The sequence below is a fragment of the Flavobacterium pokkalii genome, from assembly GCF_014596575.1.
Taxonomy (GTDB): Bacteria; Bacteroidota; Bacteroidia; order Flavobacteriales; family Flavobacteriaceae; genus Flavobacterium; species Flavobacterium pokkalii.
On sequence record NZ_NASZ01000011.1, the window covers coordinates 1 to 111,547 of the forward strand.

Here is a 111,547-nt window from a genome sequence, read left to right on the forward strand (position 1 = left end):
TTATTTGAAAATTAGCACTTTAAATATACTAGCTTTTGCTTTTTTGTGCAAATATTTTTACGTATTTGTAGTAAAATTATATCGAACTCACGTTATTTAGTTATTTCTTAGCGTAATCTTCTAAAAGAGCTTGTAAATAGCTTTTAGCATAAGGCAATTCTTTTGAAAGCGTATTTTTTTGATTCTCTTTAAACTGAGGTGTTTCGGTGGCTGTTACATACCGCAGGGAACCTTCCGGAGTAATCCACGTCATTCCTTCATTATAACAATAAAAAGCAAATTGCTTTGAAGAAGGATTTAATAAATCTTTTCCCCATTGGAATACGGCAGTTTCTATTCCTAACTGTCCTAAAAGGGTAGGGACGATATCCGTTTGCGAACCTATTCTGGAATTTCTTGTAGCTAATATTTTTTTCGAAATTGCATTTCCGTAAAACAACAGCGGAATTCTGTATTTTTCGAATTGATGAGCATCTTTGTAGAGTTTTGGCAACCTGTTTCCGTGATCAGCAACAAAGATGAATAAAGTTTGGTCATACCAAGGTTGTTTTTTGGCAGCTTCCATAAATTTATGAATACTCCAATCGGTATAATAAGCCGCTTTTCTAAACAAATTAGCCTGTTTTTTATTCATATCTGTTTCCTTTTCAACAGCTTTATCATAAGGTGTTGCAATAGGCGTTTCGAAAGGTTCGTGACAGCTTAACGTAAGAACAGTTGTAAAAAAAGGTGCTTTTTGGCTACTTAAATCATTAATTACTTTTTCGAAAACAACATGATCGTGAGCGCCCCATTTGGAATTTTTATCTTTTTCTTCAAATTCTTCTTCATCGATAATTTTATCAAAAGAAGCGTGTTTCCAATAGGCTTTAAAATTGGCAAATTCCGATTCTCCGCCATAAAAAACAGAGGTAGAATAACCATTCTCTTTTAAAACAGCAGGTAAAGTAGGAAGTTTTTCAAATTTTTGCGGTTCTTTGATTATCGATGAACAGCTTTGTGCCGGGTAACTGCTTAAAATACCAACCATTCCTTTATCGGTTCGGTCTCCCGTTGCATAAATATTCTCGAATAATAATCCTTCATTCGTCATTTTAGAAAAATATGGAGCGACACCTTTTTCTCCGCCTAATGTTTCGATAACATCCGCAGTATAGCTTTCCAGAATAACCAAAACAATATTTGGACGTGTGTTGTCCAGTATTTTTTCCTGTTCCTTTGGATTAGAACGATATATTTCTTTTAAGTTTTTTTGAATGGTTTTTTCATCAAAATAGGAAATACCACCTTGTTCATTTGCCTTATTTGTTTTAATAACATCAAATAATAAATTCCAGGAAGTATTTGTAGCTAAATGATTCAACGGAGCATGAAGTGAATAATAAGCCGCACTTTGATTAATAGGTACCAAATTCCAGCCTCCGCGGATGGCTAAAAAAGTAAGTCCTAACATCAGTAATGAAGCGGTTCCATAACCGGCTGTATGGATTTTTTTTCGGCTAAAATTAAATTTTTCGAACTCTACTGAAGAACGTCTTCCTGTTTTCAAAATGAATTTATAGAGAATAATACCTAATCCAATCAAACTGATTTCTAAGACAAGTGCAAGTATTATTTGGGAATTAGTAACCGACGCCAGCATTTGGGTTGGATAATACAAAAACGACAAAGCATAGGCGTTTAATTTAGAACCCCATTCATGATAAAGTAAGGTATCTGTAACGCTAATTAATCCAACCAAAGCAATTAAAAAATAATTGAATCGGTTGATAAATTTTACCGAAAAAACATGTCCAATTAACAGTAAACCAGGTATTGCAATTAGGTATCCGGCTGCGGATAAATCTAACTTTAAGGCTTCCCAAAAAGCTCTTGATTGTTCTAAAACAGGGTATTCACTATAAACAGCATAATTGTAAACAAGGAATACAATTCTGTGAAGCGTAAAATACAAAAGCCAGAACATCCAAAGACGCAACCAAAAAGTAAGCCGGTAAATTTTTAACATAAATAATAAGTGCGATTTTTTACAAAAGTAAATTATTTTGATACCAATTTGATTTAAAAACTATTGTTTTGATATTTTCTATTTTTCAAAATATCTGATGCAGTTTGGTAAAAAGAAATCGCATCATTCACCAAATCAACTCGTTGTTTTTTCAATGGCTTTTCGTCATAATATAATTGAAAATCCGTTTCAATACCTTCTTTTGGTTTTAAAATCAATTCGTATTGTTTGACCTGTTGTTTTGGCGAAAGGATAGTCAGAACGTTATCTTTGATTAATCCTAAATCCTGATAAGTAGCAATTAAAGCTCGCGGTTTGTAATTGGCCTTCATCACATCCTGACCAAAAAATTTGGACTGATAATTAAAGTTTAATAACCCAAAAAGTGTTGGCATCAAATCTATCTGCGACATCAGTTGACTATAATGTTGCGGCTCAATAAATCCGGGACTGTAAATCATAGCCGGAATGCGGTATTTATCCATTGGCAGTTCTGTTTTTCCGGCACTCGAAGCACAATGATCGGCAACGATAACAAAAACAGTATTTTTAAACCAAGGCTGTTTTTGCGCCATTTCAAAGAATTTCCCTAAAGCATAATCGGTATATTTTACACCGCCTTTTCGTGATTTGGCATCACCCGGAATATCAATTTTATTGTTTGGGTAAGTAAATGGTCTGTGGTTACTCACAGTCATCCAGTGATTGAAAAACGGTTTTCCGGTTTGTGCTTCGGCATTCATCGTCTGAATTGCTTTATTAGCCATATCTTCATCGCAAACACCCCAAATATTAGCAAATGTAATTTCTTCCGGTTTCATTGTTTTTTTATCTACAATCTCATAGCCGTTTCCGGAAAAGAAATCTTCCATATTGTCAAAAAAAGCATCTCCTCCGTAAAGGTATTTTACCTGATAACCTTTGGATTTAAAAACACTTCCGGTTGAAAATTTCTCCTTATTATCTTTTCGTTTTACCACACTTTCACCGGCAGTAGGAGGCAGGCATAAAGTAACAGCTTCTAATCCGCGAACGGTACGGTTTCCGGAAGCATACAAATTGGTAAACACTAAACTTTTGCTTGCTAAATCGTCTAAAAACGGAGTTATATTATCTTTGTTTCCATACATTTTCATAAAATCAGCGCTGTAACTTTCAATGGTAATCAGTACTACATTTTTATGAATTTCGGTACTGTCTGACTGAATGGTTCTTGCTGTAGAAAACCCCTTGATATTGGGGATTTGATTTTTCAATAAAGCAAAAGCTTCTTTTTCCGGTAAAGTTTTGTAAAATTTAAAATAATCTAATTCGCTGTTTACAAAAGCCAGATAAAAACGATAAACCCCATTGGCCTGTAATTCATTTGTAAAAACATTGGTGTCATTTTCGGCTTTCGCCAAATTAGGAACGGCCCAAAGGGATAAACCAAAGAACAGAAAATAAAGTATTGAAATTTGGATTTTTTCAAAAACAGAAGGGATTTTTTCGATATAAATCTTTGATTTTTTGATAATGAAATAACTGATAATTCCGGCTACAATAAATAAAGTTCCAAAAATTGGAACAACCGGATAAGATTCCATGATGTTTCCAATCACTTCATTGGTATAAACCAAATAGTTTACTGCGATAAAATTGTATTTTACTCCAAATTCGTTCCAGAAAAAGAACTCGCTGATGGCATTTTGCAGAATTGCGACAACATATAAAAAGATTACAAATGAAAATAGCCAATACCTGATTTTATCTCTTTTTTGAGGTAAAAATAGTAGCAAAGCAAACAAAAACGTTTTGATTCCTACGAAAATCAATCCCACTTTAGCCAAACCACCGCCATACTCCGTAAGTACTGATTTACCGGATAAAATATATAAAAAAAGTGCAACTAATAATCCTAAATGTATGTAACCAAAAGGTTTTTGGTACTTCCCATTGGAAACAAAAATAAGATACAACCATAAAAATCCACTTGCCAGAATAAATACAAATACATCCGAAACGAGTCCGAATGAAAAAATCTTTAAAATTTCTAATCCTGAAAAAGAAGATTGTGTTATGGGATGAAAAACTAATACAATTCGAAGAATAAGACTAATAGCGACATAAAACAACGTAAGATTGATAAATGGAGCCAGTTTTTTGGTAAAGAACATATTTGGTTTATTTTTTTTGCAAAATTAATTAATTTGATGAGATAAACAGAAATAGCGACCGCTTTATCGTCTTAAGTTTCACTTAAGATTGTTTTATTATGCTAAATAAGTCTTATTTTTAAATTACATTTGATTCTGAATTCCTGAAAAAACTTTAAAATAGTTCCTTTTAATCCGAATAAAAAACATAAAAAATGCACATTTTAATAGTAGAAGACGAAATAGGAATCATGCAATTTCTACAACAGGGTTTGGAGGAAGAAGGATACCAAATTTCAACTGCTTTTGACGGTGCAAGAGGTTTTGATTTATTTCTGGAAAATCATTTTGATTTAATTTTACTCGATTGGATGTTGCCTAAAATGACCGGACTGGAGCTTTGTAAAGAAATACGAAAAAGCAATTCGGCAATTCCTATTTTATTTTTAACGGCTAAAGACACGGTTCAGGAAACCATTGAAGGATTGCAATCAGGAGCGAATGATTACATTAAAAAGCCATTTAGTTTTGAAGAATTAGTCGAACGTATTAAGGTGCATTTCAGAAAACCTAAAAATCCGGACCATCTTACACTTGGTCCCGTTACAATTGATCTTCAGAAACATCAGGTTTTTACCAATGATAAAGAAGTGATTTTAACCCAACGGGAATTTGAACTATTAAGTTATTTGGTTCAAAATAAAGGAAAAGTGTGTACCCGAAATCAAATTATTGAAGATGTTTGGGATATTCATTTTGAATATGATACCGGTGTGATTGATGTTTTTATGAATGCTATTCGTAAAAAATTAAATTTAAAAGTCGAAGAAGATTACATCAAAACCATCAGAGGCGTTGGCTATATCGCAAATGATTAAAAAAATATGCAGAAACTTTCGTTCAAAAACCGAATCGCTTTTCATTACATCATCACGACCGCTTTATTGGTTTTTGTGGTGTTTTTTACTATTTATTCAATTGTAAAGTTCAGTGTTTACAACCATTTGAACAATGATATTTCTAAAGAAGTCGAAAATCATCTGAACGAAATTGCCATTGAAAATAACAATTATCATTTGATTCATTTGAATGAATGGAACGAAAGAGAACATAATACGCTGGATGTAAACCCGGTTTTTATCGAATTTTTGGACAGCAAGAAAAACATCAAAGAAAAATCACCAAATCTTAAAAAAGAAACATTAGGATTTAATGCGGAAATTGAAAACAACCAATTATTTGATTCAAAATTATTGCAACACAAAATTCGCCAAATTCAGGTTCCTATTTACAGCGACTCTAAAATTATAGGTTATTTATTGGTGGCGATGTCGCTGGAAGATGCTTCGATGGTACTTCAAAATTTATCGCAAACCTTATTAATCGCCTATCCTTTAATTCTGATTTTACTCTTCTTTATAGCCCGATTCATTGCCGGGCGCAGTATAAAACCGATTACAGCCATTATTCAAACAGCCGATATTATTACTAAAGATAATTTGAAATCGAGAATTGAATTGCCACAAAAGAAAGACGAATTATTGGTGCTTTCACAAACGATTAACAACTTATTAGACCGGATTGAAAACGCAGTTGAAAAGGAAAGACAATTTACTTCAGATGCTTCCCACGAATTGCGTACACCGCTAACGGTGATTAAAGGAACTCTGGAAGTCTTAATCCGAAAACCGCGCACTCAGGAAGAATATCAGGAAAAAATTAATTATTGTGTTGCCGAAGTGAATCGTTTGAATCATTTGGTTGATCAGTTGCTTTTATTGGCTCGTTTTGAAGATCAGCAGCAATTAGTAAAAAAGGAAAAAGTTAGCTTGAATTTACTTATCCCTGAAGTTTTATCCCGCTTTTCAAATAATATACAATCTAAAAATATTAGTATTTCAGCCGATTTTCAGCAGGATTTTAATGTTATTTCCGATCCTTATTTGATTAGTATTATTTTAAATAATTTGATTTCAAATGCTTTAAAGTATTCCGAGAATAACGGTAAGCTAACTATAAGTTTTTCAGAAGAAAACAATAAAGTAAAATGTACTATTATTGACAACGGAATCGGAATCCCGAAATCGGATTTACAAAAAATATTTCATCAGTTTTACCGATCTAATGCAGGAAAACATCCGGAAATTAAAGGGAGCGGTTTAGGATTAGCGATTGTAAAAAAACTGTGTTTGCTTCTTGCTGTTGAAATAGAAGTTTTGAGTCAGGAAAATTTTGGAACAAAAATAATCTTAAGCTTCCCTTAAGCAAACTCTAAACGTTGTATTATACTTTTGAACTTTAAAAGAATATAAATGTTAGAAAAAATTATAGCTTTTAGTTTAAAAAACAAACTCATTGTTTTATTATTTACATTGGGGATTTTTGGTTTTGGAGTTTATTCAGTTTTCCAAATTTCCATCGGAGCCGTTCCTGATGTAACTAATAATCAGGTGCAGGTAATTACCACTTCCCGAAATCTTTCTACGCAGGATATTGAACAATTTATTACGTATCCGGTTGAAATTGAAATGTCTAATTTGCCGGGTGTTAAAGAAATTCGTTCGGTTTCTAAATTTGGACTTTCAGTAGTTACTATCGTTTTTGAGGATAATCTAGGAACGTATTTACCACGACAATTAATTGCCGAAAAAATAAAATCAGCAGCAGAGAAAATTCCTGAAGGTTTTGGAGCTCCTGAAATGGGACCAATTACAACCGGACTTGGTGAAATTTACCAATATACGCTGGAAGTAAAACCTGAATTTAAAAACAATTATTCTATTACCGATTTGAGAACGCTTCAGGATTGGGTGGTTAAACGTCAACTTTCCGGAATCAAAGGAGTGGTTGAAATTAATACCTGGGGCGGATATTTAAAACAATATGAAGTGGCGGTTTCTCCGGCGCGTTTAAAGGCAATGAATATCACCGTTTCAGAAGTTTTTAAAGCATTAGAAAACAATAACGGAATTGCCGGAGGCGCTTATATCGAAAAAGTCAATCAAAGTTATTTTATCCGTGCAGAAGGAAAGGTAAAAACCCTTGAAGACATTGGGAATATTGTAGTAAAAAACAACAACGGACTTCCGGTTTATATTAAAAATGTGGCTGATGTTCGTTTTGGTTATGCCAATCGTTTTGGAGCTATAACCGGAAACGGAGAAGGAGAGAAGGTGCTGGGACAGGTGATGATGCTGAAAGATGCCAACTCCAAACAGGTAATTCAGGATGTAAAGGAACGTATTACCGAAATTCAAAAAACGTTGCCGGAAGGTGTTTACATTAATGGTTTTTTGGAGCGAAGTGAATTAGTTTCCAAAACTACATTTACTGTTGCTGAAAACTTGATTTTAGGCTGTTTGATTGTAGTTTTCGTGGTAGTTTTATTGTTAGGAAACTGGCGTTCCGGACTTGTGGTTGCTTCAGTTATCCCATTATGTCTGTTATTTGCTATTTCGTTAATGAATATTTTTGGAATTGATGCTAATTTGATGAGTTTAGGCGCTATCGATTTTGGAATTATTATTGACGGAGCTGTAATTATTGTGGAATTTATAGCTTTTCAAATAGCCCATAAATCAAAACATTTAGCGCAAATTCCGGAAGAAGACCGTCAATTAGAAATTGATCAGATTACTTATAAAAGTGCTTCTAAAATGATGAATTCGGCTGTTTTTGGTCAACTGATTATTTTAATTGTTTTTATTCCGATTCTTTCGCTTTCCGGGATTGAAGGAAAAATGTTCAAGCCTATGGCAATGACTTTTAGTTTTGCTTTAATAGGAGCAATGCTGTTCTGTTTTTCTTATGTTCCGGTGGTTTCTTCTTTGTTTTTAAAACCAAAAGAAGAAAATCCGAAATCGGTTTCCAATAAGCTCATAGCTAAATTAAATGAATTTTATTTGCCTATAATCAAATGGGCTTTGGTGAATACCAAAAAAGTTTTGTATGGTTCTGTTGGTTTATTAGCATTGGCAATTGTTTTATTTACAACGATGGGAGGCGAATTCATTCCTACATTAGACGAAGGTGATTTTGTAATTCAACCGGTTTTAAAAACAGGAACTTCTTTGAGTAAAACTATTGAAACCACGACCAAAATTGAAAAAATACTTCGAAAATTTCCGGAAGTAAAACAGGTTGTCAGCCGTATTGGTGCTGCCGAAGTTCCTACCGACCCAATGAGTATGGAAGAAAGTGATGTGATTGTGAAATTAAAATCGAAATCTGACTGGGTTTCGGCTTCAACTAAAGACGAACTGGCCGATAAAATGAAAGAAGCCATTGAAGTGCAAATTCCAAACATGGAAATTGAGTTTACCCAGCCAATTGAAATGCGTTTTAACGAATTGATTTCGGGAACACGTTCGGATGTGGCGGTGAAAGTTTTTGGAGAAAATTTAGATGTTTTGGCTCAAAAAGCCAATGAAATTCAAAAAGCTATTACGCATGTCGAAGGAGCATCAGATGTTATTATCGAAAAAACCGAAGGTTTACCACAAATGAGCGTTCAATATGATCGTTCGAAAGTGGCGCGTTATGGTTTGAATATCGCCGATTTAAACGAATTGATAGCGCTGGGGTTTGCCGGAAAAACTGTTGGAAATGTTTTTGAAGGCGAAAAACGATTTGATTTGGTTATTCGTTTGAATCAAAACAACCGTCATGACATAGAAGATTTGAAAAATCTCTATGTTACAACACCTTCGGGAGAACAAATACCGATGCAGGAATTAGCTCAAATTGAATATAGCGAAGGTCCTGCTAAAATTTCCAGAGATAATACGCATCGTCGAATTGTGATTGGTATTAATGTGAGAAATCGTGATTTACAAAGTGTTGTAACCGATATTCAAAAGATTGTAAATACTAAAATTAAACTGCCAACGGGTTATTATGTGAAATACGGCGGTCAGTTTGAAAATCTTCAATCGGCTAAAAATCGTTTGTTAATAGCCGTTCCGCTGGCATTATTTTTAATCTTTATTCTGCTCTATTTTGCGTTTGGTTCCGTCAAAGAGGCTCTGATGGTGTATTCGGCAATTCCACTTTCTGCTGTTGGAGGGATATTGTTTTTATGGATTCGGGATTTGCCTTTCAGTATTTCGGCGGGAGTTGGATTTATTGCACTTTTTGGAATAGCAGTGCTTAACGGAATTGTTTTAATCGAACATTTTAAAGAACTTAAACATCAGGGCATGACTAATAAGGACGAATTAATTTTAAAAGGAACTACCGACAGGCTACGTCCTGTATTGCTAACAGCTGCCGCCGCCGCTTTAGGTTTTTTGCCGATGGCAATTTCCTCATCTGCCGGTGCCGAAGTACAAAGACCTTTAGCTACAGTAGTTATCGGAGGATTGTTTACCGCAACTATTTTAACTATGATTGTTTTACCGGTTTTGTTTAAAATTTTTGACGGTAAAGAATTTAAAAAACCAAAATTCAAACAAAATAATCCGTTGATTTTATTCACTTTCTTGTTCAGTTCGTCTTTTGTTTTTTCTCAAAATGCAACTGAAGAATTGAATCAGCTGATTACTATTGGAATCCAAAATAACAAAGCTTTAAGAGCTTCTCAGCTTCAGGTTGAAAAAATGAAAAGCAATATCAACAGTGCTTATACTTTTGATAAAACCGTTATTTATTACAATTTTGATCAAAATAATCTGGCATTCAATAATAAACCTCTGAAAGTTTTTGGTGCTCAGCAAAGTTTCTTGTTCCCGACAGTTTACAGTGCTCAAAAGAAATTGAATGTCGCAGAATTTGAACAGCAAAAAGCCGTTTTTGAATTAGAAAAAAATAAGCTGAGTCTGGAAATTTCAAAGTTGTTCTATCAAATTGTGTATCTGCAACATCAGGAAATTTTGTATCAAAAACTGGATAGTTTATATCAAAATTTTGCCAAAGCCAGCAATCGACGTTTTGAATTAGGCGAAAGTAATTATCTCGAAAAAATCACAGCGCAATCCAAAGCCCGACAAATAGCTTTGAAACTAAGTCAGGTAAAAAAAGAGAAAAATGCACAGTATGATTTGTTATATTTTAATCTTCAGTCGGAAGAAAAAATTATCATCAAAACTACTAATATTCAGCCTTTAGAAATCTTAACCGAAAGCTTAAATAAAGATATTTATACCAATTATTATCAATCAGTTACAGATAATTATAAAAATCGTTTGAATATACAAAAGCAAAGTTGGTTACCTGATTTACATCTGGAATATTTTCGAGGAACAAACAAAGGATTATCGCAATCTTTAAATGGTTTTCAAGTGGGAATTGCTGTACCGATTCTATTTTCCGGAAATGTTTCTAAAGTTAAAGTTGCCCAATTAGAATTGGAAAGTTGGGAAGCACAGCAGCAGCATGAAAAAGAAAAAATCAATAGTTTTCTGGAAAGCAAAAAGAATGAATTATTCAAATATCAGGAAGCAATTAATTACTACAATCAGCAAGGAAAAAAACTGGCTGACGAAATCCTGAAAGTAGCAAACATGAGTTACAAACACGGAGAAATTGATTTTTTTCAATACATCCAGAGTCTGGAAAATGCGACTGTGATTGAAATCGAATATCTAGAAAATGTTCTTCACTTTAATCAAACACAATTAGATTATCAATTTTTAAATTTTTAATGATATTATAATGAAAAAATTACTCGCCATATTTATCTTATCCGCTGTTTTTATTTCTTGCAAAGAGCATAAAACAGAAGAAAATGCTGTTGTGGATTCGGATTTGATTTCGGTAACTGATACCCAATTTCAATCCGTCGGAATGGCTATTGGAAATCCTTCTGAACAAAATTTTGATGAAACTGTGAAAGCTTCCGGAAAAGTTGATGTTCCGCCGCAAAATCGTTCTCAAATTACTTCTTTTATAGGTGGTTATGTAAAATCAACTCAACTTTTAGTGGGAGATAAAGTTGTTAAAGGTCAGCCTTTATTAACACTGGAGAACACTGAATTTTTGGATATTCAAAAAGAATATTTGGAAGTAGCTTCGCAAATGAATTATTTAAAATCCGAATACCTTCGTCAGAAAACTTTATTTGATGAAAAAATTACTTCGCAAAAAAATTACCTCAAAGCCGAAAGTGATTTTCAAAGAGCCAAAGGAATGTATCAGAGTTTGAAAGAAAAACTAAAACTTTTAAACATCAATCCTGTAAAAGTAGAACAGGGAAAATTAACTTCTGTTGTTACTATTTACGCTCCAATTTCGGGTGATATTGTAGTGATGAATGCCCATTTAGGCATGCATATTAATCCTTCGGATGTGATTTTGGAAATTATTCAAACGAATCATTTGCATTTAGAATTGGCTATTTTTGAAAAAGACATTTTAAAAATAAAAAAGGAGCAGGATATTTTATTTACAGTTCCGGAAGCTTCTAAAGAAGTTTTCCATGCTAATGTTCATTTGGTTGGAAAATCGATAGAAGGAAACGACCGAACTATTAATATTCACGCACATTTAGACGACAAAATAAAGCAGCAGTTACTAACCGGAATGTTTGTAGAAGCCAGTATTATTGTCGATTCTAAAAAGGCTTTGGCCATTCCTAAAGAAGCTTTGCTAGCTGAAGAAAGCAAAAATTTCGTACTTTTAGTCAATAAACATCAAAATGGTATTTATACTTTTAAAAAAGTTGCGGTTAGCATTGGATCAACATCTCAGGATTATGTAGAAATAATACCAGAGAAACAAATTGATGCGCAATCAAAAATACTAACTAAAGGAATCTATGATGTTGTGAATTAATTTTTTTTTAAAGTTATGAATAATTTAAAAAAACTAAAAGCACAGTTACAAACGGAAGTTGATACCGCTTTTCTTTATGAAAATATAGCAGCTATACAAAATGATGCTAATTTAAGCAAAGTTTTAAATGGTTTAGCTGATATTGAAAAAGGACATGCCAGACAAATTTTTCAAAAAGTGAACGCTTTGGACGCAGATTACCAAATGCCATCGGCTTCCTCCAGAGCCAAAATGCAATTAAAAGCCGGAAAATATTTTGGATATAACAGCATCATTAGCAGCTTGTCTAACACCGAAAGAGAATTTGCTGAAATTGCGATAAAAGATAAAAAAGCCAAAGGCATAAAAACTTCCGGTTTTGAACACAATCATCTAAATATTATTGAAGCGGTTAGTGAAAATGAATCGCTAAATGTTTCCGGAGTTTTGTTATCCAAATTTGAAAGCCGTCATAAATCGGTGGGAGGAAATGCTTTGCGGGCAGCTGTTTTAGGAGCAAACGATGGTTTAGTTTCCAATATGAGTCTGGTGATGGGTGTTGCCGGAGCAGCAGTTTCTAACGATACTATTTTGCTGACCGGAATTGCAGGATTATTGGCAGGAGCCATTTCGATGGCTTTAGGAGAATGGTTATCGGTACAAAGTTCCAGAGAATTAAATCAACACCAAATTGATTTAGAAATGGAAGAAATGGAAGAATCACCGGAAGACGAAAAAAAAGAACTGGTTTTGTTGTATCAGGCTAAAGGAATGAATCAGGAAGAAGCGCAAAAATTAGCCGAAAAAGCTTTTGAAAACCAAGACACGGCGATGGATGCCATTATTACAGAAGAATTAGGAATTGACAAAGAAGAGTTGGGAGGTTCTGCCTGGGAAGCAGCCATAGCTTCTTTTATTTTGTTTTCCATTGGAGCCATAATTCCGTTGTATCCTTTTATTTTTTTGAATTGTAATCAGGCTGTTTTTCTAAGTTTAGGAAGTTGTGTAATTGGTTTGTTTGGAATAGGAGCAGCCATCACTTTACTAACAGCTAAAAGCATTTGGTTTTCGGGATTCAGACAGGTTTTGTTTGGGTTGGCTGCCGCTGCTGTAACTTACGGAATTGGTTCTTTTATTGGCGTTTCTTTGGCGGGATAATTTCCTTGTAGAATCTTCTCAGGGCAAGCATTTTTTTGTTATTTTTATCTCAATAGTGCTAACTAAAAATTTATTATTATGAATGACGCTCATCTTCATTTGCTGGTCAATCACTTTCCAATTATAGGAACTATTTTTGGATTTTTGGTTTTATTAGGTGGTTTGTATTTCAAAAGTACTTCGATTAAAAATACAGCTTATCTTTTGTTTATTATAGCAACTACTTTTACTGTTTTTAGTATGGTTACCGGAGAAGGTGCCGAAAAAATGGTAGAAGATTTGCCTGAAATCGGACATAAAATCATTCATAATCATGAAGAAACAGCAGAGAAATTTGCCATTCTGATGTATTTATTAGGGTGTGCTTCAGTTATAGGGCTTATTAGCAATATTACGCATCATTCTAAAGCGCTTTTCTTTGCTTATAGCATTCTTGTTATTGCAATTGTAGCCGTAATTGTTTCGGTAAAAGTAGGAACTACGGGAGGAGAAATTCGTCACACTGAAATTCGTAATGATATGATTTCTACCAAGATTAATACCGAAGCTTCTTCTACTATTTTTGATAAAGATTAAATGTCATATTAGTTAAATTAAAAATTTGGTTGTAACTATTTAATCGCTTATATTTGCAGCACTAAACAAAAAAGAACATGTTATCAAATCAATTACATCATCATCATTCTTATTATTGCTCTCAAGCGATATGTTAATGGTATGCGTGTAAGTCATCATATTAATAAACCCGTTTGAGTACATCAAACGGGTTTTTCATTGTGTGTTAAGTCCTTTGTACTCAAACACATTCAACAAAACATAAAAAAGTAAAACAATGAGTACGTTAAAAATTGCAATCCAAAAATCAGGCAGATTAAACGAAGACAGTATCCAAATTTTGAAAGATGCCGGAATTTCTATCAACAATGGTATTGATCAGTTAAAAGCAGAAGCCTCTAATTTTCCTTTAGAAGTTTTATACCTGAGAAACTCTGATATTCCTCAGTATCTAATTGACGGAGTAGTAGATATTGCTATTGTAGGAGATAATTTATTGGTTGAAAAAGGAAAAAATATTGAGGTAATTCAAAAATTAGGTTTTTCTAAATGTAAAGTTTCCGTTGCTGTTCCTAAAAATTTTGAATACAATTCGGTAAAAGATTTAGACGGTTTACGAATTGCTACTTCTTATCCAAATACGGTAATTGAGTATTTTAACAAATACGGAATGTCGGTAGATATTCACCAAATTTCCGGTTCGGTAGAAATAGCTCCAAATATTGGACTTGCCGATGCCATTGTGGACATCGTTTCCAGCGGAAGTACCTTGTTTAAAAACAACCTGAAAGAGGTTGAAGTAATTTTGAAAAGCGAGGCTGTTTTGGCTGTTTCACCAAAAGTAAGTCCGGAAACTCAAAAAATCATTGACACTTTAAAATTCCGAATTGACGCAGTTTTAAGAGCTCGTAAATCAAAATATATTTTGATGAATGTACCTAACGACAAAATCGAAGCCGTTAGTAATATTCTTCCGGTTTTAAGAAGTGCAACCGTAATGCCGTTGGCTCAGGAAGGCTGGAGTAGTGTGCACACAGTAATTGACAAAGATACTTTCTGGGAAGTAATCGATCAGTTAAAAGAAGCCGGCGCCGAAGGAATTTTGGTTTGCCCAATTGAGAAAATGGTTTTGTAGAAAAGTTATAGGTTATACGCCTGTCGAATAACTCATAACTCATAACTAAAAAGAAAATGAACAAAATATATAATCCAACAGCCGATTCTTGGGCTTCCATTTTAGAAAGACCCACCAAAACGGTTAACGATATTGAAGGAACTGTAAAAGAAATTTTTGCAGCGATTCAAAAAGACGGAGATTTGGCTGTAGCCAAATATACGACGCAATTTGATGGCGTTTCTTTTGAAAATATCGAAGTTACTACTGCTGAAATTGAGGCTGCCATTGCCAGTTTACCAGCAGATTTAAAAGACGCTATTGCTTTGGCTAAAGCCAATGTTGAAACTTTTCATAAAGTACAACAAACCACTCGTGTTTCGGTAGAAACGGTTGAAGGCGTGCAATGCTGGCAGGAAAAAAGACCGATTCAAAAAGTAGGTTTGTACATTCCTGGTGGAACGGCTCCGTTGTTTTCTACAGTTTTAATGTTGGCTGTTCCTGCTAAAATTGCGGGATGCAAGGAAATTGTTTTGTGCTCGCCTCCGGACAAACAAGGAAACATCAATCCTGCGATTTTATATGCGGCCAATTTATGTGGTGTAACCAAAATTATCAAAGTAGGAGGAATTCAGGCGATTGCCGGAATGACTTTTGGAACAAATTCAATTCCTAAAGTTTATAAAATATTTGGTCCCGGAAATCAATATGTAACGGTGGCTAAACAATTGGCAACGCAATTTGGAGTAGCGATTGATATGCCTGCAGGACCATCTGAACTTTTAATGGTTGCTGATGATACGGCAGTTCCTGCTTTTGTAGCTTCTGATTTATTGTCTCAGGCGGAACACGGAACAGACAGTCAGGTAATTTTAGTTTCTACTTCAAAATCTATGATGGATGCTGTTGAAAACGAAATTCAATCCCAATTAGAAGTTTTACCAAGAAAAGCTATTGCTGAAAAAGCCATTGCTAATTCTAAATTGATTTTTGTTGAGAATGATGAAATTGCTTTGGATTTAATCAATGAATATGGTCCGGAACACTTTATTGTTTGTACGGCTAACAATGATTTTTATGTGGATAATATAGAAAATGCCGGTTCTGTTTTTATTGGTAATTATACACCTGAAAGTGCCGGAGATTATGCTTCAGGAACCAATCATACGTTGCCAACGAATGGTTATGCTAAAAATTATTCAGGTGTAAACTTAGATAGTTTTATGAAATCAATGACATTCCAGAAAATTTCCGAAAAAGGAATCCAAAACATTGGAAAAGCTATTGAAATCATGGCAGAAGCTGAAGGATTGCAGGCACATAAGAATGCAGTGACTTTGAGATTAGCTGAGATAAAAAAAAGAAAATAGAATAGAGAAAATAGAGCAGAGATGATATGTTAAGTAGATTTAATCTATATTCTATTCTCTCTTTTCTATATTCTTTTAAAGATAATAAAGATGAAATTTGATATAAATAATTTAATTCGTGACAACGTAAAGGTTTTAAAACCTTATTCTTCGGCGCGTGATGAGTTTGAAGATTTTGATACTGCCGAAATGGTTTTTTTGGACGCCAATGAAAATCCGTATCAAAATGGAGTAAACCGTTATCCGGATCCGCAACAGGCTAATGTAAAAGTAGCTTTGGGCGAAATCAAAAACCTAAAACCACAACAAATTCTTTTAGGAAACGGAAGTGATGAAGTTTTGGACTTATTGTTCAGAGCTTTTTGCGAGCCAAAAGTGGACAATGTCATTACGTTGCCACCAACTTACGGCATGTACGGCGTTTTAGCTAATATCAATAATGTTGAAAATAAGGAGATTTTATTGACAGCTGATTTTCAGCCACAAGTGGATCAAATTTTAGCAGCGATTACGCCTACAACCAAATTGATCTTTTTGTGTTCACCCAATAACCCAACCGGAAATTCATTTTCTACCGAAAGCGTAACTACTATTTTAGAAAATTTCAATGGTTTTGTAGTAATCGACGAGGCATACATTGACTTTTCAGATAAAGCAAGTTGGTTAGAAAAATTAGACCAATATCCAAATTTGATTATTACCCAAACCCTTTCAAAAGCCTATGGTTTGGCAGGAATTCGTTTGGGAATTTGCTACGCTTCAACTGAAGTAATTGCTGTATTAAACAAAATCAAACCTCCTTATAACGTTAACGAATTGACCCAACAAAGAGCTTTGGAAAGATTAAACGATCAGGAGAAAATCAATAGAGAAATTAGCTCGATATTAACGGAGAGAGATACTTTATTGGATGTTTTAAATCATGTTTCTTTTGTTGAGAAAATCTATCCAACAGAAGCTAATTTCATCCTTATCAAAGTAGATGATGCTAATAAACGCTACGACGAATTAATTGCAAAGGGTATTGTAATTCGTAACAGAACCACACAACCGCTTTGTGAAAACACTTTACGTTTGACTGTTGGAACGTCTGAGGAGAATAAAAAATTGATGGAGGCCTTACAATCGATCTAAACACAAATTTCACAAATTAGCACAAATTTTTAAAAGTAGTCGTAGTAAAAAATAGAGTAGTAAAAACCCAAAAGAAATAGAATTTAAGCAATTTAGAATTTGTGAAAATCTGTAAAATTTGTGTTTTAAAAATAAATAAAATGAAAAAAGTACTTTTTATCGATCGTGACGGAACGATTGTATTAGAACCGGAAGGATATCAATTAGACAGTTTGGAAAAATTGGAGTTTTTTCCAAAAGCTTTTCAATATTTGGCAAAAATTGCTAACGAATTGGATTATGAATTGGCAATGGTAACCAATCAGGATGGTTTGGGAACGGATTCTTTTCCAGAAGATACTTTTTGGCCTACACAAAATTTCATTTTAAAAGCATTCCAAAACGAAGGTGTACTGTTTGACGATATTTTTATCGACCGTTCATTTCCTGAGGATAATGCACCTACACGCAAACCTCGCACCGGAATGTTAACCAAATACATCGATAATCCAAATTACGATTTGGCTAATTCTTTTGTATTAGGAGACCGAATTACCGATGTAGAATTAGCAAAGAATTTAGGAGCAAAAGCCATTTTTCTAAAGCAGGAAGATGGATTAGGTGGAAGTGAAACTTCGGTTGCTCATAATGAATTAGAAGACATCATCGTTTTACAAACGGTTGATTGGAAAAAAATCTATGAGTTTTTAAAATTAGAAGCTCGTACCGCTTCCATCACCAGAAAAACACACGAAACAGATATTTATATCAAATTAAATCTGGACGGAACCGGAAAAAGTAACATTGATACCGGAATCGCCTTTTTTGATCATATGTTGGACCAAATTTCCCGTCACGGACAAATGGACTTAGACATCAAAGTAAAAGGCGATTTAGAAGTAGATGAACATCACACGATTGAAGATACTGCGATTGCACTTGGAGAAGTTTATGCTAAAGCCTTAGGAAATAAATTAGGTATTGAGCGTTACGGTTTCTGTTTACCAATGGACGATTGTCTGGCACAGGTTGCTATTGATTTTGGAGGTAGAAACTGGTTGATTTGGGAAACCGAATTTAAACGTGAAATGGTAGGTAAAATGCCAACCGAAATGTTTTTTCACTTCTTTAAATCATTCTCTGATGGTGCGAAAGCGAACATCAACATCAAAGCAGAAGGCGATAACGAACATCACAAAATTGAAGCTATCTTTAAAGCTTTTGCAAAAGCAATAAAAGTAGCCGTAAAACGTGATACAGAGAAAATGATTTTACCTTCAACAAAAGGAATGCTTTAATATAAGTAGTAAGTTTTAAGTATGAGTTATTAATTTAAAAGGCATTAAAAACTCATACTTAAAACTTAATACTTATTACTTAATAATTAATACTTAAAAAGTGAAAATAGTTATTATCAATTACGGAGCAGGAAATATTCAAAGTATTCTTTTTGCAATAGAAAGACTTGGATATAATGCTGTGTTAACGAATAATCCTGAAGAAATAAAAGCAGCAGACAAAGTGATTTTTCCAGGTGTAGGCGAAGCAAGTTATGCTATGAAAATGCTTAAGGAAAGCGGCTTGGATACTTTGATTCCAACTTTGAAACAGCCTGTTTTAGGAATTTGTCTGGGAATGCAATTAATGTGTAATCATACCGAAGAAGGCAACACCACAGGATTAGGAATTTTTGATGTGAATGTGGTCAAATTTTCTCCAAAAGTAAAAGTGCCACAAATGGGCTGGAATACGATTTATAATCTAAAATCGGATTTATTTAAGGATGTAGCCGAAAAAGAGTATATGTATTTGGTGCACAGTTTTTATGCGCCGCTATGCAATGAAACCATCGCCACAACTGATTATGAAGTTGAATATTCTTCAGCTTTGGAAAATGGTAATTTCTTAGGAACACAATTTCATCCCGAGAAAAGTGGGGATGTGGGAGAGAAAATTTTGAAAAACTTTCTTGAATTAAATCTTTAAATTTCAATAGTAATATTAAAAATCAGCGGAATGAGATTGCTTCGTTCCTCGCAATGACAAAAAAATGAGAATAATACCTGCAATAGACATCATCGAAGGAAAATGTGTTCGTTTGTCCAAAGGTGATTACAATACTAAAATAATTTACAACGAAAATCCGCTTGAAGTAGCCAAAGAATTTGAAGCGCACGGAATTGAGTATTTGCATTTGGTAGATTTGGACGGAGCCAAATCAAGCAAGATTGTCAATTATAAAATATTAGAACAAATTGCAACCCAAACCAAATTAAAAATTGATTTTGGTGGAGGATTAAAAGCCGATTCTGATTTGAAAATTGCTTTCGAAAGTGGAGCAAACCAAATTACCGGTGGAAGTATCGCGGTAAAAAATCGCGAAGTTTTCGAAAAATGGATTGCTGAATACGGTTCAGATAAAATTATTTTAGGTGCTGATGCTAATAACGAAAAAATTGCCGTTTCGGGTTGGCTGGAAGAATCCAATGAAGATTTGATTCCGTTTATTCAGGATTATCAAAACAAAGGCATTCAATATGTAATTTGTACCGATATTGCTAAAGACGGTATGTTGCAAGGACCAAGTTTTGATTTATATTCTAAAATTCTGGATCAGGCCAAAGGTTTAAAATTAATTGCTTCGGGAGGAATTTCAACTTTTGACGAATTACCAAAATTGGCTGAAATAGGTTGTGAAGGAACCATCATCGGGAAAGCCATTTACGAAGGAAGAATTACGTTGAAACAATTGGAAAACTATATATTAAGTTGTAAGTCGTAAGGATTAAGTTTTAAGTATGAGTGAAGATATTATAAAAGTTAAAAGTTTTTCTTTTGCAATTCGTATAGTTAATTTATATAAAACACTAGTTTCAAGAAATGAATATGTTATGAGTAAACAAGTTTTACGCTCAGGAACTTCAATTGGAGCTAATGTTCGTGAAGCAAAAAATGCTGAAAGTAAAGCAGATTTTATTCATAAAATGGGAATTTCTCAAAAAGAAACAGATGAAACTTTATATTGGTTAGAGCTTTTACAAGCAACAAATTATCTTTCGAATGAAGAGTTTATAAGTTTAAATAATGATGGTGTAGAAGTTTTAAAATTGATTAAAAGTATTATTATTACTGCAAAAAACAATCAAAAGAAAACTTAATGCTTCATCCTTACTAATTAATACTTAACTAAAAATGTTAACAAAAAGAATAATCCCTTGTTTGGATATCAAAAACGGAAGAACAGTAAAAGGTGTAAATTTTGTAGATTTGCGCGATGCAGGTGATCCGGTGGAATTAGCCAAAATTTATTCGGATGAAGGAGCTGATGAATTAGTTTTTCTTGATATTTCGGCAACGGAAGAAAGAAGACGAACTTTAGTTGATTTGGTTCGAAAAGTAGCCGCAACAATTAATATTCCTTTTACAGTAGGAGGAGGGATTTCCGCAGTTTCAGATGTGGAAGTTTTGTTGCAAAACGGAGCCGATAAAGTTTCAATCAATTCATCTGCGGTTAAAAATCCACAATTGATTAATGATTTGGCACAAAAATTTGGAAGTCAATGTGTAGTTGTGGCAATTGATGCCAAGCAAATTGACGGCGAATGGATCGTGCATTTAGTTGGAGGAAAAGTACCTACGGAAATTAAATTATTTGATTGGGCAAAAGAAGTGGAGCAAAGAGGTGCCGGAGAAATCTTGTTTACTTCGATGGATCACGACGGAACCAAAAACGGATTTGCTAATGAAGCTTTGGCACATTTATCGACTTTAGTTAATATCCCGATTATTGCTTCGGGCGGAGCGGGAAATATCCAACATTTTGTGGATACTTTTGTAGAAGGAAAGTCTGATGCTGCTTTGGCTGCGAGTGTTTTTCACTTCAAAGAAATTGAAATCAAGACTTTGAAAAAAGAACTTAAAAATAACAATATAGAAGTCAGAATCTAAAATCTGAATTCTAAAATCTAAAATAAAATGGAAATAGATTTTTCAAGACTGGCTCACGGATTAATTCCTGCCATCATTCAGGATAGCGAAACTAAAAATGTTTTGATGCTGGGCTACATGAACAAAGAAGCTTATCAAAAAACATTAGAAACCGGAAAAGTAACTTTTTTTAGCCGTTCTAAGCAACGTCTTTGGACAAAAGGAGAAGAAAGTGGCAACTTTTTAAATTTGGTGGACATCAAAAACGATTGTGATGAAGATACTTTATTGATTCAGGCACAACCTGTAGGACCAACTTGTCACACCGGAGCGGACACTTGTTGGCAAACTCCAAACAAAAATAATTATGGTTTTATTTCTGAATTGGAAGAAACTATTGAATCCCGAAAAGAAAATGCTGATTCTGAGAAAAGTTATGTAGCTTCTCTTTTTGCAAAGGGAATCAATAAAATTGCTCAAAAAGTAGGTGAGGAAGCCGTTGAAGTAGTGATTGAGGCCAAAGATAATGATGAAGAATTATTTTTAGGAGAAAGCGCCGATTTATTGTTTCATTATTTGATTTTGTTACAGGCAAAAGGCTACAAATTAGACGATGTGATTAATGTTTTAAAGAGTCGTCAGAAATAAATAATTAAGAAGATGTCTTCTTTACTCAAACAGTCATTTTCCGATTCAGATATTAAAGAATTAAAACAAAAACATCAGAAAAATAATAAAACTAATTTCATTTTTTTGATCCTTTTTAGTTTTCTTTTTTTAATTAATTATTTTCTGCTAAAGGATGTTTTAAAACACAACGCATATCATTTTATAAAGATAATTTCTCTAATTGTTTTTGGTTTAGTTTTTTTAAAAGCCATAGTAGAAAATAATTATACTCTTGATTTGAAAGATAAAATCAAATATGTTGGAATTGTAAAAGTTAAAAATAAAATATACAATAATGAGAGTGAAAGACCTATCGAACATCGAATACAATTCGATGATTGGAAAATAAACATCATTGATTTTGATGAACAATATTGGAATAAAATAAATGAGAATGATGAATTTTATCTCGAAATAGCTGTTAATTCTGGATATATTTTCAAATTAAAGCGTAATGATGAAGATTTTACAAAAGGAATAAAAAGAATTTAGATTTTATTTAAAGTCCTACAATTTTTAAAGAGTCGTCAGAAATAGCATCAATATTTTGTGTTAATTTATCGTTAGAACGAGTCAATAGGAGATTAAATTTCTGCTATTGACTCGTTTTTACTTTTTCAAAAAAAAGCAATCCGTTATATTTACCACAGAAATTAATCATTTAGAGGCAAGGACTTATGATTTTTGACAAAACACATTTTTCAGAAGATTTAATCGATACAAAAATAGAAACAGGATTACATATAATACTAACTACCGACGAAGATGATTTTCGTCCGGTGTATATTTCCGGAAATTTTAATGACTGGCGTACTCAGGATAAAGATTTTATGATGGAAAAAATGGGTACAGGATTGTATCATTTTAAATTCACTCATGATTTTAATTATCCCGAAACCCTATTGTATAAATTTACAAAAGGCGATTGGAGCGCCGTAGAAATCGATGAAAATGGTGAACGAACAGAAAACCGTTCTACCACGCAGCATACCGGAATACAAAAAGAACACGTTTTTCGCTGGAGAAAAAACTGGCTGCCGTTTAAACCTAATTTTTTACCGCAAATTCAGTTAATTTCCGATGAATTTGAAATTCCGCAACTCAACACCACCCGAAAAGTCTGGGCTTTGTTGCCACATGATTACGATACTTCAAACGAAAATTATCCGGTGATGTATTTGCAGGATGCTCAAAATTTATTCAACGAAAATGCCGAATACGGTAATTGGGAAATTGATAAAAAACTGGCTGTGATGTCCGAATATAAAATTGGAAAAATCATTGTTATTGCTGTCGAACATGCCGAAGAAGACCGTATTAAAGAATACAATGTTGGAAAAACACTTTTAGGAAAAGGACAGGGAAAAAAATACATTAAATTCCTGGTTGAGACTCTAAAACCTTATGTGGACAGTAATTTCAGAACCAAAAAAGAACGGGAATTTACCGGAATTGGCGGAAGTTCCATGGGCGCTTTGGTGAGTATTTTTTCAGGATTGCGTTATCCGGAGGTTTTTGGGAAATTGATGATTTTTTCACCTTCGCTTTGGGTAGATCCTAAGATTAAAATTAAAAATCATGATGATTCTGATGCAACTAAAATCTATCTGTATGCAGGCGGTGACGAAAGTGAAACCATGATTGAACATGTAAAAGCTTTCAAGAAAAGAGTTATAAAAAATGAATTTGTTGATGATAAAATGAAAATTAATCTCAGTATCAATAAATTAGGAAAACATAACGAAGCTTACTGGAGTGACGAATTTCCTAAGGCAATCGAATGGCTTTTTTTTAATACTAAAGACAACTAAATGAAAACCACTGTAATTAATAGCTTAGAAAATTTCTCTGGCACGGTTTTAATTCCTGTTTTCGAAACCGGTATAAAAAACCTGATTCCGATTAAATTTGGCGAAATCAGTATTCCTTCTTCTGTTTTTTATGGAAAAAAGGACAGTAGTTATTTAACGGAACAGGATGGAAATTTGTACTTATTTATTGGCTTAGGAAAAATTATTGATTTTAAAGCGCTGCAAACAATTTTCAGACGAATTGCATTTAAAGAAAAAGACACATTTACTCATGATGTGTCTTTATTTTTACCGGAAGCTTTTACCGAAGAACAAGTTGAAGCCGCTGTTTCAGGGTTGTTTTTAGGAACCTACAATTTAGGACATTATAAAACGAAGGAAGCACATCCGTTTTTAAATCCCGATTTTGAACTTAAAATTCTTTCTTCAAATAATTTTTCTGAATCGATTACAAAAGCTGTAAAAATTGCGAATGCGCAATTGGAAACTTTTGCTTTAGTCGATTTACCTCCCAATAAAATTACTCCTAAATATTTGGCTAATTGGGCTAAGGACAAAGGAAATGAATTGGGTTTTGACGTAAAAATTATTGGATTAGAAGAAGCAATTCAGCAAAATTTAGGTGCTTTTGTGGCTGTTGGAAAAGGCAGCGAAAAAGAGCCTCAATTTGTTATTATGAATTATGTGCCTAAAAATGCGGAAAAAAATCTAAAACATGTCGGATTGGTTGGAAAAGGAATCACCTTTGACACCGGAGGATTAAATATCAAAACCGCCGGAATGGTACACATGAAATGTGATATGGCCGGAGGCGCGGCAGTTTTGGGAGCAATGCACTTAATTGCCGATTTGCAATTACCGGTAAAAGTGACCGCTATTGTTCCCTGTGCCGAAAATGCCGTTGATAATCAGGCTTTTTTGCCCAGCGATGTAATTTACAGTTATAGCGGAAATTCGATAGAAATCATTGATACCGATGCGGAAGGCCGTTTGGTTTTAGCCGACGGAATTTCTTATTTGATAAAAAATTACAATCCCGAATACCTGATTGATGTAGCAACTCTTACCGGAAGCAGCGTGGCAACTTTTGGCTATGAATGCGCTGCTTTGTTTAGTAATAATGAAACTATTTCCAAAGATCTTCAACAAACAGGGGAATCCATTGGCGAACGTTTATGGCCATTGCCTCTATGGGATTGTTATAAAAATGATATTGAAAGCGAAATTGCCGATGTGAAGAATTTTAGCGGAAAACCAGTTGCCGGTGCTATAAGTGCGGCTAAATTTCTGGAATTTTTCACTAAAGAGCATCCGGCCTGGTCACATTTAGATATAGCCGGTGTCGCATTTATTGATGATGAGTTTGCAAAAACAAAACATGCAACTGCGTTTGGTGTTCATTTATTGACTAAATTCATAGAAAAATTATGAATTTATGGAAAACGCTAAAACCTTTGTTTGCATTTCAAATTATTTTAAAGGAGTTGATTTTTTAATTCAATTAAAAAAGCTGGGAAACATTGTTTATTTGGTTACCAGTGACAAATTAAGGAGCAAACCCTGGCCACATGAATTTATAGATGAGATTTTCTATATGCCCGGTTCTGATACAGAATGGAATTTGGAGCATTTGCTACTGGGAATAGAAAATTTAATGAAGTCTAATCCGGTGGATGCGATTGTCGCTTTGGACGATTTTGATGTCGAAAAAGCCACTTATCTGAGAGAAAATCTCCGAATTGACGGTATGGGACAAACTACCGGGCGTTATTTCAGAGATAAATTAGCCATGCGCATGCAGGCTGAAAATTGCGGAATTGCTATTCCTGCATTTTCTTCCTTATTTCACGATGCCGATATCAATACTTTTACAGAGAATGTTTCTCCACCCTGGGTTTTAAAACCCCGTTCGGAAGCTTCGGCTACAGGAATTATCAAGATTTATGATAAGGAAACGCTTTGGGCTCATATCCATGAAATGGGCAATAACCGTTTTAAATATTTAGTGGAACAATTTAAACCCGGAGCCGTTTATCATTGTGACAGTCTGATTGTAAACCATCAACTGCTCTTTAGTATTACTTCTAAATACTTGGCTACACCTATGGAAATTACTCAGGGGGGAGGCGTCTTTAGAACGGCTAATATTCCTTATGATTCTGAAGATGACATTGAAATAAAAAAGATTAACGAACAGGTTTTAAAAGGTTTTGGCTTAAAAAACGGAGTGGCGCATACGGAATTTATAAAATGCCATGAAACCGGAGAAATCTATTTTCTGGAAACTTCTTCGCGGGTGGGAGGTGCTCATATTGCCGAAATGGTCGAAGCAGCTTCAAATATTAATCTTTGGAAAGAATGGGCTAAAATTGAAGATGCTTTGGTTAAAAAACAAGAATATCATTTGCTCAAAATCAAAAAGGAATATGCCGGAATTGTGTTGACTTTATCTAAATACGAACATCCGGATTTAAGTGATTTTTCAGATCCGGAAGTTTGTTTCCTGGTTCCTTTAGAATACCACGCCGGTTTAATTGTAAAATCGAAAAAGCAGCCCCGAGTTGCCGAATTACTAAACGAGTATACCGATCGTTTAATAGCTGATTATACGGTAGTAGTTGAACAAAATAAAGTGACTAAGTTGCACTGATTATTTGTAAACGTATGAGATTTTTTTGCTTTTGCTTATTTGTATTCTTTTTTTCTGCAAAAGAAACGCAGGCTCAACAACTTTTAGGTCAAAAAGAAGTTTCGTTTTCGAGACAGGATAGTTTGCGTGGCAGCATTACAAAAGAAAGAGTCTGGTGGGATGTTAAACAATATCGTTTAGATATAAAAATAAATCCTTTAGACAGCACAATTACAGGTTCTAACACTATTAAGTATAAAGTATTACAGGAATACAATGTGATGCAAATTGATTTACAAAATCCACTAGTGATTGATAAAGTAATTCAGGATAATATTGAATTAAATTTCAACAAAGATGGAAATGCGTATTTTATCCATTTACAATCCAATCAAAAAAAAGGAACTAGCAAAGAAATAACGGTTTTTTATCACGGTAAACCAAAAGTTGCTGTAAATCCGCCCTGGGATGGAGGAATTAGCTGGAACAAGGACAAAAACGGAAAGCCTTTCATTGCTTCTTCCTGTCAGGGAATTGGAGCCAGTATTTGGTGGCCTAACAAAGATCATCTGTATGATGAAGTGGAGAAAATGTATATAAACGTTACCGTTCCGGGAGATTTAACCGATGTTTCTAACGGACGTTTGCTTCGTATTAAAAAACAAAAAGACGGAACCAAAACCTATGAATGGTATGTTTCCAATCCAATAAACAATTACAGTGTGAATATCAATATTGGCGATTATGTTTCTTTTGCTGAAAAATTTAAAGGCGAAAAAGGAATTTTAGATTGTACTTATTATGTTTTGAGAGACAATTTGGCGAAAGCCAAAAAACAATTCAAAGAAGTTCCGAAAATGCTAAAAGCTTTCGAATATTGGTTTGGACCTTATCCTTTTTATGAAGACGGCTATAAATTGGTAGAAGTTCCTTATCTGGGAATGGAACACCAAAGTTCGGTTACTTATGGAAATGGTTTTAAAAATGGTTATTTAGGAAATGATTTAAGCGGAACCGGCTGGGGATTAAAATTTGATTTTATCATTATTCACGAATCCGGACATGAATGGTTTGGTAACAGCATTACGGATGCCGACATTGCTGATATGTGGATTCATGAAAGTTTCACCAATTATTCCGAAAGTCTTTTTCTGGAATATTATTATGGTAAAAAAGCCGCTTCGACTTATATACGCGGACTTAGAAAAAACATTATGAATGACAAACCAATTATTGGAATTTATAATGTTAACCAAGAAGGTTCAACCGATATGTATTACAAAGGGGCAAATATGCTGCACACTTTGCGTCAAATTGTTAATGACGATCAAAAATGGAGAGCGCTTTTAAGAGGTTTAAACAGTACTTTTTATCATCAAATTGTAAATACACAGCAAATTGAGAATTATATCAGTGAGCAAACAAACTTAGATTTAATCTCGTTTTTCAACCAATATTTAAGAGATACCCGAATTCCAATATTGGAATATTATTTTGAAAAAGAGCAATTGTTTTTCCGTTGGACAAATTGTGTTACTGATTTTAATATACCTGTAAAAATAATGGTAAATGATACAGAAAAATGGCTATATCCACAGACAAATTGGAAATATGAAACAAATATTGACAAAAACTCAAAAGTAACTATCAATCCAGATTTTTATGTAAAAGGGATTCATATAAAAAATAAAATAGACTAATTTTATCCTTACTATTTTTAATAGGGACTAATCGAATTTTAATAAAGATGAAAACAAAGTATTTATATCTTTCTTTTTTTTTGATGCTAAGCTTTATCCAGTATAGCCAAAATAGTATTGTAAAAAGAGATGAACAGGAAGTTTACGTTGATTCTGTTGAACTTACGGTTGATACGGTAAGAGTTGCGAGAATAGATCTTGATTCCATTCATTTTAAAGCAACCAATGAAATGCTGGATGAAAACATTTATTGGGAAATTATTCAAAAATCATTGAAAGAAACCAGTAATCAGGAAGATCAGGAAATTTATCTGACTACTGAATTAGAGAAATTATCCCCAAAAGAAATGATTGGTTTTCGATTAAGAACCGATAAATTATTGTTTGATTCATATACTTCTAATTTATGGTGTGCCAATTATATCATCAGTAATGGCGGTGCCGATGACGGTTTCGATTATTTCAGATGTTGGTTAATTTCCCGTGGAAAAGAGGCTTATTATAAAACTTTGGAAAATCCGGATTATCTGGTAAATTTAGTGGACAACGAACCAAAAACCTATGATTTTGAAGGCTTTTGGTATGTTGGAAATAATGCTTTTAAGGAAGTGACCGACAAAGAGGCGGAAGCTTATATAGACTATGAAAATTTTAAAACCACTGATGAAAATTATCCTATTTTAGATTTTAACTGGAATGTAGATGAACCTCAAACGATGGAAAAAGTTTGTCCGGTTTTGTTTAAAAAATTTATGAAAAAGTGACCTAAAAAAGATCAATAATGAACACATTAGCCAACCTCAAAAGTGAGTTAGATCAGGAGTACAAAACCACAAAAAAGTTTATTGAAAATTTTCCGGAAGGGAAAAATGACTTTAGTCCACATGAAAAAAGTTTTAAAATGATGCCGCTTGCCACGCATATTGTGGAAGTTTTTGCCTGGCCGGCAGTGATTTTAGCTACTTCTGAATTAGATTTCGGAAAAAATGAATACAAACCAACTATTCTGAATTCAAAAGAAGAATTGATTAAAAAATTAGATGATGATTATGCCGCCGGAAAAGCAGCTTTGGAAAAAGCATCTGAAGAAGATTTAGAACCCAATTGGGCAATTAAAATGAACGGACAAACCTTAAATGAATGGAACAAATATGGTGCAATCCGACATTCTTTGAACCAAATAACGCATCATCGTGCACAATTAGGCGTTTATTACCGTTTGAACAACATTCCGCTGCCGGGAAGTTACGGACCTTCTGCAGATGACCAAAAATTCTAAATAGTAGCCAGCGAAAAATGATTTTATAAAATTTAAAAGATAAAGACGGAAACAATTATTTTTCAAATAGACCAATTGTTCCACCAACCCAATCTTTGTCTTTATTGTATTTTACGCCAATCATTTCGCCACGGCTCAAGCGAACTAAATTACAAAGCGGAGTGGGAGTGGTATCGTCTTTTTTCCAGACATACAGCATTCGCACTTCGGCTTTTACTTTTCCGTCAGGTGACTGAACAATAGGTAAATAGTTGACTTTTTTCTGAAGAATATACAATTCTTTATCGGTAACAGCTTCAATATCTTCTTTTTTTACATGAAAAATAACACCGGAACCCGAAAAGGAAAACAATGGTTTCAAAACGTAATTTTCTAAATCATCCGGAATTTCCTTTAATTCACTTAACAAAGTAGTTTCTATAAAATATTTGCCTTTGAGCATTGGCAAAATAAATTTACTGATTCGGAAAAACCAATTAGGATGTCCGGCCCATTCGACCTCTAATTCATCAGAAAAACTAAAATTCATTTTTAAATCAGGACGTAAGTCAAGTTCGTCAAAAATCACCCGGTTGTAAATACGTTTGATTCGAATTTCTTCTCCGTTTTCGTTTTTATAAAATAATTTTTTCCCTTTTTTAATGACATCTGTAACGCAAATAAATGGGATTCCTAAATCTCTTTTGCAATAATAAAAATCAATTTTGGTGTTTTGTTTTTCCGGTTCTATTTCTAATAAAACAACATTTTCTTTTGGATGATTATTACAAAAAACAGTTTCTAAATTTTTCAAAAAATCACTCTCATTGATGCTATCTAAAAAAGGCATTAGTTCTTCTAAAAATGGATATTGTTTTTTGAATTTTTCAAATAAATTAATCTGATAATTAAACAAAGAAGGAAATCCTTGCACTTCAATCAATTTAGGAATAACAGCTCCGTTCTCTTCACAAATCCCAAAATCAATTGCTAAAAAAGTGGTATGATTGTCTTCATTAGAAACCCTTTTATTTAATTCTAATGATTTATTTGTTAATATTTTAAAATCATCTTGTTGAATTAAAGCTATAACACTATCACAACCTTCTAACAATTGTTTTTTTAATTCATTAGAAATGAAAAATGGTGTTTCAGCCATCCGAAAAGTAGGCACATAATTAAAATCATCTGCAATATCCTGCTTTAAGGCTTCGTATTTTTCTGTGGTAAATTGCTCGTTGAATAATTTTCTATATTTAGAAATCATACCGTTTTGAATGTTAAAAAAAGGAACACAGATGATACTAATTTAGCAGATTAAAAGAAGTTATTAATTTTTATTTGTGTTAATTTCTTTAATCTGTTTAATCAGTGTTCCGATATTATATTAGTATAAAATAATCAATTAGACATGATTTTTTTAGATTTCATCAGGTCAGTAATGGCTGAACGGAGGAAATTAGGAATCAAAGTTTCGTTAGTGCGATAAATTTTATCATCGTCAACCAAATCTTCAAGCATGTTTCGGAATTTCCTTTTTCCCTTCAATTTTCTAATTTTATCCTTTATTTCTTTATTCCTTAATTGTGACAAAAAACTAATCGGATCAGCTTCCGGATGAAATTGCGTCCCTACCAAATGATCGGTAAAACGTACAGCCATAATCGCCCTTTCATATTGTACATGATCTCTTATTTTTTCCAGTGACAATATTTTAGCCCCTTTTTTGGCAAAAACACTCAATTTAGGTTGTACAACCTGATAATCTCTGGAATCAATCGCGTAGAAAGGATCGTCTAAGCCTTCAAATAACAAATCCTTAAGACCTTCTTTGGTTTTGTGAATCGTCATCACTCCAAAGGAGGTATCGTTTCTTTTGGTAATTTCGGCTAAACCAAAGTGTTTACAAGCCATTTGGAAAGAATGACAAATAAAAAGTACGTGTTTTTTTATGGGATTTTCGTTGTTCCATTTGACAATCGCGTCAATAAATTCAAAGAATTTAACATCCCAACTTCCGTTTCCTTCCAAAGGATTTCCGGGGCCACCCGTAGCAATATAAATATCAAATTTTTCAATTTCAGGTAATTCGCACTTTCCTCTCACGTCAAAAATTTTGAAAGACACAAAAGGAGAAAATCGATTGAGGATGTCAATAATACAACGCATTCCCTGATTAGGTTCGCCATTGTACATATCTAATATTGCGACAGTTATGCTTTTCTTTTTCATTGAATTCAATCCTTAAATTATAACTCAAAGATACGCTAATAATTTAATTTATAAGTCTTTAGTGAATTCAGAAGTGATAAAATCAACTACTTTCTTCAAATCATTTGTTTCTTTAAAAACAGCTAACTGCTTATCGGCACCGGTACCGTTTTTCAAAATTTCATGTACATAATTAACGTGTTCTCTACTACCCAATTCATCTACCACGTCATCAATAAAATCCAATAATTCTAAAACCAGCAATTTCGTTTCTACTTCTTTTTGCAAACCAAAATCAATCAAATTGCCTTCAATTCCATATCGGGCAGCTCTGAATTTATTTTCCTTAATCAAAGCCAAACGATAGGTGTTGAATTTTAAATTCTGAGTATTTAAACGATATAATTTAGCAACAATAGCCTGAATTACCGAAACAATACTCATAGTTTCTTTGACTGTAAGTGCCATATCACAAATTCGAAATTCAATCGTGTTATAAAAAGGGTGCAGGCGTAAATCCCACCAGATTTTCTTTGGATTATCAATACAATTAGTTTTTACCAAAGTTTCCAAAAAATTGTCATAAGAAGCAACAGAATCAAAATATTCCGGCAATCCCGTGCGTGGAAATTTATCAAAAACTTTTGTTCTGAAAGATTTATATCCGGTTTGTCTTCCTTCCCAAAAAGGAGAATTGGTTGATAATGCAAAAATATGTGGCAGGAAATAACAAGCCTGATTGATTAATTTCAACCCAATTTCCCGACTTTCAATTCCTACGTGACAATGCATCCCAAAAATTAAATTGGAACGGGCAGCATCCTGCAATTCGTTAATGATGTTGTGATAACGTGGGTCATCAGTGATTTCCTGATCCTGCCATTTTGAAAAAGGGTGTGTTCCGGCTCCGCCAACAATGAGTCCTTGTTTGTCGGCGAGTTCGACTATTTTAGTCCTTAAAAATTTTATCTCGCACTCGGCTTCTTTTACATTTTTACAAATATTGGTACCAACTTCCACCACCGATTGGTGCATTTCGGCCTTTACTTGTTCGTTTAATAATATTTTTGCTCCGTCAACAATTTTAGATAAATGCGAGCGCAAATCTCTGGTTTCCGGATCGATAATTTGGTATTCCTCTTCAATACCCAGTGTAAAAACAGGTAGTTTTTTCATTCTCTTTCTTTTCTCAATTTCCTTATTTGGCTGCAACAGCCTCCTGCATAAAAGTTCCCCAGGTCAGATTAATTTTTCCCGGTTTTTGTTTTTTTGCCGCTGCGATTGCCATTTTAGCAGCTTCTTCAACTACCCATTCAAAATTTTCTTCTCCAACAGAATTAACATCGGCATCGGGAGCGGGATTTCCAAAATCGATGGCGTAGGGAATTCCATCTCGAACGGCAAACTCGACCGTATTAAAATCATATCCCAGACCTTTACAAAGTCGAATAGTGTAATCCTTAATAGTTGCCAAAAGTTTTTTGTTTACCGGAGGACCGTTGTGAACATAACGCAAATGCGGTTCGTTACGGGGTTCGTATTGCATAATTTTAACCGCCTTACATCCCAGACAATAGACACGGAAATATTCGGTAAAAACAATTTCTTCCTGAAGCAGCATTACTAATTGTCCGGTTTCTTTGTGTTTTTGCCAAAATTCATCCTTGTTTTCCAGTCGATATACATTCTTCCAGCCACCACCGGCATAGGGTTTCATATAAGCCGGAAATTTTACGTAATCGAAAATTCCTTCCCAGTCTAACGGATATTTTAAATTTCTAAAGGAATTAGCATTCGTATCCGTAGGATGTTCTGCTGACGGAAGAATTACCGTGTTAGGCAACGGTACGCCAAGAGTATCTGCCAGAGCATTATTGAAAAATTTATCATCAGCACTCCACCAGAAAGGATTATTAATCACATTAGTTCCCGTTAAAGCGGCATTTTTAAGAAAGGCTCGGTAAAAAGGGACATCCTGAGAAATCCGGTCGATGATTACAGCATATTCGCCGCCTTTATTTTGAACCACTTTATCTATAGAAACCGCCTCAGCAATAATTCCGTCAACGTTTTTTGAATTCACTCTGTCAATAAATGCCTGTGGAAAGGTGTCTTCCATTCCAAAAAGAATTCCAATCTTTTTCATGTTTTTTTCTTTAATACTTTATAATCGAAGTTATTGGTTAATTTGTTTAGCTAAATTGAATTCGGGACAAATAATGCGGAAACATTTCTTTCCACAAAGGCCAGTCGTGTGGTTGATTTTGTCGAATATCCAGCCAGTGTTCCATTTTTTTTGTTGCTAAAATTTTACTCATTTTTAAATTGGCGTCCAGACAAATATCCCAATTGGAAGTTCCCAAAGCGATGTCCATATTCCATAATTCATAATCATTGAGTCCGTGTAAATAATCATCGGGACTGTGATAAAAAACAGTATCATTATAAAAACCATCCAGATAATTTTTGATAGAAAAAATACCGCTCATACTAAACAAATGACTCACATAACCCGGATGCCTGAAAGCAAAATTTGTAGCATGATAACCTCCAAAACTGCAACCAGCCATCACCACTTTTCCAGTTGGGGTATTGAATCGGATTTTTTCAACTATTTCATGACAAATCATTTTGTCATACCAATTGTGATTTTCAATACGGTGTATCGGATGAATATTTTTGTTATAAAAACTGTTTTTATCAATACTGTCCGGACAATAAATCTGGATTAATCCCTGTTCTAAATACCAGCCTGCCGATTCGATTAATCCGCGGTCTTTGTTTTCATAAAAACTCCCCATAGAAGTAGGAAATAAAACCACCGGATAGCCCGCATGTCCAAAAACGAGCATCTCGGTATCTCTGCTCAAATGAGGAGAATACCACTTCAAATAGTTTTCTTTCATAACTTTGCTTTTAACAATTATAAGGAAATAAACGATACTAAATTCATAAATAGAATGTAGTATTTTACTTTTAACAAAAACATAATACTTGCCTTAAAGTTGTTGCAGATAATTCATTTTTGAGCTTCAAAAAATACTTTTTGAAACCAATTATTTAACATTCTGTAAATACCTAAAAAAGACTTCTGTATATTTTTGTAAATAGTAGTCCACAACAGCGTAGTTCTGAAACGGATGGTTAGAAAAGGGGAGGGTAAAACAGTTTTAAAAAGTTTAAAAACTTTGTTTGATTTCGCTTTTTAAAGTTATTCGGCTATACTTTTTTCAAATAGCTGAACCTGATTCTTTAATCTTTCAATAAGTATGTTCATCATGCGTTTGTTCAGACTCGACGAATTTTTAATGTATTGCGAATATTCATCTACCGTAAATAAAGCTATTACCATTCCTTTCAAAACATTTCGAAATTTGATGTCTTTTTGAATTGCATTTTCAATGATAAATAATTTCTTTTCAACGCTTAACGAATAAAAATCACGCTTGTATTTACTGATGTAATTATGAAATGAAGCGATAAATAAATCATTTTGAAGCTTTAATATTGGTCGTAGGACTTCATTTTGAAAAATTTCATCTGCTGAAGATTGGTTACTAACACTTCCTATGGGTTCACCTCTAAACTCTCTTAAAAAACGATCTCTTTGGCTCATGACTTATCTTTTTCTTAAATTTAGAAAAAATATTCAACAAGAAAGCATTCTTTTAATGTAAGTAATTAACAAAGTTATGAGATTTCATACCAGAAAATGGGTTAAGCCCGAAGACTTGAATCCAAATAGAACCTTATTTGGAGGAAAACTTTTATCATGGATTGACGAAGAGTTAGCATTATATTCAATTATTCAATTTGAGAATTCAAAAGTGGTAACTAAATATTTCTCCGAAATAAATTTTACCAGTTCTGCTAAAGAAGGTGATATTATTGAAATAGGAATTGATGTGGTTCATTTTGGAACTACTTCAATTACCTTAGAATGTGAAGTACGAAATATGATGACAAGAGAAACCATTATTACAATTGACAAAGCAGTAATGGTTAATTTAGGACCAGACGGCAAACCTAAAGCACATGGAAAAACAGAAATAGAATTTGTTAAAAACAGATTGTAATAATTGCAACAGATTAAAATTAAAAACAATTAATCTGTTGCAAAATCTATTCAATTAACAATATTTCTTTTCAACATAAAAAGTTCCAAAAGGTAATAAGGAAGCAATCAATATGATTCCAAAATCTTTTACATTCCAATTTTGTGGTGTTTTTAATAAAAAAGCCAAAATAATATAACCAATAAACAATACCCCATGTGACATGCCAATTGGAAACAGCAAACTATGGTAAAGTTCAAAATTATTAGGCTTTATAAAAAGCATATTGGTAAAAAGTACCAAATAAGATATCCCTTCAAGGATGGCAGTTATTTTAAAAGTTTTAAGCATAAGTGATTTATTTTATAGTCAAAAGTAAGTAATAACATTTGTTTTATGGCTATTAACCACTAAAGTAATTTACATTTGCAATCATAAAATTTTTATAATGAGCAAAAGGGATTTAAAAAAGTATTTAGGCGAATTAGACAAAGACCAACTTCAGGAACAACTGATGGAACTTTATGAAAAATTTGCGGTTGTAAAAGAATATTACGACTTTGTTTTTAATCCAAAAGAAGAAAAACGTTTGCAGGAAGCCAAGCTCAAAATTTCCAACGAATATTTTCCGATGGGAAAAACTAAAAAAGCTAAAATGCGTCGTTCAGTAGCCCAAAAGTTCATCAAACATTTTACAACTCTTGGCGTAGATCCTTTTGTTATTGCTGATATAATGCTCTACAATATTGAAATTGCGCAGACTTTTTCGGCAGAAAACTCCATTAAACAGGAAGCTTTTTATAAAAGTATGCTCAATTCTTTTGATCAGGCAGTTCAATTTTTAATTAAAAATGGCATTTTGAGTGAATTTAGAAGCCGTTTGAATGCAATATTTCAGGAAACAATCGAGCAAAAATGGAAAAATAAGAAAGATTTTTTGCAGATTATAGCGCAAATTAACGATTGAGAGGCTTGTAAATCAAATTATTTCAAATTGAGTTAATAATTTAAATTAAATATAACAAGATAACTGTTTTTTAACCGTATTTTTGCAAAAATTCAACAAAAACAAATGTTCGAAAGTACGATAGAAATAGAAAAGGAAGAAAAAAAAGAACTTTATGCTTACCAGCAGGGGGATATCGACGCGATTTTTGAGCGTATTGATAACGGACCTGAAAAACACCATTTATTATACCAACTGCCTACCGGAGGTGGAAAAACCGTAATATTCTCAGAAATAGTTCGCCGTTACCTGTCCAAGCACAATAAGAAAGTTGTGGTACTAACTCACCGAATTGAGCTGTGCAAACAAACTTCTAAAATGTTGAAAGGTTTTGGGGTTAAAAATAAAATTATCAATTCTAAAGTTAAAGATTTGCCGGATCAGGACGAGTTTTCCTGCTTCGTGGCGATGGTCGAAACTTTAAAAAACCGTATTAATGACGAAAAACTGATATTAGACAATATTGGTTTAGTTATTATTGACGAAGCGCACTATAATTCGTTTAGAAAATTATTAAATTCTTTTGCGAATGCTTTTATATTAGGAGTAACGGCAACTCCGTTAAGTTCTAATATAAAATTACCAATGAATCAAAGTTATGACGAATTAATCGTTGGAGACACCATTGGTTCATTAATAGATAAAGGCTTTTTGGCACGCGCCACTACTTACAGCTATGATGTAGGTTTGACTTCATTAAAAGTAGGAATCAATGGAGATTATACCGTAAAATCTTCGGATGATTTATATACCAATACCCTAATGCAGGAAAAATTACTGCATGCTTATACCGAAAGATCTTTAGGAAAGAAAACCTTAATTTTTAATAATGGTATCAATACTTCGTTGTATGTATATGATACTTTCAGAGAAGCGGGTTATGAAATTCGTCACCTGGATAACACCAGCAGTAACGAGGAAAGAAAGGAAATTTTACATTGGTTTAAGCATACGAAAGATGCTATTTTAACTTCGGTTGGAATCTTAACAACCGGTTTTGACGAACCAACGGTAGAAACGATTATTTTAAATCGTGCTACGAAATCCTTGACGTTGTATTTCCAAATGATTGGTCGTGGTTCGCGAAAATTACCTCATAAAGATGAATTTACCGTTATCGACTTAGGAAATAATGCTGCTCGTTTTGGTTTGTGGAGCGAGCCGGTTAACTGGCAACACATTTTTAAATCACCTGAATTTTATTTGGAAAATTTACGTGACGATGCCGAAATCGAGATGTATTTTAAATACAGCATGCCACCTGAATTGAGAGCTAAGTTTCCTAATACCGAAGACGTAACTTTTGATGTAGATGAAGAACATAAATTAGCTATCAAACAAAATTTACGTTCTAAAGTGGTTTTGGATAAATCTCTGGATCAACATGCAATCATGTGTGTCTATAACACCGAAACTTTGCAGGAAGCCAAGTTATTGTCTAAAGAATTAGACGATGATATTGAATGCCGAATTAAGCGTTATGCCAAATGTTTAAGTCAGTGTAGTAAAAACTACCGCGAATGGCTGGTGGATGATTACAAACAAAAATTGACTTTGTTAATCGGGAAAAAGTATCGTGAAAAGATCATGAACGAACCTGATGAAGACGAAGATTAATCATTAAAAACAAAACAAACTAATGTCCAAAAGATTCTCAGATTTAGGAATTTCAGCCACTTTACTTCAATCTTTAAACGATTTGAATATTGTGACGCCTACAGCTATTCAGGAACAGGCGATTCCTTTGCTTTTAGCAAATGAAAATGATTTGGTGGGATTGGCTAAAACGGGAACAGGAAAAACAGCTGCTTTTGGATTACCTATTTTGCAACTCATTGATAGTTCTAAACCGGTAATTCAGGCTGTAATTTTAGTTCCAACCAGAGAATTAGGACATCAGGTTTTTAAAAATTTAGAGGCTTTTGCCCAAAAAACACCGGAAATTTCAATAGCTGCTACTTGTGGCGGAATTCCAATTAAACCACAAATCGAAAGATTGAGTCAGCCTACACATATTTTAGTGGCGACTCCGGGGCGTTTGATTGATTTATTGCAACGAAAAGCCTTAAGTTTAAAAGAAACTCAATTTTTAGTACTGGATGAAGCCGATGAAATGGTAAGTGTTTTAAAAGAAAGTTTAGACGAAATTGTCGCTGAACTGCCTAAAAAACACCGTACATATTTATTTTCAGCAACAATGCCCGGTACCATCAAGCAATTGATTCAAAATTATTTGCATAAAAATGTTGTGCAAATAAGTGCCGAAACAGAAACCCTGACTAATCCGGGAATTGACCATCAGTATATTGTAGTCGATCCGATTGAAAAACTGGAATTTTTAATGCATTTTTTGAATTCCAGAGAAGGCGAACGTGGTATTATTTTCTGCAAAACCAAAGCAGCAGTAAACAAACTGGCTAAAAATTTAGCCATTAATCGTTTTTCTTCAGGCGCTTTACACGGAAGTCTGACACAGGGAATTCGTGACCGAATTATGGAACAATTTCGCGAAGGACATATCAAAATATTAGTCGCAACCGATTTAGCTGCCAGAGGAATCGACGTCAAAGACATTGCTTATGTGGTTCATTATCATTTGCCGGATACCTATGAAAATTATGTTCACCGTAGCGGTAGAACGGCAAGGGCAGGAGCCAGAGGATTAGCGTTAACTGTTATTCAGCCGGAAGAAGAAATAGAAATTGCTGATTTTGAACAGGAATTAGGAATTCAGTTTAAAGTTTTTGCAAAACCTTCAACGTCAAGCATTGAAGATAATAACACTTTGCTTTGGGCGAAACAAATTTTTAAAACCAAGCCCAATCATGAGCTTGATGCCGAACTAAAAACAAAAATTAAAACGGTCTTTCATCATTTAACCAAAGATGAACTGATTGAAAAAATACTAGCGCACCATTTGTTGAATAACAAAAACCAGCCAACAGAAAAACCAGAAAAAAAACAAAAACGAAAGAACTAAAAACAAACAAAGCATCTTTTGACAACGAACAAAAGATGTCATTTTAAAATTGTAAAAATCATGGAAATCGTAATTATCGGAGGCGGTTTTGCAGGAATGAATCTGGCAAAAGAACTATTGAATCAGGATGGAGTACATGTTACTTTGGTTGATAAAAATAACTACAATTTTTTCCCACCACTTATTTATCAGGTAGCAACTGCCTATTTAGAGCCATCAAGTATCAGTTATCCATTTAGAAAATTTTTCGCAGGAAAAAAGAATCTTCAATTTCGTTTAGGCGAATTAATCGAAGTGGTTCCTGCTGAAAACAAAGTGATTCTTAGTAACGGCGAATTAAAATACGATCAATTGGTTTTTGCAACAGGAGCAGAGACGAGTTATTTTGGAATGGAAAATGTAAAAAAGAATGCCATTCCAATGAAAACCCTGAACGATGCCATCGTAATGCGTAATACGCTTTTAAAAAATCTGGAAAAAGCAGCGATTACTAAAGATATTCGTAAACGTCGAAAATTACTAACAATTGTAGTTGCCGGTGGAGGGCCTACAGGAGTTGAAATTTCAGGAATGTTTGCCGAAATGCGTAAAAATATTCTTTTAAAAGAATATCCTGAACTGGAAACTACTGCCAGTAATATTTATTTGGTGGATGGTGCTCCGGCATTGTTGACACCTATGAGCAAGCAGTCTCAGGAAGATACTTACAAAGCTATTACCGATTTAGGTGTAGTAGTAAAACTGAATAATAACGTAGTGGATTATGTAGATGACACTGTTCATTTTGCCAACGGAGAAACTATTCAAACGAAAAACTTAATTTGGGCTGCCGGAGTTACAGCGCGCGAATTTAAAGGACTTCCTGCTGATTCTTACGGACGTGGAAAACGTTTAAAAACGGATGCCTTTAATAAAATTGAAGGAACGGCTAACATTTTTGCTATTGGCGACACCTGTATTCAATTTAACGATGAAGCTTTCCCTGGCGGACATCCGCAAGTGGCTCAGGTTGCTATTCAACAAGGGGTGAATTTGGCTAAAAACTTTAAAAATGCTATGCAACAAAAAGCTTTGGTTCCTTTTAAATATGTTGATAAAGGATCGATGGCTATCATTGGAAAAGCAAAAGCGGTGGTTGATTTACCAAAACCAAAAATGCATTTCAAAGGTACATTTGCCTGGATGATTTGGTTATTTATTCACCTTATTTCGTTGATTACATATCGAAATAAAGTAAAAACATTCTACAACTGGATGATTGCTTATTTCGCCAAAGACAATTCTCTGCGAATGATTATCCGTCCGGATAAAAAAATAAAAACAGAAGATGTTGCAAAATAATTTTCTGCCAGGAATATCAAAACCGATGCAAATTGTATCGGTTTTTTTATGGTCTTTTTTTACTAAAAATCTTCTTTTGAGGAAGTATAGCAAAATAACAGTAGTACAAAAATCTTGAAATCCTGATGAAAGAGGTATCTCGTTAAATTGTCTATTTAAAGCTTTTTTTAACTGGAAGAACAAATCTAAAGGATAGCGCGGAAATTCTTTCCGTGTCCACAAAGATGATTAAATAAAATAATTACTTTGTAGAATTATTGAATGAGATTCCTCCTTCGTCGGAATGACAAACTAGGTGGTTTTTCTTTATGCAAAAAAACATTTTTATAGTAGCTTCAACTTCAATCTTGTCATTCCGACGAAGGAGGAATCTCATCAAGTTACTTACATAAAGCATTGCCTAAGCTTTCTGGAATTACTAAGTGTGATTGCCACGCTATCGCTCGCAATGACTATTAAATCAGTAAAATCTACGGCTAAAAAAAATTTAAATATTAATCAAATAACTCTCTTTGTATATTTTTTGATACACATCTTTACTGAACATATACAATTGAGATGGTTTTTTAGAAACACCTGTTTGTTTTTCATCCAGCGCAATGATGTATTTTTTGGTAATTAATTTTCTTCTGAAATTTCTGTTGTCAATTTCCACGCCCAAGATGGCTTCAAAAGTATCCTGTAATTCTTTTATGGTAAATTTATCCGCCAACAATTCAAAAACAATCGGTTTGTACAATACTTTTTCTTTCAAGTCAGCATAAGCTTCATTGATAATTTTTTGATGATCAAAACCCAGTTCAGGCAATTGATTCACCGGAAACCATTTGGGTTTATAAGGATTGTTTTCCAACTGAAAAGCATCTGTAGGTAACAATACATAATAAGCGATTGTGATGGTTCTTCGGTTGAAATGCTCGTTTTGAGCCCAAATAATATCTTTTTCATTCTTCAAACGATTCGGATCACCAAAAACCTTGAATTGTTTTTTATATAAATGCTCTAAACCGGTCAATTCTTTCAAAACCCGATTAGCCGTATCGTCAATAGTTTCATTTTCAAAAGTGTGAAATCCTCTCAAAACATAATCATTCACCGCAGGAACTTCTGAATCTTCTAATTTTAAAAATCGTTCAATAAGTAAAACATTTAAGGATTTGCTGTTCTTGTCAAATCCAAAAATAACACAGTCAACAGAGATATTAGGGATTATTTCGGTCTGGATATTTAAAGTGGTACTCATTCGTATCAGATATAAATCAGTTTAGTAATTGTACAAATTTAACGATTAATTTTTAATAACAGCTTTCGTATACTTCTTTATTTTTACAAATAAACGTCTAAAAAACGCTATAATAATTAACTTAGAATTTATAATTATTTCAATAGTTATATATACTATATCTGTAATATATGTTTTATAATATTACAAAATATCAAAAAAATTGCCTGTTTTTTTGTTTGATATAAAAATAAAATTATACATTTGAAAAATAATAGTCAAAATGACGTTTAATAAATTTTCATTCTAAAACCAAAAAAGAAGCATGGAAAAAATTAGTAAATTAGGTTATCCTGATGTGGTTAAAAACATTTTTTGGATGATGGTTGTATGTAGTATGATGATGAAAATGAATGCACAAGTGGTGATAACTAATTCTAATTTTTCACTCGGAACTACAGGTCGAATTGGAGTAGGGCTTTCGCCAAACGGAGAAGGGAATATGTGGAAACCTTTAAATCTTTCGGGACAGGGGTCTTTAGGAGGTCGTATGGAACAAACGGATTACATCGATTTATTGCCGGCGATTCATTTTACACCTAAAAAAATTGGTGGCGACAGTACTAATGTTACTTTTCAGGTGCGATTAGGGATGTATTCGGCTAACGGACAATTTGTTGGCAATGTTAGCAGTCGCTCTAATAACGGACTGACTTTTATTCTACCGGAAGCTTATGTAGAAGCAACTAATATTCTGGGAAGCAAATGGTTAGCTTGGGCGGGTTCCCGTTTTCGCAGGTATAATGACATTCACATTAGCGATTATTTTTATTTTGACGACCATTCGTCACAAGGATTTGGGGTAAAATATAAAAATACCGAGTTAACGATGTTAATGCCTGCATCTGCCGATTCCACCAATGTTTATCCTTATAATTACCAAATTACAGTAGCAGGAGCAACAAATCCGGCTATTCGCCAACGTATGGTTTGGATTGGAGAACAAAGTATTCATTTGCAAAATAAAGCCGTAATTAAACTTTTAGGAGAGTTTCACTATGTTTCTAAAAATTCGGGTGAAGCCTCTAAAAATTTCCCCTCTGATAAAGGTTGGGTTGCAGGAATCAAATACAGCAACCCTTTTAAAACGGTTAAACCGGGTTCCTTTAACCAAATTTCTGCCCGTTTCGGTACTGGAATTGCCAATGGAGGAGATAACGGAAACACATTTACCTGGGCTACTTACGGCGCACCGGATGAAAACGGAAAATACACTAATGCGTATTCGTTTACCGCCGTAGAACATTTTCTGTTGAATTTATCCAACAAATTCAGCATCAATGGTTACGGTGTTTTTACCAAAAGCAAAGGTGGCTCGGCAAGCAGCAATACCGACGAATATTTTAACGGAAACCAACTTTATAATCAAAAAACCGATTTTGTCGTAGGTGTACGCAACTTTTTTTATGTGACCAATTGGTTCCATTTAATTCAGGAAGTACATTATGCCGTTAGAAAAGACGGCGACAATCCTGAAGCCAGTATGTGGAAATTTTCATTAGCACCTACCATCGCGCCATTAGGGAATAGAGATCCCTGGAGCCGTCCTCATATTCGCTTAGTGGCTACCGTTACCCGATACAATGATTATGCCCGAGACCATAATTATTCTCCTTTTTTACAAATTAATCAAAAGCGCTGGGGATCTTACATTGGAGTTAAAACCGAATGGTGGCTTTTTTAAAACGTAAACAACTCATTACTTAATAGTTAAATAATAAAACTTAAATCTATTTTTTAATTAAAAGAAACATACAATATGCCTGTTTTTGGAACTTCAATTTTATCATTTATACCTTTCTGGACTGCCGAAGGAGGAGCTTTTGCTATCCAAAAAACCGCCGAATATGGTTTTGATATGCTCGAAATCAATTTACCATATTCTTTAGATTTTGATGCAAAAAAAGTCAAAAAGCAATTGGAAGAACAGGGAATTCTGGGACGTTGTGGTTTTAATTTACCTAAAGATTGCCACATTCCTTTTTACCCGGAAAAAGCGACCGAAACCATCAAAAAAGCAATTGATAAAGTTGCCGAAATGGATGGTGATTTTTTAGGAGGTGTACTGCATTCGGCAATTGGAACATTTACAGGAAATCCTTGTACAAAAGATGAAAAAATAATTGTTAAGCAGGTCTTAAGCGAAATAACCAATTATGCTTCTAAACAAAATATCACAATAGCTATTGAACCTATAAACCGCTATGAAAGCTACGTTTATACTTCGGTAGTTGAAGTTTTAGATACTATTGAAAGCATTGGAAATCCAAATTTAGGATTACATCTGGATACTTTTCACATGAATATCGAGGAGAATAATTTTTACAATCCGGTGATTCATGCCGGTAAAAATCTAAAACACATTCATATTACCGAATCTGACAGAGGAATGACCGGAGAAGGAAACGTGCATTGGGATGATTTTTTCAAAGCTTTAGCCGAAATTAATTATCAGGGGCCGTTGGTTTTAGAGAATTTTTCCTCTCAAATTAGCGAATTAATCGGGCCAACATCTCTATGGAGACCTTCTAAACATAATTCGGAAGATTTAGCCAAAGGAAGTCTGAAATTTATGAAAGATATGGTTAATAAACATTATAAAAACAATTTACACAATACTTTATCACACACAAAATAAGAAACTATGGAGACAAAATTGAAAGCAGTTTGTTTTGGAGAAATCCTTTTTGATGTATTTCTGGAGCATAAAAAAATTGGCGGAGCTCCGCTTAATGTTGCCACCAGACTAAAAGCTCTTGGTGGAGAAGTGGCGATGATTAGCGCAGTAGGGGATGATGCTAATGGTGAAAAATTAACAACTTATCTAAACAATTTAGGAATTAGTACTGATGGAGTTGCTGTAAAAAACAATTATCCAACGGGAATTGTAAATGTAATTTTGAATGAAAAAGGCAACGCTTCATACGATATTCATTATCCGTCAGCTTGGGATAAAATCGAAAATTCTTCGATAAATACCACTATTGTTGAAAATGCCGATTTTTTAGTTTACGGAAGTTTATCCTGCAGAGATGCTGTTTCCAAAAATACTTTAGCCGAATTATTGGCTGTGGCCAAATACAAAATTTTCGATGTCAATCTGCGTGTGCCACATTATACTAAGAAAAACATTCTGGATTTGTTGTATGCTGCTGATTTTATCAAATTTAATGATGAGGAACTTTACGAAATCTGCGAAGGCTTGGGTTCTGAAATTAAATCATTAGAGCAAAATATCATTTTTATTGCCGAAAAAACCAATACCGATACCGTTTGTGTGACCTTGGGAGCTCATGGTGCTATTTTGTATTATAACAAAAAATTCTACCGCAATTCCGGATTCAAAGTAAATGTGGTTGACACCGTAGGTTCGGGAGATTCCTTTTTAGCAGCCTTAATCACGCAATTACTTAGCGGAAATAATCCACAGGATGCCATCAATTTTGCCAGTGCAATCGGAGCAATTGTAGCACAGCACGAAGGAGCAAATCCAGTGATTTCAACTGTGGAAATCAAAGATTTTTTAGATGGTTTTGAACAACAAAAAAGAAATTCTGAAAAACATTTTAACCAATAACCTAAAAACCAACAACATGATGTCACTTGAAAAAACAACCGTCATCGCTGATGAAAATCACGTTCAGGAATTAATTGGGATTAGCCCGCTGGATACCACCGAAAAGAAACATTCTACCGTAAAAAAAATAGCAGTGGTGAGCAAAGAATACGCTTTACAATTTGTTATCATCACGACCTTATTTGCGCTTTGGGGAATTGCCAATGATTTAACCACGCCAATGGTTTCGACCTTTAAAAAAGTAATGCCCGAATTGTCGAATATGCAGGCTTCCTTAGTTCAGTTTGCTTTTTATTTTGGCTATTTTTTTATGGCTTTGCCGGCAGCTTTGTTCATTAGAAAATACAGTTACAAATCCGGAATTATTTTAGGACTTCTTTTATATGCCACTGGTGCATTTTTATTTTATCCGGCGGCTCACTATCAAAGTTATACTTTTTTCCTTTTTTCGTTATGGATTATCACCTGTGGATTAGCTTTTTTAGAAACAACATCGAATCCGTTGATTCTTTTTTTAGGTCATAAAAAAACAGCCACACAACGATTGAATTTTGCACAGGCGTTTAATCCTGTTGGTGCAATTACAGGATTAGTGATGGCGCAGTTTTTAGTGATTAAAGAAATTAAGTCTGATGATTATTCCCCTGAAGCTTTCAAAGCTTTAACATCAACTGAATTAGCCGCTATCAGAGAAAATGACTTAGGTGTTATCAGTATTCCTTATATTGGATTAGGACTTTTTGTTTTGGCAATTTTAATTGTTATTTGTTTCACCAAAATGCCCAAAACACCACACGAAGACAAGATGTCTATTAGTGAATCTTTCAAAAAATTATTTGCCAATAAAAATTACAAATACGGTGTTGTTGCCCAGGCTTTTTATGTGGGAGCACAAATTATGTGCTGGACATTTATTTTTCAATATGTCGATAACATCAACAAAACTTTTGGTTTAGAACTCACAGCAACCTATTATAATATTGCTGCAATGCTTTTGTTTTTATTAGGAAGATGGATTGGAACAGCTATTATGAAAAACACGAATCCTTCTAAAATATTGATGGTATTTGGAATCGGAGGTGTGATTTGTGCAGCCGGAGCCATTGTATTACAAGGAATGCCGGGATTAATTTCACTGATTTGTATCTCTGTTTTTATGTCGATTATGTTCCCAACGATTTACGGAATTGCCTTAAAAGATATGGGCGACGAAGCTAAAATTGGTTCTGCCGGATTGGTTATGGCCATTGTAGGAGGAGCTTTAATGCCTGTTTTGCAAGGAAGTATTTTAGACTGGGGTGGTTCGGGATTCTCGGATATTAAACTTTTCGGATTTATCCCTGAAGTAAATTTTTCGTTTATTTTACCGCTAATTTGCTTAGCTGTAGTAGCCTGGTACGGAAAAACAACTTATAAAACCGCGAAATAAAAAATATTTTTTCAATCATAAAACCGATATAAGCATCAGTTTGTATCGGTTTTTTTTGTTTTTTTGAAAGAAAATATGAATCCGCTAAAAAGGGAAGAAGTAAGGAATAATTAAGGTTGCCAAAATCCATAAAATAATATTCAGCGGAGTTCCTACAACTAAATAATCTTTGAATCGGTAATTTCCGGGAGCATAAATCATCGTGTTAGTCTGATAACCCATTGGAGTCATAAAACTTAGTGAAGCAGCAAAGGCGACTGCCATTATAAAAGGTCGCGAATCAATACCTAATTCAAGTGCGGTTTTGATAGCTATAGGAGTAAGTATTGCTGCTGTTGCATTGTTAGACATAAAATTGGTAGAAAGAAAGGTTAAACCGAAAAAAACCGATAAAAGCACCTGAGGACCAAATGTTCCGAGTGTTTTTACTAATCCTGATGCCAATAATGTTGCCGTGCCTGTTTTTTCCAAAGCGGTTCCAAGTGACAAAATTCCGGCCAACATAAATACAACTTTCCAGTTAATGGACTGATAAGCTTCTTCGGTTTTTAAAAATTTCAGCGCAATTAAAACAGCAACTCCTACAGTTGCCGTGAGTACAATAGGAGCAATATGAAGCGCTGCCGAAGCAACAACAGCAGCAACAATTGAAACAATGTAGAGCATTTTTTTTAAATCAAAAGGACGATGATCTGTTTCCGAAATAATTACTAGATCATCACTTTTTTTCAATTCTATCATCTCTTCTTTAAAAGCCGTAATAAGCAAAACATCTCCGGCTTTTAATTCAACTTTACTAAAACTATCATAAAGGATTTCATCACGATGCCTAATTGCCAAAACATTGGCTTCTTCAAAACGTTGACGAAAATTGTATTCTTTTACCGTAAGATTCTCCATCTTAGAACCACTCGGAATAAGAGCTTCTACTAAAATAAGATCATCTTTGAGCAAATCTTCATCTTCAATCTTTTTATCCGCTTTCAATTTAATGCCTTCATAGTCCAATAAGCTTTTAAGCTTTTCAATATCACAACTTATTTTAAGCACATCATAAGCCTGCAAAACCAGTCCCGGAAAAGGAACTAATGCTTTTTCGTTTCGAATTACCTGAATAATATTAATATCTATAAGCTTGACTAATGGTGATTTTTTTATGGTGCCACCAACAGATTTTGCTTCAGGTAATAAAATAATTTCAGTTACATACTGACTGATTCCGTATTCTTTGGCGAGAGAATTTTCTTCTTTTCGATTTGGAAGTAGCCAACTGCCGAAAAAAGTCATATAAGCGATTCCAACAGCTAAAAAACACAATCCGGCCGGTGCCATTTCAAACATAGCAATAGGCTTAAGACCTTCATTTTGAGCAATACCACTTACCAAAATATTAGTAGAAGTTCCAATGAGCGTACAAATTCCACCAAGCAAAGCCCCGAAAGACAAAGGCATTAATAATTTTGACGGATTAATTCCGGTTTTTTTGGCTACATCTAGCGTTACCGGTAATAAAATAGCCACAACAGCTGTATCATTCATAAAAGCAGAAAGTGTTCCTGAAATAAGCATAAGACTCACCATAGTTAGCAAATAACTTTTTCTACCAATAAGATTAAGTAAAATAACAACTCTGCTTAATGCACCTGATTTATAAACGGCTGCACTTATGGCAAACATTGCTGTTACGGTGATTGTTGCCGGATTAGTAAAGCCCGCAAAACCTTCCTGAGGAGTCAAAATACCGCTAACCATTAATAGAATCATAACAATAACAGACACTGTATCGATACCAAATTTTTCGGTTACGAATAAATACAGCGCCAATACCATGATAACTAAAACGATTATTATTTCTAAGCTCACAATATTTTTTTTAAAATTTCTACTTATAAAAATAAGAAAATAAAGTAGAAATTTCTTTGATTCAGTTTTTACAGTTTCAAAAAATAAAACTAAAAATAATGAAACTGAATATTTAGCAACAAAAGCTGAAGGTTTAATTTATTTGTTGCGATATAATAAAGTTTATGAAACATATATGGATGAAAGAATCAAAAAAAGAGAAAAAACAACCGAAAACTTGGATTCTCAAGCTATTTAAACTTGAACTATAATTTATATTATGTAAAATAGAAAATTTAGTAAATTCTTGAAAACCTTCTACACTCACATTTTATTAAAATTATTTTAGACAAATAGCGTTACAAATAATACACACAAAATACTACATAAAACATTTTTGTAAAACAACTATTTTAGACCAAAACAAATTTATTTTAACTCTTTTATTTATTAATTTTACTGCTATATTTTAGAAAAATCTCATGAATATAATTACCGGACAAATTGCCGATTTTTTAAAAAATTACGCGCCGTTTAATCAGTTGACCACTGATGAATTGACTGAAATTGCTAATAATATTCGCGTAGTTAATTTAGAAAAAAAACAAACTTTATTTAAAATCAATGATTCGCTGCATGATAGCTTTTATGTAGTGGCTTCGGGCGTGATTAATATTTCGGTAATTGTAGATGCCGAAGAAAATATTATAGACAAATGCCATGAAGGAAATATTTTTGGTTTACGACCATTTTTTGCCAAAAATAATTATAAAGTAACGGCTAAAGCCCGTGAAGAAAGTTTAGTTTACGCCATTCCAATTGCTGTTTTCAAACCTTTGCTCGCGAATAATTCTGAGGTCTTAAATTTTTTATTAGAAAATTTTGCCAGCAATTTACCTGAAGACCGTTCTTCAAAAGGTAATTTAGTTTCGGACGGATTTTATTCCGAAAAACAATCGGAAGCACAGTTTTTTCAAACTTTAGCTTATAATACGACGCCACTTTTGGCTACTTCAGACAATACGGCTCAGGAAGTTGCCCAATTAATGGCCGAATCCTTAAAAAATAACGTCATTATTTTTGAAAAAAACGGTCCAATTGGAATTGTCACTCATGCTGATTTGGCTTCTAAAATTGCAACCGGCCGCTACCCGATTAATACTCCGGTTAGCAATATTATGTCTTCGCCTGTAGTTACGGTTCTAGAAAATGTTTCTTTGGCTGAAGCTCAATTATTAATGCTGAAAAACAATGTTACTCATCTATGCGTAACTATTGACGGTACTGATAAATCAACTATTAAGGGTGTAATTTCCGAACACGATTTGATTGCTGCTCAGGCTAGTAACCCTGGTGTTTTAATCAAAGAAATTAAGCGTTCCTTATCGTCTAATGAATTGAAAGAAATTCGTCATCGTCTGACAAATTTGATTCAGTCTTCTATTCAAAAAAATATTCCTTTAACGCATATTACCAATATTTCCAGCGAAATTAATTTTGCAATTTTAAAGCGTGCTGTCGAATTATCCATTTTAGAATTAGGCTCCCCTCCTGCCCGTTATGCCTGGCTGAGTATTGGGAGTCAGGGACGAAAAGAACAACTTTTACTGACTGATCAGGATAGTATTTTGGTTTTTGAAGATGTTCCCCAAAATAAATATATTGAAGTCAAAGATTATTTCTTAAAATTAGGAAAAAAGACCACTGAGACTCTTGAAAAAATTGGATATGAGCTTTGTCCTTTCGGACACATGGCTAGCAACATGTTGTGGTGTAAATCCTTGAGTGACTGGATTAAACAATACAACAACTGGATGAATGCTACAAGAGAAAATACAGACAACTTGAGTAGTATTTTCTTTGATTACGAATTAGTTATCGGGGAGCAAAAAATAGAATCGGCTATCAATAATATTGTTTTTGAAAATGCTAACAACAACTCATTATTTTTTGATTTCTTAGGAAATGATGCTTTGCGAAAAAATTCTCCGCTAAGTTTTTTCAAAAAATTCATTGTGGAAGAAGAAGGCGTTAACAAAGACAAATTTGACATTAAAACCCGTGCTTTAATGCCTCTTATTGACAGTGCCCGACTATTGATTTTGAGTCACGATATTAAAGGGATAAATAATACTTATACCCGATTCAAACAATTAGCTATTGCCGATCCTAAACACTCGGAAGTTTATTTGAATTGTGCCGAAGCTTATTTGTTTTTAACGAAAATAAGGACTTTAGAAGGATTGAAAAATGAAAATTCGGGGCAATATATTAACTTAGAAGAACTGTCAAAAATTGACAGAGAAAAACTTAAAAATGCCCTGATTCCGATGAAAGAATTAGAAGAATTAATCAAAGACACTTTTCAACTTACCCAATTTTCATAATTTATGCTGGACTGGTTAAAACATATCAATAAAGATCACCCTGAATTCTGGAAAGAATATTTAGCGAAATTTTCAAAAAATTCTAAACGCTATGTTATTCTGGCTACGGAATCCACTGGCGATTCACTCGAAAAAGACGTGATTACTTATATTAGTGCTTTTGCGGTGGAAAATGATGCCATTTCCATCAAAGACAGTTTTGAAACTATTTTGTTGCAATATCGCTTTTTGCATGACAATCATTTGTCTAACGAATATATTATTGAAAGCAGACTTTTAAAATTATCAGAGCCCGAAGCTTTAAAAACTTTTGTGGAATATTTAGGAAACGGAATTATTGTAGGTCACCAAATTGAAAAAGACATGGCGATGATTAATGCTACATTAGAGCGACTGGAATGCGGAAAACTGCGTAATGAGGCGTTGGATATTGCTATAATGCACCGAAAACTACATGAAATTCCTGAAGATAAAGGTTTTTCACTGGACGAACTTTCCGATTATTACAAAATTCAAAAACCAGAAGGCGAATCCGTAACGGAAAAAGCATATAAAATTGCTCTGCTCTTCTTAAAATTAAAACACAAATTAGGGTTAAAATAAAAAAAGCGGCTTAAAAATTGAAGCCGCTTTTTGTTTGTATTAGATTTTTCCGTCTTGAATTACTTCAATAATTTCCGGATTTAATAAGGTACTTGTATCTCCGTAATCTGTAAAATTACCTTCGGCAATTTTTCTAAGAATACGTCGCATAATTTTTCCGGAACGGGTTTTTGGTAAACCTGAAACAAATTGAATTTTGTCAATTTTAGCGATTGGTCCCACGTGGTCAGAAATATACTGATTGATTTCGATAAATAAATTTTCTTTATTTCGGACTTCTCCGGTTTCTTTCAAAATCACATATCCGTATAAAGCATTTCCTTTCACATCATGAGGGAAACCTACAACAGCACTTTCAGCAACTGCAGGATGCTCGTTGATGGCATCTTCAATAGGGGCAGTTCCTAAATTATGTCCTGAAACAATAATTACATCATCTACTCGACCTGTGATTCGGTAATAACCTACTTCATCTCGTAATGCGCCGTCACCGGTAAAATATTTCCCTGGATATTGAGAAAAATAAGTGTCTTTATAACGTTGATGATCGTTCCAAATCGTTCTTGCCATTCCCGGCCATGGAAATTTGATACACAAACTACCCACTACCTGATTGCCTTCGATTTCGTTTCTTTTTTCATCCATTAAAACCGCTTGAATTCCCGGTAATGGAAACGTAGCATAAGTTGGTTTTGTAGGTGTAATAAACGCCAATGGTGAAATCATAATTCCTCCGGTTTCCGTTTGCCACCAGGTATCAACCACAGGACATCTTTTACCTCCTACGTGATCGTTAAACCAGTGCCAAGCTTCTTCGTTAATTGGTTCTCCTACCGAACCGATTACTTTTAAACTTTTGAAAGGGAATTTTTGAACGTATTCTAATTTTTCTTTTGCCAAGGCTCTGATAGCTGTTGGCGCAGTATAAAACTGACTTACACTGTGTTTTTCGATTACTTCCCAAAAACGACTGAAATCTGGGTAAGAAGGAACACCTTCAAAAATTACCGTAGTCGCTCCATTTAATAAAGGTCCGTAAAGAATATATGAATGTCCGGTAATCCAGCCAATATCGGCAGTACACCAATGTACATCATTTTCTTCGTAGCTAAATACATTTTTAAAAGTATAAGCCGTAAAAACCATATAACCAGCTGTGGTATGTACCATTCCTTTTGGTTTTCCGGTAGAACCTGAAGTATATAAAATAAACAACGGATCTTCGGCGTCCATAATTTCGGCTACACAGTTATCAGAAGCTTCATCCAATAATGGTTGCAACCAAATATCTCTGCCTTCTTTCATATTTACGGCACTGTTGGTTCTTTTTACCACCATCACCGTACTTACTGATTCGCACTGCTCTAAGGCTTCGTCAACAATTTCTTTTAATTCAATTGTTTTATTTCCGCGATAACCACCATCTGAAGTAATTACCATTTTACTTTCACTGTCGTTAATTCTCGTAGCCAAGGCTTTGGATGAAAATCCTGCAAAAACTACTGAATGTATCGCTCCAATTCGGGCACAGGCTAAAATTGACACTGCTAATTCCGGAATCATTGGCAAATAAATGCAAACACGGTCGCCTTTTTTAACGCCTTGTTCGCGTAAAACGTTAGCCATTTTACACACTCTTTGATGCAATTCGTTATAGCTAATGTGTAAAGCTTCTTCTTCCGGATTGTTCGGTTCGAAAATAATAGCGGTTTTCTCCCCTCTTTTATTCAGATGTCTGTCAATACAGTTTTTAGTAATATTTAACTTGGCTCCGGCATACCATTGTACGTCAGCTTCTGCCATATTAAATTCGACTACTTTGTCCCATGGTTGGTACCAGGTAAAGTTTTCCTCGGCTATTTTTCCCCAAAATTTTCTGGGTTCTCTGATTGACTTATTATAGTGTTTAAAGTATTGTTCTAAATTATCAACTTTATAGTAACTCATCCCTTTTTATATTTTTGATAAATATATTAAATCTCCTTCTATTCCGGAAAAAAAATAATTCATTAATCGGTGCAATTTAATCAAAATAACGAAAATCAATCTTAATAAAAATGCAAATTATTGAAAAATGGTCTTCTTTCAGGCTTTTTTGCGAAAATAACAATAAGCAGATAATACTGTGTTTTATGTACTCGTTAAGGTAACATTTTCAGTCAGAGGATAATTCGTTACTATTTAAGTTCTTTATTTTTTTAAGTGTACTTTTAGCGCTTTTAAAGAATCATTAGCTTATTTGCATCAAAAAAGATTAGAATTCATAAAGATTCTCTTCAAGTTCGTTGCTTTAGTAGAGAAAAAAGTCTGCAAATGCATTTTAAGATTAAAAAATGAATTATTTGAAGGTTTAAAATTCATCACAATCACTTTATTTAAGAGCCTGAGCAATCCCTATTAAAATCCCTTCTGGACCTCGAATATAGCAAAGTCTGTAAGCATCCTGATACCGGACAACATCATCAACAAGTTGCGCACCGTGTTTATAAAGTCTTTCTAAAGTATCCTCTATGTCACTAACGGCAAACATGACACGTAAATAACCTAAGGCATTTACCGGAGCGGTACGATGGTCTTCGATAACTTTTGGAGAAATAAACTGAGACAATTCCAAGCGGCTGTTACCATCCGGTGTTACCATCATAGCAATTTCAACAGTTTGATTACCCAGTCCGGTAACACGACCAGCCCATTCTCCCTTAATTATGGCTCTTCCTTCCAACTCCAAACCGAGTTCCAGAAAAAAAGGAATTACATTATCCAGCGATTCCACAACAATCCCCACATTATCCATTCGAAGTAAATTGCTTTTTGTCATTTTTTTTTCAATTTAAGTTTAAAATAAATTCATTAAAATTATCTCCGAATACAACTTTATTAACAACAACATGAAACACTGAAAAACAACACATTAAGTTAATTAATTTTACAACTAGTTTTGCAGATAAAGCTATTTATTCAATAATAGAGAATAAATTTTTACTACAAACATGAATAAGTATGTACAAAATCAGTTCATAAAAAGACATAAAAAAAGGCGAAGTAAACTACTCCGCCTTTTCTATAATTAACAAATTGTAATTATACAATTTTTTTCATAGCTGTCATAGACTCTCTTAACCAAGCTCCTACTTCTTCAACCGGGTGGTTACGGATGATGTAGTTTACATCGATTAATTCTTTGTTATCTACTCCGTTGCTTCCGTCATTAAATGGACGCCCTACCAAGTTAGATGGTGCATTTTTAACGTACTCAGCGATTAATGGTTTACAAGCGTGGTCGAATAAATAACATCCGTACTCAGCAGTATCAGAGATTACACGGTTCATTTCGAACAATTTCTTTCTTGCAATAGTGTTAGCAATAAGTGGTGTTTCGTGTAATGACTCGTAGTAAGCAGACTCTTCAATAATTCCAGAATCAGTCATTGCTTCGAAAGCTAATTCTACACCAGCTTTAACCATAGCAACCATTAAAGTACCGTTATCATAGTACTCTTGCTCAGAAATTTCAACATCTCCTGCCGGAGTTTTCTCGAAATTAGTTTCAGCTGTAGCTGCTCTCCAAGTCAATAAGTTTTTATCGTCATTAGCCCAGTCTTCCATCATAGTTTTAGAGAAGTGACCAGAGATAATATCATCCATATGTTTTTGGAATAATGGACGCATGATGTCTTTTAATTCTTCAGCAGCGTTGAAAGCAGCAATTTTAGCTGGATTAGACAATCTGTCCATCATGTTAGTGATACCACCATATTTCAATCCTTCAGTGATTGTTTCCCATCCGTATTGGATTAATTTAGAAGCATATCCTGGCTCAACACCTTCAGCAACCATTTTGTCAAAACATAAGATAGAACCTGTTTGTAACAATCCACAAAGGATAGTTTGCTCACCCATTAAATCTGATTTTACTTCCGCTACGAAAGAAGAACGTAAAACTCCTGCTCTGTGACCTCCTGTTGCAACAGCGTAAGCTTTTGCCTGATCTAAACCAAAACCGTTTGGATCATTCTCAGGGTGAACAGCGATTAATGTAGGCACACCAAATCCTCTTTTGTACTCTTCACGTACTTCAGAACCCGGACATTTAGGAGCACACATAATAACTGTTAAGTCTTTACGAATTTGCATTCCTTCTTCAACAATATTAAAACCATGAGAGTAAGCTAAAGTAGCTCCTTGTTTCATTAATGGCATAATTGCAGTAACTACAGCCGTGTGTTGTTTATCCGGAGTAAGGTTACATACTAAATCAGCAGTTGGAATTAATTCTTCATAAGTTCCCACATTGAAACCATTATCAGCAGCGTTCATGAATGAAGCTCTTTTTTGCGCAATAGCTTCCGCACGCAAAGCGTAAGAAATATCTAAACCTGAATCTCTCATGTTCAAACCTTGGTTTAAACCTTGAGCACCACAACCTACGATAACTACTTTTTTACCTTTTAAAGCTTCGATCCCGTTAGCAAATTCGGATTGATCCATGAATTCGCAAACGCCTAATTGTTCTAATTGTAACCTAAGTGGTAATGAATTGAAATAATTTGCCATTTTTTAATATTTAATTTATGATTTTAATTCTTCTAATAATAAACTTGTAACTTCCATTTTTTCTTTTGAAACCGAAATTCTTCCTGAACGTACAAACTGCATGATTCCGTAAGGTTTTAACTTAGCATACAATTCTTCAATTTCCGAACGTCTTCCTGCTTTTGATATTACAAAAAAGTCTCTTGAAACTGTAACAATTTCAGAATTACTTTCTTTGATAATGTTTTGAATTTGCCTTTCGTCAAATAATAAATTGGAAGCAATTTTGAACAAAGCATTTTCTAAGAAAATCGTTTCTTCATCTACATGATAAAAAGCTTTGATAACTTCAATTTGTTTTTCAATTTGACCTACAATATTGCGTACCCATTTTTCAGTAGTATCTACTACAATTACAAATCTCGAAACGTTTTCAATTTCCGATTCGGATACATTTAAACTCAATATATTGATGTGGCGTTTCAGGAATATCACAGATATTCTGTTTAGTAAGCCCACGTTGTTTTCTGTATAAACAGAAATGGTAAATGTTTTATTTTCTTCCATAATATTAACTTAATCTAATGTCAGAAACCGAAGCTCCTGTTGGAATCATTGGGAATACATTGTTTTCTTTCTCAACCATAACTTCAAGGAAATAAGAATCTTTTGATGCTAACATTTCTGCAATAGCCTCGTCCAGTTCCTCTCTTTTGGTTACTTTGCGGGCTTTGATGTAATATCCTTCAGCAATCGCGCAGAAGTTTGGATTAGTCATCACGGTAGAAGCATATCTGTAATCAAAGAATAATTCCTGCCATTGTCTTACCATTCCAAGGAATTCGTTGTTTAAAACAACAATTTTTACAGGAACCTGAGTTTGATGAATAGTTCCTAACTCCTGAATATTCATTTGGAAACCTCCGTCACCAATAATAGCAACTACTTCACGATCCGGTCTTCCCATTTTAGCTCCAATAGCTGCCGGCAAAGCAAATCCCATAGTTCCTAAACCACCGGAAGTTACATTACTTTTCGTTTGATTGAATTTAGCATAACGACAGGTAAACATTTGATGTTGCCCTACGTCAGAAACCATAATAGCATCTCCATTAGAATGTTTATTAATCATTTCGATAGTTTCTCCCATCGAAATTCCTTTTCCTTCAGACGGATCCAGCTCTTCATTGATTACGGCTTCTAATTCAATATCGTATTTCTTTTTGAATTCATTATGCCATTCCTCATGCGAATTCTTCTCAATTAAAGGCAATAAAGCTGTTAATGCTTCTTTTAAATCAGCTAGTACAGCTACATCTGTTTTTACGTTTTTATCAACTTCAGCCGGATCAATTTCAAAATGAACAATTTTAGCCTGCTTAGCATACGTATTTAGATTACCTGTTACACGGTCATCAAAACGCATTCCCAGTGCAATTAAAACATCGCATTCATTAGTTAAAATATTAGGACCGTAATTTCCGTGCATTCCTACCATTCCTACATTCAATTCGTGATCAGTTGGCAATGCCGATAAACCTAAAATAGTCCAAGCGGCAGGAATCCCTGATTTTTCTATAAAAGCTTTTAATTCTTCTTCAGCTTTACTTAAAATAACTCCCTGACCAAAAACAATCATCGGTTTTTTAGCTTTATTGATAATTTCAGCTGCTTCCTGTACCTTTTCGATTTTTAAAACCGGTTTTGGGTGGTAACTTCTGATATCAGTACATTTTTTGTAACTAAAATCTAAAGTATCAAACTGAGCATTTTTAGTAATGTCAACTAATACCGGCCCAGGACGTCCTGAACGGGCAATATAAAATGCTTTAGCCATGATTTCAGGAATTTCATCAGCTTCAGTAATTTGATAATTCCATTTGGTTACCGGAGTCGAAATCCCGATAATATCTGTTTCCTGAAAAGCATCAGAACCCAATAAATGTTTCCCTACTTGTCCGGTAATACATACCATTGGTGTAGAGTCAATCTGAGCATCAGCAATACCTGTAACTAAGTTGGTTGCACCAGGTCCTGAAGTCGCGATAGCAACCCCTACTTTTCCTGTTGCTCTGGCAAATCCCTGAGCGGCGTGAGCTGCACCTTGTTCGTGACGTACTAATACGTGGTGTAATTGATCTTGAAATTTATATAATTCATCGTAAACCGGCATAATAGCTCCACCTGGATAACCATAAACCAAATCTACTCCTTCGGCTAATAAGCATCTGATAACTGCTTCTGCTCCTGATATTTTCATTTTTATTTATTTTATATTTTTGACAATTTTAAAAACTGAAATTGTCTGTTATTTATCGGTTACGCAACCTTTTGAGGCGCTTGAAACTGATTTTGCATATTTTAACAAAACTCCTTTTGAGGCTTTTAAAGGCGGCTGAACCCAATTGGCTTTTCTTTTTGCAAATTCTTCTTCAGAGATTTTCAAATCAATGGTATTTTTTACTGCATCAATTGTAATTACATCTCCATTTTGAACTAAGGCAATTGCTCCTCCGTCATACGCCTCCGGTGTAACGTGACCAACCACGAAGCCATGTGAACCTCCGGAAAATCTACCGTCTGTAATCAATGCTACACTGTTTCCTAAACCGGCTCCTATAATTGCCGATGTCGGTTTTAGCATTTCCGGCATTCCCGGACCACCTTTTGGTCCACAATACCGGATGACGACGACATTACCTGGTTTGACCATTCCTTTGGCTATTCCCGGAATTACTTCAAATTCACTTTCAAAAACCACTGCAGTACCTTCGAAAAATTCTCCTTCTTTACCGCTGATTTTTGCCACACAACCTTCTGAAGCCAGATTTCCGTATAAAACCTGAATATTACCGGTAGGTTTTAATGCTTTATGAATTTCATAAACTACTTCCTGACCATCTTGTAAATCCGGAACTGAAGCTAAATTTTCGGCTAAAGTTTTTCCGGTTACTGTTAAACAATCACCGTGAAGATAACCTTCTTTTAGCAGATATTTCATCACAGCCGGAACTCCTCCTACTGCGTGTAAATCTTCCATCATGTATTTTCCGCTTGGCTTTAAATCAGCCAAAACCGGTGTTTTATCGTTGATAGCCTGAAAATCATCTAAAGTGATTTCAACATCTACCGAATGCGCCATTGCAATTAAGTGCATTACCGCATTAGTAGAACCACCTAAAACAGCTACTATCGTAATGGCATTTTCAAACGCCTTACGAGTCATAATATCTCTTGGCTTGATGTCTTTTTCAAGAAGTACTCTGATAGCTTTTCCGGCTTCAGCACATTCCTGTCTTTTTTCAGGACTTAATGCTGGATTAGAAGAGCTGTAAGGTAAACTCATCCCTAGAGCTTCAATTGCCGAAGCCATAGTATTAGCTGTATACATTCCTCCACAAGCTCCGGCTCCCGGACAGGAATTTTGAATTACTCCTTTAAAATCTTCAGGAGTAATGGTATTATTTAATTTTTTACCTAATGCCTCAAAAGCAGAAACGATATTTAATGATTCTCCTTTCCATTTTCCGGAGTGAATAGTACCTCCGTAAACCATAATAGCAGGACGATTCACCCTTCCCATTGCAATTACTGCACCCGGCATATTTTTATCACATCCAGGAATAGCAATCATACTATCGTACCATTGCGCTCCCATTACGGTTTCTATAGAATCTGCAATAACATCACGAGATACTAATGAAAAACGCATTCCGTCTGTTCCGTTTGAAATACCATCACTTACTCCGATAGTATTGAATATTAATCCAACTAAATCCGCATCCCAAACCCCTTGTTTTACGTCTTTAGCCAAATCATTCAGGTGCATGTTGCAGGTGTTTCCTTCGTACCCCATGCTTACAATCCCCACCTGAGCTTTTTTTAAATCTTCTTCAGTCAAACCAATTCCGTACAACATTGCTTGTGCTGCAGGCTGTGTTTGATCCTGAGTAATCGTTTTGCTGTATTTATTCAATTCCATCCTGATGCTTTTTATATTTAAAAAATATAATTCAAAAAAAAACTCCCAATTTATGGGAGTTATATAATATTGTTTTCCAATTATATTAATAGCTTCCCTTATGCGTTTGTTGAAACAACAACGACACTAACGACAGAAACTATTACAATTGAATTTTTCATTTTCTTTTTTTGATGTAGCAAAAGTATAAAAACCTTTATATTTAAAAAAATAAAAAATAAAATTTTATTAATTTCTTATCATTAATCTCAATTATTTATCAAAACATACTTTTATACTATCGTTGACTGACCTAAATGTACATTATCATTATTAAAATACATCAAATCATCTTTATTTAAAATAAAATTAGAAATAAACTCTCCAATTTCATTTGTTCCAAATTTTGAATCCGGATTTAAATCTAAGGTAACAACATTGTATTCTATTGCTTTTTCTACCCCTTCATAAATTTTTTTAGCCTCTTCGTTTAAACCAAAATAATCTAACAACATCGCTGCCGATAGTATTGCTGCAAAAGGATTCGCTATATTTCTTCCTTTTGCATGCGGATAAGAACCGTGAACCGGTTCAAATAACGCGTTTTTTTCTCCTAATGAAGCAGAGGCTAACACTCCTATTGATCCAGTTATTACACTGGCTTCATCAGATAAAAGGTCCCCAAATAAATTGCTGGTTAAAACCACATCAAATTGTTTGGGATTCGAAATTATTTGCTTTGCTGCATTATCAGCCAAAAGATAATCCAAACTCACTTCCGGATAATCGGCACTGATTTTAGTAACTACTTTTCGCCACAAACGGGAAGTTTCCAAAACATTAGCCATATCGACCAAGGTTAATTTCTTTCTTCTTTTTTGAGCTGACTGAAAAGCCAAATGCGCAATTCTCGTAATTTCTTCTTCTGTATATTCACATAAATCAGAGGCAATTGTTTCTGATTCATTCAACTTTTTTTCTCCGAAATAAATTCCTGCTGTAAGTTCGCGATAAATTACAAAATCAACCCCTTCCACTATTTCCCTTTTTAGAGGGGAAACATCCAGTAATCCCTTAAAAGGCTTTAACGGTCTGATATTTGCATAAAGCCCCAAACCTTTTCTTAATTTAAGCAAACCATCTTCCGGACGATTTTTTAGTGTTGAATCAGAATCATATTTAGGATCTCCAATTGCACCAAACAAAACCGCATCAGTATTCAAACAAAGATTTAAAGTTTGCTCAGGAAGTGAGGTGCCGGTTTTATCTATAGCAACAGCTCCAATGAGTGCTTCTTCAAAAATAAAATCATGCTCATAAACCACTCCGACCGCATACAATGCTTTCTTAGCCTGCAAGATTACTTCAGGACCAATTCCATCACCCGGCAACACAGCTATTTTTAAGTTCATGAGTTTATTTTATTAAAAAGCTGCAAAAATACAATTATAAAAAGATTTGTCTTGATTATCGTTTAATCAAATCTCCTTCAATTTTAGAAGCGGCAATAATCAAATGAATATCGTCATCTAAAACCTCTTTTTTCATATCAGCAAATTTCAAAAACTCAACATAAACTACATCTAACTGTGTTTTTGTTAATTCGTAACCTACTTTTTTAGCACGATATGCTAAAGCTGCTCTACCACTTCTTGCTGTTAAAACAATTGAAGATTCGTTAACTCCTACATCAGCAGGATCAATAATTTCATACGTAGCTCTGTTTTTAATCACACCATCCTGATGAATTCCGGAACTGTGCGCAAAAGCATTTGCTCCTACAATAGCTTTATTTGGCTGCACCATCATCCCCATACTTTCAGAAACTAAACGACTCATCTCGTTTAATTGCTTCGTATCAATATCAGTATACAAATTCAAATCCGGATGTTGTTTAAAAATCATTACCACTTCTTCAAGTGCAGTGTTTCCGGCTCTTTCACCAATACCATTAATTGTACATTCGATTTGTCTGGCACCGTTTATTGCTCCCGAAATAGAATTGGCTGTAGCCATTCCCAAATCGTTATGACAGTGACAGGAAATAGTAACATTATCAATACCTTTTACATTTTCTTTAAGGTATTTAATTTTTGCTCCGTATTCTTCAGGCAAACAATAACCTGTAGTGTCCGGAATATTAAGTACCGTAGCTCCTGATTTTATCACTTCTTCACAAACCTGTGCCAAGAAAGCATTGTCAGTTCTACCTGCATCTTCTGCGTAAAACTCTACGTCTTCAACATAAGATTTTGCATGAGCAACAGCTGCTTTAGCGCGCTCAATAATATCTTCTCTGGTGGTATTTAACTTATGTATAATATGAGAATCAGACGTTCCGATACCGGTGTGAATACGTGGTTTCTTAGCAAGTTTTAAAGCTTCAGCAGCAACGTCAATATCTTTTTTAACGGCTCTGGTAAGACCACAAACGGTAGCATTTTTAACAACCTTACTTATTTCAGTAACAGATAAAAAATCTCCGGGACTAGAAATAGGGAAACCTGCTTCAATGATATCAACCCCCATGTTATCTAAGCGTTCTGCGATAACAAGTTTTTGTTTGGTATCTAATTTACATCCTGGGACCTGTTCTCCGTCTCGTAAAGTGGTATCAAAAATTTGGACTTTCTCTCTATTCATATTCATTTATTTAATGTAATTTCACATCTTGATAACAAAAATATATTCTTTACTTTGAACCGAAAATTCATTTTAATTGAATATACTGCTTATAAGCCCAACAAAGGCAAGTTAATCAATTGATAATCAATTATTTAAATCTATTTATTTTACAATGGCTAACCATCAAAAAGATTTTTTATTCGTTCTGATAAAGTCCTTATCTAAATCTGAAAAGCGCCAATTTAAGATTTTTGCCAGTCGTTTAGAGACCAGTTCGAATACAAAATTTATTGAATTATTTAATATTTTAGACAAATCGGAGAGTTATGACGAAAAACTTATTCTAAAAAGTGGCGTCATCAAGAAGGTACAATTATCCAATTTAAAATCGTATTTGTATAAACAAATTCTAGTTAGTATCCGACTAAATATTCCCAGCCAGAATATCCGTTACCAACTGAGAGAGCAAATTGATTTTGCTACCATATTATACAACAAAGGATTATACAAACAAAGTTTAAAAATTCTCGACAAAACCAAATCACAAGCTATTGAAAATGACGAAAAATTAATGGCTTATGAAATTGTAGAATTTGAAAAACTAATCGAATCCCAATATATCACCCGAAGCATTCAGGGAAGAGCTGACGAATTAGTTATTCAGGCTAAAGAACTGAATTACCAAAATACGATTTCGAGTAAGTTATCCAATTTATCACTGCAATTGTATGGCATCATGCTTAAAACAGGTTATGTAAAAAGTGATGAAGAGTATCAGTATATCGATGATTATTTCAATAAACACATTTCAAAACTGGACGAAAATAAGTTTGGTTTCAGAGAAAAATATTGGTTTTACAATGCCAATCTATGGCGTAGTTTTTTAGTTCAGGACTTTTTGGCCAGCTACAAATTTGCTTCAAAATGGGTAACTCTTTTTTATGATAATTCTAATATGATTTACCTGAATCCGGTATTTTTCCTAAAAGGGAACCATTATTTATTGGAATCTTTATATATGTTAAAGTACCAGACAAAGTTTAAAGAATACTTAAACCTGCTTGAAGAAACCATTAAAGATGAACGTTTCCCGATTAACGACAATATTGCCTCGTTATCCTTTTTATATGTTTATAACAATAAATTAAATTACCATATAATGCAGGGGACTTTTGCCGAAAGCGAATATTTAATTCCTGAAATCCTAAACAAATTAAAAATACACAACGAGCATTTAGACGAACATCATGAAATGTTGTTTTTTTACAAATTTGCCAGTATTTATTTTGGTAACGAAAAGTACAATGAATCTATTTTCTATTTAGAAAAAATCATTAACAACAAGAATTTAAGTATGCGCGAAGACCTGATGTGTTTCGCCCGCATTTTATGTTTAATTGCACATTACGAACTTGGGAAAGATTACTATCTGGAAAGCCAGTTAAAAAACACCTATAAGTTTTTAATTAAAATGAACGATTTGCATGAAGTACAAAAAGAAATCATCCGATTTCTGAAAAACCTAAATTCGATTTATCCAACAGACATCAAAAAGGAATTTGTAAAAATGAAAGAGCGTTTTGTGGAATTAGAACAAAACACCTACGAAAAAAGAGCCTTTCTTTATCTCGACATTATTTCCTGGCTGGAAAGTAAAATCGAAAACCGAAAAATTGGCGATATTATTAAAGAAAAAGCCAAACTCAATAACCGATAACAAAACAGGCTGCCTTTTATGACAGCCTGTTTTATTTTTTTATAATTCTTTTCTTCCTCTGAGAATATCTTCAAAAGTACAGCATTTCACAATTTCCTCTACTCCGTCAATCAACATAGGTAAATGAATAAATTCTACTTCTGATAAATCTTCTTTTAAATAAAACGCCATATCTTCAAAACTAAAAAACCATTCTTTATCAAATTGCACTTTATTTATAGTGGCATCTTTTATCAATAACTTTTCTTTTAAAGGTCTCATAAAACCAATTTCTCATTTTTTCTTCAAAAATAGAACAGCCTTTTCAGATAAACAAATCAGCAACACTTAGGCTTTGAAATTAGGATTCAGTTATTGTTTTAACGGCTATTTAAAATCATTCGCAACTAAGTGGTGACAATAGTAATTATAACAAAAATTTAGCGATTTAAATTATTGCTGTTATATAAATTTAAATACTTTTGCACACTTAACTAATTTAACTAATTAACAATGAAAAAATTATTTTTATTGCTTTCTGCCTCTGCTGTATTATTTTCTTGCAGTAAAGTTGGTAAAGGTGAATACATCATCACAGGAACTGCTAAAGGAATCGAAAACGGAAAAACAATTATCCTTAAAACTCAGGATCCAAGCGGAATGGGAGGATTAATCAATATTGATACTGTAAAAGTTGAAAACGGAAAATTTGAAATTACAGGAAAAGTTACTGAACCTTCTTTCTACATATTACAATTAGAAACAATTCAGCAACCAGTTCCTTTCATTCTTGAAACAGGTGAAATCAACATTGAAATTGATAAAGACAGTATTCAAAATTCTAAAATTTCAGGTACTTACAACAATGACGAGTATGTGAAATTTAACGACGAAATGAAAGTAGTTCAAAAGAAATTAATGGATTTCCAAAAGAACAACACTTTAAAAATGAATCAGGCACAACAAACTAAAGATACAGCTACAATCAATAGTTTAATGGCTGAATATCAAAAATTACAACAAGAAGTAGGTGAAAAATCAAAAACTAAATACATTAGTTATTCTGAAACTCACCCAAAATCACTTATCAGTGCTTTAATTATCCAAAGTATGCTTGCAGATCCAAGTGCTGACCTTAAGAAAGCAGAAAAAATCTACAACAGTTTTGACGAAGAATTGAAAAACACAAAACCTGGTAAAGCTATCAAAGAAAGACTTACTGCAATCAATTCTTCTGTACCGGGAGCTCCGGCTGCACCTGCTGCACCAGCCGCTAACTGAAGAGCACCTGAGTTTTCTGCACCTAATCCGGAAGGCAAAGTAATCTCTCTTAAACAGAGTTTAGGAAAAGTTACAATTGTTGATTTTTGGGCTTCCTGGTGTGGTCCCTGCAGAAGAGAAAATCCTAATGTAGTGGCAATTTATAAAGAATTCCATTCTAAAGGACTTAATATTATAGGAGTATCTTTAGATCAGGATGCAAGCAAATGGAAAGAAGCCATTGCTAAAGACAAATTAACCTGGAATCAGGTTTCTAACCTAAAAGGTTGGGAAGAACCAATCGCCGCTCAATATAAAGTAGAAGCTATACCTGCTACTTTTATCTTAGATGCTTCCGGAAAAGTGGTTGCAAGAGACTTGAGAGGCGCTGAACTTCGAACTAAAATCGAAGAACTTCTAGCAAAATAAATCTTTTTTAAGCTTAATAATAAAAAATCTCCCTCGTGGAGATTTTTTTATTTTATTCAAGACCAACACTTTAAAAAAAAGATTGAAAAAACATTGAAATTAACTGCAAAAAATGTTTGCAAACATCAAAAGTGTTCCTATATTTGCAACCGCTAAGCAACAGCAAGGCGCCGCTTTAAAGCATGGGAAGATACTCAAGCGGCCAACGAGGACGGACTGTAAATCCGTTGGGAAACCTTCGCAGGTTCGAATCCTGCTCTTCCCACAAAAACGCTTCAAGAAATTGAAGCGTTTTTTTTTTGCACTATTCCGGAAATGATTTTTATTTCTAAAATTCTTATTGAAACAATTATTAAATACATTTGTAAACCAAAGAAAAAATCAGTTTCAAATTCTTATCCTAAAATAATTATTTCATGCAAAATATCCCTAGTGTTGATTTACGTGATTTCCTTTCAAATGATTCGGGTCGAAAAGATAAATTTGTTAGTGAAATCGGAAGTGCTTTTGAAGACATTGGTTTTGTAGCCTTAAAAGGGCATTTTTTAAACCAGCAATTAGTAACCGAATTATACAATGAAATTAAACAGTTTTTTAATTTACCATTAGAAAACAAAAAAAAATATGAGTTTCCGGAGAACGGCGGACAAAGAGGTTATGTTTCTTTTGGAAAAGAACACGCTAAGGGACGCAAAGAAGGCGATTTAAAAGAGTTTTGGCATTTTGGTCAATATGTAGATCAAAATTCAAAATACGCAGCAGAATACCCTGAGAATATCGTCGTAGAAGAATTACCGCGTTTTAATACCGTAGGAAAAGAAGCTTATCAAATGCTGGAAAAAACGGGAATCTATGTTTTGAGAGCTTTGGCATTGCATTTAGGTTTGAACGAATTCTATTTTGACAATTATGCTAAAGAAGGAAATTCTATCTTAAGACCGATTCACTACCCTCCTATCACTTCTGAACCGGAAAATGCAATTAGAGCTGCCGCACATGGTGACATCAATTTGATTACGCTTTTAATGGGAGCTCAAGGCAAAGGACTTCAGGTTCAAAACCACAATGGCGACTGGATTGATGCCATTGCCGACGATGACGAACTGGTTATCAATGTTGGAGACATGCTTTCCCGACATACTAATAACAAATTGAAATCAACCATTCATCAGGTGGTCAATCCGCCAAGAGAATTATGGGGAACATCCCGGTTTTCAATTCCGTTTTTTATGCATCCTGTGAGCGATATGTCTCTAAATTGTTTAGAAAACTGTATTGATGAAAATAATCCAAAACTTTACGAAGATATTACAGCCGGTGATTTTCTATACGAGCGTTTGGTTGATTTGGGATTGATAAAAAAATAAGTTTTGGAACGCTGATTTAAGAAATTTTATTAATTTATTTGATTCTAATTTTCTAAATAAAAGCAGAAATTATGATAAAAACATTTCCTCATTCCGATTTAACTAAGACGATAATAGGTGTTTTTTATAATGTTTATAATGAACTAGGTTATGGATTTTTAGAAAAAGTTTATCATAATTCAATGATAATTGAATTAAAATCAAGAGGATTTGAAATCAAAAGTCAGAAAAAACTAAATGTATTTTACAAAAATGAAATTGTTGGAGAATATATACCTGATATCATAGTTAATCATTCAGTAATAATTGAACTCAAATGCGTTGAATATATGACTGACACACATGAATGTCAACTTTTAAACTATTTAAAAGCAACTGATTGTGAAGTAGGCTTATTATTAAACTTTGGAAAAGACCCACAATTTATTCGAAAGATTTTTACGAATGAATATAAAAAACATTACAAAAAACAAGAACCATGATTTAATAAATTTTTAATATTTCTAAAATCTGTGTTCCAAATAAACAATACAAATGGACTTACAAGACCAATTAAAAAACTTATTTCCGGATCATGTTCCCAGCAACGAACCGGAAGAAACTGAAGAAACTGCACATGAATTATTTGTTCAAAAAGAACCGATGATTTGTAAATTTGAAAAAAGAAAAGGGAAACCCACTACTATCATCGAAGGTTACGAAGGCGATGACGAAGATTTTAAAATTCTTGCGAAAGAAATTAAAACCAAACTAAGTGTAGGTGGAAGTTTTAAGGACGGAGCCATCATTATTCAAGGGGATTATCGTGATAAAATTATGAAGATTTTACAGGAAAAAGGCTTTAAAACCAAACGTGTTGGAGGCTGATAAATTAGTGTTCAGTAGCAGTATTCAGTCTCAGTGTTTAGTTATCTACTTAAACATAAACTTAAAAACTCAGTAATTTAGTTACTCAGAAACAAAAAAAATGATAGCAGCATCAGAATTAATTCTCAATCCCGACGGAAGTATTTACCATCTCAATCTTAAACCTGAAAATATTGCTCAGGATATTATTTTTGTGGGCGATCCGGATCGGGTGGAGAAAGTCACTGCTTATTTTGACTCTATCGAATTCAGCATTCAAAAAAGAGAATTTAAAACCCAAACCGGTGTTTATAAAGGCAAAAGAATTAGTGTCATTTCTACCGGAATTGGGCCGGATAATATTGATATTGTTTTAAACGAATTAGACGCTTTAGTCAATATCGATTTTGAAACCCGAAAACCAAAAGAGATATTAACTTCTTTAAATATTATCCGAATTGGGACTTCGGGTTCACTGCAACAAAATATTCCCGTGGATAGCTTTGTAATGAGTCAGTTTGCTATTGGTTTAGATAACATGCTTCGCTCCTACCAAATTAATTCAGTTTCAAACACCGAAATCGAAACTGCTTTTATCCAACAAACTAATTGGGATTTGCAAAAAGGAAAACCTTATGTCATCCGTTCCAGTGAAATTTTAGCAAAGAAATTTGATTCAGCAGAAATTTACAAGGGATTTACAGCTACTGCTGGAGGATTTTACGGGCCGCAAGGCAGAGTTTTAAGACTCAATATTCAGGATGCCGCTTTGAATCAAAAAATGGATCAGTTCGAATACAAAGGCATTCCAATTACCAATCTCGAAATGGAAACCGCCGCTATCTACGGACTTTCGGCACTTTTAGGCCATCAGGCTATTTCTTTGAATGCTATTATTGCCAATCGTGCCAATGGAACCTTTAGTAACAAACCTTATGAAACTATAGATAAATTGATTTGTTATACCCTAGACAAAATAGTAAGAATTGAATAATTTAGAACGAATTGAAGCTGTAGGATAAAAAAATTTAAAATGATATTAAGAATCGCAAGACATACTAATAATTTACAACTCATAACAGAATTTTATACTCAAATTCTAGGATTAGAATTATTAGGAAGTTTTGAAAATCATTGTAATTATAACGGATGCTTTTTAGGAAAATCAAATCTCAACTGGCATTTAGAATTTACAGAATCTGACGAATTAGTAAATCACCATTTCTATGAAGACGATTGCATCGTTTTTTATCCGGAGACAACTGAGGAATACAACCATTTAATCACATCAATTAAAAACAACAATATTAACTTTGTTATTCCTAAAAATCCTTACTGGAAGGACAACGGAAAAATGATTCTGGATCCTGATGGTTTCAGAATTGTAATATCACATTTAAGAATAAATAATGAATATAACCATAGAAACCAAGCGTTTAATTCTTAGAGAATTACTTCCTACTGATGATGAAGGAATGTTTCTTTTGGATTCAAATCCAAATGTTCATGAATTTCTTGGTAACAAACCTGTTGTTTCAATTGAAGAAAGTCAAAAATATATTGATTTTATCAGAAAACAATATGTAGAAAATGGAATTGGTAGATATGCGGTCATCCTCAAAGAAACAAATGAATTTATAGGTTGGTGCGGGATTAAATTTATTACAGAATTTGAAAATAATCATATCAATTTCTACGAAATAGGATTTAGATTTATAGAAGATTATTGGGGATATGGATTTGGGTATGAATCTGCAAAAGCCTGGCTTGATTATGGTTTTAAAACATTGAAAATTAAAACTATTTATGCTTCAGCGCATATTGAAAATATGGGTTCGCGTAGGATACTTGAAAAAATTGGTATGCAGCAAAAAAATGAATTTGATTCTGAGGGAATTAAATGCATTTGGTATGAATTAGAAAATAAAGCAACATGAAAACAATAAAAATAGCAGGAGTTCCGGAACACTTTAATTTGCCTTGGCATTTATGTTTGGAAAACAAAGAATTCGAAACTCAAAATATCGATTTACAATGGACTGACGTACCGGAAGGAACCGGAAAAATGTGCCAAATGTTACGCGACGGAGAAACCGATATTGCGGTGATTCTTTCTGAAGGAATTGTCAAAGATATTGTGGGTGGCAATCCGTCAAAAATTGTTCAGGTATATGTTGATTCGCCTTTGATTTGGGGAATTCATGTGGGCGCTCAATCCAAATTCCAAAGCCTTTCTGATTTAGAAAATACTAAAGCCGCTATTTCCAGATTAGGTTCCGGTTCGCAATTAATGGCGTATGTAAATGCTAATAATCAAAATTGGAAAACTGCCAAGTTACAATTTGAAATTGTAAATACCATCGATGGTGCTGTAAAAGCACTAACAGAAGGAACAGCCGATTATTTCATGTGGGAACGTTTTATGACCAAACCTTTGGTTGATAACGGAACTTTTAGAAAAATTGCCGACTGCCCTACTCCCTGGCCTTGTTTTGTAATTGCAGTTCGAAACGAAATTTTAGAAAAAGAACCCGAAACTATTCATGCTATTTTGAGTATTATCAATAAAAAAACAGCTTCTTTCAAATCGCTTCCGGAAATTGATATTATTTTAGCTAAAAAATACCATCAAAAAACAGTTGATATTCAGGAATGGCTTTCGTTAACCGATTGGTCTCAAAACCAATTATCTGAAGAAATGTTAAACAAAATTCAAAATCAATTACTGGAACTTAAAATTATTGATAAAATAGGTACATTTGATGAAATTGTTAAAACCGTATAGTTTTACCATTTTAAACTCGCATGATAAATTTTAAGCAACTTACTTTTCAAAATATAAAACAAAAACTTCAGGTCAAGAAGCCTTGGGATGATGTGATTATCTTTGTTTTAAACATTTTGATTAGTATTCCGGCATTTATTATTGCGCATCAAAACTTAATTGAATTTAACTGGCCGTTTAATTTAGACCGCTTTTTATTATTCCTTTTTATCATCATTGGCATTCAATTAATATTGCGCTTGCTTAGAACCATCATAATAATTTGTATTGCGGTTTATATTTTAGTTCTTTTATATGGTACATTATCTGGGAATTATGGTTTTCAAAGCGTTTTTGAAGATTACGATTCGATGATTTATACCATGTCCGACAATCCTTTTCCGCAGGACATTATCATTTCAAAATTATTGCCTTTTCCTAATAAGTCGGAAATTCAAAATGCTATTGAATATCAAAATCCAAAAGTTCGAAATTTTGCGGTAATGGCTGTCAATAAACATTTTAAGGATGTTAAAGGCTATTCAGATTACCGAACTATTATTCAGTGTTTTGCTGTTTTTAAAGAAATTAACAGTCGTTGGAATTATGTGAGCGACCCAAAAGACGGCGATTATATAGCTACCGCCAGCGAATCTTTGCAATTCTTATCCGGTGATTGTGACGACCATTCTATTTTAATGGCGGCCTGCGTTCGCGCCATTGGAGGAACTCCCAGATTAATTCATACGAAAGGACACATTTATCCCGAAATTTTAATCGGAAGTATGAACGATCTGGAAACTGTAAACTTTTTAATTAAAAACAAATTGTTTCCAAAGGAAAGTTACGGCAAACAATTGCATTATCATATTGACGAGCGCAATCAAATATGGCTGAATCTGGATTATACGGCCAAATATCCGGGAGGACCGTTTATGTCGGAAGAAATTCTGGGAGCTTTGACTCTGAATTAAAATTATTTTTCTTTGTGTAATTTACTCAGAATTTCAAAAGAGCGCAATCGAGCTTCGTGTTCGTAAATCGCACTCGAAACCATTAACTCGTCTATTTGTGCAAATTCAATAAAACGATTCAAATCGTCTTTAATTTTTTCCGGCCCACCTATAAAAGTATATTGGGTCATTTGCTGTAAAGCGGCTTCTTCCATTGCGTCTCTAAAATCATCTTCTGGTTTTACCGGCGGTTTCAACTGCTCTCTTTTACCTGTAATTATTCCCCAAAATAAGCGCTTAAAGGAAGTTGCCAATTTTTGTGCTTCATAATCGGTATCTCCGGCAATAACATTCACACAGGCAATCACGTAAGGCTTTTTGAGCTTATCTGAAGGTTTAAAATTATTTCTGTAGATAGTCAAAGCTTTATATAATTGTGCCGGGGCAAAATGACTCGCAAATGCATAAGGCAAGCCCAAAGAAGCTGCTAAATAAGCACTATCAGTACTCGAACCTAAAATCCAAATTGGAATATCTAATCCTTCTCCGGGAATCGCACGCACTCTTCCGTTTTTATTTCCTTCCGAGAAATATAATTGTAATTCTTCCACATTAGCCGGAAATTCCATCGCAGCGTGTTCGTCTCTTTTTAAAGCCGCAGCCGTAAACTGGTCTGTTCCCGGAGCACGACCCAATCCTAAATCAATCCGATTCGGGAAAAGCGTAGCCAAAGTTCCAAATTGTTCCGCCACAACAAGCGGAGCATGATTAGGAAGCATAATTCCTCCTGAACCTACTCTTATAGTGGAAGTTCCTGAAGCAATATGACCAATCAAAACTACCGTAGCACTACTCGCCACGCCTTGCATATTATGATGTTCAGCCAGCCAAAAACGTTCATATCCCCATTTTTCAGCTTTTTGTGCCAAATCCAAACTGTTTTTAAAAGTATCAGATGGATTTCCGCCATCTCTGACTATTGCTAAATCTAAAACGGATATTTTAACTTGAGAAAGTGTTTTTGAAACCATGAACTAGAATATAAATTAGAAATGACAAAAATAATCATTGTTTCAATGTTTTATCCTCAAGGAAATACTAATGCTAAGTTAAATTTGAATTTAAAACAAAAAACTCCTTAATTGCTTAAGGAGTTTCTTGGTGGGCGATACGAACCTATTTTCGAACCATTTTCTACAAGATTTGAAGAAAATTTCAAAACAGAATGATTATTAAAATGAAAAAAACTAGTTTGAATTCTAATCCAATTAAATTTTGATTTTGATTCCCGCGTTTACCACAAATCCGTCTAAGGGAGCGAAAATATCTTTAAAAACAGGATTGTTTATAGTTCCTGTATAAATGCTGCCAAATTTGGTTTGTCTGGTATCTGTAAAGTTTTCGAAGTTGGCATAAATTGAAAAATTCTCCCAAAGTTTCTCCAACATAAAACCAAAAATCCAGTAATCACGTCCAGTGGTTCCATCGTTTAATTTTTGCGGACTATAGTAATAGGCCTCTAATCCAGCTTTCCATTTATCTTCTACTTCATACATCAGCACATTATTTAATCGGTGCTTAGCAGTAAGTGGATTTTGAGATTTCACGCCGTTTTGGTCAATTGCAGCATCTGTAAAAGTATAACCTATAAATAGTTTGAAATCTTCATATCCTAATTTTATATTCGTTTCAGCACCTTTTGTATCCAAATAGCCGTTGCTATTTACAAACTGGTATTGCTCAGTTGTAAAAGGTGTCAGTATAAGAGGATTATCAACTTTGGTATAAAAGAACAATTGATTTATAGATAATGAAATATCATCAGTTAAATATATTTTATAATTTAGATCAAAATTTAAGCCGTAACTTTTTTCCAATTTGTTAAAATCGCTGTTGATGGGTAGTACATTTTGGTATTGAATGCGTTCACTTTCTTCTGTAAAAATGGTTGGAGTTTTATACCCTAATCCGCCTCCAAGACGAGAAGTAAGTTTAGGATTTACTTTAAATAATAACGAAACTCTGGGTAATAATGAAAAACCGTAATCTTTAACATAATCGCCACGAAGTCCGGTTTCGATATCCAGCCATTCTTTTGCTTTTACTGTATTTTGTACAAAAGCACCATAAGTAATTTGCTTGTAATTTCTTAATGGAAAAGTAGTTTCTGAACGCTCAGTAAATTCATCGGTATAAAGATTTGCTCCCGAAACCCATTGTGATATATTGCCGTTGTATAAATAGGTAATTTCGGTAAAAGTACTGTTTTGCAATCCTTCAAAGAAATAATCAGGGATTGTAATGTCTCGGCTGAAATTATTCAAGCTGTTCTTAAAAGTCAGCGAAGCTTTTTCATTGAAATTATGTGAAAGTGCAAATTGTGTACTGATTCTCTGTGTTTTATTTTTTTCGAAATAACTCCCCGAATGCGCAGTTTTATCTTTAATATAATCAATATTACCTCCTATCCTGTCTTCAAAAACAGTATTTACTCCAAAATTAACTTTAGTATCTTCGTTTAAATCAAAAAATAATTTTGGATTAAAATTAAAACGCTGAAACTTAGGAATAGCCGTTAGCTTAATGTCTGCAGGATCATAGGGAGCATTTCTATCATGCGAAGCAAAAACGGTTACACCAAACTTTTTGAATTTTTGAGCATAAAATCCGTTAAGATCTAATCCCATTGCAGAAGTTCCGTTCAGCATAAAACGTAGCTCTCTTTCTTCCGTCGGAGTTTTCGAAACCAGATTGACAAGACCAGCAATGGCACCACCACCGTAAAGTGTAGAAGCAGAACCTTTAATAATTTCAACCTGTTTTAAATCCAATGGTGGTGTCTGTAATAATCCTAGTCCGCTTGAAGCTCCTGAGTAAACCGGAAAACCATCCTTCAAAATCTGAGTATATCTTCCATCAAGTCCCTGAATTCTTATCGAAGAATTTCCAGAAGTTGCTGAAGTCTGCTGTGTCTGTATTCCTGTACTTTCGTTTAGCATCATTCGAATATCACCAGGTTTCATATTGGCTTTTTCTTCTAATTCTTCGCCTGCAATAAATTCAACTCTAGTTGGGATGTTGCTTATAGTCCTTGTTCCTCGTGTTGTGTTGACAACAATTTCTTCCATCTCCTCTGCAGCACTTTTTATAGTGATTTCTAAAACAGGAACAGAAAAAGGAACTTTTATGGTTTCTTTGTGGGTTTCGAAATATTCAGCAGCAATAATTAAATTATAATTCCCATCTGGAACATTTTCGAAAGTAATAATTCCATCTGCATTTGTTACTGAACTATAAGGAGTATTTTCAATTGTAGCCGAAGCACCAATAACAGCTTCTCTATTTTGGCTGTTCATTACAGCAATTTTGATTGTATTTTGTGCTTGAGTGAGGCTGAAACTAAACAGCACTGCAAGACATATAAAGTATTTAATCATTTTGATTTCTTAGTATTATATAAAACATCATCAGTACAATTTTGTTTTGTACTGATATATAAGGCTTTTAAAATAAACTAAGCTTTTTTAGGTGGTTGCCAAATATTAGAAATAAAATAAGAAACGGCATTCTGATTGTACCAAACAGGCTGTGAAATCTCATTTAAAATAACAAAGTGGTTATCAGTCAAAAAGGTAATAGTTAAATCATTTGTAAAACCCATACAGCTGCCACAAGTATAAAATGGAGAACACTTTCCATTACATTCGTTTCCGCATTGTTGTGATTCTTCACTACAGTTTTTTTCTGTAGTACAATGATCGTGACTGCTATAGGTTGAACATGGTACCGTTGAAAGCAGTAGCACAACAAAGGATAATATTGTAACGAAGAGTTTCATAATGCGAATTTACATATAAAAGTTTTTTGCTGGTTTGTTTATCAAAAAATAAATATTTTAATTTCCTTTTTGGTACAGAAGTCATATTCTTGAAATTATAGATGAACGTATAATTGATTGTGTTTCTGTAAAGTCTGCTTTGTGAGTTATCATTTCTCGTAATTTCAAAATATTTTAGAACGATATTATATTTAGGATTAAGGAAGGTTTGTAATAAATGAAGTGCATTAATCAATTATCTATTAGTGACTTTTGATACTAAAAAAGAATAATTTATTAATGACATTTGTATATTTAGTGAACAGTATAAATAATGGTAGAAAACATAAAAATTGGACTCAAAGAAAACTGGAAGCAGTTTACTATTTTGGTAATTGTAAATGCTTTTGTAGGCGGAATGGTAGGAATGGAAAGAACTATTTTTCCTCAATATGCTGAATTACAATTTGGAATAGCATCAAAGGCAGCAATACTTTCATTTATTACCGCATTTGGAATTACAAAAGCAGTTGCGAATTATTACACTGGACGACTTGCAAATAGATTTGGACGTAAAAAATTACTTTTATTAGGCTGGCTATTTGCAATTCCGATTCCTTTTATATTGATTTATGCGCAAAACTGGATTTGGGTCATTTTTGCCAATGTACTTTTAGGTGTTAGTCAGGGACTCACTTGGAGCAGTACTGTAGTAATGAAAATTGATCTTGTAGGAGAAAAAGACCGAGGATTTGCAATGGGATTAAACGAGTTTGCAGGTTATTTTGCTGTTGGAATTGTTGCCTACTTAACCGGTTTTATTGCAGAAAAATATGGAATAACTCCTTATCCATTTTTCATAGGAATATTTATTTCTATTGTTGGATTTATACTTACAGCACTTTGGGTAAAGGATACAAGCGCTTTTGTTCATAAAGAAAGTATTACAGATAACACCACACCTCTTAAAAATATTTTCATAGAAACAACAATTAAAAACAAAACATTAAGCTCTGTTACCCAAGCAGGTCTTGTGAATAATTTGAATGACGGTATGACTTGGGGACTACTTCCAATCTTATTATTATCACTTAATTTCAATAATTCTAATATAGGAGTCTTGACAGCAATTTATCCAACCGTTTGGGGAATCAGTCAACTTTTTACAGGTAAAATGTCTGACTACTATTCCAAAAAAGCCATGCTTTTTTGGGGCATGTTTCTACAAGGGATAGCTATATTGCTTATTCCATTTAATAATGATTTTTATATTCTGGCACTTATCTTAGTTATTTTAGGATTAGGAACAGCATTAGTTTATCCTACTTTCTTATCAACTATTGCACAGGCTACAAGCCCAAAGCAACGAGCTGAAAGCATTGGAACATTCAGACTTTGGAGGGATTTAGGCTATGCTTTTGGTGCAATTATTTCAGGTGTTGTAGCGGATTTATTTGGAGTCAAATATGCAATTATAATCATTGGAGGATTAACAATTATCTCGTCCTTGATTATTAAATTTCGTATGCCAGAATAAGCAATCTCACTAATTATCAAAAATGCGATTTTATAAAAGGTTGAGCAAATTATTCTTTTTCATATTATAACCTTACAAAGTTCGAATCAATAAAATGCATAAAATCAATAAATTATGTGTTTTGAGAAAATATCAAAATAATTTTCGAACCATAAAAAAACCTCTAAAATCTATCACTTTAGAGGTTTTTTAAATTTTAGTGGGCGATGAGGGGTTCGAACCCCCGACCCCCTCGGTGTAAACGAGGTGCTCTGAACCAGCTGAGCTAATCGCCCTATTTTAAAAATAAATCTTTCGATTTGTGGGTAATGAGGGGTTCGAACCCCCGACCCCCTCGGTGTAAACGAGGTGCTCTGAACCAGCTGAGCTAATCACCCTTAGTGCTATCATTTCCTGATTGCGACTGCAAAAATACAGTTAGATTTTGTATTTCCAAGCAAAAATGAAAAATAAATTAATAAAAATTTAAACTTATTTTCTTTAACATTCAAAAACAGATGATTAAGCAATATCTTCAACCGTACTTTTTTTTGCATTCACTCGCTGATAGTAGTATTTTTGTATTCTAATTTCAAATTAAATGGCAAGATTCAAAGAAAATGATTTACCTAAATCAAAAATTACTGCAACTTCACTCAACAAAGCCAAAATAATTTTCAAATATGCCGGCAATAACAGTTGGAAATTCTATGTAGGACTCCTGTTTTTATTATTAACCAGTGTTACCGCTCTAGCTTTTCCAAAATTCATGGGAATGTTAGTCGATTGTGTCAACAAAAAAGACGCCGGATTAGCCAACCAAATTGCTTTAGGATTGGGATTGGTTTTGATATTACAATCGGTTTTTTCATTTTTCAGATTGTCCTTATTTGTCAATTTTACAGAAAACACCTTGGCAAATGTTCGTTTAGCCTTATACACCAATTTGGTCAAACTTCCTATGACTTTCTTTTCTCAAAAAAGAGTTGGAGAACTAAATAGCCGAATCAGTAATGACATTACTCAGATTCAGGATACTTTAACTACAACAATAGCCGAATTTTTACGTCAGTTTATATTGATTATCGGAAGTTTTGTAATGTTGGCCAGTATCAACATCAAATTGACGGTGATGATGATTTCTATAGTTCCTTTGGTTGGAGTTGCTGCGGTTCTTTTTGGCCGTTATATTCGAAAATATTCCAAAAAAGTCCAGGATCAGGTTGCTGAAAGTCAGGTGGTGGTTGAAGAAACCATGCAGGGAATTAGCATTGTAAAAGCTTTTGCCAATGAATGGTACGAAATTGCCCGCTACAGAACAAAAATCAAAGAAGTTGTCAAAGTTGCCATTAAAGGCGGACAATTAAGAGGTTATTTTGCTTCTTTTATTATCATTTGTTTGTTTGGAACTATTGTAGCTGTTGTTTGGTATGGTGTCCAATTAAGTATTGCGGGCGAAATAACCGTTGGTGAACTTTTTACCTTTATTTTATATTCCAGTTATGTAGGTGCTTCTTCGGGTGGAATTGCCGAATTATATGCTCAGGTCCAAAAAGCAATTGGTGCTACCGAACGTGTATTTGAATTATTGGATGAAAAACCCGAAAAAATTAACGCCGAAGCGCATATTCCTAACATCAAAAAAATAAAAGGAGATGTTAGTTTTCAAAATGTAGCCTTTAGCTATCCTTCCCGAAAAGAAATTCAGGTTTTAAAAGACGTTAATTTCACTGCCGGTTCCGGACAAAAAATAGCCGTTGTGGGCCCAAGTGGAGCTGGAAAATCTACTATTGCTTCTTTGTTGTTACGCTTTTATGATATAGACAAAGGAACAATCCAAATTGATAACAAAAACATCTATGATTACGATTTAGAAAATCTACGTGGGAATATGAGTATTGTGCCTCAAGATGTCATTTTGTTTGGTGGAACAATCAAAGAAAATATAGCTTATGGTAAACCAAATGCTACCGATGAAGAAATTACTTTGGCTGCGCAACAAGCCAACGCTTTAAACTTCATTGAAAGTTTCCCTGAAAAAATGGACACGATTGTTGGTGAGAGAGGAATCAAACTTTCGGGAGGACAAAGACAACGTATTGCCATTGCCCGTGCTTTATTGAAAAACCCAAGTATTTTAATTTTGGACGAAGCCACTTCTTCGTTAGATAGTGAAAGTGAAAAATTAGTTCAGGAAGCTTTGGAAGTTTTAATGGAAGGAAGAACCAGTATTATTATTGCGCACCGCCTTTCAACTATTCGTTCCGCTGACCAAATATTAGTGATTGATAATGGGGTAATTAGCGAACAAGGAACGCATGCAGAATTAATCAATTTAGAAAACGGAATTTATAAAAACCTAAGTAATTTACAGTTTAGTAATTCATAGTTTTTCAAACTTGGTTTCAACCACAAAGAACACCAAGTTTTACGCAAAGTTCACAAAAGAAAAAATCCCAAATCTCAATCTGTTCAATTGGAATTTGGGATTTTAAATTTGAAATTTATTAATTTATCTAATCAATTTTCTATACTTAATACGTTTTGGAGTTAAATCACCACCCAAACGTTTCTTTTTGTTTTCTTCATATTCCGTAAAACTTCCTTCGAAGAAATACACTTCAGAATCTCCTTCAAAAGCTAAGATATGTGTACAAATTCTATCTAAGAACCATCTGTCGTGAGAGATTACCACCGCACAACCTGCAAAATTCTCCAAACCTTCTTCTAAGGCACGAAGCGTATTCACATCTAAATCATTCGTAGGCTCATCCAGTAACAAAACGTTTCCTTCTTCTTTCAAAGTCATTGCTAAGTGCAAACGGTTACGCTCACCACCGGAAAGCATCGAAACTTTTTTGTTTTGGTCACTTCCGCCAAAGTTAAAACGACTTAAATAAGCACGTGAATTTACCTGACGCCCTCCCATCATGATTAATTCCTGTCCGTCACAGAAGTTTTCCCAAATCGATTTTTCAGGATCAATATTAGAGTGCGATTGATCTACATAAGCGATTTTAACAGTATCCCCCACTGTAAACTCTCCGCTGTCTGTTTGTTGTTCACCCATAATCATTCTGAAAATAGTCGATTTACCAGCACCATTCGGACCAATAACTCCCACAATTCCAGCCTGTGGTAAGGTGAAATTCAAATTATCATATAATAATTTATCACCAAATGCTTTAGCTACATTTTTAGCTTCAATTACATTAGTTCCTAAACGAGGACCATTAGGAATGTAAATTTCTAATTTCTCATCTAATTGTTTTTGATCTTCGTTTAATAATTTATCATAGTTCTGTAAACGTGCTTTTTGTTTCGTCTGACGGCCTTTAGCTCCCTGACGTACCCATTCCAACTCACGCTCTAAAGTTTTTCTTCTTTTAGAAGCTACTTTTTCCTCTTGCTCTAAACGTTTTGATTTTTGGTCTAACCATGATGAATAATTTCCTTTCCATGGAATACCCTCTCCTCTATCCAATTCCAAAATCCATCCTGCCACATTATCAAGGAAATAACGGTCGTGCGTTACAGCAATTACAGTTCCAGCATATTGTGCCAAATGTTGCTCTAACCAAAGTACAGATTCTGCATCCAAGTGGTTGGTAGGCTCATCCAAAAGCAATACATCCGGTTGTTTTAACAACAGACGACATAAAGCAACACGACGACGCTCTCCTCCTGAAAGGTTTTTTATTGGAGTATCACCATCCGGAGTACGCAACGCATCCATGGCAATTTCTAATTTGGTATCAATTTCCCAAGCTCCTAAAGCATCAATTTTATCCTGTAAAACAGCCTGACGCTCCATCAATTTATCCATTTTGTCCGGATCTGAATAATTCTCTTCCAAACCAAATAAATCATTGATTTTATTATACTCATCTAATACTGCCATTGTTTCAGCAACACCTTCCTGAACCACTTCTAAAACGGTTTTAGAATCATTTAATTCTGGTTCCTGCTCTAAATAACCAACAGTATAATTAGGAGCAAAAACTACATCTCCCTGATAATTTTTATCAACTCCTGCAATGATTTTTAAAAGTGATGATTTACCAGAACCATTCAAACCTAAAATACCAATTTTAGCTCCGTAGAAGAAACTTAAATAGATATCTTTCAACACTTGCTTGTTGCTGCTTGAGTAAGTCTTACTCACTTTTGACATTGAAAATATTACTTTCTTATCGTCTGACATTTGTATTGTGTTTTTAATTTTAAAAAGAATACAAATATAGGATTATTGCAGAAATAATAAATAAATTGAAAAACATTCAGTTTTAAATTTTTTATTACTATTTCAACTGATATTCTTTATCTGACAAGGTTTTCATAAAGGTTACCAAAGCTTTCATTTCTTTAGGAGATAATTCTAAGTTATCCGAAGGCAACGTTTGATTTTCTACATTTAAACCTAGACCAATTCCTCCGCCTTTGTTATAAAAATCTACTACTTCTTCTAAGGTTGTAAAAACACCATTGTGCATATAAGGTGCTGTAACTGCAATATTTCGCAAAGAAGGCGTTTTAAAAGCATTTTTTAACTGAGGCATTTGATATTGAATATACCTTCCTAAATCCGGACTGATTTTCTTTCCATTTTTATCAGCAGGAGTTCCTATCACTTCCTGTTCTGTTTTTTGAAAATTAGGCGGAACAGTTCCATTAAATAAAGGAATAAAATGACAAGTGGCACATTTAGCTTTTCCAGCAAAAAGATTAAATCCTAATTTTTCTTCTGCCGTATAATCATTAGATTCCCCTCTCATATAGCTGTCAAATTTACTATCAAAGGCATTTAAAGAACGAATATAACTAGCCAAAGCATTTTGAACTTGCCATTCTTCTATCTTCTTTGATTTTGGAAAGGCATTTTTAAATAACTGCTGATACTTTTTATCTGAATTTAAAACAACAATTGCTTTAGAAATACTACCATGCATTTCATCTTTATTCTGAATTACATCTAAACTTTGTTTTTCCAAATCCAATTGTCGCATATCCCAAAATTGAGCATTTTGCAAAGAAGCATAGGTTAGTGTTGGTGTATTTCTGCTTAAAAGATTTCCGCTTAGTGATTGATTAGTTTTCAAGCCATCTGTAAAAGCTTTTTCTGGATTATGACAGCTCGAACAGCTACGCGTATTACTATTTGAAAGTGAATTATCATAAAACAATTGCTTCCCTAATTCTGCTTTTTCAGTTGAAAATTGATATTCTTCCGAAGGAATAAAAGCATTTACATTAAAGGCTTTTTTATCAAATATTGATGTTGCTTCTGGGTTAACAACGCTATTCCTGTTACTTTTTTCTATTTTATTAATTTTTTGAAAAGCAACTAAGTATTTACTAATTGGATTAAGAAAGTTTTTAATGAAATAAACCCTGTCAAAAGTCTTAAAATCAGTATTTTTTAAACAAAATTCAGCTGCTTTATTAATCAAGTTTGTTATTTCTTTTTCACACTTAATAGATTGCGGATTATTGAATTTCATTTTTGAAATTAATGTTTTCAAAGATGTCAAACTCACTGCTGCTTCCGGAACAGATTGAAAAGCTATTGGTGAATCAAAACCAGTAATTCCTAATGCTAAAATCCGATTTACTTCCATTTTTGAAGCATCCATAATATGCGAATTAGAAATACTAATAGCACTGAAATGTTGCTCAATTTGCTTTAAATTTCCATTTAGAATCTTAATTTTTCGAACTAATTCCTCTTTATTTTCAATTGAATAATTCGGATAAATAAGTTCTTCAATGACCTGAAAACCATTAGGAGGGAAAAAGGTATTTTCGGCGACTTCTAATTCGTCCAATGCGGGTCCGTTAATAAACCGAGCCGGATCAGGAGTAAAATATTCTACTGCCCACTCTATTTTTTTATATTCCAAACGAGCCTGATTGAAGGCTAATTGTATTTTTTTTTCATCATTACTTTTTTCAGCAACATTTTCAAAATCTACAACTTTTTGATTTAGTTTTTGGATATTCGAAATCAATTCTTCCTGAATTGTTAAGTCGGTATATTTTTTTTCGCATGAGGTAAGCAGCACAATAAATGCTAAGCTTAAAACAAGTAATCTGGCTTTTATCCAATTATTGGTATTCAATTTCATTTTCTTCTTTAGGGTAAATAAAACAAAAAAACAACCCTGTAAAAAGGGCTGTTTTTTCTATATTCATTAATCAAATATTATCTTTGAACATTTCTAATGATCACAGTCTGACCACCTTCTTTATTCGTATTTACTTTACTTCCATCAGCATATTGGAAAGCATCTTTTTGCCAAGTATGAGGGTGGATATTCACTAAAAATGTATTTGGAACCCCAATAACATCTGAGATATCTTCCATCGCACCATATTCCCAGCTTCCAAATTTCATTACACCTGTTTGGTTATAAGTAGCATTCCAAATTGCATCATCACGTTTGTGGTTCATTGTTAACCAAGGTTTATTTACCTTTGTAGCGATATTATATTGCCAGATATAAGAATCGTGTTTTGCGGCAGTATAATAAGAATCTCCATCTTCCTGAATGTAAACATAATTTTCAGTTACACAAAGGTTATCCGGATTGATGATTCCTGTTCCCGGAGTAGAATCTCCTTCAACAACTAATTCTAATTTTCCTTTCAAAGGATCTTTAGCATCTAAGTTTAATTTATAAACTCTTCCCCACATAGTATATCCATCTACAGGAGCATTGCTTGTAGCTTGTCCAGTAGCTGTAAAATAAATTTCACGGTTATTTTTAGCTGAACCTTTACGGTAATCTACGTCTTCCACTCTGGAAAAACGAATTGCTCCTAAACTGTTTACTGTTGTGTTAATTTCAGCACCTGTTAAATTTTTAGCATTAGGAATTTCTACAAATGAAACATCAAATGAAGTACCTACACCCATAGTAGTTTCAACCTGATTTCCATCGTTTCTTTTTAAAGCATATAATTTACCATTGTTTAAATCACCAACTGTATTACTTACATACATAATTACTTGTCCAGCACTAGCATGAGAAGTTCCGTAAGATTGATCTTCACCAATTAAAATAACTGTTTTACCAGGAAAAGCATCTTTAGTCAATGGAACAGCATTTTCCATACTAGCTTTTCCAAGTGCAGGTAAAACTCTGTCTTTTCTGCTCTTATCTGTTGCTAAACCTAGTGGATCAATACCGTGAACCATACTTTCTTCACCACTTTCTCCGGCAGTTAAAAACAAAGGTCCAAAACCATTAAGAGCTGGAGTAGCTAATGTAGCCGAACACAATCTAGTCATACCACCAATTCCATCAACGATATACTCTCCTTTTACTGCTTTTAAAGTTTTATCAAAATAAACTCTGGAAACAGATTGTAAGATTTCGTGGTTAGTTATCATTATGTAACCATCACCATTAGGATCTTTCATAAACCCAGCTCCATCAGGTTGTGCTCCGTAAACGAAACTTGGGGAACCAGATAATACATCTGTACTACTTATCATTGCAGTAATATTCAAATCTTCAAAACCTTCTTTAGCCACAACCAAAGCTGGCTCTACTGAAGCATTGGAAAAATCAATATCTGCATTTGTTTTTTTTGAATCATTTTCATCATTCTGACAGCTGATAACAGCTAAACTTAACAAAGACAAAACCCCTGCTTTTTTTAGGTAATTAAATTTCATAGTTTTTATATTTTTATTTATGACAAAACTATATTCTAAAATCCACGCTGAGGTTAACTGACTTTATTGAAATAATGACTATTAAGTTAAGACAATTCCGTAAAAAAACATCAAAAGTTAATTTAAAGTAAATAATTAAAACCAATAAATAAATTAAGCCGTAAAACTATCGAATTAAGCCACAAAAAAAAAACAGCTGTCACCTTTTTGGCAACAGCTGTTTTCTTTTTTTTATTTGATATAGTTAAACCCTTCCTTTAAGTGAGCTAAATACCCAGGCAATTGCAAAAAATCCAATTCCTACTGCAGCAAATCCAATTCCGGAAACATCTCTGTATTTAAAGATACCTAGTGCAATTAAAATTAATCCCATTACAATCATAATAAAAGTAGCCCATCCCAGGATCGTATTCTTATTCATTCCCATTAGTTCTTGTGGTATTTTAATTCGTTTTTAGAACTGCAAATATCGATAATTTAAATGGCTAATTAAAAATATGATAAAGCATTTCTTTTAATAAATCCGCATTTGATAAGGCATTTGCTCCTACACCTTTGCTTTTTACATCAATTTCCCGCAATGCCGCCACAATCTGACTTACTTTTCGCATCGGATAATTACGAATAGCCAAATCATATTCTTTCAAAAAAAACGGATTTACGCCCAAAACTGCCGCAACGTTTTTTGGGTTTTTATCCTTTAAGCCGTGATATTTTAACAGTTGAACAAAGAAACCAAAAACCAGACTGGTTGTCACCACCATTGGATTTTCTTTAGGATTACTGGCAAAATTTTCAGCAATGGTATAAGCTTTTAACTGATTGCGCTCACCAATGGCTTTTCGTAACTCAAAAACATTAAAATCTTTACTGAAACCGATGTTTTCCTCAATGTCTTTTGGAGTAATGGTGCTGCCTTTCGGCAAAATAATTTGCAATTTTTCCAACTCGTTATTAATTTTACTCAAATCGGTTCCTAAAAACTCTACTAACATTGCCGAAGCTTTAGGTTCTATCGCATATTTTTTTCCGGACAAAACACGTTTAATCCAGTCGCCTACCTGATTTTCGTATAACTTTTTACTTTCGTAAATCAAGCCGGTTTTAGCAATATTCTTAGTTACTTTTTTTCGTTTATCTAATGTTTTGTATTTGTAACAAAACACCAAAACAGTCGATGCCATCGGATTTTCGGCATAGGATTCTAACTTATCAATGGTTTTTGTCAAATCCTGAGCTTCCTTTACAATCACCACCTGGCGTTCGGCCATCATTGGGTAACGTTTAGCGGTCGAAACAATATCGTCAACCGAAACGTCGCGACCATACATCACCGTTTGATTAAACCCTTTCTCGTCTTCCGACAACACATTTTCTTCGATATATTCCGAAAGCTTATCAATATAATAAGGTTCTTCACCCATTAAAAAATAAATAGGCTTAATATTCCCTGCTTTAATATCATTGACAATTTTTACAACTTCGTCCATTATTCTAGTATTCAGTATTCAGTAGCAGTAGACAGTTTTTATGAATTCATTAGCTAAACTAATTTTCAAATTGTCTAATTTTCAAATTATATTTGCTTCATGCAAAAACTTAATTTCCCTACTTATTCATTTCGTTTCAAAAATAGCGAAAATAAAACGGCAATTTTTGATGAAATCAGGAAAAAATTCATCATTCTTACTCCTGAAGAATGGGTACGCCAACATGTAGTGCGTTTTTTATTGGAAGAAAAACAATATCCAAAATCCCTCATCAACGTTGAAAAAGTATTATTGGTCAACGGATTACGAAAAAGATACGATGTAGTTGTTTTTAATCCTGATGGTTCTATTCATATTTTAGTGGAATGTAAAGCGCCGGAAGTCAAAATTACTCAGAGCGCTTTTGACCAGATTGCCCGTTACAACATGACGATGAAATCCAGTTTTTTAATGGTTAGCAACGGATTGAATCATTATTTTTGTCAAATGGATTATGAAAATGAAAGATACCATTTTCAACCGGAATTACCTGATTATAAACTTATAAAATCATAATATATTTTGAAAAAAATAGCCGTTGTAATCCTTAATTGGAACGGAGTAAAATTATTAGAACAATTTTTACCTTCTGTCGTTCAGTATTCACCCGAAGCCGAAATATACGTTGCTGATAATGCTTCAACAGACCATTCCGTTTCATATGTTAAAGAACATTTTCCAACTGTAAAAATTGTTGAAAATGATGGTAATTATGGTTTTGCCAAAGGATATAACGAAGCGTTGCAACACATTGATGCTGAAATTTACGCCTTAGTGAATTCAGATATAGAAGTGACCGAAAATTGGTTGGATCCAATTATAGAAATGTTTGAAAAAGAACCCCAAACAGCTATCGTCCAACCTAAATTATTAGATTTCAAAAACAAAGCTTATTTTGAATATGCCGGAGCAGCAGGAGGATTTATTGATAAATATGGTTATCCCTACTGTAGAGGACGAATTTTTGAAACTATTGAAAAAGATAATGGTCAATATAATGACAGCTGTGAAATCAGTTGGGCTTCAGGTGCCTGTTTTTTTATCAGAAGTAAGGTTTATCATGAATTAAAAGGATTTGATGCTGATTTTTTTGCGCATCAGGAAGAAATCGATTTGTGCTGGCGAACCAAAAATGCCGGATATACCATTAAATACAATCCGAATTCGACTGTTTATCATGTTGGTGGAGCCACCTTACAACAAGGAAATCCTAAAAAAACGTATTTGAATTTTAGAAATTCCTTACTAATGCTTGTTAAAAATTTGCCTAAAGAAAATTTATTTTCAACCTTATTTATCCGATTAATTCTCGATGGTATAGCAGGAATACATTTTCTTTTGCAGGGAAAACTAAGTCATTTCACCGCCATTTTAAAAGCACACTTTTCTTTTTATCGCTTATTTTCAAAAACTTACAGAAAAAGAGGCTTTTTTCAATCAAAAGAATACTATTCTGTTAAAAGTATCGTTGTTAATTACTACATAAACAATGGCAAGGTCTTTGTTAAATAAAATTAACATTAATTTATATTTAATTTTTAAACATTAAAAACTAAATTTGTAAAAACTCTAAAACTATTAAAAATTTATGAAAAAAGTTGTTGTCGCCCTTTCGGTATTGGCTCTTTTGACGTCTTGTGTTTCTAAAAAGAAATACGCTGCTTTAGAAGCTAAAAATAAAGAAACTCAAGATTTATTAAACACTGCTACTATCAAGTTAAATTCATGTTTAGAAGAAAAAGCTGGTCTTGCAGCTCGCGTTGAAGGTTTGAAAGAACACAATCAAACTTTGATTACCACTTCTAAAGAAATGACCATTTTGACTGCAAAAGGGGCTGAAAACATTGAAAAAGCTTTAGAATCTATCAAAGAAAAAGATTTAAAAATCAACAGAATGCAGGATGCACTTAACAAAAAAGACAGCGTTACTCTTGCAGTGGTTACGAGCTTAAAAAGCGTAGTAGGATTGAACGATCCGGATATCGAAATCAATGTTGAAAAAGGAGTGGTTTACATCTCTATTTCTGACAAAATGTTATTTAAAACAGGAAGCTACAATGTAACTGACAGAGCTAAGAGTGTTTTAGCAAAAGTAGCAAAAGTAGTTAACGACAAACCTGATTTTGAATGTATGGTTGAAGGTCATACTGATAACGTTCCTTACATTGGAAACGGAATCTTGTTAGACAACTGGGATTTAAGTGTGAAACGTTCTACTTCTATCATCCGTGTGTTGACAAACGAATTAGGTGTTAAACCTGAACAATTAGTTGCTGCAGGTAGAAGTTCTTATGTGCCTTTAGTACCAAATACTTCTGCTGAGAACAGAGCAAAAAACAGAAGAACTCGTATCTTAGTATTACCTAAAATTGACCAATTCTATGATATGGTTGAAAAAGAAATGAAAAAACAAAAATAATCTGTGTTTAATTTCAACATAAAAAAACGTCCCAAATTTGGGACGTTTTTTTTATACCTTATTCTCGAAAATTAATCTCTAATTTCACTAATCTATTTATTCATTCTTTAAACTCCCAGCTTCTAGCTTCCAACTCCTACAAAATATCCAAATCTCCTTTTCCTTCACGAATTACTTCCGGTTCGTGACCTGATAAATCGATAATCGTGGAAGCCACATTATCACCGTAACCACCATCGATGACCATATCAACCAAATTCTGCCATTTTTCAAAAATCAATTCCGGATCAGTGGTATATTCCACCACATCATCTTCGTCACGAATAGACATCGTTACAATTGGATTCCCTAATTGACGCACAATTTCCAACGTAATATTATTGTTTGGCACACGAATACCTACAGTCGTTTTCTTTTTAAATTCTCTCGGCAAATTATTATTTCCCGGCAAAATAAAAGTATATGGTCCTGGTAAGGCTCTCTTTAAAATCTTAAAAGTTGAAGTATCAATTTGCTTCACATAATCTGAAAGATTACTCAAGTCGTGACAAATAAAAGAAAACTTCGCTTTTTCCAATTTTACGCCTTTAATTTTTGCAATACGCTCCAATGCCCTTGAATTAGTAATATCGCAACCTAAACCATAAACAGTATCTGTTGGATAAATTACCAAACCACCATCTTTTAAAACCTTAACCACTTTAGCAATCGCAGCCTCGGAAGGTTTGTCTTCGTATATTTTAATGAACTCTGCCATTTAATTTAAATTTTAGTAGTAATGAAGTTACGAAAATTATCTAACATTTAATAGTTACACCAAATTTTCTGAAATCTGAATACTGCTTACTGTATTCTTCTTTTTTACCCAATAACATCTAACTTAGCAAATCGCAGCAAAAGCTTTTTGATTCCACCCACTTCAAACTTAATTTCCGCTTTTTTATCGGCACCAACTCCTTCTAAATTCAATACCTGTCCGCGGCCAAAACGCTCGTGCATGACAATATTACCTGCAATTAATTTATTATCAAACAAATTTGCCGCTCCCGAAGGCGCCTGAGAAGAAACCGGTTTTAATTTTCGAATGGCTGCTTCCGGTTTAGGCTGATTATCCGTAATGTATTTTGGCGGAGTTGAACTCACCGGTTTTGCCAAACGTAATTTAGATTTATCTACATCTCCAAAAATATCTTTGTCAATCATCGGTTTAAAACGATAATTTGTTTCGGCAGGCGTTAAATATTCCAAATATTGTCCGTCAATTTCTTCAATAAAACGAGACGGTTCGCTATCCGTCAGTTTTCCCCAGCGATAACGTGACTGCGCATAAGTCAAATAAGCCTGATGTTCGGCTCTGGTGAGCGCCACATAAAATAATCGACGTTCTTCTTCCAATTCGGAACGCGTACTCATACTCATCGCCGAAGGAAACAAATCTTCTTCCATACCTACCACAAAAACATGAGGAAATTCCAATCCTTTTGCCAGGTGAATCGTCATCAAAGCCACGCGATCTTCATCACTGGTATCTTTATCTAAATCGGTAGCCAAAGCCACATCTTCTAAAAATTCAGCTAACGAACCTCTTGCTCCATCGACCTCTTTTTGTCCTTCGGTAAAGTCTTTGATACCGTTTAACAATTCTTCGATATTTTGAATTCGAGCCATCCCTTCCGGTGTAGCATCTTTTTTCAATTCCTGAACTAATCCGGTTTTTTTAGACACATGATCCGTTAGATAAAAAGCATCATGTGTTTCATTCAAAACCTGAAAGCTCTGAATCATAGTCACAAAATCCTGCAATTTTTGTCGGGTTCCCGCATTTAATTTCAGATCAATTTTATCAATATGCTGCATCACCTCATAAATAGATCTTTTATAATGATTCGCCGCAACGGTTAATTTCTCAATAGTAGTATCTCCAATTCCACGTGCCGGATAATTAATAACACGCACCAATGCTTCTTCGTCTTTTGGATTGATTACCAAACGTAAGTAGCACAACACATCTTTGATTTCTTTTCTTTGATAAAACGACAAACCTCCGTAAATACGATACGGAATATCTCTCTTTCGCAAAGCATCTTCCATGGCACGGGATTGCGCATTGGTTCGATACAAAATAGCAAAGTGTCCGTTGTTTAGCTGATGTTGCATTTTTTGTTCAAAAATGGTACTGGCCACAAAACGACCTTCTTCAGCATCCGTTAAACTACGGTGTATTTTTATTTTCGGACCAAAATCATTGGCTGTCCAAACTACTTTGTCCAACTTCGTTTTGTTGTGATCCATCACCGTATTAGCCGCTTCCACGATATTACGGGTCGAACGGTAATTTTGCTCCAAACGGAAAGTTTTTACCCCTTGATAATCTTTTTGGAAATTTAAAATATTATTGATGTTTGCCCCACGAAACGCATAAATACTCTGCGCATCATCACCTACCACACAAATATTCTGAAATTTATCCGACAAAGCCCGAACAATCAAATATTGAGAATGATTCGTATCCTGATACTCATCCACCAAAATATATCGAAAACGGTTTTGATATTTGGCCAAAACATCCGGAAAACGAGTCAGTAATTCGTTAGTTTTCAACAACAAATCATCAAAATCCATCGCTCCGGATTTAAAACAACGATCCACATAATTTCGGTAAATTTCGCCCATTCGGGGTCTTTTTGCCATCGCATCAGCTTCCTGCAAATCCGGATTATTAAAATAGGCTTTTACGGTAATCAAACTGTTTTTGAAAGTAGAGATTCGTCCCAAAATTTGTTTGGGTTTATAAATATCCTTATCCAATTGCATTTCTTTGATAATTCCCGAAATTGCACGAAGCGAATCCTGAGAATCGTAAATCGTAAAATTGGACGGATAACCTAATTTATCTGCTTCCGAACGCAAAATTTTAGCAAAAATAGAGTGAAAAGTTCCCATCCAAAGATTCTTTGCCTCGCTCGCTCCCACAATGTCAGCAATACGATTTTTCATCTCACGAGCCGCTTTATTGGTAAACGTAAGCGATAAAATATTGAATGCATCAATACCCTGATACATCAAATAAGCAATTCTTATGGTTAGCACACGGGTTTTTCCCGAACCGGCACCGGCAATAATAATCATTGGACCATCTTTTTGCAATACCGGTTCGCGTTGCGCTTCGTTAAGTTGAGAAATATATTGTTGCATTATTTTAATCTGTTTATGCAAAAATAAGTATTTAAGAATTAATTATAGTAGCAATGATTCATTCTAATTCCCAACAAAAGTATATTTTTGCTTTCAAAATTTACACCAATGAATTCTACAAACATCATCGAAATACTGGCTTACACTATTCCTTCGCTCGTTACCGGCGGAGTTGCCTATTTTTTATTTCAGGCTCATTTTAAAGATCAACAAAAAACCAGACGTTGGCTGATTCAAAGAGACAACCAAAAAATTGCTTTACCCTTGCGTTTACAGGCTTACGAAAGAATGGCTTTGTTTATGGAACGCATTAATCCTTCGCAATTGATAGTGCGAATCAATCCGATTTCTGACAACAAAAATGATTACGAAAATTACATTATTGCACATATCGAACAGGAATTTGAACACAATATTGCCCAACAAATTTATATTTCCGACCAATGCTGGGCTGTTATTTTAACCGCTAAAAATGCGATTATTCAAATGATTCGCGCCGCAGCAAAAAATGAAAAAGTACACAATGCCGACGAATTGAGAACTTTTGTAATCAGTGAATTATTAGAAAAAAATGCTCCTAATAATACCGCTTTGGCTTTTATAAAAAATGAAGTTGCCGAATTATGGTAAACTGCTTTTCAATTCCAAAGCTTCGCTTTTTTTCTTGGCATACTGAAAACCTTCCTCCCACCATTGCGACATTTTTACTTTATTAAAAATCAAAGCGTTATTGGTCAAATCAATCGGAGTGTAATACATATTCAGTTTCACATTATTATGCGATGCCGATAAGGTTCCGATCAGAATATCATGTTTTTCAATTTGATCTAATTCTATTTGAAACAAATCAATCAGTAATGAAAAAGGATTTTTTCCTATAGCAACTCTGGGTGTTGATTTTTCCGTTTCTAAAACAACAACATCCACCTCAGTTGCCCCGCGATTAATAGCTTCCTGGATTGGAACCAAGCTGGAAAATCCGCCGTCGGCATAATCTTTCCCTTTGATATTTACAATACTCATAAACGGAATATAGTTACTCGAAATCCAAATCCAGTCGCAAAATTCGTCATACGTACAGTCTTTAATCGACTTGTATTCTGCCTGATTATTCGTCAGATTCGTTACTGTAACCACCACATCCGTTTCCTGAGCTTTCAATTGATTAAATTCCTCTATTGGTAAATTTTTCTTGATGTACGAACGTAGTTTTTTGCTTTCGCCAAAAGTTCTTTTCCCTTTAAAAAACTGCAACAACACATTAAAGTGATTGATGCTTACCACATCAACACCATTCTTTTTTTTAACGACAAACGGATTAATATTAAATATTTTACCCATGTTCACATTGGTATAAATACGATGTATCTTGTCGATATTTCCCAATGCCAAATGAGGAATCAGCAAACTTCCGGTAGAAGTTCCAATAAACAAATCGTATTTTACTTTTTTATTTTCCAATAGAAATTGTGCCACGCCGCCCGCAAAAGCGCCTTTGCTTCCTCCTCCGGAAATAACCAATGCCCGCATAAATATTTTAATTTAATAGTCGATTCAGTTGAAATTGTTCTTTCTCGCTCAAATTAGGTAAAATTCGAATAAAAGCTGTCCTGTATTCCTGATTTTTCAATAATATTCGAATGTTGTCACGTCCAAATTTTGAAAATTGCCACATATGATGCGTAGTGGCTTTAACCAAATTAATCAAGACAGTGTCGTTGATAATTTTAAAACCAATAAGTTTTTCCAATGCATTTTGTCGGGTTGTGGCTTCATATTTTTCAGATGAATAATCAATTAACTCGTTAATTACAGCCTGTTTGTCACAAACGTATTCAGGAGTCATTAAAACCAAAGACAGCCATAAAGTGCGCAAATTAAAATCGTTGAAGCCAATCCAATTCTTAGATTTCTCCAAATATTCCAAACGCTGTTTAGGAAAATTACGCCACAAATATAACAAAGCAATTTCCTGAGTTTGATACGAATCATCTTCCAACAAACTTTCGTACTCCATCCGGAATGCTTCCGGAATTTTTGGCAAATTATAAGCAACCGCCTGACGAACTTGCAGCTTTTTACTATTTAAAGCTAATTCCAATAATTCTCTTTTTGCTTCAAAACTTTCATTTCTAAGTTGATCAACCACCATCTCTTTTAAAAGATAATGAGCATCCGACATGAGAATCATTTTAAAAAAACCTTGTTTGGTTGCTAAAGATTCAGACTTTCGTTTATCTACTTCCAGCATTAACTTGGTGATTTTATTTTTATAAAGTAACTTATTGACTTTAGATGTATTAATAGCAGTTGATTCAAGCCATTCTTTAGAAAATAAATCCGTATCAAAACTACTTACTTTTCTAACTTCTGCTAAAAAATCTTCGGTAGTTACCGTTTTAAAAGCATATTTTTTCAGATAATTTTTTACCAGTTTTTTGAATTTTCTATCACCAATTTCCTGATGCAACACAAACAAAGCCCAGGCTCCTTTTTGATAATAAGTCATTGAACTCGCTTTATCACTCAAAATCGGAATGGTGTCCGTTCTTGAAGCATATTTTATTTGCTGAATAGATTCATACATTTTAGAGTAAAAATAATCTTCTCCGTAAATAGATTTTTCAGCTAACAACGCATAATAAGTTGCAAAACCTTCCTGCAGCCAATGATGTTTACCACTGTGAGCCGTAACCAAATCGCCAAACCACTGATGTGCCAATTCATGCGCATCAACATTGGTATAACTTCGATCTACAAAACCAATAGAATCCACCACATAGCGGGTTGCAAATAAAGTCGCGGAAGTATTTTCCATTCCGGCATACAAAAAATCCCGAACCGGCACTTGTTTATAAACTTTCCAAGGATATTTTACTCCAATTTCCTTTTCTAAAAAATCAAAAATCCGTTTGGAATAACGATACGTTGGCTCAAAACGCGGTTTATCTTTTGGTTCAAAATATAATTCTAAAGGAATTTTACTTTTACTTAATAGTTGCTGTTTTTCAAACTTCCCAATAGCTAACATTAACAAATAAGAACTCATTGGTTTTTCCATTTCATAAGTCCATTTAGTGATATTTCCAATATTGCTTTTTTGCTTTAAAATACCATTACTAACTACCTGATAGTCTGATTTAAACAAAACTTCAAGATTAAAAATCACTTTTTCATTTACATCATCAAAACTTGGAAACCAATGACTGGTATATTTACCCTGCCCCTGCGTCCAAATTTGCAAATCGGCATCTTTTTCAGAATTCACAAAATACAGCGTTTGTTTTGGTGTTGCCTTGTACTCAAAACTAATTTGGTTTTTACCTTTTTGAAAAGGAAAAACAATCAAAAGCTGTTTTCCGGAATTGATAAACGAAATATTTTTATGATTCAATTCTACATTAGAAAACCGCATATTTTGAGCATCAATTTTCAAAGTATCCACCGGATTTAAAACTGTAAAAAAATAATTTACATTTCCTGAAATCGATTTTTCATCAGTATTTAATTGTAAACAGGCAGTAACAGAAGTAAAATCGATATTTTTAGTTTGTTGGGCAAAAACAAAGGTGGAAAGAAAAAGAAAAAGGTATTTCATCAAAAAAATAATTATAGCAGATTTCCAAAGTTACAAAGGTTTCACCAACAAATCGAAGTATTTTTGTATGTTTACCTCATAAAGTTTTAATAAAATCACCTTGAAAAAAGCCCTTTTTAATTGGAGCAGCGGAAAAGATTCTGCTTTAGCCTTATACAAAATCCTTCAAAATCCCGATTTTAAAATTGAATACCTGTTAACCAGTGTCAATCAGCAATTTCAGCGAATTTCCATGCATGGTGTTCGGGTTGAATTATTGGAACAACAAGCCAAAAGCATCGGAATTCCATTGGAAATAATGCAAATTCCAGAAATGCCTTCTATGGAAGTTTACGAAAATGTGATGCAGCAAACGTTAGAAAAACTAAAAGAAAAAGGCATTATCCATTCGGTTTTTGGAGATATTTTTCTGGAAGATTTACGCCAATATCGCGAAGACAAATTGACTACAATTGGATTCGAAGCAGTTTTCCCAATTTGGAAAATCCCAACTAAAGATTTGATACAGGAATTTATTGCTTTAGGTTTTAAAACAATCGTTGTTTGTGTAAATGAGCGTTATTTAGACCAAAGTTTCGTAGGCAGAATCATTGACCAACAATTTATTGATGATTTACCGGAAAACGTGGATGTATGCGGAGAAAACGGAGAATTTCACACTTTTTGTTTCGACGGACCAATTTTTCAAAAAACAATTGAATTTGAAACCGGCGAAATCGTTTATCGAAAATACGAAAAACCCAAACAAGAATCCTCAAATACCGCCTGCGATTCTGATGATTCAACCGCCTATGATTACGGTTTTTGGTATTGCGATTTGATTCCTAAATAATACGAAAAACCGCAAATTTGCAAATTATTTTACTTTATAATCATTTGCGAATTTGCGGTAAATTTTATTTACAAGACTTGTTAAAAGCTGTATTTTACAATTTTTTAGCGTGTTTTACTTTTTGATCGGTAATAGCAATAGCCAAAACTTCGCTCATTTCTTTTACATAATGAAAAGTAACACCGCTTAAATATTCCGGTTTAATTTCATCTACATCACTTTTATTTTCGTGACATAAAATAATTTCTTTGATATTAGCTCTTTTAGCAGCCAGAATTTTTTCTTTAATTCCACCTACCGGCAACACTTTTCCTCTCAGCGTAATTTCACCTGTCATCGCAATGTGTTTCTTTACTCTTTTTTGTGTAAACAAAGAAACCAAAGAAGTCAACATCGCAATTCCGGCACTTGGCCCGTCTTTAGGCGTTGCTCCTTCCGGTACATGTAAATGAATATTGTATTTAGTCAATATTTCCGGTTTTAAACCTAATTGCTCTGCATTGGCTTTGATATATTCTAAAGCAATCGTTGCCGATTCTTTCATCACATTACCTAAATTTCCGGTAATACTCATACTTCCTTTTCCCGGCGAAAGCAAAGATTCAATAAACAAAATATCCCCTCCTACACTCGTCCAGGCTAATCCCGTAACTACTCCGGCAACATCATTGTTTTCGTATTTATCACGCTCCAAACGGGGAACACCAAGTACTTTTACAATATCTTCATCGGTAACTTTCTTATTATACTCTTCCTCCATTGCTACTGATTTAGCCGCATTACGAATCACCTGAGCAATTTTAGCTTCTAAACCACGAACACCTGATTCACGGGTATAGCCTTCAATAATTTTTTCCAATTGTTTTTTACCAATGGTCAAATCTTTCGAAGTCAAGCCATGCTCTTTTAACTGACGCGGAAATAAATGCTGCTTAGCGATTTCAACCTTTTCTTCGATGGTATAACCGGACATTTTGATGATTTCCATTCTGTCACGTAAAGCAGGCTGGATAGCGCCCATATTATTTGAAGTAGCGATAAACATCACCTTAGACAAATCATAACCTAATTCTACAAAATTATCATAGAAAGCACTGTTTTGCTCCGGATCTAAAACCTCTAACAAAGCAGATGACGGATCTCCGTGATTACTATTCGATAATTTATCAATTTCGTCTAAAACAAAAACCGGATTAGAAGTTCCTGCTTTTTTCAAACACTGAATAATTCTTCCCGGCATCGCTCCGATATAGGTTTTTCTGTGACCGCGAATTTCTGCTTCATCGCGTAATCCACCCAAAGAAATACGCACATATTCTCGACCTAAAGCTTCAGCAACCGAACGTCCAATAGAAGTTTTTCCCACTCCCGGAGGCCCTGTCAAACAAATAATTGGCGATTTCATGTCGTTTCTTAACTTCAAAACAGCCAAGTGCTCAATCATTCTTTTCTTTACTTCATCTAATCCAAAATGATCTCTATCCAGAATTTTTTGAGCATTTTTTAAATCAAAATTATCTTTAGAAAATTCATTCCAAGGCAAATCCAACAGCAATTCTAAGTAATTTCTTTGAATGCTGTAATCAGGAGCCTGCGGATTCATACGACGCATTTTAGTCAGTTCTTTTTCAAAAATCTGCTGCGTTTTTTCGTCCCATTTTTTAGTTTTAGACTTTACTAACATTTCGTCCATTTCCTCCTCCTGAGTCGAACCACCCAATTCTTCCTGAATTGTTTTCATCTGTTGGTGCAGGAAATATTCTCTTTGTTGCTGATCTAAATCAAAACGAACTTTAGACTGAATATCGTTTTTAAGTTCCAATTTCTGCAACTCGACATTCATATATTTTAAAGTTTCTAAAGCTCTGTCTTTTAAATTATTGATTGCTAACAAATCTTGCTTTTCTTTAACAGATAAATTCATGTTAGAAGTCACAAAATTGATTAGAAACGATTGACTTTCAATGTTTTTAATTGCAAAGGTAGCTTCACTCGGAATATTAGGACTCACTTTTATAATTTGAATAGCCAATTCTTTGATAGAATCTAAAATAGCTACAAATTCAGAATCATCGCTTTCAGGTCTGTCTTCTGAAAAATCCTTAATAATTGCCGAAAGATAAGGCTCTTCCGATGTAATCGATTCGATTTCAAAACGCTTTTTCCCTTGCAAAATAACTGTAGTGGTTCCATCAGGCATTTTAAGCACTCTTAAAATACGTGCAACTGTACCGATAGAATTGATATCCTCTTTAGTAGGATCTTCAATATCTTCATTTTTTTGGGCAACAACACCTATAATTTTGCCATCGGCATTCGCATCATCGATTAATTTTATCGACTTATCACGACCCGCAGTAATAGGAATTACAACACCAGGAAACAACACCATATTTCGCAAAGGAAGAATAGGTAAAGATTCCGGTAATTGTTCTTTATTCATTTCTTCTTCATCTTCCGGAGTTAATAATGGTATTAATTCTGCTTCTGAATCGAATTCTTGTTGTGACAAATTGTCAAGTGTAAGTATTTTATGTTTTGACATAGTAAAATTTAAGTCTTTTTGTCATTAAATTTATTGATTACTTAACAACAAAGTTAGTATTAACACACTGTTACATTACTGAAAATCAAACAATAATCATTATTAACAGTATTATGCATCCATTATAAAACAATCTTTGTGCCATAAAAACACACTTAAAAAGCAAATTGCCCTGAAAAAGCAAACTACTTTTTGAGGGCAATTCCTAAAAAAATTAGATTTTTAATTAATAAGCGACATCAAAGCTGCCTTCAGTTACATTGATTGATGGCGTTCCATTAGTCGTAAATGAAAATGTTCCTTGAATTCTGTCTTCTGTAATCGAAATAATCTTTACGCTTCCCGAAACAGCTTCATGCTCCCCATTTTCATCTTCATATGAAGCCTGAACATCATCTGTCAGTCTATTTACGGTAATTGGATAAGTAGTACCGGCAGCTAAACCAGTTCTAACACTAATTGAGATCTCATTCATATTAGTATCAGAAGCTCCGATAGTAATCCAATCATCGGCTCCAGAGTTAATCTCAAAAGCAAGAATATCGGTACTTACAAAATTGGTTCCTCCTACTTTTGCCGAAAAACTATCATTTGTTTCTTCTTCTGTAATATAAGGTAAATCAGTAAACACTCCGTTTTTAAATTCTATTGCAGCTCTTGGAGTATCTGGATCCGACCAATACCCTTTAAACTGAAAAGTTCCTGAAATAGTTTTCTTTTCGGTATCGATTTTTGTAATCGTAATTGAACCTGTGTTTTCGTCCGGATTATCATCATTTAAACTCCAATATCCATATTCTGAACCAGCTGGTGAATAAGCTACAATATTGACATTAGCAGCATAAGTACCGGTTTCATTTGCCTCAATTTGAAAAGCAAAACCTTCTCCATTGGATTTAATCGCAGAAATTTCAATAAAATTTCCCGAAATCACAACCTGAGTTTCAGCAGCTGTCCAGGTATTATTATTAAAATCGGCTTTAAATATACCGGAAGTATTTCCTCCGGAACCCGGATCGGGCTCAACTGTACCGTCAACCGGTTCATAAACACAGGAAACAAACAAGGTTGCCAGAAACAATACAAAAAACTGAGGTTTAAATTGGGCTATTTTCATAATTGGGGCTTTTTACAACTCCAAATATAATTTTTTATTTTATTTTTCCTACTATTTTTTAGGTACTTTTCTTAACAAAACTACTCCAAGAATAAAGAAAACAGCTAAAAACACAATAGCGAATCTTGGACTTCCTGTTATTTGATCAATAATACCATATACCAGCATTCCAATAACAATTCCTATTTTCTCAGCTACATCATAAAAACTAAAAAAAGAAGCAGTGTCTTCTGTTTCCGGTAAAAATTTAGAATAGGTTGATCTGGACAAAGACTGAATTCCTCCCATAACCAAACCCACCAAAGCGGCCATGATGTAAAAATGTATCGGTAATTTTATAAAATAAGCCGCAATACATAAAACAACCCAAATACTGTTTATAAATAACAAAACAGGTATATTTCCAAACTTTGCTGAAGCTTTTGAAGTAGTAAAAGCTCCAATAACAGCAATTATCTGAATCAATAAAATACAGATAATCAACCCAACAGTGCTTTGTTCTTTGGATTCCCAACTAATCTCCTGAGAACCAAAATAAGTCGCCACAAGCATTACTGTTTGTACCGCCATACTGTAAACAAAAAAACTGCTTAAATATTTTTTTAGACGTACATTATCTTCCAATAAAAACCAAACTTTTTTAAGCTCTTTAAATCCGTTGAAAACAATAGATTTGGTTACTTTTTGTTGAGAATCTCTACATCCTTTTGGCAAATAAAAATAAGTATATTGACTAAATAAAATCCACCAAACACCAACCATCACAAAGGAATAGCGCATCGCTTTCATGGCCGAAGGTTCTTCGGCATCATCGGTAATATTGAACAATTCCGGTTTCATTACCATTGCCAAATTTACAAGTAAAAGAATCACACTGCCAATGTAGCCTAAAGAATACCCTTTAGCACTAATTGCATCCTGCTGTTCTTCAAAAGCAATATCCGGCAAATAGGAATTATAAAAAACCAAACTTCCCCAGAAACCTATTAATCCTAAAAAATAAAAAAGCAAACTAGAATAGATATTTCCCAAATCAAACCAATACAAAGCCATACAGGACAAAGCGCCCATATAGCAGAAAAACTTCATGAAAAACTTTTTGTTTCCTACATAATCAGCGATTCCGGATAAAAGAGGCGATAAAAAAGCCACTTTTAAAAAGGCTAACGCCGTAACAAAACTAATTAAGGCCGAATTTTTCACGCTAAAACCCAAGACCGTTATATAATGTCCTGTTTTTAAAAATAAGGCTTCATAAAAAATGGGAAAAATGGCTGATGTAATAACTAACGGATAAACCGAATTAGCCCAATCATAAAATGCCCAGGCGTTCAACAACTTCTTATCTCCTTTTTTTAAGTGACTCATGATTCTGATTTTTTTTTTTTGACGAATTTATTATTTAAAAATGGTTTTAACTAAAACTTCAAAAAATAATCCCAACAAACATAAAAAAAGCCAATTCAAACGAATTGGCCTGTAACTTTTTTCCAGATTATCTTATTTAAAAACTACACCAAACTTAGCTGCAACAGCTTTGGCTTCAGGAACCATTGCTTTTAGATTCGCAATTCGGGTAGCATCTGAAGGGTGCGTACTTAACAACTCAGCCGGCGCCTGACCTCCTGAATTAGCTGACATTCGGGTCCAAAAACTAATTGCTTCTTCCGGATTATATCCCGCAATTGCCATTAATATCAAACCTATTTTATCGGCTTCAGTTTCATGGCTTCTGCTAAAAGGAAGCATACCACCTACATTTGATCCAATTCCATAATATTGTTGCCACATTTGTTGTTTCTCAGCACTCATACTTCCGGTTGCTGCAGCAACACCCGCCGCACCTAAAGTTTGCAACTGGGAAGCACTCATACGTTGCGCTCCATGGTTGGCTAATGCGTGCGAAACTTCATGTCCCATTACTGTCGCTAATCCCGCATCGTTTTTAGTAATTGGCAAAATTCCGGAATATACCACAATTTTCCCACCGGGCATACACCAGGCATTTACTTCCTTACTATCCACTAATTTGTATTCCCATTGGTAATCTTTCAAATAATCATTCTGTCCCAAAGAAGCTAAATAACGCTCAGCAGCAGTTTTGATTTTAATACCAACCGTTTCTACTTTTTTAGCATCAGCTGTACCGGAAATTACTTTGTTTTCCTTCAAAAAAGTTCCATACTGCTGAAAAGAAGAAGGAAACAATTCGCTATTAGAAACAAAATTCAACGTTTTTTTTCCTGTCAACGGGTTTGTAGCACAAGAATAAATCAAACCTAAAGTTGCAATCCCTACAAATACTAAATTCTTTTTCATGATAGTTTTATTTTACTAACAAAAATACAATTATTATCCAATAATATGCAAAACATTAAAATCCTTAGGCACAATTAAATACTGATTTTCTTTAAAACTTTTAGCATCAAAAGCAATTTCTTCGTTGTCAATTTCTACAATTTTAATATCAAAAGGCAAGCCTATAAAGTTGATTTTAAATTTGGTATAATTGGTATCATATTTCCCTTCTTTGTGCAACTGAATATTGACTTCTTTTTCCTTTCCTGTCATTTGAAAAGACAAAAAGCTGAATCTTCCTTTTTTATAATCATAACCATCCTGTCCGTCTTCATAAACCACCGATTTTTCTTTTCCTTCCTTATAATAAATATCCAAAGTCAATTCGTCAAACTCTACTTCGCCTACATATTGCTGCACCGGATATTTTGGAATAATCGCACCTGCTTTTACAAAAACGGGAATTTCATCAAATTTAGTATCTACCCACATTTCTTTCCCTCCTTTTACTAAAGTATTATTCCAGTAATTATACCATTGTCCGCGAGGAATATACATTCTTCTTCCCAATGCATTTGGCTCTAAAATTGGACAAACTAAAATTTGATTTCCAAAAATAAATTCGTCATTTCGGTAATGCGTTTGAATATCTTCCTGATCAAAATACACCAATGGTTTTAACATAGGAGTTCCTTCTTCAATATATTGCCAGAACATGGTGTATAAATACGGTAATAATTGATAACGAAGACTAACAAATTTTCGGGTAATATCAATCACTTCTTCATCAAAAGCCCAAGGTTCCTGATTTCCATGATCCCCTGACGAATGCGTTCTGCAGAAAGGATGAAAAACACCTAATTGTATCCAACGGGCATACAATTCTCCGGTAGGTTGCTCGGCAAAACCACCAATGTCTGATCCGGTAAAGCCCATACCTGAGATTGACATTCTTTGCACTTGAATATTAGCAATCCAAAGATGTTCCCAGCTAGCCACATTATCCCCTGTCCACGATGAAGTATAACGCTGCGCTCCTGAATAAGCCGATCTTGTAATAATAAAGGGTCTTTTTGGATATGCAAAGCGCTTCACACCATGATAAGTCGCTCTTGCCATTTGCGTTCCGTAAATGTTATGTGCTTTTCTATGGCTACAAGGATTTCCATCATAATCATGACGAACATCATTTGGGAATGTTTTATTAGGAACTTCCATAACAGCTGGCTCATTCATATCATTCCAAACGCCTTTAACTCCAATGTCCGAAATTAATTCTTTAAATAATCCCGCCCACCATTCTCTTACTTCCGGATTTGTAAAATCAGGAAAATTACATTCTCCCGGCCAAACTTTTCCTTTCATGTAAGGACCATCAGCTCTTTTGCAAAAATAATCTTTGGCTAAAGCTTCTTTATAAACCCAATAATCTTTGTCAATTTTTATCCCTGGATCGATAATCACAATAGTTTTAAAACCATCTTCGGCTAATTCAGAAACCATTCGTTTAGGGTCTGGAAAATATTCTTTGTTCCAGGTAAAACACCTAAACCCTTCCATATAATCAATATCCAGATAGATCGCATCACATGGAATTTGCAATTCTCTAAATTTGGCAGCAACTTCTTTTACATTACTTTCCGGATAATAACTCCACTTACACTGATGGTAACCCAAAGCCCACAATGGCGGCAATTCGGGTTTGCCGGTCAAATCCGTATAGGAAGTTACCACATCCTGCATATTAGGACCATAAAAGAAATAATAATTCATTTCGCCACCATGAGCCCAAAAACTGGTTACATTTCTTCTTTCGTGGCAAAAATCAAAAAAAGATTGAAAGGTATTGTCAAAGAAAATCCCGTAAGCCTGTTTGTGATGTAAACCTATATAAAAAGGAACTACTTTATACAAAGGTTCCTGTTCTTTTTGAAAGGCATATTGATCTGTTGCAAAATTTTCAACCCTTTTCCCTTTAAGATTCAATTGAGTGGCTTTATCACCTAATCCGTAAAAACACTCTCCGTCACGGGAAGATTTACTCATTTTTACAATATTTCCTCCAAATTCGTAGCATTCTTCCCAATGAAAACCTAATTCATCTTCCAGAATTACATTTCCTTTTAAATCGTAAATAGAAGCTCTCAAATCAGCTTTTTGAATTTTACATACAATCTTATTGGTTGTAATTTGGTAATAATTCTTTTCTTCAATTACTTCTAAATGGTTGTATCCATGAGAATGACTTTTGTCTATGGCATAAGAGAAATCGTTGCTAAAATAACCTTTCGTAGTGAAACGAAAACGAATTAAACTATCTCTTAAAACGGTCAGTTTTAAAATCACATTATTCTCAGTATAAAAATAGACCGAATCGACATCAAGTGTATATGAAACTATTTTTGACGGATATAAATCCCCTTTGTATTCTAATTCAGTATTTGTAATCATCTCTATGCCTTTTGATTAATATTACGCTCTCTCTCAAACTTACGAAAAATCTTTTTTATAAATAAACAATAGTATTTATATTCACGAAAACGTTATAGTTGAGTATTTTTCAAAAAAAAGAAGTATTAACTTCAAAATTAATACTTCTTTACAATTTTAATTACTTTTTCTTATCAACCTCTTTTTAAGTGTATTAAAAAAAGATTATAAAATTTTAAAAACCGTCACACTCAATGGCGGCACTAACAATTCAACCGAATAATCTCTGCCATCATAAGGCGAAGATTCCACTTTTAATTGGGAAGTATTCAACACATTGCTTCCCTGATACCTTTCTAAATCGCTATTGAAAATTTCTTTTAGTTTTCCTTTTCTTGGAACTCCGATTCTGTAATTTTTGCGAACCATTTGTGTAAAATTACAAACTACAACTAAATCGTCTTTTGGATCATTTCCTTTTCTAATATAGGAAAGCACCGCGTTTTGATGGTCAGAATAATTAATCCACTCAAATCCTTCATGACTAAATTGTTTTTCGTATAAGGCAGGTTCCGATTTATACAAAGCATTCAAATCCTTAATATATTGCTGAACTCCATTGTGTACAGGATATTGCAACAAATGCCAATCTAAACTTTCCTGAAAATTCCACTCAGCCATTTGACCAAATTCACCTCCCATAAACAATAAATTTGTTCCCGGATGCGTAAACATGTAACCATAAAGAAGTCGTAAATTGGCAAATCTTTGCCATTCGTCTCCGGGCATTCTGTCGGCAATGGATTTTTTTCCATAAACCACTTCATCATGAGATAAAGGCAACATAAAATTCTCGGTAAAAGCATACGTCATCGAAAAAGTTAAATCATTTTGATGGTATTTTCGATAAACTGTTGCTCTTTGGAAATATTTTAAAGTATCATGCATCCATCCCATCATCCATTTCATTCCAAAACCTAAACCTCCAACATCTGTTGGTCTGGAAACCATCGGGAACGAAGTGCTCTCTTCAGCAATTGTCTGAACTCCTTCATAGTTAGCATAAACTACTTCATTGAATTCTTTTAAAAAACTAATGGTTTCTAAATTTTCTCTTCCTCCAAAGATATTTGGTTCCCATTCGCCATCATTTCTTGAATAATCCAAATAAAGCATCGAAGCAACAGCATCTACTCTTAAACCATCAATATGATAATGATGCAACCAAAATAAGGCATTACTAATTAAAAACGAACAAACTTCATTTCTTCCGTAATTAAACACCAAACTTTTCCAATCAGGATGATAACCTTTTCTGCGATCCGGATGTTCATACAAATGCGAACCGTCAAAATAGCCTAATCCGTGAGAATCATCCGGAAAATGTGACGGTACCCAGTCCAGAATAACTCCGATACCCGCCTGATGTAATTTATCAACCAAATGCATAAATCCCTGCGGATCTCCAAAACGGGAAGTTGGTGCAAAATAGCCAACTAATTGATACCCCCATGAAGGATCATAAGGATATTCCATAACCGGCATGAACTCAACATGAGTAAAACCCATCTCTTTAACATAGCTTACTAAATCTTCGGCTAAATCATGATAACTCAAAAATTGATTTCCCTCTCCACGCTTCCAGGAACCCAAATGAACTTCGTAAACAGAATAAGGCTTATCAAGTGCATTATGTTCTTTTCGGTTTTTCATCCACTTGGAATCATCCCACTTATAATCAAGATCCCAAATTACCGAAGCAGTATGCGGCGGTTTTTCACAATAAAAAGCAAACGGATCGGCTTTTTCAGTGATAACACCTTCAATATTTGATAATATTTTGTATTTGTAATTTGTTCCTTTTTCAATATTAGGTATAAATCCTTCCCATATACCTGAAGAATCCCAACGCACATAAAGTTCGTGTTCTCCTTGCGTCCAGTAATTAAAATCACCTACCACAGAAACTGAATGAGCCGTAGGAGCCCAAACAGCAAAATAAACACCCTGAACTCCATTTAATTCTATTAAATGAGCTCCTAACTTTTCATATAATCTAAAATGTTTTCCAGCTTTGAATAAGTTAATATCAAAATCAGTAAAAAGGGAATGCGAAATAACTTTACTCATAGTCGTATTGGTATTATTCTAAATTTTACAAAATAGAATATTGATAAATAAAAACAGTTAATTAACTTATTCAATCTTGAAATTATCCGGCAAAGTCACACCTTTTTTAATAACTACAATTCCTTCTTTTACAGCATATAACTCATTGGTAGTATTTTCTAAATGATTACCCCCATTGATATAAACATTGTTTCCTATACGGCAATTTTTATCTACTAAGGCATTATTTATAAAACAGCCTTCACCTATTCCAACCAGAATTTTATTGTTTTTAGTATCTTCCTCCATATCTTCAATACTTTGATAGAAATCATTTCCCATCACATAAGTATTTTTAATGACAGTATCTTTTCCCACTCGGGCACGAACTCCAATTACGGAATGAACAATTTCTTTAGCATTAATAATACAACCTTCCGAAATTAAAGATTTATCAACCATTGCATTTTTAAATTTGGAAGGAGGCAATAATCTTGGTCGGGTATAAATTTTATTCACATCATCAAACAAATTGAATTTTGGAACATCTTCGGTTAAACCAATATTTGCTTCAAAGAAAGAATCAATATTTCCAATATCTGTCCAATATCCTTCATATTGATAACTCAGGATTTTTTGTTTTCCAACTGCCTGAGGAATAATTTCTTTTCCAAAATCTTTGGTATCAGGATTAGCCATTAAATCCACCAAAAGCTTTTTATTAAAAACATAAATACCCATTGAAGCCAGATAATTTTTTCCTTCAGCTTTCATTTGTTCACTAACATCTGAAACCCAATCCGGCAATAATTCTTTTGCTGGTTTTTCAATAAAAGACTCAATACAACTTTCACTGTTTGTTTTCAAAATACCAAATTCAGGAGCATCCTTAGCATTAACAGGTAAAGTTGCAATTGTAATATCAGCTTGATTTTTGATATGTTCTTCAAGCATATCGTTAAAATCCATCTGATACAATTGATCCCCTGATAAAATTAAGGCATAATCAAAATCATGATTCAAAAAATGAGGCATACATTGTCGTACTGCATCTGCTGTACCCTGAAACCAAGTTGGATTATCAGGTGTTTGTTCAGCAGCTAAAATATCTACAAAAGCCTGGCTAAAAGCACTAAAAACATATGTATTCTTAATATGTGCATTCAGGGAAGCAGAATTAAATTGTGTCAGTACAAACATCCTATAAATGTCCGAATTCATACAATTTGATATAGGAATATCAACTAATCTGTATTTTCCTCCAACTGGTACAGCTGGCTTTGATCTGCTTTCTGTCAATGGATACAGCCTTGATCCTTGCCCTCCTCCTAAGATAATAGCTATAACGTTTTTTCTTTTTGCCTTCATATTTTGTTAAGTATTAAGTTGTACATATCTATATATTCCATACTGGCTTTTTCCCAGGAATGGTCAATACTCATTCCTAATTTTCTAATTTTATTTAAATGCTCTTTATCTTCATACAAACTAACTGCCCTTTGAATGGAATAACAAATATCTCCCACGGATGCCTGATCATGACAAATTCCGTTTCCATCATCTCCAAAATCAATTACAGTATCCTGCAACCCTCCTGTTCTCCTCACAATAGGAATAGTTCCGTAACGTAAAGAATACATTTGATTTAATCCACAAGGCTCTACTCTGGAAGGCATTAATAAAAAATCAGCTCCGGCATAAATTAAATGCGCCAACTCTTCATTATAACCTATAAAAGTGTTGTAATTACCTTTATAATCAGCCAACAAACTATTTAATTGGTTTTCAATTTGCGAACTACCTGAGCCTAAAATCAATATGTTTATATTTTTAAAATTTTCTGAAAGTGCTAAAGCCGAAGCCTGAGGCAACAAATCACCTCCTTTTTCATCCCACAACCTTCCAATGAAACTAAACAAAGGTTTTGTTGGATCCAAATTAAAAAGTGTACAAAGTATCTCTTTATTTTGTTGTTTTCCTTTTTCAAAATTTTGAATAGAATAGTTTTTCTCTAACATTTTATCCTTAGCTGGATCCCAAACCTGAGTATCAATTCCATTCAAAATTCCTTTCGATTTATAACGCACGAGATTAAAAAGCGACTCTAAACCATTTGCCGAATAATTAATTTCATCCAAATAACTAGGAGAAACAGTTGTAACAGCTGCAGCACATTTTACTCCAACAGCCAATGAATTGATACAATGATTCCACTCCAGTATTTTAACATGATTCAAATCAAATTCCGGCAAATAATGCAACTTATCAAAACTAAACTGCCCTTGATATAAACCATTATGAATGGTAATCATTGCAGGTGTACTCAATAACTTATGATATTTATGGCAGTATTGCATCATAAACGGAATTAAGCCTGTATGATGATCGTGACAATTAATAACGTCAGGCATAGAAGCTCTTCCAATAATCCAGTCTAAAGTTGCAATTTGAAAACTAACAAAACGTTCAATATCATCTTCATACCCATAAACATTGGCTCTGTCAAAAAGTTCCGGAATTTCCATTAGATATAACTCAAAACCTAATTTATCCGTCTTTTCTTTAAGAACGCTAAAAGGAAAATTAAAATCCCCCAATTTAACAGTCCCCCAATGCACACATTCAAAATCATTTTCACTTCTAAATTTGGTCTCATAACAAGGCATTACAACTCTCAATTCATGACCTGCCTTACTCTGATATTTTGGCAATGCCCCAACTACGTCAGCCAATCCACCAACCTTAGCTACCGGATAACACTCCGCACTAATATGAAATATTTCCATTTATTGATTTTTGTTTATTTTGGGTTAAAAAAATGTTTTCAAAAAAAGTTACGTTAATTTACAAACAAATCAACATAAAACTGCTGCTATTCATTGCAAATATTGCCATGAAGTATTTTCTAAATATAGTGAAAAATTAAAACAATTAAAGGAATTTCAAAAAAATATTAGGCTATAAATGACATTTTTTTTAAGCTCTAAACCTACAAAAAGACTGAATTTTTAAAAACACATTTAAATTAATAATTTAGAAAAAATCCTATATCCCCATCATTATTTTCACAGAATTTGACACTTAAAATTATATAATTATAATTCTAAAAAATATCTACTTAATAAAAAGCTAATGATTTGATAACAATTTGAGAAGAAAAAAATCTTAAAAACAATAAATTATTAAATTTGGATATGAATTTATTTAACCAAACAACCGATTGGAAAGAAAATTTGAGTCCAATTTTAGAAAAATACAGTCATCAAAAACATCCATTAGCCTACAAAAATTTATACCAATTATTTATAATGGTAATTTTATCAGCTCAGGATTCAGATGAAAATATCAACAAAATTGCTCCAAATTTCTTTTACAAATTCCCAAATATCGAAAGCCTGACAAAAACAGACGAAAATCAGATAACAGCATACATCAACAAAGTAAAACACCACCAAAACAAAGCAATTTGGATAATTAATGCTGCAAAAATTATTAAAGAAGATTCTAAAATTCCTCTCACATTAAAAGAGTTACTTAACATAAAAGGCATCGGACGTAAATCTGCCGGTGTTATTTTAAAAGAATTCAACATTCCTTTTGAAGGAATAATGACTGATTTACATGTACTTCGGGTTGCTCCAAGAATCGGAATTATTAAACCTACAAAAGATGGTATCAAAGCAGAACAATTGTTAATGCAAGAATTGCCAAGGGAAATATGGAATAATATTGGAATGGCTCTCTCATTGTTAGGAAGAGAAATTTGTAGACCACTTCCCCAATGCCAGAAATGTCCATTAAACAAAAACTGTCAATATCCCAACAAACAACTTAGCTAATATTCTGCTTTACAAAATCCTATATAAAACAAAAACCCTATCCGAATTGGATAGGGTTTTCAAAGACCCGAGGGCATTAGCCCGAACGGAGCGAAGCTAAAAGCGACGAACCGAGGCTTTAGCCGAACAAGTCGTACCAATAATAAAAAAGAAAGCCTGTCTTAAAAAAAGACAGGCTTTACTAAAGAAAGGCGACGACATACTCTCCCACAAGATGCAGTACCATCTGCGCAGGCGGGCTTAACTTCTCTGTTCGGGATGGGAAGAGGTGAGCCCCGC

General features: G+C 33.9%; 91 protein-coding genes, 3 tRNA genes, 1 rRNA gene and 1 pseudogene. 53 read left to right on the forward strand and 43 right to left on the reverse strand.

Annotation, left to right across the window (positions count from 1 at the left end; translation table 11 throughout):
* Positions 1-100: 100 nt before the first annotated feature.
* Positions 101-2,008, reverse strand: a complete 1,908-nt coding sequence (locus B6A10_RS08390; protein ID WP_188220527.1) for an LTA synthase family protein — start codon at positions 2,006-2,008, stop codon at positions 101-103.
* A 53-nt stretch (positions 2,009-2,061) separates the two neighbouring features.
* On the reverse strand, positions 2,062-4,164 hold the full coding sequence (locus B6A10_RS08395; protein WP_188220528.1) for an LTA synthase family protein: 2,103 nt from the start codon (positions 4,162-4,164) through the stop codon (positions 2,062-2,064).
* Positions 4,165-4,358: 194 nt separating this feature from the next.
* On the opposite strand from B6A10_RS08395, the gene B6A10_RS08400 reads away from it, so the two are divergent.
* The 22 genes from B6A10_RS08400 to B6A10_RS08505 all read left to right on the forward strand — a co-directional run bounded on the left by B6A10_RS08400 (position 4,359) and on the right by B6A10_RS08505 (position 29,217).
* Positions 4,359-5,021 (forward strand): response regulator transcription factor, encoded by a 663-nt coding sequence (locus B6A10_RS08400; RefSeq protein WP_188220529.1) that lies wholly within the window; start codon positions 4,359-4,361, stop codon positions 5,019-5,021.
* Positions 5,022-5,027: 6 nt separating this feature from the next.
* A complete protein-coding gene (locus B6A10_RS08405) occupies positions 5,028-6,407 on the forward strand; it encodes a sensor histidine kinase (protein WP_188220530.1) in 1,380 nt (459 codons plus the stop codon).
* 48 nt (positions 6,408-6,455) lie between these two features.
* The gene (locus tag B6A10_RS08410; protein WP_188220531.1) at positions 6,456-10,784 is read left to right on the forward strand and encodes a CusA/CzcA family heavy metal efflux RND transporter; all 4,329 of its coding nucleotides are present in this window, start codon (positions 6,456-6,458) and stop codon (positions 10,782-10,784) included.
* Positions 10,785-10,794: 10 nt separating this feature from the next.
* A complete protein-coding gene (locus tag B6A10_RS08415; protein ID WP_188220532.1) occupies positions 10,795-11,913 on the forward strand; it encodes an efflux RND transporter periplasmic adaptor subunit in 1,119 nt (372 codons plus the stop codon).
* Between the two features lie 15 nt (positions 11,914-11,928).
* Positions 11,929-13,050 (forward strand): VIT1/CCC1 transporter family protein, encoded by a 1,122-nt coding sequence (locus tag B6A10_RS08420; RefSeq protein WP_188220533.1) that lies wholly within the window; start codon positions 11,929-11,931, stop codon positions 13,048-13,050.
* 78 nt (positions 13,051-13,128) lie between these two features.
* Positions 13,129-13,626: a hypothetical protein gene (locus B6A10_RS08425; protein ID WP_188220534.1), complete on the forward strand. Its 498-nt coding sequence runs from the start codon at positions 13,129-13,131 to the stop codon at positions 13,624-13,626.
* A 256-nt stretch (positions 13,627-13,882) separates the two neighbouring features.
* Positions 13,883-14,740 (forward strand): ATP phosphoribosyltransferase, encoded by an 858-nt coding sequence (hisG, locus tag B6A10_RS08430; protein ID WP_055093159.1) that lies wholly within the window; start codon positions 13,883-13,885, stop codon positions 14,738-14,740.
* A 56-nt stretch (positions 14,741-14,796) separates the two neighbouring features.
* Positions 14,797-16,089, forward strand: coding sequence for a histidinol dehydrogenase (hisD, locus tag B6A10_RS08435; RefSeq protein ID WP_188220535.1), 1,293 nt, complete (start codon positions 14,797-14,799; stop codon positions 16,087-16,089).
* A gap of 90 nt (positions 16,090-16,179) precedes the next feature.
* Positions 16,180-17,223, forward strand: a complete 1,044-nt coding sequence (gene hisC, locus B6A10_RS08440) for a histidinol-phosphate transaminase (protein ID WP_188220536.1) — start codon at positions 16,180-16,182, stop codon at positions 17,221-17,223.
* 140 nt (positions 17,224-17,363) lie between these two features.
* Positions 17,364-18,500 (forward strand): bifunctional histidinol-phosphatase/imidazoleglycerol-phosphate dehydratase HisB, encoded by a 1,137-nt coding sequence (gene hisB / locus B6A10_RS08445; RefSeq protein WP_188220537.1) that lies wholly within the window; start codon positions 17,364-17,366, stop codon positions 18,498-18,500.
* A gap of 100 nt (positions 18,501-18,600) precedes the next feature.
* On the forward strand, positions 18,601-19,188 hold the full coding sequence (gene hisH / locus B6A10_RS08450) for an imidazole glycerol phosphate synthase subunit HisH (protein WP_188220538.1): 588 nt from the start codon (positions 18,601-18,603) through the stop codon (positions 19,186-19,188).
* Between the two features lie 64 nt (positions 19,189-19,252).
* Positions 19,253-19,984, forward strand: coding sequence for a 1-(5-phosphoribosyl)-5-[(5-phosphoribosylamino)methylideneamino]imidazole-4-carboxamide isomerase (gene hisA / locus B6A10_RS08455; RefSeq protein ID WP_188220539.1), 732 nt, complete (start codon positions 19,253-19,255; stop codon positions 19,982-19,984).
* A gap of 16 nt (positions 19,985-20,000) precedes the next feature.
* Positions 20,001-20,360 (forward strand): four helix bundle protein, encoded by a 360-nt coding sequence (locus tag B6A10_RS08460; RefSeq protein WP_188220540.1) that lies wholly within the window; start codon positions 20,001-20,003, stop codon positions 20,358-20,360.
* A gap of 34 nt (positions 20,361-20,394) precedes the next feature.
* A complete protein-coding gene (gene hisF, locus B6A10_RS08465) occupies positions 20,395-21,150 on the forward strand; it encodes an imidazole glycerol phosphate synthase subunit HisF (protein WP_188220541.1) in 756 nt (251 codons plus the stop codon).
* A gap of 27 nt (positions 21,151-21,177) precedes the next feature.
* Positions 21,178-21,777 (forward strand): bifunctional phosphoribosyl-AMP cyclohydrolase/phosphoribosyl-ATP diphosphatase HisIE, encoded by a 600-nt coding sequence (hisIE, locus tag B6A10_RS08470; RefSeq protein ID WP_055093175.1) that lies wholly within the window; start codon positions 21,178-21,180, stop codon positions 21,775-21,777.
* A gap of 12 nt (positions 21,778-21,789) precedes the next feature.
* On the forward strand, positions 21,790-22,290 hold the full coding sequence (locus B6A10_RS08475) for a hypothetical protein (RefSeq protein WP_188220542.1): 501 nt from the start codon (positions 21,790-21,792) through the stop codon (positions 22,288-22,290).
* Positions 22,291-22,475: 185 nt separating this feature from the next.
* Complete coding sequence (locus tag B6A10_RS08480; protein ID WP_188220543.1) at positions 22,476-23,609, forward strand: alpha/beta hydrolase; 1,134 nt, start codon at positions 22,476-22,478, stop codon at positions 23,607-23,609.
* A complete protein-coding gene (locus B6A10_RS08485) occupies positions 23,610-25,040 on the forward strand; it encodes a leucyl aminopeptidase family protein (RefSeq protein WP_188220544.1) in 1,431 nt (476 codons plus the stop codon). It abuts the gene before it with no gap.
* Positions 25,041-25,044: 4 nt separating this feature from the next.
* Positions 25,045-26,259, forward strand: a complete 1,215-nt coding sequence (locus B6A10_RS08490) for an ATP-grasp domain-containing protein (protein WP_188220545.1) — start codon at positions 25,045-25,047, stop codon at positions 26,257-26,259.
* 14 nt (positions 26,260-26,273) lie between these two features.
* On the forward strand, positions 26,274-27,938 hold the full coding sequence (locus tag B6A10_RS08495; RefSeq protein WP_188220546.1) for a M1 family metallopeptidase: 1,665 nt from the start codon (positions 26,274-26,276) through the stop codon (positions 27,936-27,938).
* Positions 27,939-27,985: 47 nt separating this feature from the next.
* On the forward strand, positions 27,986-28,702 hold the full coding sequence (locus B6A10_RS08500) for a DUF4240 domain-containing protein (RefSeq protein ID WP_202986208.1): 717 nt from the start codon (positions 27,986-27,988) through the stop codon (positions 28,700-28,702).
* A 17-nt stretch (positions 28,703-28,719) separates the two neighbouring features.
* A complete protein-coding gene (locus tag B6A10_RS08505; protein WP_188220547.1) occupies positions 28,720-29,217 on the forward strand; it encodes a DinB family protein in 498 nt (165 codons plus the stop codon).
* Between the two features lie 55 nt (positions 29,218-29,272).
* Here the strand turns inward: B6A10_RS08505 and B6A10_RS08510 are convergent, their stop codons facing one another.
* From B6A10_RS08510 to B6A10_RS08535, 6 genes are all read right to left on the reverse strand, one after another.
* Positions 29,273-30,463: a hypothetical protein gene (locus tag B6A10_RS08510; RefSeq protein WP_188220548.1), complete on the reverse strand. Its 1,191-nt coding sequence runs from the start codon at positions 30,461-30,463 to the stop codon at positions 29,273-29,275.
* A 134-nt stretch (positions 30,464-30,597) separates the two neighbouring features.
* A complete protein-coding gene (locus tag B6A10_RS08515) occupies positions 30,598-31,428 on the reverse strand; it encodes a type 1 glutamine amidotransferase (RefSeq protein WP_188220549.1) in 831 nt (276 codons plus the stop codon).
* 48 nt (positions 31,429-31,476) lie between these two features.
* On the reverse strand, positions 31,477-32,583 hold the full coding sequence (locus B6A10_RS08520; RefSeq protein ID WP_188220550.1) for a carboxylate-amine ligase: 1,107 nt from the start codon (positions 32,581-32,583) through the stop codon (positions 31,477-31,479).
* 22 nt (positions 32,584-32,605) lie between these two features.
* On the reverse strand, positions 32,606-33,553 hold the full coding sequence (locus B6A10_RS08525; RefSeq protein ID WP_188220551.1) for an ATP-grasp domain-containing protein: 948 nt from the start codon (positions 33,551-33,553) through the stop codon (positions 32,606-32,608).
* Positions 33,554-33,599: 46 nt separating this feature from the next.
* On the reverse strand, positions 33,600-34,313 hold the full coding sequence (locus B6A10_RS08530) for an alpha/beta fold hydrolase (protein WP_188220552.1): 714 nt from the start codon (positions 34,311-34,313) through the stop codon (positions 33,600-33,602).
* Positions 34,314-34,618: 305 nt separating this feature from the next.
* The gene (locus B6A10_RS08535; RefSeq protein WP_188220553.1) at positions 34,619-35,023 is read right to left on the reverse strand and encodes a glyoxalase; all 405 of its coding nucleotides are present in this window, start codon (positions 35,021-35,023) and stop codon (positions 34,619-34,621) included.
* A 76-nt stretch (positions 35,024-35,099) separates the two neighbouring features.
* Between B6A10_RS08535 and B6A10_RS08540 the strand changes: the two genes are divergently transcribed.
* Positions 35,100-35,483, forward strand: a complete 384-nt coding sequence (locus B6A10_RS08540; protein ID WP_188220554.1) for an acyl-CoA thioesterase — start codon at positions 35,100-35,102, stop codon at positions 35,481-35,483.
* Between the two features lie 54 nt (positions 35,484-35,537).
* On the opposite strand, the gene B6A10_RS08545 is transcribed toward B6A10_RS08540, so the two are convergent.
* Entirely contained in the window at positions 35,538-35,813 is a 276-nt protein-coding gene (locus B6A10_RS08545) for a DUF3817 domain-containing protein (RefSeq protein WP_026713642.1), read from the reverse strand.
* 97 nt (positions 35,814-35,910) lie between these two features.
* Here B6A10_RS08545 and B6A10_RS08550 point away from each other — a divergent pair, with 97 nt between their 5' ends.
* The 4 genes from B6A10_RS08550 to B6A10_RS08565 all read left to right on the forward strand — a co-directional run bounded on the left by B6A10_RS08550 (position 35,911) and on the right by B6A10_RS08565 (position 40,789).
* Entirely contained in the window at positions 35,911-36,429 is a 519-nt protein-coding gene (locus tag B6A10_RS08550) for a DUF6155 family protein (protein WP_188220555.1), read from the forward strand.
* A gap of 105 nt (positions 36,430-36,534) precedes the next feature.
* Complete coding sequence (locus B6A10_RS08555; RefSeq protein WP_026713644.1) at positions 36,535-38,085, forward strand: DEAD/DEAH box helicase; 1,551 nt, start codon at positions 36,535-36,537, stop codon at positions 38,083-38,085.
* Between the two features lie 22 nt (positions 38,086-38,107).
* Positions 38,108-39,448, forward strand: coding sequence for a DEAD/DEAH box helicase (locus B6A10_RS08560; RefSeq protein ID WP_188220556.1), 1,341 nt, complete (start codon positions 38,108-38,110; stop codon positions 39,446-39,448).
* Between the two features lie 60 nt (positions 39,449-39,508).
* On the forward strand, positions 39,509-40,789 hold the full coding sequence (locus tag B6A10_RS08565; protein ID WP_188220557.1) for an NAD(P)/FAD-dependent oxidoreductase: 1,281 nt from the start codon (positions 39,509-39,511) through the stop codon (positions 40,787-40,789).
* Positions 40,790-41,276: 487 nt separating this feature from the next.
* Here B6A10_RS08565 and B6A10_RS08570 read toward each other — a convergent pair whose 3' ends face one another.
* Positions 41,277-42,032 (reverse strand): NUDIX hydrolase, encoded by a 756-nt coding sequence (locus B6A10_RS08570; RefSeq protein WP_194431828.1) that lies wholly within the window; start codon positions 42,030-42,032, stop codon positions 41,277-41,279.
* Positions 42,033-42,336: 304 nt separating this feature from the next.
* Between B6A10_RS08570 and B6A10_RS08575 the strand changes: the two genes are divergently transcribed.
* The 4 genes from B6A10_RS08575 (at position 42,337) to fucP (ending at position 47,077) form a co-directional block, all read left to right on the forward strand.
* Positions 42,337-43,755, forward strand: a complete 1,419-nt coding sequence (locus B6A10_RS08575) for a carbohydrate porin (protein ID WP_238929382.1) — start codon at positions 42,337-42,339, stop codon at positions 43,753-43,755.
* Between the two features lie 75 nt (positions 43,756-43,830).
* Entirely contained in the window at positions 43,831-44,709 is an 879-nt protein-coding gene (locus B6A10_RS08580) for a sugar phosphate isomerase/epimerase family protein (RefSeq protein ID WP_188220558.1), read from the forward strand.
* A 6-nt stretch (positions 44,710-44,715) separates the two neighbouring features.
* A complete protein-coding gene (locus B6A10_RS08585) occupies positions 44,716-45,648 on the forward strand; it encodes a carbohydrate kinase family protein (protein WP_188220559.1) in 933 nt (310 codons plus the stop codon).
* A gap of 16 nt (positions 45,649-45,664) precedes the next feature.
* A complete protein-coding gene (fucP, locus tag B6A10_RS08590; RefSeq protein ID WP_238929383.1) occupies positions 45,665-47,077 on the forward strand; it encodes an L-fucose:H+ symporter permease in 1,413 nt (470 codons plus the stop codon).
* Between the two features lie 84 nt (positions 47,078-47,161).
* Here fucP and B6A10_RS08595 read toward each other — a convergent pair whose 3' ends face one another.
* On the reverse strand, positions 47,162-48,940 hold the full coding sequence (locus B6A10_RS08595; protein ID WP_055093212.1) for an SLC13 family permease: 1,779 nt from the start codon (positions 48,938-48,940) through the stop codon (positions 47,162-47,164).
* 461 nt (positions 48,941-49,401) lie between these two features.
* Here B6A10_RS08595 and B6A10_RS08600 point away from each other — a divergent pair, with 461 nt between their 5' ends.
* Both B6A10_RS08600 and B6A10_RS08605 read left to right on the forward strand, forming a co-directional pair.
* Positions 49,402-51,306: a DUF294 nucleotidyltransferase-like domain-containing protein gene (locus B6A10_RS08600; RefSeq protein ID WP_188220560.1), complete on the forward strand. Its 1,905-nt coding sequence runs from the start codon at positions 49,402-49,404 to the stop codon at positions 51,304-51,306.
* A gap of 3 nt (positions 51,307-51,309) precedes the next feature.
* A complete protein-coding gene (locus B6A10_RS08605) occupies positions 51,310-51,909 on the forward strand; it encodes an exonuclease domain-containing protein (protein WP_188220561.1) in 600 nt (199 codons plus the stop codon).
* A 39-nt stretch (positions 51,910-51,948) separates the two neighbouring features.
* Here the strand turns inward: B6A10_RS08605 and acs are convergent, their stop codons facing one another.
* The 8 genes from acs to B6A10_RS08645 all read right to left on the reverse strand — a co-directional run bounded on the left by acs (position 51,949) and on the right by B6A10_RS08645 (position 63,046).
* Complete coding sequence (gene acs, locus B6A10_RS08610; RefSeq protein ID WP_188220562.1) at positions 51,949-53,856, reverse strand: acetate--CoA ligase; 1,908 nt, start codon at positions 53,854-53,856, stop codon at positions 51,949-51,951.
* A 424-nt stretch (positions 53,857-54,280) separates the two neighbouring features.
* A complete protein-coding gene (locus B6A10_RS08615; protein ID WP_188220563.1) occupies positions 54,281-54,727 on the reverse strand; it encodes a VOC family protein in 447 nt (148 codons plus the stop codon).
* A 263-nt stretch (positions 54,728-54,990) separates the two neighbouring features.
* A complete protein-coding gene (gene ilvC, locus B6A10_RS08620; RefSeq protein WP_188220564.1) occupies positions 54,991-56,463 on the reverse strand; it encodes a ketol-acid reductoisomerase in 1,473 nt (490 codons plus the stop codon).
* A 15-nt stretch (positions 56,464-56,478) separates the two neighbouring features.
* Positions 56,479-57,009: an acetolactate synthase small subunit gene (gene ilvN, locus B6A10_RS08625; protein ID WP_026713668.1), complete on the reverse strand. Its 531-nt coding sequence runs from the start codon at positions 57,007-57,009 to the stop codon at positions 56,479-56,481.
* A gap of 4 nt (positions 57,010-57,013) precedes the next feature.
* Positions 57,014-58,702, reverse strand: coding sequence for a biosynthetic-type acetolactate synthase large subunit (ilvB, locus tag B6A10_RS08630; protein WP_188220565.1), 1,689 nt, complete (start codon positions 58,700-58,702; stop codon positions 57,014-57,016).
* 48 nt (positions 58,703-58,750) lie between these two features.
* The gene (ilvD, locus tag B6A10_RS08635) at positions 58,751-60,424 is read right to left on the reverse strand and encodes a dihydroxy-acid dehydratase (RefSeq protein ID WP_188220566.1); all 1,674 of its coding nucleotides are present in this window, start codon (positions 60,422-60,424) and stop codon (positions 58,751-58,753) included.
* 272 nt (positions 60,425-60,696) lie between these two features.
* Positions 60,697-61,815 (reverse strand): 3-isopropylmalate dehydrogenase, encoded by a 1,119-nt coding sequence (gene leuB, locus B6A10_RS08640; protein WP_188220567.1) that lies wholly within the window; start codon positions 61,813-61,815, stop codon positions 60,697-60,699.
* A gap of 55 nt (positions 61,816-61,870) precedes the next feature.
* Entirely contained in the window at positions 61,871-63,046 is a 1,176-nt protein-coding gene (locus B6A10_RS08645; protein ID WP_084817125.1) for a 2-isopropylmalate synthase, read from the reverse strand.
* Positions 63,047-63,200: 154 nt separating this feature from the next.
* On the opposite strand from B6A10_RS08645, the gene B6A10_RS08650 reads away from it, so the two are divergent.
* Positions 63,201-64,745, forward strand: coding sequence for a hypothetical protein (locus B6A10_RS08650; RefSeq protein ID WP_055093234.1), 1,545 nt, complete (start codon positions 63,201-63,203; stop codon positions 64,743-64,745).
* Between the two features lie 39 nt (positions 64,746-64,784).
* Here B6A10_RS08650 and B6A10_RS08655 read toward each other — a convergent pair whose 3' ends face one another.
* The gene (locus tag B6A10_RS08655; RefSeq protein WP_055093236.1) at positions 64,785-65,006 is read right to left on the reverse strand and encodes a hypothetical protein; all 222 of its coding nucleotides are present in this window, start codon (positions 65,004-65,006) and stop codon (positions 64,785-64,787) included.
* A gap of 231 nt (positions 65,007-65,237) precedes the next feature.
* Between B6A10_RS08655 and B6A10_RS08660 the strand changes: the two genes are divergently transcribed.
* From B6A10_RS08660 to B6A10_RS08710, 11 genes and pseudogenes are all read left to right on the forward strand, one after another.
* A complete protein-coding gene (locus B6A10_RS08660; RefSeq protein ID WP_188220568.1) occupies positions 65,238-66,005 on the forward strand; it encodes a DUF4369 domain-containing protein in 768 nt (255 codons plus the stop codon).
* A 12-nt stretch (positions 66,006-66,017) separates the two neighbouring features.
* A pseudogene (locus B6A10_RS08665) lies at positions 66,018-66,413 on the forward strand (TlpA family protein disulfide reductase); the annotation flags it as partial.
* Between the two features lie 184 nt (positions 66,414-66,597).
* A tRNA-Tyr gene (locus B6A10_RS08670) sits at positions 66,598-66,678 on the forward strand.
* A gap of 151 nt (positions 66,679-66,829) precedes the next feature.
* Positions 66,830-67,780: an isopenicillin N synthase family dioxygenase gene (locus B6A10_RS08675; protein WP_188220569.1), complete on the forward strand. Its 951-nt coding sequence runs from the start codon at positions 66,830-66,832 to the stop codon at positions 67,778-67,780.
* Positions 67,781-67,851: 71 nt separating this feature from the next.
* On the forward strand, positions 67,852-68,262 hold the full coding sequence (locus B6A10_RS08680) for a GxxExxY protein (protein WP_188220570.1): 411 nt from the start codon (positions 67,852-67,854) through the stop codon (positions 68,260-68,262).
* A 52-nt stretch (positions 68,263-68,314) separates the two neighbouring features.
* The gene (locus B6A10_RS08685; protein ID WP_055093247.1) at positions 68,315-68,647 is read left to right on the forward strand and encodes a translation initiation factor; all 333 of its coding nucleotides are present in this window, start codon (positions 68,315-68,317) and stop codon (positions 68,645-68,647) included.
* A 100-nt stretch (positions 68,648-68,747) separates the two neighbouring features.
* A complete protein-coding gene (locus B6A10_RS08690; RefSeq protein WP_188220571.1) occupies positions 68,748-69,620 on the forward strand; it encodes a nucleoside phosphorylase in 873 nt (290 codons plus the stop codon).
* Between the two features lie 39 nt (positions 69,621-69,659).
* Positions 69,660-70,073 (forward strand): VOC family protein, encoded by a 414-nt coding sequence (locus tag B6A10_RS08695; RefSeq protein WP_188220572.1) that lies wholly within the window; start codon positions 69,660-69,662, stop codon positions 70,071-70,073.
* Complete coding sequence (locus B6A10_RS08700; RefSeq protein WP_055093253.1) at positions 70,036-70,563, forward strand: GNAT family N-acetyltransferase; 528 nt, start codon at positions 70,036-70,038, stop codon at positions 70,561-70,563. The genes B6A10_RS08695 and B6A10_RS08700 overlap by 38 nt, the downstream gene beginning before the upstream one ends.
* The gene (locus B6A10_RS08705; RefSeq protein WP_188220573.1) at positions 70,560-71,411 is read left to right on the forward strand and encodes a substrate-binding domain-containing protein; all 852 of its coding nucleotides are present in this window, start codon (positions 70,560-70,562) and stop codon (positions 71,409-71,411) included. The genes B6A10_RS08700 and B6A10_RS08705 overlap by 4 nt, the downstream gene beginning before the upstream one ends.
* A gap of 20 nt (positions 71,412-71,431) precedes the next feature.
* Entirely contained in the window at positions 71,432-72,364 is a 933-nt protein-coding gene (locus B6A10_RS08710; RefSeq protein WP_026713681.1) for a hypothetical protein, read from the forward strand.
* A gap of 2 nt (positions 72,365-72,366) precedes the next feature.
* Here B6A10_RS08710 and B6A10_RS08715 read toward each other — a convergent pair whose 3' ends face one another.
* The 3 genes from B6A10_RS08715 to B6A10_RS08725 all read right to left on the reverse strand — a co-directional run bounded on the left by B6A10_RS08715 (position 72,367) and on the right by B6A10_RS08725 (position 76,181).
* Entirely contained in the window at positions 72,367-73,374 is a 1,008-nt protein-coding gene (locus tag B6A10_RS08715) for an LLM class flavin-dependent oxidoreductase (RefSeq protein ID WP_188220574.1), read from the reverse strand.
* Positions 73,375-73,611: 237 nt separating this feature from the next.
* Entirely contained in the window at positions 73,612-75,780 is a 2,169-nt protein-coding gene (locus tag B6A10_RS08720) for a TonB-dependent receptor (protein ID WP_188220575.1), read from the reverse strand.
* A gap of 77 nt (positions 75,781-75,857) precedes the next feature.
* Entirely contained in the window at positions 75,858-76,181 is a 324-nt protein-coding gene (locus tag B6A10_RS08725; RefSeq protein ID WP_188220576.1) for a hypothetical protein, read from the reverse strand.
* A 313-nt stretch (positions 76,182-76,494) separates the two neighbouring features.
* Here B6A10_RS08725 and B6A10_RS08730 point away from each other — a divergent pair, with 313 nt between their 5' ends.
* Complete coding sequence (locus B6A10_RS08730; RefSeq protein WP_188220577.1) at positions 76,495-77,697, forward strand: MFS transporter; 1,203 nt, start codon at positions 76,495-76,497, stop codon at positions 77,695-77,697.
* Positions 77,698-77,897: 200 nt separating this feature from the next.
* On the opposite strand, the gene B6A10_RS08735 is transcribed toward B6A10_RS08730, so the two are convergent.
* Both B6A10_RS08735 and B6A10_RS08740 read right to left on the reverse strand, forming a co-directional pair.
* Positions 77,898-77,972: transfer RNA gene (locus B6A10_RS08735), tRNA-Val, on the reverse strand.
* A 27-nt stretch (positions 77,973-77,999) separates the two neighbouring features.
* A tRNA-Val gene (locus B6A10_RS08740) sits at positions 78,000-78,074 on the reverse strand.
* A gap of 203 nt (positions 78,075-78,277) precedes the next feature.
* On the opposite strand from B6A10_RS08740, the gene B6A10_RS08745 reads away from it, so the two are divergent.
* Positions 78,278-80,065: an ABC transporter ATP-binding protein gene (locus B6A10_RS08745; RefSeq protein WP_188220578.1), complete on the forward strand. Its 1,788-nt coding sequence runs from the start codon at positions 78,278-78,280 to the stop codon at positions 80,063-80,065.
* A 123-nt stretch (positions 80,066-80,188) separates the two neighbouring features.
* Here the strand turns inward: B6A10_RS08745 and ettA are convergent, their stop codons facing one another.
* From ettA to holA, 5 genes are all read right to left on the reverse strand, one after another.
* On the reverse strand, positions 80,189-81,880 hold the full coding sequence (gene ettA, locus B6A10_RS08750; protein ID WP_188220579.1) for an energy-dependent translational throttle protein EttA: 1,692 nt from the start codon (positions 81,878-81,880) through the stop codon (positions 80,189-80,191).
* Between the two features lie 97 nt (positions 81,881-81,977).
* On the reverse strand, positions 81,978-83,801 hold the full coding sequence (locus B6A10_RS08755) for a cytochrome-c peroxidase (RefSeq protein ID WP_188220580.1): 1,824 nt from the start codon (positions 83,799-83,801) through the stop codon (positions 81,978-81,980).
* Positions 83,802-83,878: 77 nt separating this feature from the next.
* Positions 83,879-85,357, reverse strand: coding sequence for an alkaline phosphatase PhoX (locus B6A10_RS08760; RefSeq protein WP_188220581.1), 1,479 nt, complete (start codon positions 85,355-85,357; stop codon positions 83,879-83,881).
* 244 nt (positions 85,358-85,601) lie between these two features.
* Positions 85,602-85,784 (reverse strand): CAL67264 family membrane protein, encoded by a 183-nt coding sequence (locus B6A10_RS08765; RefSeq protein WP_026713689.1) that lies wholly within the window; start codon positions 85,782-85,784, stop codon positions 85,602-85,604.
* Positions 85,785-85,842: 58 nt separating this feature from the next.
* On the reverse strand, positions 85,843-86,847 hold the full coding sequence (holA, locus tag B6A10_RS08770; RefSeq protein WP_055093269.1) for a DNA polymerase III subunit delta: 1,005 nt from the start codon (positions 86,845-86,847) through the stop codon (positions 85,843-85,845).
* Between the two features lie 99 nt (positions 86,848-86,946).
* On the opposite strand from holA, the gene B6A10_RS08775 reads away from it, so the two are divergent.
* The 3 genes from B6A10_RS08775 to B6A10_RS08785 all read left to right on the forward strand — a co-directional run bounded on the left by B6A10_RS08775 (position 86,947) and on the right by B6A10_RS08785 (position 89,305).
* Complete coding sequence (locus B6A10_RS08775) at positions 86,947-87,402, forward strand: type I restriction enzyme HsdR N-terminal domain-containing protein (RefSeq protein WP_188220582.1); 456 nt, start codon at positions 86,947-86,949, stop codon at positions 87,400-87,402.
* 6 nt (positions 87,403-87,408) lie between these two features.
* Positions 87,409-88,398 carry a glycosyltransferase family 2 protein gene (locus tag B6A10_RS08780; protein WP_188220583.1) on the forward strand — a complete coding sequence of 330 codons (990 nt, stop codon included), beginning with the start codon at positions 87,409-87,411 and terminating at the stop codon, positions 88,396-88,398.
* Positions 88,399-88,474: 76 nt separating this feature from the next.
* Positions 88,475-89,305 carry an OmpA/MotB family protein gene (locus B6A10_RS08785; RefSeq protein WP_026713693.1) on the forward strand — a complete coding sequence of 277 codons (831 nt, stop codon included), beginning with the start codon at positions 88,475-88,477 and terminating at the stop codon, positions 89,303-89,305.
* Between the two features lie 136 nt (positions 89,306-89,441).
* Here B6A10_RS08785 and B6A10_RS08790 read toward each other — a convergent pair whose 3' ends face one another.
* Positions 89,442-90,062, reverse strand: a complete 621-nt coding sequence (locus B6A10_RS08790) for an L-threonylcarbamoyladenylate synthase (RefSeq protein ID WP_026713694.1) — start codon at positions 90,060-90,062, stop codon at positions 89,442-89,444.
* A 104-nt stretch (positions 90,063-90,166) separates the two neighbouring features.
* Positions 90,167-92,500: an ATP-dependent helicase gene (locus B6A10_RS08795; RefSeq protein WP_188220584.1), complete on the reverse strand. Its 2,334-nt coding sequence runs from the start codon at positions 92,498-92,500 to the stop codon at positions 90,167-90,169.
* A gap of 108 nt (positions 92,501-92,608) precedes the next feature.
* Between B6A10_RS08795 and B6A10_RS08800 the strand changes: the two genes are divergently transcribed.
* Positions 92,609-93,130: a DUF7935 family protein gene (locus B6A10_RS08800; protein WP_188220585.1), complete on the forward strand. Its 522-nt coding sequence runs from the start codon at positions 92,609-92,611 to the stop codon at positions 93,128-93,130.
* Here the strand turns inward: B6A10_RS08800 and B6A10_RS08805 are convergent.
* Together B6A10_RS08805 and B6A10_RS08810 are read right to left on the reverse strand one after the other, a co-directional pair.
* Positions 93,122-94,030, reverse strand: coding sequence for a patatin-like phospholipase family protein (locus B6A10_RS08805; RefSeq protein ID WP_188220586.1), 909 nt, complete (start codon positions 94,028-94,030; stop codon positions 93,122-93,124). The genes B6A10_RS08800 and B6A10_RS08805 overlap by 9 nt on opposite strands.
* Positions 94,031-94,037: 7 nt before the next feature.
* A complete protein-coding gene (locus tag B6A10_RS08810; protein WP_188220587.1) occupies positions 94,038-96,098 on the reverse strand; it encodes a M1 family metallopeptidase in 2,061 nt (686 codons plus the stop codon).
* Between the two features lie 100 nt (positions 96,099-96,198).
* Between B6A10_RS08810 and B6A10_RS08815 the strand changes: the two genes are divergently transcribed.
* A complete protein-coding gene (locus tag B6A10_RS08815) occupies positions 96,199-96,930 on the forward strand; it encodes a Dph6-related ATP pyrophosphatase (RefSeq protein WP_188220588.1) in 732 nt (243 codons plus the stop codon).
* A 94-nt stretch (positions 96,931-97,024) separates the two neighbouring features.
* On the opposite strand, the gene lon is transcribed toward B6A10_RS08815, so the two are convergent.
* From lon to B6A10_RS08855, 8 genes are all read right to left on the reverse strand, one after another.
* Positions 97,025-99,475 carry an endopeptidase La gene (gene lon, locus B6A10_RS08820; RefSeq protein WP_188220589.1) on the reverse strand — a complete coding sequence of 817 codons (2,451 nt, stop codon included), beginning with the start codon at positions 99,473-99,475 and terminating at the stop codon, positions 97,025-97,027.
* A gap of 226 nt (positions 99,476-99,701) precedes the next feature.
* Positions 99,702-100,592: a DUF6252 family protein gene (locus B6A10_RS08825; protein WP_188220590.1), complete on the reverse strand. Its 891-nt coding sequence runs from the start codon at positions 100,590-100,592 to the stop codon at positions 99,702-99,704.
* 51 nt (positions 100,593-100,643) lie between these two features.
* Complete coding sequence (locus B6A10_RS08830) at positions 100,644-101,960, reverse strand: MFS transporter (protein WP_188220591.1); 1,317 nt, start codon at positions 101,958-101,960, stop codon at positions 100,644-100,646.
* Between the two features lie 132 nt (positions 101,961-102,092).
* Complete coding sequence (locus B6A10_RS08835; protein WP_188220592.1) at positions 102,093-102,911, reverse strand: M48 family metallopeptidase; 819 nt, start codon at positions 102,909-102,911, stop codon at positions 102,093-102,095.
* Positions 102,912-102,944: 33 nt separating this feature from the next.
* Positions 102,945-105,341, reverse strand: a complete 2,397-nt coding sequence (locus B6A10_RS08840) for a glycoside hydrolase family 31 protein (protein WP_188220593.1) — start codon at positions 105,339-105,341, stop codon at positions 102,945-102,947.
* Between the two features lie 204 nt (positions 105,342-105,545).
* Positions 105,546-107,450 carry a 1,4-alpha-glucan branching protein GlgB gene (gene glgB / locus B6A10_RS08845; protein ID WP_188220594.1) on the reverse strand — a complete coding sequence of 635 codons (1,905 nt, stop codon included), beginning with the start codon at positions 107,448-107,450 and terminating at the stop codon, positions 105,546-105,548.
* Positions 107,451-107,516: 66 nt separating this feature from the next.
* Positions 107,517-108,797 carry a glucose-1-phosphate adenylyltransferase gene (locus B6A10_RS08850; protein ID WP_055093302.1) on the reverse strand — a complete coding sequence of 427 codons (1,281 nt, stop codon included), beginning with the start codon at positions 108,795-108,797 and terminating at the stop codon, positions 107,517-107,519.
* On the reverse strand, positions 108,794-110,215 hold the full coding sequence (locus B6A10_RS08855; RefSeq protein WP_188220595.1) for a glycogen synthase: 1,422 nt from the start codon (positions 110,213-110,215) through the stop codon (positions 108,794-108,796). Before B6A10_RS08855 ends, B6A10_RS08850 begins: the two co-directional genes overlap by 4 nt.
* Positions 110,216-110,623: 408 nt before the next feature.
* Between B6A10_RS08855 and B6A10_RS08860 the strand changes: the two genes are divergently transcribed.
* Positions 110,624-111,268, forward strand: coding sequence for an endonuclease III domain-containing protein (locus B6A10_RS08860; protein WP_188220596.1), 645 nt, complete (start codon positions 110,624-110,626; stop codon positions 111,266-111,268).
* A gap of 186 nt (positions 111,269-111,454) precedes the next feature.
* Here the strand turns inward: B6A10_RS08860 and rrf are convergent.
* A 5S ribosomal RNA gene (gene rrf, locus B6A10_RS08865) occupies positions 111,455-111,547 on the reverse strand; the annotation flags it as partial.

Excerpts from the sequence above, each read along its gene's own strand:
- B6A10_RS08390 (WP_188220527.1), bottom strand. The coding sequence starts at position 2,008 with ATGTTAAAAATTTACCGGCTTACTTTTTGGTTGCGTCTTTGGATGTTC.
- B6A10_RS08395 (WP_188220528.1), bottom strand. The coding sequence starts at position 4,164 with ATGTTCTTTACCAAAAAACTGGCTCCATTTATCAATCTTACGTTGTTT.
- B6A10_RS08400 (WP_188220529.1), top strand. The coding sequence starts at position 4,359 with ATGCACATTTTAATAGTAGAAGACGAAATAGGAATCATGCAATTTCTA.
- B6A10_RS08405 (WP_188220530.1), top strand. The coding sequence starts at position 5,028 with ATGCAGAAACTTTCGTTCAAAAACCGAATCGCTTTTCATTACATCATC.
- B6A10_RS08410 (WP_188220531.1), top strand. The coding sequence starts at position 6,456 with ATGTTAGAAAAAATTATAGCTTTTAGTTTAAAAAACAAACTCATTGTT.
- B6A10_RS08415 (WP_188220532.1), top strand. The coding sequence starts at position 10,795 with ATGAAAAAATTACTCGCCATATTTATCTTATCCGCTGTTTTTATTTCT.
- B6A10_RS08420 (WP_188220533.1), top strand. The coding sequence starts at position 11,929 with ATGAATAATTTAAAAAAACTAAAAGCACAGTTACAAACGGAAGTTGAT.
- B6A10_RS08425 (WP_188220534.1), top strand. The coding sequence starts at position 13,129 with ATGAATGACGCTCATCTTCATTTGCTGGTCAATCACTTTCCAATTATA.
- hisG (WP_055093159.1), top strand. The coding sequence starts at position 13,883 with ATGAGTACGTTAAAAATTGCAATCCAAAAATCAGGCAGATTAAACGAA.
- hisD (WP_188220535.1), top strand. The coding sequence starts at position 14,797 with ATGAACAAAATATATAATCCAACAGCCGATTCTTGGGCTTCCATTTTA.
- hisC (WP_188220536.1), top strand. The coding sequence starts at position 16,180 with ATGAAATTTGATATAAATAATTTAATTCGTGACAACGTAAAGGTTTTA.
- hisB (WP_188220537.1), top strand. The coding sequence starts at position 17,364 with ATGAAAAAAGTACTTTTTATCGATCGTGACGGAACGATTGTATTAGAA.
- hisA (WP_188220539.1), top strand. The coding sequence starts at position 19,253 with ATGAGAATAATACCTGCAATAGACATCATCGAAGGAAAATGTGTTCGT.
- B6A10_RS08460 (WP_188220540.1), top strand. The coding sequence starts at position 20,001 with ATGAGTGAAGATATTATAAAAGTTAAAAGTTTTTCTTTTGCAATTCGT.
- hisF (WP_188220541.1), top strand. The coding sequence starts at position 20,395 with ATGTTAACAAAAAGAATAATCCCTTGTTTGGATATCAAAAACGGAAGA.
- hisIE (WP_055093175.1), top strand. The coding sequence starts at position 21,178 with ATGGAAATAGATTTTTCAAGACTGGCTCACGGATTAATTCCTGCCATC.
- B6A10_RS08475 (WP_188220542.1), top strand. The coding sequence starts at position 21,790 with ATGTCTTCTTTACTCAAACAGTCATTTTCCGATTCAGATATTAAAGAA.
- B6A10_RS08480 (WP_188220543.1), top strand. The coding sequence starts at position 22,476 with ATGATTTTTGACAAAACACATTTTTCAGAAGATTTAATCGATACAAAA.
- B6A10_RS08485 (WP_188220544.1), top strand. The coding sequence starts at position 23,610 with ATGAAAACCACTGTAATTAATAGCTTAGAAAATTTCTCTGGCACGGTT.
- B6A10_RS08490 (WP_188220545.1), top strand. The coding sequence starts at position 25,045 with ATGGAAAACGCTAAAACCTTTGTTTGCATTTCAAATTATTTTAAAGGA.
- B6A10_RS08495 (WP_188220546.1), top strand. The coding sequence starts at position 26,274 with ATGAGATTTTTTTGCTTTTGCTTATTTGTATTCTTTTTTTCTGCAAAA.
- B6A10_RS08500 (WP_202986208.1), top strand. The coding sequence starts at position 27,986 with ATGAAAACAAAGTATTTATATCTTTCTTTTTTTTTGATGCTAAGCTTT.
- B6A10_RS08505 (WP_188220547.1), top strand. The coding sequence starts at position 28,720 with ATGAACACATTAGCCAACCTCAAAAGTGAGTTAGATCAGGAGTACAAA.
- B6A10_RS08510 (WP_188220548.1), bottom strand. The coding sequence starts at position 30,463 with ATGATTTCTAAATATAGAAAATTATTCAACGAGCAATTTACCACAGAA.
- B6A10_RS08515 (WP_188220549.1), bottom strand. The coding sequence starts at position 31,428 with ATGAAAAAGAAAAGCATAACTGTCGCAATATTAGATATGTACAATGGC.
- B6A10_RS08520 (WP_188220550.1), bottom strand. The coding sequence starts at position 32,583 with ATGAAAAAACTACCTGTTTTTACACTGGGTATTGAAGAGGAATACCAA.
- B6A10_RS08525 (WP_188220551.1), bottom strand. The coding sequence starts at position 33,553 with ATGAAAAAGATTGGAATTCTTTTTGGAATGGAAGACACCTTTCCACAG.
- B6A10_RS08530 (WP_188220552.1), bottom strand. The coding sequence starts at position 34,313 with ATGAAAGAAAACTATTTGAAGTGGTATTCTCCTCATTTGAGCAGAGAT.
- B6A10_RS08535 (WP_188220553.1), bottom strand. The coding sequence starts at position 35,023 with ATGAGCCAAAGAGATCGTTTTTTAAGAGAGTTTAGAGGTGAACCCATA.
- B6A10_RS08540 (WP_188220554.1), top strand. The coding sequence starts at position 35,100 with ATGAGATTTCATACCAGAAAATGGGTTAAGCCCGAAGACTTGAATCCA.
- B6A10_RS08545 (WP_026713642.1), bottom strand. The coding sequence starts at position 35,813 with ATGCTTAAAACTTTTAAAATAACTGCCATCCTTGAAGGGATATCTTAT.
- B6A10_RS08550 (WP_188220555.1), top strand. The coding sequence starts at position 35,911 with ATGAGCAAAAGGGATTTAAAAAAGTATTTAGGCGAATTAGACAAAGAC.
- B6A10_RS08555 (WP_026713644.1), top strand. The coding sequence starts at position 36,535 with ATGTTCGAAAGTACGATAGAAATAGAAAAGGAAGAAAAAAAAGAACTT.
- B6A10_RS08560 (WP_188220556.1), top strand. The coding sequence starts at position 38,108 with ATGTCCAAAAGATTCTCAGATTTAGGAATTTCAGCCACTTTACTTCAA.
- B6A10_RS08565 (WP_188220557.1), top strand. The coding sequence starts at position 39,509 with ATGGAAATCGTAATTATCGGAGGCGGTTTTGCAGGAATGAATCTGGCA.
- B6A10_RS08570 (WP_194431828.1), bottom strand. The coding sequence starts at position 42,032 with ATGAGTACCACTTTAAATATCCAGACCGAAATAATCCCTAATATCTCT.
- B6A10_RS08575 (WP_238929382.1), top strand. The coding sequence starts at position 42,337 with ATGGAAAAAATTAGTAAATTAGGTTATCCTGATGTGGTTAAAAACATT.
- B6A10_RS08580 (WP_188220558.1), top strand. The coding sequence starts at position 43,831 with ATGCCTGTTTTTGGAACTTCAATTTTATCATTTATACCTTTCTGGACT.
- B6A10_RS08585 (WP_188220559.1), top strand. The coding sequence starts at position 44,716 with ATGGAGACAAAATTGAAAGCAGTTTGTTTTGGAGAAATCCTTTTTGAT.
- fucP (WP_238929383.1), top strand. The coding sequence starts at position 45,665 with ATGATGTCACTTGAAAAAACAACCGTCATCGCTGATGAAAATCACGTT.
- B6A10_RS08600 (WP_188220560.1), top strand. The coding sequence starts at position 49,402 with ATGAATATAATTACCGGACAAATTGCCGATTTTTTAAAAAATTACGCG.
- B6A10_RS08605 (WP_188220561.1), top strand. The coding sequence starts at position 51,310 with ATGCTGGACTGGTTAAAACATATCAATAAAGATCACCCTGAATTCTGG.
- acs (WP_188220562.1), bottom strand. The coding sequence starts at position 53,856 with ATGAGTTACTATAAAGTTGATAATTTAGAACAATACTTTAAACACTAT.
- B6A10_RS08615 (WP_188220563.1), bottom strand. The coding sequence starts at position 54,727 with ATGACAAAAAGCAATTTACTTCGAATGGATAATGTGGGGATTGTTGTG.
- ilvC (WP_188220564.1), bottom strand. The coding sequence starts at position 56,463 with ATGGCAAATTATTTCAATTCATTACCACTTAGGTTACAATTAGAACAA.
- ilvN (WP_026713668.1), bottom strand. The coding sequence starts at position 57,009 with ATGGAAGAAAATAAAACATTTACCATTTCTGTTTATACAGAAAACAAC.
- ilvB (WP_188220565.1), bottom strand. The coding sequence starts at position 58,702 with ATGAAAATATCAGGAGCAGAAGCAGTTATCAGATGCTTATTAGCCGAA.
- ilvD (WP_188220566.1), bottom strand. The coding sequence starts at position 60,424 with ATGGAATTGAATAAATACAGCAAAACGATTACTCAGGATCAAACACAG.
- leuB (WP_188220567.1), bottom strand. The coding sequence starts at position 61,815 with ATGAACTTAAAAATAGCTGTGTTGCCGGGTGATGGAATTGGTCCTGAA.
- B6A10_RS08645 (WP_084817125.1), bottom strand. The coding sequence starts at position 63,046 with ATGAATAGAGAGAAAGTCCAAATTTTTGATACCACTTTACGAGACGGA.
- B6A10_RS08650 (WP_055093234.1), top strand. The coding sequence starts at position 63,201 with ATGGCTAACCATCAAAAAGATTTTTTATTCGTTCTGATAAAGTCCTTA.
- B6A10_RS08655 (WP_055093236.1), bottom strand. The coding sequence starts at position 65,006 with ATGAGACCTTTAAAAGAAAAGTTATTGATAAAAGATGCCACTATAAAT.
- B6A10_RS08660 (WP_188220568.1), top strand. The coding sequence starts at position 65,238 with ATGAAAAAATTATTTTTATTGCTTTCTGCCTCTGCTGTATTATTTTCT.
- B6A10_RS08675 (WP_188220569.1), top strand. The coding sequence starts at position 66,830 with ATGCAAAATATCCCTAGTGTTGATTTACGTGATTTCCTTTCAAATGAT.
- B6A10_RS08680 (WP_188220570.1), top strand. The coding sequence starts at position 67,852 with ATGATAAAAACATTTCCTCATTCCGATTTAACTAAGACGATAATAGGT.
- B6A10_RS08685 (WP_055093247.1), top strand. The coding sequence starts at position 68,315 with ATGGACTTACAAGACCAATTAAAAAACTTATTTCCGGATCATGTTCCC.
- B6A10_RS08690 (WP_188220571.1), top strand. The coding sequence starts at position 68,748 with ATGATAGCAGCATCAGAATTAATTCTCAATCCCGACGGAAGTATTTAC.
- B6A10_RS08695 (WP_188220572.1), top strand. The coding sequence starts at position 69,660 with ATGATATTAAGAATCGCAAGACATACTAATAATTTACAACTCATAACA.
- B6A10_RS08700 (WP_055093253.1), top strand. The coding sequence starts at position 70,036 with ATGAATATAACCATAGAAACCAAGCGTTTAATTCTTAGAGAATTACTT.
- B6A10_RS08705 (WP_188220573.1), top strand. The coding sequence starts at position 70,560 with ATGAAAACAATAAAAATAGCAGGAGTTCCGGAACACTTTAATTTGCCT.
- B6A10_RS08710 (WP_026713681.1), top strand. The coding sequence starts at position 71,432 with ATGATAAATTTTAAGCAACTTACTTTTCAAAATATAAAACAAAAACTT.
- B6A10_RS08715 (WP_188220574.1), bottom strand. The coding sequence starts at position 73,374 with ATGGTTTCAAAAACACTTTCTCAAGTTAAAATATCCGTTTTAGATTTA.
- B6A10_RS08720 (WP_188220575.1), bottom strand. The coding sequence starts at position 75,780 with ATGATTAAATACTTTATATGTCTTGCAGTGCTGTTTAGTTTCAGCCTC.
- B6A10_RS08725 (WP_188220576.1), bottom strand. The coding sequence starts at position 76,181 with ATGAAACTCTTCGTTACAATATTATCCTTTGTTGTGCTACTGCTTTCA.
- B6A10_RS08730 (WP_188220577.1), top strand. The coding sequence starts at position 76,495 with ATGGTAGAAAACATAAAAATTGGACTCAAAGAAAACTGGAAGCAGTTT.
- B6A10_RS08745 (WP_188220578.1), top strand. The coding sequence starts at position 78,278 with ATGGCAAGATTCAAAGAAAATGATTTACCTAAATCAAAAATTACTGCA.
- ettA (WP_188220579.1), bottom strand. The coding sequence starts at position 81,880 with ATGTCAGACGATAAGAAAGTAATATTTTCAATGTCAAAAGTGAGTAAG.
- B6A10_RS08755 (WP_188220580.1), bottom strand. The coding sequence starts at position 83,801 with ATGAAATTGAATACCAATAATTGGATAAAAGCCAGATTACTTGTTTTA.
- B6A10_RS08760 (WP_188220581.1), bottom strand. The coding sequence starts at position 85,357 with ATGAAATTTAATTACCTAAAAAAAGCAGGGGTTTTGTCTTTGTTAAGT.
- B6A10_RS08765 (WP_026713689.1), bottom strand. The coding sequence starts at position 85,784 with ATGGGAATGAATAAGAATACGATCCTGGGATGGGCTACTTTTATTATG.
- holA (WP_055093269.1), bottom strand. The coding sequence starts at position 86,847 with ATGGACGAAGTTGTAAAAATTGTCAATGATATTAAAGCAGGGAATATT.
- B6A10_RS08775 (WP_188220582.1), top strand. The coding sequence starts at position 86,947 with ATGCAAAAACTTAATTTCCCTACTTATTCATTTCGTTTCAAAAATAGC.
- B6A10_RS08785 (WP_026713693.1), top strand. The coding sequence starts at position 88,475 with ATGAAAAAAGTTGTTGTCGCCCTTTCGGTATTGGCTCTTTTGACGTCT.
- B6A10_RS08790 (WP_026713694.1), bottom strand. The coding sequence starts at position 90,062 with ATGGCAGAGTTCATTAAAATATACGAAGACAAACCTTCCGAGGCTGCG.
- B6A10_RS08795 (WP_188220584.1), bottom strand. The coding sequence starts at position 92,500 with ATGCAACAATATATTTCTCAACTTAACGAAGCGCAACGCGAACCGGTA.
- B6A10_RS08800 (WP_188220585.1), top strand. The coding sequence starts at position 92,609 with ATGAATTCTACAAACATCATCGAAATACTGGCTTACACTATTCCTTCG.
- B6A10_RS08805 (WP_188220586.1), bottom strand. The coding sequence starts at position 94,030 with ATGCGGGCATTGGTTATTTCCGGAGGAGGAAGCAAAGGCGCTTTTGCG.
- B6A10_RS08810 (WP_188220587.1), bottom strand. The coding sequence starts at position 96,098 with ATGAAATACCTTTTTCTTTTTCTTTCCACCTTTGTTTTTGCCCAACAA.
- lon (WP_188220589.1), bottom strand. The coding sequence starts at position 99,475 with ATGTCAAAACATAAAATACTTACACTTGACAATTTGTCACAACAAGAA.
- B6A10_RS08825 (WP_188220590.1), bottom strand. The coding sequence starts at position 100,592 with ATGAAAATAGCCCAATTTAAACCTCAGTTTTTTGTATTGTTTCTGGCA.
- B6A10_RS08830 (WP_188220591.1), bottom strand. The coding sequence starts at position 101,960 with ATGAGTCACTTAAAAAAAGGAGATAAGAAGTTGTTGAACGCCTGGGCA.
- B6A10_RS08835 (WP_188220592.1), bottom strand. The coding sequence starts at position 102,911 with ATGAAAAAGAATTTAGTATTTGTAGGGATTGCAACTTTAGGTTTGATT.
- B6A10_RS08840 (WP_188220593.1), bottom strand. The coding sequence starts at position 105,341 with ATGATTACAAATACTGAATTAGAATACAAAGGGGATTTATATCCGTCA.
- glgB (WP_188220594.1), bottom strand. The coding sequence starts at position 107,450 with ATGAGTAAAGTTATTTCGCATTCCCTTTTTACTGATTTTGATATTAAC.
- B6A10_RS08850 (WP_055093302.1), bottom strand. The coding sequence starts at position 108,797 with ATGAAGGCAAAAAGAAAAAACGTTATAGCTATTATCTTAGGAGGAGGG.
- B6A10_RS08855 (WP_188220595.1), bottom strand. The coding sequence starts at position 110,215 with ATGGAAATATTTCATATTAGTGCGGAGTGTTATCCGGTAGCTAAGGTT.
- B6A10_RS08860 (WP_188220596.1), top strand. The coding sequence starts at position 110,624 with ATGAATTTATTTAACCAAACAACCGATTGGAAAGAAAATTTGAGTCCA.